This is a genomic window from Streptomyces sp. AA4 (genome assembly GCF_000158875.1).
GTDB lineage: Bacteria > Actinomycetota > Actinomycetes > Mycobacteriales > Pseudonocardiaceae > Amycolatopsis.
The window spans coordinates 1,985,477-2,100,046 of sequence record NZ_GG657746.1 but is presented as its reverse complement, the minus strand read 5'-3'; the positions used below and the strand labels follow the sequence as shown (position 1 = coordinate 2,100,046).

Below are 114,570 nucleotides of genomic sequence, written 5' to 3'. Positions count from 1 at the left end.
AGCTCGCCGGGGCCGAACCCGGCCTCGGCCAGTTCCGCCAGCACCGCGTCCTGCTGCTCGCGCCGCGTGCGCAGCCATTTCGCCGCCGAACCGCGCCAGAATCCGGGCGCGGGCATGAGCCGGTTGGCGATCAGGCCGTCGACCGCGATGCCGCGCAGCGCCAGCGACGTGAGCGTGCGCCGGGCCTCGGCGACCACCACTCGTTCCGGGGTCAGCACCAGCCGCACGGTCGTCACGCGCGGGTCAGTGAGCAGCTCGCGCAGCGCGTCGAGATGCGCGCCGAGCTTCCGCACCGAAGCCGCGACCCGGCGGTTGCCGAACACCCGGCCCAAATAACCCGACACGGCTTCCGGCAGCGAAAGCAGCCGCAGCGTTTCCGCGGTCGGACCGCAGTCGACCACCACGGTGTCCCACGGCCCCTGCGAAGCAAGCCGCCGCACCTCGCTCAGCGCGAGCAGCTCGTCGACGCCCGGCAGCACGGTCAGCTCTTCCGCGTCCAGGATGTCCAGACCGGCTCCGGCCAGCACTTTCCGCAGTTCGCCGCGCAGCTCGTGCCAGGTGCGGTCGGCCAGCGCCCGCGAGTCCACCTGCGCCGCCCACAGCCCGGCCGGCGTGCCGTCGCGGCGGAGGTCCACTTCGGAGGGTTCGCCGCCGAGCGGGGTGCCGAACGCGTCGCCGAGCGAATGCGCCGGGTCGGTGGACACCACGAGCGTCTTCCTGCCGCGGCCGGCGAGCGCGGCAGCGGTAGCCGCGGCGAGCGTCGTCTTCCCGACACCCCCCTTGCCGGTGAACAGCAGGATGCGCATCTAGCCCTCGGCCCTGCGCTTGAGCTCCTTGAGCGCGGTGTCCATGACCATCTTCTCCGCCTTGCGCCGCAGCAGCCCGATCATCGGCAGCGCCAGCTCGACCGACAGCGTGTAGGTGACGCGGGTGCGCCCGCCGCCGAGCGGCTCGAGCGCGTACCGGCCGTTCTGCGCCTTCTGCATCTGGCCCTTGACCAGGTGCCAGCTGACGCCGAGACCGTTGTCGTCCCAGTCGTACTCGAGCGTGTACACGTCCTTGATCGGCCCGGCGTCGAGGGTGAGCTTCACCTGTTTCGCCCGGCCCGAGTCGTCGGTCGCGAGCACCTCGGTCTCGCGGACCGCCTTGGCCCACTCCGGGTACGCGGGGAAATCGGAGATCACCGACATGACCCGCGCGGGCTCGGCGTCGACCTCGATGGACTGCGTGGACTGCTCGGCCATGGGACGAAGCGTAGCCGGACAGCACAGTCACCAGCGCAGCACGTAGGGCTGCCCGGTCTCCTTGAAGTGACCTACGTTACGGCACTCGGTGTGCCCGACCCGGCGCCGCGCGGCCAGCGGCTGGTGCACGTGCCCGAACACCGACCAGCGCGGACGCTGCCGCAGGATCAGGTCGACCAGCGCCTTCGACCCGAGTTCGGCGCGGCGCGCGACCACGTCGTAGGTCAGCTCGGGCACCGCGGGCGGGATGTGCGTGCAGAGGACGTCGACCTCGTCCAGCAGCGACACCGCCGCGTCGAACTCCTCGCGCGCCCGCAGGTACGGCCGCCACGCCGCGCCCTTGCGCGGACGCGGGAGCACGCCGTCCGGCAGCACCGCGCCGCCGGCGAAGCCGAACCGCAGGCCGCCGATGGTCACCACCTCGCCGTCGACCAGGTGCACGCCCTCGCCGGCGAACTCCGGCCACGCCGACGGCGCGTCGACATTGCCGGGGATCGCGTACGTCGGCGCGGTCATCGAAGCGAACAACGTGGAGTACTGCTCCCGGACCGCTTCGTCGACCGCGGCCGCCGGATCGTCCAGAGTGGCCCACAGCGTGCGCGAGTAGGCGACCGTCTCGTCCCTGGTGCCTTCACGGCGCAGGCGGGCGAACTCGCCGACCTTCTCCGCGCCGAACAGCACGCCCATGATGCCTTTGTCGTGGTCGTGGTAGTCGACGAAGTCGAGCAGGTCGCCGAGCACGACCAGCGCGTCCGCCCCGTCCCCCGCCCGCTTCAGCGCGTCGGCGTTGCCGTGCACGTCCGAAACGACGTGAACCCGCACAAGAGCCTCCTACTCGACGGTCCGGGGCGGAACCCCCGGCTCGCGCCCGTCCTCGAGGATCTCCTTCAGCCCCAGCGCCACGTCCTTCGCCGCGCGCGCCCGCCAGTCGAATTCGCGGCGCAGTTCGCGCGGGCTCAGCTCGCGCGGGACGCCGCCGGGACCGGCAGGCGTGGCCCGGAGGAAGTAGTGCAGCACGGTGCCGTCGAGAACGGGTTCCAGCCAGACCTCCATGGTACCGATCAAGGCGCCCGTGACGGTCCAGCGCAGGCCCTTGTCCCCCCGGTCGGTGTAGACCCGCAATTCGAGGTCCGGCCAGTACCGGCGCCACGAGCGGGGGTCGGCGAAGGCCGCCGCGACGGTGGACGGCGGCACGACGAGGAAGGTCTCGTCGACAAGATCGAGAGCTGGCTGTTCGTGCACCCGGACACGATGTCACGACCTCGCCGCGCGCCCCGTGCCAGCCTGGTCTTAAGGTCTACGGCACGCTAAGTTGACTGGCGGGTAACCGCACGCGTCGAACACGGAGGTCCACGTGCGCGAATACAGCGCCCCCGCCGGGAAACCGGTGACCGACGACGAGAACCTGGCCGATGTCGTCTGGGCGAACGCGGAGCGGTTCTCCGACGTGGTCAGCTTCCGGCGGCAGGTCGAGGGCACCTGGCTCGACGTCACCGCGAAGGACTTCGCCGACCAGGTCGCGGCCGTGGCCAAGGGCCTGATCGCGGCGGGCGTGGGGCACGGCGACCGGGTCGCGCTGATGTCGAAGACCCGGTACGAGTGGACGCTGGTCGACTTCGCGATCTGGGCCGCCGGCGCGGTGACCGTGCCGATCTACGAAACGTCCTCGCCCGAACAGGTGTACTGGATCCTCTCCGACTCGGCGGCCAAGGCCGTCGTCGTGGAGACCGGCGCGCACCGGAAAGCGGTCGAGGAGATCAGCGGGCGGCTCAGCACGCTGGAGCACACCTGGCAGATCGAGGGCGACTCCCCCGCGATCGACCGGCTGACCGCGCTCGGCGCCGAGGTGTCCGACGAGGACCTGCACACCCGCCGCCGGAGCGTCACCGCGAACGAGACGGCCACCATCGTCTACACCTCGGGCACCACCGGGCGGCCCAAGGGCGTCGAGCTGACCCACCGGAACCTGCTCGCCGAGATCCGCGCGGACATCGAGGCCTTCCCCGAGCTGATGGAGCAGGGCAACTCGCTGCTGTGCTTCCTGCCGCTGGCGCACATCCTCGCCCGCGCGATCGCGATCACCGCGCTCACCGCCCGCGTCACCCTCGGCCACACGCCGGACGTGAAGAACCTGGTCCCCGACCTCGGCACCTTCCGGCCGACGTTCGTGGTCGCCGTGCCGCGCGTGTTCGAGAAGGTCTACAACACCGCCAAGCAGAAGGCGCACGCCGACGGCAAGGGCAAGATCTTCGACGCCGCCGAGGCCACCGCGGTCGCGTACAGCGAGGCGCAGGAAAAGGGCGGCGCCGGGCTCGGCCTGCGCGCGAAGCACCTGGTGTTCGACAAGCTGGTGTACGGCAAGCTCCGCGCCGCGCTGGGCGGCCGGTGCATCGCCGCGGTGTCCGGCGGGGCCCCGCTGGGCGCGCGGCTGGCGCACTTCTTCCGCGGCATCGGCGTGCCGGTGTTCGAGGGCTACGGCCTCACCGAGACTTCCGCGGCGGCGAACGTGAACACCAGCGCGGCGTTCCGCGTCGGCACCGTCGGGCGTCCGGTCGCGGGCACCTCGGTGCGCATCGCCGAGGACGGCGAGGTCCTGCTGAAGGGCGACGTCGTGTTCGGCCGGTACTACAACAACCCCGAAGCGACCGCGGAAGCCCTCACCGACGGCTGGTTCCACACCGGCGACCTCGGCGAACTGGACTCCGAAGGCTTCCTCAAGATCACCGGCCGCAAGAAGGAGATCATCGTGACCGCGGGCGGCAAGAACGTCGCCCCGTCCGGGCTCGAGGACACCATCAAGGCCTCGCCGCTGGTGAGCCAGGTGATGGTGGTCGGCGACCAGCGCCCGTTCATCGCCGCGCTGGTGACGATCGACGAGGAGTACTTCCCGGCCTGGAAGTCCCAGCACGGCAAGCCGGACTCGGCGACGGTGTCGGAACTGGCCGAGGACGCCGACCTGCGCGCGGAGATCCAGGCGGCGGTCGACGAGGCGAACAAGCAGGTGTCGCACGCGGAGGCGATCAAGAAGTTCACCGTGCTGGCCAACGACTTCACCGAGGCGGGCGGCGAGATCACGCCGAGCCTGAAGCTGAAGCGGAACGTGGTGAACAAGAACTACGCGTCCGACATCGAGGCGCTGTACCGGAAGTGACGCGGGACGGGGAGGCGGCCGCCTTCCCGGTTTCCCGGCACCGCAACGGAAACGACCAGTTGCCCGTGCGTCCGCCGAACGGCTGGACGCACGGGCAACTCTGTCGAGGGCTCAGGCCTGCGGCGGCTGTGCCTGGTACTGCTGCTGCGGCGCCTGCGCGTACTGCTGCGGCGGGGCGGCCTGCTGCTGTTGCGGGGCCTGCTGTTGCTGCTGCTGAGCGCCGTCCGGGACCACGTACACCGCGGTGCCGTACGCGGCGATTTCACTGGCCGTGCCAGCGATTTCGTTGCAGTCGAAACGCAGCGCGAGCACCGCGTTGGCCCCGTGCTGCATGGCCTCCTGGCACAGCCGGAAAAGGGCTTCGTGGCGCGAGTCGGACAGCAGCTTCGTGAGGCCCTTCAGCTCGCCGCCTCCCATCGCCTTGAACCCGGAACCGATGTTGGAGAACATGTTGCGGCTGCGGACAGTGAGCCCGAAGACCTCGCCGAACACGCGGACTACGCGGTACCCGGGCAGATCGTTCATCGTCGACAGCAGGATCGGGAACTGCTGCGGTGGCGCGGCTTGAGTCATGCGCGGATCGTATCGTCGGCGAGCCGCTCACGCTGTGATTCGCGCGGTCCAGTCCAGATGATGCCGGTATGCCCACCCTCGCTCTTCCCCGACGTCCTGCCCCGCGCTGGCCGCCACGAGCTTCTCGACCCGGGCGCGGCGCAACCGGTCGTAGGCCGCGAACGCGGCGGGCGCGTCCGGCAGATCGCGCAGGCACTGGCCGAGCACCACCGCGTCTTCCAGCGCCATCGACGCGCCTTGCCCGGCCGCGGGGGACGCCGCGTGCGCGGCGTCTCCGGCCAGCACCATCGACGACGTCGACCACCGGCGAGTGGTCGGCAGGTCGTAGGAGTGGCCGCCGTGCACGTCGTCGCCGGTCGCGGCCACGATCGCGGCGCACGGCAGCGGGTCGTCCGCGAAGGCGGCGCGGGCGAACTCGCGCCAGCCTTCCGGGGTGACGGCGGCGATCTCGGTCCGCGTGCGCTCCGCGTCCGGCACGCGGGCGAACCAGTACGTCGCGCCGTCGGGATCGGTGGTGTAGCCGAACGCGGCGCGGCTGCCGCGGAACATCCGGTAGAGGCCGGGCGCGGGAGGAAGTCCTTCGGCACGCGTGTAGCCGTAAACCACGGTCAGGCCGGTGAAGCGCGGCGGTTCGGCCTGCGGGTCGATGAGCGTGCGGACGACGGAATGCAGGCCGTCCGCGCCGACGAGCACATCGCCGGACGCGGTGGTGCCGTCCTGGAAAGTCGCGGTGCCGCCCTTAGTGGCGGAAACCAACCGTTTGCCGTGGACGATCTGGATGCCGCGGCGTTCCGCTTCCTGTTGCAGCGCACGGTAAAGCGCGGCGCGAGTGAGGGTGCGCGGGCCGTCGAGGTCGCGGTCGAATTCGTGTGCGCCGAGCGTGGCTCCGTCCGGGCCGACGACTTCCATCCCGGTCGAGGCGAAGGACGCTTCGATCACCGGGCGGTCGGCGTCGATCGCGCGCAACGCGTTCATGCCGTTGTGCATCACGACGAGGAACGCGCCCGCGTCCGCTCCCCCGCTGGGATGCGCCTCGTACACCACCGGCTCGTGCCCGGCGAGGTGCAGCGCCATCGCCGTGACCGTGCCCGCGACTCCGCCGCCGGCGATCAATACCCGCATCGCGCCCCCCTGGAAACGACTGTGCCGCCGCCACCGTAGCGGGTGGCGGCGGCACAGACCGGGCGATCAGGCGCGCTGGGCGACCGCGAGCCGCACGCAGACAGCGAGGGCGCGGACGGCCTCCTCCACCTCGGCCAGCTCGGGGAAGGTCGGCGCGATGCGGATGACCGCGTCGGCCGGGTCGTTGCCGTGCGGGTGGGTGGCCCCGGCCGGGGTCAGCGCGACGCCCGCCTCCTTGGCCAGCCGCACGACCTCCTTCGCGGTGCCCTCGGGGACGGTCAGCGAGATGAAGTACCCGCCGGTCGGCTTGGTCCAGGTCGCCAGGTCGCTCAGCTCCTCGGAGAGGATGCGCTCGACGGCGGCGAACTTGGGCGCGATCAGCTCGGCGTGCTTGCGCATCAGCGCGCGGACGCCGTCGGCGTCCTTGAGGAACAGCGCGTGGCGCAGCTGGTTGACCTTGTCCGGGCCGATGGTGCGCTTGCTCAGCACGCTCTGCCACCAGGCGAGGTTCGCCTCGGACGCGCCGAAGAACCCGACGCCGGCCCCGGCGAAGGTGATCTTCGAGGTGGAGCCGAACACGAACGCGCGGTCCGGGTTCCCGGCCTCGGCGCAGAGGGCGAGGATGTCGGCCAGCTCCGGCTCGTCGTCGGTCAGGTGGTGCACCGCGTAGGCGTTGTCCCAGATGATCCGGAAGTCCGGCGCGGCGGCGGGCATCGCGGCGAGCCGCCCGGCGACCTCGGCGCTGAAGGTGACGCCGGTCGGGTTGGAGTACTTCGGCACGCACCAGATGCCCTTGACCGCGGCGTCCTCGGCGACGAGCCGCTCGACGACGTCCATGTCCGGGCCGGTCTCGGTCATCGGCACCGGGATCAGCTCGATGCCGAACCGCTCGGCGAGCGCGAAGTGCCGGTCGTAGCCGGGCACCGGGCACAGCATCGCGATCCGGGGCTCGTCGGCCCAGCGGCGCGGCGCGCCGGGCAGGGTGCTGAGCATCGCCTGCGCGATGGTGTCGTGCATCAGCTCCAGGCTGGAGTTGCCCGCCGCGAACAGCTGCTCGACCGGCACCTGCAGCGCGTCCGCGAAGATGCGGCGCAGCTCCGGCAGCCCCTTGAGCCCGCCGTAGTTGCGGGTGTCGGTGCCGTCCTCGGCCTTGTACTGGCCGTTCGGCAGCGTCAGGAGATCCGCGGACAGGTCGAGCTGCCGGGGCGACGGCTTGCCGCGGGTGATGTCCAGGGACAGTCCGCGCTCGACCAGCGCGGCGTAGTCGCGACGGGCAGTGTCGACATCGACAGGAGCTGTGGTCATACCACCACGCTAAACCGCGCGCACAAGCCAGTTTGGGCGCCCCCCGGCTCTCGTGGGCTAGCGTGGGGCCCGTGCGGTACCTGGTGCATGCCGACCAACGGCAGTTCTCCTTGCGGGACAAGGACGCCTGGCGTCCCGGCGATGGCGGGTGGACCGACGAGGCGGTGTCGGCGCACCGCGTCGCGGTGGAGCCCTCGTCGCTCTCCGTGGCGACCGCGCGCTCCGATTGGGTCGAGGTCGACGTGTCGGTCGCCGCCTCCGCGCCGCCGGTGCGGCCGGACGCGTCCCACGTCGTGGAAGCCGATCTCGACGTCCCCGGCGGCGCGGCGACGCTGGCCGGTCCCGCCGATTACGCGGGCCGGGAGCACCGGATCGCGGTCCCGCCCGGGCGGTACCGGGTCCGAGTGTCCTATGTGGAGAGCGGACCGCCGGACGCGGAATGGCACGACCACGAGTTCGGCGAGCATTTCCGGTACGTGCTGGACCTGTGGCCGTCCGCCGGGGCCGCGCCGGTCGCGGTGCTGCGCCAGGGCCCCGGGGTCTGGGACGGCTGATATCCCGTTGGCGGCGCGCGGCCGCGGACGGCAGACTCGGCGGCATGCAGTGGATCACCACCGAGATCGGCGAGGAGTTCGTGCGCGGCGCGCTCGAGCTGGAACGCACGCCGCAGGGCTTGCTGCCGCACCGGCTGCCCGCGCGGGCGCGGGCGCAGAACACCGACAGCAGGCTCGCGATGGCGGAGACCCAGCCGTCCGGCGTGCGCCTGGCGTTCCGCACCGAGTCGACGGCCGTCGAACTGGACACCCACCGCACGAAGGTCGGCTACGTGGGCGTGCCGCCGCTGCCCGACGGCGGGTACGAGCTGGTGCTGGACGGACGCCCGGCCGGCTCCGCGACCGTCTCCGGCGGCGACGAACTGATCCTCGACATGATGACCGGCGAGGGCGAAACCCGCCCCGGCCCGTCCGGCACGGTCCGGTTCTCCGACCTGCCCTCGGGCGTGAAGGACGTCGAGATCTGGTTGCCGCACAACGAAACCACCCGGCTGGTCGCCTTGCGCACCACCGCCCCGATCTCCCCGCTGCCGCCCGCGCGGCGCGTCTGGCTGCACCACGGCAGTTCGATCAGCCACGGCACCGGCGCGGCGGGCCCGGCGCAGACGTGGCCCGCGCTGGCCGCCGCTGCCGCCGGGGTCGGCCTGGTCAACCTGGGCTTCAGCGGAAGCGCGCTGCTGGACCCGTTCACCGCGCGGGCTCTTCGCGACACTCCCGCCGACTTGATCAGCGTGAAGCTGGGGATCAATATCGTGAACGCCGACCTGATGCGGCTGCGCGCTTTCGGCCCGGCGGTGCACGGATTCCTGGACACGATCCGGGAGGGGCATCCGGACGTTCCGCTGGTCGTCGTTTCGCCGCTGCTGTGCCCGATCCACGAGGACACGCCGGGTCCGGGAGCGCCGGACTTCAGCACCGGAACGCTCCGCTTCAAGGCAACGGGCGATCCGGCCGAGACTGCGGAGGGAAAGCTGACGCTGAAGGTGATCCGGAAGGAACTGGCGCGGGTCGTCCGGGACCGGCAGGATCCGGCGCTGCACTACGTCGACGGGCTTTCGCTGTACGGCGAAGAGGATTTCGCCGCGCATCCGCTGCCGGACGCGCTCCATCCGGACGCGGCCACGCACCGGCTGGTCGGGGAACGGTTCGCGAAACAGGTCTTCGGGGACGGCGGTCCGTTCGCGGAATGAGACTCGTGGCCTCAAGCCTTGCCTGAGGCCACGCTCGTTCAGCGCGCGAACCGGCGCGCGAACTCCGCCATCCCGGTCGGGCGGATGTCCGGGTAACGGTCATTGTCGAGCGGCCACAACTTCGCCTTCCCGGTGACCATCGCCCAGACGTATTGCAGCGCGACATAATCCGTCGGACCGGACGCGGCGGACTTGCGCCGCTTGATCTCCGCTGCGAGGTCCTCCGTGCTGCCGAGGCGCTTGAGCGCGAGATTCCGGCCGGAACCGCGCTCCAACGCCGCGTGGAAGTCCTTCATGGACAGCACGTCGCCGGCTACCCGGACAGGCCCGGAAACGTCCTCCTCCAGCGCCACCGCGGCGGTGTAGGCCGCAGTGTCCGCCACGGTGGTGAAATCGCACGGCTCGTCGCCGTCGCCCCAGTAGCTGAACGTTCCGCGGTCCCAATCGACGATTTCGAGGAACGGCGCGGTCATCACCTCGTGGAACGCGCCATTGAGGACAGACGTCACCTGAACCTCGGTACCGGCGAACGCCTCGTGCGCCTTCCGCCGGTCGTCGAGGAAGACGTTGTCCCCGTCGTCGAGCCGGAACAGATCGACCGCGAAGTCCGACGGGATCAGCCGGGACACGCCCGCCTTCTCCGCGGCGCGCAACAGGGCGAGCTGCCCGTCCACGACGACGGCCGGGCCGCCCTGCACCGCGGAGACAACCACGTCCACGCCCTCCAGTGCGCGGCCGGGGCGATCGAGCGTCCCCTGGACGATTTCCGCGCCGTGTTCTTTCAGTGTCCGCGCCGCCTCGGCCCCCGCGCTCTCCGGCCGGACCAGCGCCCGCACCCGCGCGCCGCGGCGCAGCAGGCTCGCCGCGATCTCGCTGCCCAGCATTCCCGTGGCCCCCGCGACCAGCACCTTCGTCATGTGTCATTCCTCCTGGATCACTGCCGCTTGACTTCGGCGATCGCGACGCTAATCCTTGAAACCGATTACAAGGTCAAGTCATCGGAGCCAGGTCACATGCGCATCGGGGAACTGTCCAAGCGGACCGGCGTCGACGAGCAACTGCTGCGGTACTACGAAAAACAGGGTCTCCTGCACCCTGCTCGCACCCCGAACGGCTACCGCGACTACGCGGAAGCCGACGTCAGCGCGGTGCGGCGCATCCGGGAGCTGCTCGCTGCGGGCCTGCCGACCGCGACGATCGCCGAGATCGGCTCGTGCGTCCGGGACGAACCGCTGACGCCCGCGTGCGACGGAGTGCTCGAACGGCTGCGCGGCGAACGCGACCGGATCGACGCGGCGCTGGCGCGGCTCCAGTCGTCCCGCGCGGCGCTCGACACAGTGATCCAGCGCCGGACCGACGCCTGACGGACCCGGCTGCTAACTTCCGCCTCATGGCGGACCACACTCTCCAGCAGCTGCTCACCGGCGCCGACAGCGGTGTTCTCCTGTTCGGCATCACCCCGCCGCGCCTGAGCAACTCCCCGGAGCGGATCCAGGAGATCACCGCCGCCACGCTGGCGCGGCTCAGCGAACTGGACGTCGACGGGCTCGCCCTCTACGACATCGACGACGAGAGCGACCGCAACCCCGAGGAGCGGCCGTTTCCCTACCTGCCGACCCTCGACCCGGCCGTCTACCACGCGGACTATCTCAGCGAGTGGGACCGTCCGGCGGTCGTCTACCGGTGCGTCGGCAAGTACCCCGGGGACGAGCTGCGGGACTGGCTGCGCACCGCCGACACCGACCGCGTGCTGTCCGTCTTCGTCGGGGCGTCTTCGAAGGGCAAGGAGGTGCACACCCGGCTGTCCGAGGCACAGGCGTTGCGCCGGGAGGTGCGCCCGGACCTGCTGCTCGGCGGCGTCGCCATCACCGAACGGCCCGACGAGCACCTGCGCCTGATCGCCAAGCAGCGGGCCGGCTGCGCGTACTTCATCTCGCAGGTGATCTACAGCGCCGACGCGGCCAAGAGCATGGTCTCCGACTACTTCTACACCTGCCGCGAGCAGGGCATCGAACCCAAGCCGGTGCTGTTCACCCTCTCGGTCTGCGGTTCGGCGAAAACGCTGGCGTTCCTGAAGTGGCTCGGCGTCCACGTCCCGCGCTGGCTGGAGAACTCGCTGCGGCACGCGGACGACACGCTGGCCGAGTCGTACGAGCAGTGCCTGGCGAACGCGCGCGAGCTGGCCGCCTTCTGCCGCAAGCTCGGGACGCCCTTCGGGTTTCTCGTGGAAAGCGTGTCGATCCGGAAGGTCGAGATCGAAGCCTCGGTGTCTCTCGCCCGCGAGGTCGGCGAACTGCTCGGCCGAACCGGTTAAAGCGGATCCAACGCAGTGATCTTCCACTGCCCGTCGGTCCGATGCGCAGTCACCGACAGCTGACCCACCGACGACTGCGGCGCGCCCCCGCCCGGCAGAATCGTTTGCTGGTCCAGGAAAAGCAGCAAACTCGCGTCATCGCCGCGCAGCGAACGGACCCCGACCGCGCGCACCGTCGTCGTCCGGACGAGCTTTTCGTTCGTCGCGCGCTGCCGGGCCGCGGCGAACTGGCTTTGGTACTGCCCCACCGCCGAACCGGTCAGCACCTCCGCCGCGGCGCGAGCGGTGCGGTCCAGATTCGCGTAGTCGTAGGAAAAAACCGCCTTCACCGCGGCGCTGACCTGGTCGGTGACCTGCGCGGTCGCCGCGGGGTCGACCATCGCCTCGTCGTCCTCGGGCTGCAACAGAGACGCCTGCACCCCGAACCACACCGCGCACGCCAGCGCGACCGCGGCCACGGCGGCGGTGATCGTCCGCCGGTTCACGAGCCCACCGCCTGCACGCCGCCGATCTTCCACGTGTCGCCGTCTCGCGCGAAGTCCACGGCCAAGCGCGCTTGTTTCGCTGAAGGCGCGCCGTCGCCGGTGCTCACGCGGACGTTCAGGACCGCGATCAGCCGTGCAGTTCCTGCCGAAGGGTTCAGGTCGGTGACCGCGGCCTGCACGAGCGACGCTGTCGACACGGTTTTGGTGCGTTTGGCCCGGTCGATCTGCAGCTGCCGGTCGCCGGAGAGGTCCTTGCCGTACTGCCCGGTCGTCGCGGCGATCCAGCGGTCGACGTCGACCGCGCTCGTGCGGTAGTCGATCGTGTTCAGCGTGACCAGTTCCGTGCTCGCAGCGGCCAGCACGGCGTCCCGGGCGCGGCCTCGGGCCAGGCTGTCGTCCTGCGCCGCGCTCCACCACGACCAGCCGAACCACGCGGCGGCCAGCACCGCGACCGCGGCCAGCGCGGTCAGCACCCGCGTGTTCCAGAAGGATCCCATCACGAACCGCCCAGCAACGCTCCGAGCCCGCCCTTCAACGGCGCGGTCAGCTGCCCCAGCAGACCCGGCAACTGCTGTTGCGACGCCTGGTCCGAAGGCGCGGAAGCCTGGGGCGCGGCCGGAATCGCGGGCGGCTTCCCGGCATACGGCGCGTTCTGCGCGCCCCGCACCTCGGTCGGGCTGCCCGGCGGCTCCGCGCAGTAAGCGTTCATGTTGACCGGCGCGTCGCTCGTGTCGTTGGCCGGACGCTGTTTCGTGCCCTCGTACCCCTTCGTGCACGAATGCGGATCGAAGAAGTTGAACACCACGCCCAGATGTCCGGTGCCGTCCGGCGAGGTCGTCGGCGAGAACGCGGAGATCACCGGGTACGCCACCAAAAGCTCCTCGATCGCGTCCTTCCGCATCGAGGTGACCTGCGCGGTGGTGAGCGAGTTCGCGAACAGCACCCCGAGGTCGGTCCCGGACGTCGCGAGCACGTCGCTGATCTGGCGGCTCAGCTGCGGAGCCTCGTCGATCACCTTGCGGAGAGCCGGATCCGACGACTTCAGCTGGCCGGCGATCGTCTTCAGCCCGGACGCGAACGCCGTGATGTTCTGCGCCTGCCGTTCCTGCGTCGCGAAAACCGTGCGGGAATTCGCCAGCAGCCCCTGCGTGTCCGGCACGTACTGGGCGGCGGTCGCGGTGAGCGAACTGGTGCTGTCCAACAACTTCTGCAGCTGCGGCCCGGAACCGGCGAACGCGTCGTACGTCTCGTCCACCACGGTCTTCAGCGATTCCGGATGGACGCTCGCGACCAGCCCGTCGAGATGCGTGAGCACCGAATCCGGCGTCGCGGGCAGCGAGGTGCGATCCTGCGCGATCACCGCGCCGTCCTCCAGGTACGGCCCGGATTCGCGGTCCGGCAGCAGGTCCACGAACTGCTCCCCCACCGCCGACCGGTTCGCCACCTGCGCGTGCAGCGCGGACGGGATGTCCGGGCCGCCGGAGTCGATGTCGAGCCGGACGTCGATGCCCTGCGGGGTGAGCGTCATCGCCCCGACCCGGCCGACCGTCACGCCGCGGTAAGCGACCTCGGAGTTCACGAAAACCCCGCCGGAGTCGGGAAGTTTGAGCGTCACGTGGTAGCCGCGATTGCCGAAGATCCGGTCGAGACCGGCATACCGGCCGCCCGCGTACGTCACCGACACGACGGCGATCACGAAGAACACCAGCAGCTGGATCCGGGTTTTGCGCGTGTTCATCAGCCGCCTCCCACCAGACCGCCGAGCAATCCGCCCAAGACCCCGCCGTACCCCGGTTTCGCTCCGCCGCTCGACGGCGTGTTGGGAAGCGGCAACGGCAATTGCGGCGTCCCCTGCCCGGCAGCAGGCGGAGCACCCCCGGGCACCGAAGGGGTCGAGGGCGTCGGCAGCTGGAACGGCGGCTGCGACGAGTTCGTGAAGTTCTGCACCAGCTTGTCGAGATCGAGGTTGATCCGCGCGTCGACGTTCGCGTAGTCGCCCTTGATCACGTTGCCCGCGTAGTCCGGGAACGGGTAGGTGAGCAGGATCCGCAGCGCGTTCGGCAGGTCCTGGCCCGCCGCGCTGAGCTGGCGCAGCGTCGGTTCCAGCGCCTTGAGGTTCGCGACGAGCTGGTCCCGGCTGCGGTTCACCGTGTCGACCGCGACGCCGGACAGCTTGTTCAGCGCGTTCAGCATCCCCACCAGCTGGTCGCGCTGGTCGGCGACGATCTTCAGCCCCGGCGCGAGTTTGTCCAGCGCGGTGGCGAGGTTCTGCTTCTGCCCGACCAGCGTGGCGGACAGCTTGTCGAGTCCGTCGATCGCGCGCAGGATCTCGCCCTTGTGGCCGTCCAGCTGGGTGGCCAGTTCGTCCACTCGGGACAGCAGCGCGCGCATCTGCGGTTCGTTGCCGGACAGCGCGTCGTTGAGTTCGTGGCTGATGTTCTGCAGCTGGTCGACGCCGCCGCCGTTGAGCAGCAACGACAACGCGCCCAGCACCTCTTCGATCTCCGGATTGCGGTTCGTGCGCCCGAGCGGGATCTGCGCCCCGTCGGCGAGCCTGCCCGCCGGTTTCTCCGCGGTCGGCGCGCTCAGCTGCACGAACTTCTCGCCGAGCAGGCTGGACTGGCGCAGTTCGGCGCGCGCGTTGGCGGGCAGCTGGACATCGCCGTTCACCGTCATCGACACGAGCGCGGACCGGGTGTCCGGCGTGAGCGCGATCCGGTCGATCCGGCCGACCGCGACGTCGTTCACCTTCACGTTCGCCTGCGGCACCAGGTCCAGCACGTCGGTGAACAACGCGGTGACGTGGTACGGATGGTCGCCGACGTCCGGGCCGCCGGGCAACGGCGTCGAGTACAGCCCGTTGAACCCGCCGTCGCTGCACCCGGCGAGCACCAGCACCCCGGCGAGCGCGCCCGCCAGCCGTTTGCGGAGGCGTTTCACTTGGCGCCTCCGGGTTTCTGCGTCAGCACGTCCGTCAGCGGCAGCGGCAACGGCGGCAACTGGCCGTTCTGCAGCGAGTTCAGCGCCTGCGGGATGGACGGCAGCTTGAGCGTGCCGTCGAGCACCGGCGCGAGCTTCTTGCAGATGTTGCCCAGCGTGTCCGGCAGCGGCTTCGGCGTGCCCGCGCTGATCAGCCTGCAGACGGTGAGGATCGGCGGATTGGTGATCTCGTTCAGGTTGTCGCGCACCGCGATCGTGCCGGACGCCGCGTCGTAGGTGTTGATGAAGTTCGTCGCCCCGGTCGGCGCGATGTCGAGCACCTCGGCGAGCGCGGCCCGCTGGTCCACCAGCACCTTGGTCAGCGACGCCAGTTTGGCCACATTGGACGAAAGGCCGTTCTTGTTGTCCGCCACGAACTGTTTCACGTCCTGCAACGACGTGGACAGCGAATCGAGCGCCGCGCCGACATCGTGCGAATCGTCGGCGAGGAACCCGCTGACGTCCGCGAGCCGCCGGTAGAACTCGTTCAGCTGACTGTCGCTTTGGGACAGTGCGGAGGTGAAGGAGTTCAGGTTCTTCACCGTGGAGAACAGGTCGTCCTTCGAATCGTCGAGCGTGCCGGCCAGTTCGGCGAGCCTGCTGACGGTCGAGTTCAGGTCCTTGCCGTTGCCCTTGAGGTTGGCCGCGGCGGTGTCCAGCAGGTCGGAGAACGCGCCGTTTTTGTTGGCCCCGTTGGGTCCGAGCGCGGTGGACAGCTTGTCGAGGCTCGCGTAGAGGTCGTCCAGTTCGACCGGCGTCGCCGTCTTGTCGCGCGCCAGCACGGTCCCGCTGGCGAGCGTCGGGCCGCTGTCGTAGGCCGGGGTCAGCTGGACGTACCGGTCGCTCACCAGGCTCGGCGAAACGACGACCGCGCCGACGTCCTTCGGGATCGGGACGTCGTCGTTCACCTTCATGTCGACCCGTACCGCTTGGCCTTCCGGCGTCACCGCGGTGACCTGGCCGACCGCGACGCCCAGCACGCGCACCGACGAACCGGCGTACAGGCCGACGGTCTTGCCGAAGTACGCCGAGATCTTCGTCCCGCCGGTGTCGCGCAATACGAGGTAGATGCCCGCGGTCAGCAAAAGCGCGGCCACACAAGCGAATCCCAGCCAGGTTACGAGGCTGCGCCCCGCGCGCGTTTCGACGGTCATGACGCCTCCGCGGGAAAAAGTACGTCGGCGGCAGTCATCGTCCACCCACCCCCTGATCAGGCGCGGAGATCGGCGGCGTGCAGCCCTCCGGGTTGATCGACAGCCCGCCCACGGTGATCGTCGGCGGCAGCAGCCCGCACAGATACCCCTCGAACCAGCGCCCGTTGCCGGTCGCGTTCGCGCCGACCCGGGCGAACGGGGCCATCAGCTGCAGGCTCCGGTCGAGGTTGCCCTGGTTGCGCTGCAGCACGTCGGTCACCTTCCCGAGCGCGGCGAGCGTCGGCCCGATCTGCGTGCGGTTGTCCGCGACCAGCCCGGACAGCTGCTTCGAGATCTCCTGCGTGCCCTTGAGCAGCGCGCTGATCTGCTCGCGGCGCTGCTGCAGTTCGGTCAGCAGCAGATTGCCGTCGCTGATCACCTGCTGCAGCTGCGCGTTCCGGTCGGACAGTGTCTTCGAGATCTTGCTCGTGTTGGCCAGCAGCGTGTGCAGATCGGCGTCACGCGAGGACACCGTCTTCGACAGCGCCGACAGCCCGGAAAGCGTGTCCTTCAAGTACTGCGGACTGTCCTTGAGGGAATCCGACAGCGCGGTGAAGCTCTGCGCGAGCTGCTGCGTGTCGATGTCGCCGACCGTGGTGGACAGCTGGTTGAACGCGTCCTGCAACTGGAACGGCGTCCGCGTGCGCTGCACCGGGATCGTGTCGCCGGGCGCCTGCGTGCCGCCGCCCTTCGTGTCCAGCGCGAGGTACTTCTCCCCCAGCAGCGTCTTGATCTCGATCGACGCCGTGGACGCGTCGCCGACCCGCACGCCCTTCACGCGGAACTTCACGAGCACCTGCTTGTGCCCCAGTTCCACCGACGTCACCTGCCCGACCTTGACGCCGGCCACCTGCACCTCGTTGTCCGGCGCGAGCCCGGCGGACTCGGCGAACGCCGCGGTGTAGGTGGTGCCGTTGCCGAACATCGGGATGCTGTCGGAAAAGTACGTCACCGCGGTCACCAGCACGATGAGCACGAGCGTCACCGCGCCGACGCCCGCCTGGTTCCGGTCCTTCAGTCGTTTCACGGGCCACACCTCGGCGCGCGTTGAGTGCCGGGGACCGGGACGATCGGCAGCGTCACGTCCAGCGAGGAAATGCCGATGGTGCCTTCGATCCCGCACAGGTAGTAGTTGAACCAGCTGCCGTAGCTCAGGGTCCGGGTGAACTTCTCCAGGTTGCCCGGCAGCACCTGCAGCAGATGCTCGACGAGCGGCTGCGCGTCGTTGAGGTTGTTCGCGAGTTTCCCGAGCTGGGTCACGTCCTGCTGCACCGCGGGCCGCGCGTCGGCGAGCAGGCCCGCGGTCGCGTCGGTCAGGTCGCCGAGCGCGCCCACCGCGTCGCCGATCGGCTTGCGCTGCTCGGCCAGCCCGCTCACCAGCCGCTGCGTCTGGTCGACGAGGTCGCCCAGCTGCGGGCCGCGCGCGTTGACCGTGCCGAGCACCTGGTTGAGGTTGTCGATGACCTGCCCGATCACCTTGTCCTTGCCCGCGATCGACGTCGTGATCGACGCGGTGTGCGACAGCAGGCTGGTGATCGTGCCGCCCTCGCCCTGGAACACCTGCACGATCTCGGCGGAGAGCTGGTTGACCTCCTTCGGGTCCAGCGCCTTGAACAGCGGTTTGAACCCGTTGAACAGCACGGTCAGGTTCAGCGCCGGTTTCGTCCGCTCCGGCGGGATGGTGTCGCCGGGAGACAGCGTGTCGCCGCCGCTGACGTCGGTGCCGAGCGAGAGGTAGCGCTGGCCGACGAGGTTGCGGTACTTGATGGTCGCGGTGGCGAGCGAGGGCAGCTTGTACGCGGATTCGACGAGGAACCGCACCTCGGCGTAGTTCTGCTCGCCCTGGTCGACCCCGATCGACTCGACCTGGCCGACCTTCACGCCGGAGATCCGCACGTCGTCGCCCGCTTGCAGGCCGGACGCGTCGGTGAACTTCGCGACGTACGACGCGGTGTTGCCGAAGTTCGTGTTCGCGATCGTGGTGGCCAGGACCCCGGTGAGCAGCACGGTGACCACGGCGAAGATGCCGATCTTGATCAGTGCGGGAACGAACGACCTCATTTCAGCTCCACCTCCGCCCCGCGGTACAGCGGCCCGACCAGCAGCGCCGACCAGCCCGGCACGTTGTCCGGCGTGGTGTTGAGCGTCGGCGAGGCGAGCAGGTCCAGCAGTTTCTGCTCGTCGGCGGACCCGACGATGCTCGGCGCGCCGCCGGTCGAACCGGACCCGCCGGGCAGCGGGCCGTTCGTGAAGTCGCTGGGCAGGGTGCCGTCCGGATCGTGCGGCGGGGCGGGCTTGGTCGCCCCGTCCTTCACCGCGCCGTCCGGCGGATACTGCGGCCAGCGCCCGGGTTTCGGCACCTGCGGATAGCAGCGCGGGCCGCGTTTGTCGTCGTACTTCGGCTCGTCGACGCCGGGCAGGTACTTGCCGCGGCTCGCCGAGAACTCGATGGTCACGCGGCTGACCTCCGGATGCGCGGTGCCCTTGCCGAACGCCAGCTCCGCGTTCGGCACCGTCCCGGCCAGCTGCTTGAACAGGCACGGGTATTCCGGCGCGTACTTGGCGAGCACGTCGAGCGTGGGCTGCACGGCGGTGGTGAGGCGGATGATGTTGTCCTTGTTGACTTCCAGGAAGCGCGTCAGGTCGGTGGCGGTGCCGGTCACCGAGGAGTACAGATCGGTCAGGCCGCGCTGTTTCTCCATGATGGTCTGTGTCGTCGTGGTGAGGTCCGAGAGCGCTTGCAGCGCGTCCGGCGCGGCCTTGTCGTAGATGCCGGAAACGTTGGCCAGCCCGGTGATGTCGGCCTTGAGGTCGGGCAGCGACGGGTTGAGCTTGCCGAGGTAGTCCGACAGCTGGGTCAGCGTCTCGCCGAGCTTCTTGCCGCGTCCGTCGAGCGCGGCGGACACGGCGTTGAGCGTGCTGGACAGCTTTTCCGGCTGCACCGCCTGCAGCAGCGGCATGACGTGGTTGAGCACCTGCTCCAGCTCGATCGCCGTGCTGCTGCGGTCCTGCGGGATGACGTCGCCCGCCTTGATCGGCCGCTGCGCCCGCTCGGGCAGCTGGAGCGCGACATACCGTTCGCCGAACAGGGTTTTCGGCAGCAGCCGCGCCGAAACGTTCGACGGGATCACCTCGGTCTTGTCCGGCTGCAGCGCCAGTTCCAGCTCCGCGTGGTCGCCGACCGGACGCACGTCGCGGATCTCGCCGACGAGCATGCCGCGCACCTTCACGTCGCCGCCGACGCGCAGCTGGCTGCCGACGTGGTCGGTCTCCAGCTTCACGAGCGTGACCGGCGTGAACACCTTGCGGTACGCGGCGATCGTCGTGGTGAAGAACAGCGCCGCCACGACCAGGAAAATCAGCCCTAGCAGCTGGTACTGGAGCCGTTTGCGCAACTCTCGACGGGTACTCATCCGGATATCCGCACTGTCGTGTTCGCGCCCCAGATCGCGAGGCTCAGGAAGAAGTCCAGCACCGAGATCAGCACGATCGACGTGCGCACCGCGCGGCCGACCGCGATACCCACCCCGGCCGGCCCGCCGGACGCGGTATAGCCGTAATAGCAATGGGAAAGGATCACCAGCACGCTGAAGACGATCACCTTGGCGAACGACCACAGCACGTCCTCCGGCGGGAGGAACAGCGTGAAGTAATGGTCGTAGGTGCCCGCGGACTGGCCGTAGAGCCAGATGGTGATCTGCCGCGACGCGAGATACGAGGACAGCAGGCCCACCGCGTACAGCGGGATGACCGCGGTGACCCCGGCGAGCACGCGCGTGGTGACCAGGTACGGCATGCTCGGCACGGCCATCACTTCGAGCGCGTCGATCTCCTCGGAGATCCGCATCGCGCCGAGCTGCGCGGTGAACCCGCAGCCGACGGTGGCCGACAGCGCGAGCCCGGCCGACAGCGGTGCGACCTCGCGGGTGTTGAAGTAGGCCGAAATGAACCCGGTGAGCGCGGCGGTGCCGAGCTGGTTCAGCGCCGAATACCCCTGCAGGCCCACGATGAGACCGGTGAACAGCGTCATGCCGATCATCACGCCGAGCGTCCCGCCGATCACCGCGAGCCCGCCGGTGCCGAAGCAGACCTCGGTGAGCAGCCGCGTGGTTTCCCGGCCGTAGCGGCGGATCGTGCGCGGCGACCAGGCGAGCGCCCGCCCGTAGAACGACAGCTGCTTCCCGAGTCCTTCGAGACTCGCGCCGGGGCGCGCGATGATCTCGAGCGTCCGGTCGGACGCGCGCGTCTGCTCGATCGGTTCGGCCGTCATGTCACAACGCCTTCGGGGGCACGACTTTGAGGTACACGGCGGTCAGCACGACGTTGATCAGGAACAGCAGCAGGAAGGTGATCACCACCGCCTGGTTCACCGCGTCGCCGACGCCCTTCGGCCCGCCCGCCGGGTTCAGTCCGCGGAAGGCGGCGACCACGCCCGCGACGAAGCCGTAGAGGAACGCCTTGATCTCGCTGATCCAGAGGTCCGGCACCTGGGCGAGCGCGTTGAAGCTGGCCAGGTACGCGCCGGGCGTGCCGCCCTGCAGGACCACGTTGAAGAAGTAGCCGCCGAGCACGCCGACCACGCTGACCAGGCCGTTGAGCAGCACCGACACGACGATCGCGGCGAGCACCCTCGGCACCACGATGCGCTGGATCGGGTTGACCCCGAGCACTTCCATCGCGTCGATTTCCTCGCGGATCTTGCGCGCGCCGATGTCCGCGCAGACCGCGCTTCCGCCCGCCCCGGCCACCAGCAGCGCGGTGATCAGCGGGCTCGCCTGCTGCACGATGGCGAGCGCGCTGGCCGCGCCGGTGAAGGACTGCGCGCCGATCTGCGTGGTCAGCGATCCGAGCTGCAGCGCGATGACCGCGCCGAACGGGATCGCGACCAACGCCGTCGGAAGAATGGTCACGCTCGCGAAGAACCAGCACTGCTGGATCCATTCGCGGAACTGGAACGGGCGTTTGAAGATCGCCCGCAGGACCTCCCAGGACAGCGTGGCGAGCCGGCCGACCTGGGTCAGCGCCGCGGTGCCCGGGAGGGTGACCGAGCCGCTTCCGCTCACCGCACCTCCCAGTAAGTCACCCCCGAGTCTTGCCCATCCCCGCCCGCCGATTTCGGTTAGCGGTGTTCACTCCCGTCCCTTCAGCCCCCATCGGTCACCCTGGGCGCACGAGCACCGTTCACATCCATCCATGCCCCCGCCGCCGCCCTCAGCGGAGGAGCTTCGCTCCGCAATCACAACTTCAGCGCATGGGTGGCGGTGGCCCCGCCGTCGGCGACGAACTCGCCGCCGGTGCAATACGAACTCTCGTCGCTGCCGAGGAACACCAGCAGCGGCGCGATCTCGTCGGCGCGGCCCACCCGGCCGAGCGCGACCTTCTTGCCGACCCAGGACACGTCCACGTCCGCGCCCGCCGCGTCGGACACCATTTTCGTGTCGATCATGCCCGGATGCACCGAGTTGACCCGGATCCCGCGCGCGCCCAGCTCCAGCGCGGCGACCTTGGTCATCCCGCGGATCGCGAACTTGGTCGCGGTGTAGGCGACGAGGAACGGCATCCCGGCCAGACCCTCCACAGAGGACACGTTGACGATGGAGCCGCCGCCGGCCCCGGCCATGGGTTCAACGACCGAGCGCATGCCGAGAAACGCCCCGATCTGGTTGATCCGCACGACGCGTTCGTACTCGGCGAGCGGCGTCTTCGCGAGTTCCGAAAAGTACAGCACTCCGGCGTTGTTGACCAGCACCGTCGGCGGCCCGAACTCGGCGACCGTGGTCTCGACCGCAGCGGTCCAGCCGTGCTCGTCGCTCACGTCGAGGTGACAGAACACCGCCGCTTCGCCGAGTTCGGCGGCGAGCGCCTTGCCTTCGTCGTCGAGGACGTCGGCGATCACCACCTTCGCGCCTTGCGCGACGAACGCTCGCGCGGCGGCCGCGCCCTGTCCGCGGGCCGCGCCGGTGATGAGGGCGACCTTGCCGGACAGCCGGTGCTCAGTCATGCGTCCTCCGGTTCAGGGCAGCGAAAGCAGATCGGTCGCGGCGAACATCCGCTCCGGGTCGCGGCCGGCGAAGTGCGCGCCGACCTTTTCGGCGAGTTCGCCGGTGGTCCAGGCTCCGTTCGCGGTGTCGAACCGTTCCTCGACCGACGGCGGCTTCAGCAACGCGACCATGCCGCCGTGCACGACGAAAACCTGGCCGTTGATCGCCTCCGCCTCCGGGGAGGCGAGGAATGCGACAACCGGAGCAACGTGCTCGACGGACAACGGATCGAGCCCGTGCTCGGGTGCTTCTCCGAAGACATCCGCGGTCATCGCGGTGCGGGCGCGCGGGCAGATCGTGTTGGCGCGCACGCCGTATTTCGCCAGCCCGCGCGCCGCGGACACGGTGAGCGCCGCGATCCCGGCCTTGGCCGCCGAGTAGTTGGGCTGGCCGGGCGAACCGACCAGGAACGCCTCGGACGCGGTGTTCACCAGCCTGCCGTACACCGGCCGGCCCTCCACTTTGGAGCGATCGCGCCAGTACGCGGCGGCGTTGCGGGACAGCAGGAAATGCCCGCGCAGATGCACCGCGATGACCTTGTCCCAGTCCTCGTCGGACATCGAGAACAGCATCCGGTCGCGGAGCACGCCCGCGTTGTTCACGACGATGTCGAGGCTGCCGAAGTGGTCCACCGCGGCCGACAGCAGTTCCTTCGCGGTCTCGGCCGCCGACACGTCGCCCGCCACCGCGAGCGCTTTGCCGCCGTGTTTTTCGATCTCGGCGACGACCTCTTTCGCCTCGCCGATATCGTTGACCACGACGGACGCGCCTTCGCGGGCCAGCGCGAGCGCCTCGGCCCGGCCGAGCCCCGCTCCGGCCCCGGTGACGACGGCAACCTTGCCCTCGAGCGTCATCGAACCGCTCCAGCCCGGTCGCCGTGCGTGTTCCCTGCGGTCGGTTCCACCCGCGAGCCTCCTCGTCGAAGCCTGCCTGACGCAGCACAGACTAGAATCTGTTCTCGTATTGAGCAAGCCCTGATCAATCGGTCGTGAACAGGGCGTTCTTTGGGCAGTTCGTCACCGCTTGCGAAACACGTTCTACTTCTTCCTCCGAAACCGGTCCGATCACCAGGTTCTCGTCGTCGTCGAGATCGAACACCTCCGGCGCGAACCCCACGCAGACCGCGTTCGCCTCGCACAGCGACCGGTCGACACTGACCTCCATGCTTCCTCCCGTCCGCCACTCCTGGTACAACTAGAACAGGTTCTAGCTTACCGCCGGGGCCCGGTACGACACCACAACGAGACCGGCGGGGTGGAGGTGACGGGTGCGGATCGACTACACGCCGCAGCAGCGGGCATTGGCCGCCGAGCTGCGGGAGTACTTCGCCGAACTGATGACTCCGGCGCGGCGGGAAAGCCTCGCCGCGCCCGGCGGCGAGTACGGCGACGGCTTGGCGTACAAGGAAATCGTGCGGCAGCTCGGCAAGGACGGCTGGCTCGCGCTCGGCTGGCCGCGCGAGTACGGCGGCCAGGACCGGAGCATGCTCGACCAGCTGATCTTCACCGACGAGGCGGCGGTCGCCGGGGTCCCGGTGCCGTTCCTGACGGTGAACACCATCGGCCCGACGATCATGCGGTTCGGCACCCCGGATCAGAAGGCGTTCTACCTGCCGAAGATCGCCGCGGGCGAACTGCATTTCGCGATCGGCTACTCCGAACCGGGCGCGGGCACGGACCTCGCGTCGCTGCGCACGCGGGCGGTCCGCGACGGCGACGAGTACGTGGTCAACGGGCAGAAGATGTGGACCAGCCTGATCGAGTACGCCGACTACGTGTGGCTCGCCGCGCGCACCGATCCGGAGGCGCGCAAGCACAAGGGCCTGTCGATCCTGATCGTGCCGACCTCCGCGCCGGGCTTCTCCTGGACGAAGGTGCACACCGTCGCCGGGCCCGGGACCAGCGCGACCTACTACGACGACATCCGCGTGCCGGTCACGTCGCGGGTCGCGGAGGAGAACGCGGGCTGGCCGCTGATCACCAACCAGCTCAACCACGAACGCGTCGCGCTGACCTCCGCCGCGCCGGTGCGGAAAGCGCTGGCCGACGTCGTGGAATGGGCCCGCGCGGAGTCGCTGACCGACCGCGAATGGGTCCGCACGCACCTCGCGCGCGTGCACGCTTATGCCGAGTACCTGAAGCTGCGGAACTGGAAGATCGCCTGGGCGGCCGCGGCCAGCGAACTCGGCCCAGCCGAAGCTTCGGCGACCAAGGTGTACGGCACCGAGATGGCGATCGAGGCGTACCGGCTGCTCATGGAGGTGGTCGGCGCGGCCGCCGTGGTGCGCGAGGGGTCCCCCGGCGCGGTGCTCGCGGGGCGGCTGGAACGGCTGCACCGTTCGGCGTTGATCCTCACTTTCGGCGGCGGCACCAACGAGGTGCAGCGCGACATCGTCGCCGCCACCGCCCTCGGCCAGCCTGTGACGCGTTAGGAGTTCTCCCGGTGGATTTCTCCCTCACCGAAGCACAAAACGACCTCGCCGCCCTGACCCGGCGCATCCTGACCGACCAGGTCACCGCGGAATCGCTGGGCCCGCACGGATCCGGCGGTTTCGACGCTCCACTGTGGACTACGTTGGCCCGCTCCGGCGTCCTCGACGCCGCGTTGCCCGCGACGGTCGGCGGAGGCGGTTTCGGCTTGCTGGAACAGTGTTCTGTCCTGATCGAGATCGGCCGCGCGGTCGCTCCGGTCCCCTATCTGTCGTCCGTCGTCCAGGCTGGCTCGGTGCTCACCGACCCGTTGCTGGCTGAGCGATGGCTGTTGCCGGTCTCTCGCGGCAAGGCCGTTTTGGCTATCGCTTTGGGCGGCTCTTTCGCCGCTTCGGCCGGACGCCTCACCGGTACGCAAACTGCGGTCCCCTTCGCCGCCTTCGCGGACGCCTTACTCGTTGAAGCCAACGACGGCGTGTACATCGTCGAGAAGGACGCTGCCGGAGTCTCTATCGAAGCGCAGTCCACCACCGACCACGCCGACGCTGCTTTGGTGACGCTGTCCGACACCCCCGGAGTCGCTCTCGGCGATGTCGGCGAACAGTTGCGCCTTCGCGGCACGCTCGGCGCTTGCGCGCAGCAGTTGGGCGTGTTGGAACGCGCGCTCGAACTGACGGCTGCGTACACGCGTGAGCGCAAGCAGTTCGACAAGGTGCTGGGCAGCTTCCAAGCCGTCCGACACCGTCTCGCGGACGCGTACATCGACGTCGAAGCCGTACGCCTGACGCTGTGGCAGGCAGCCTGGAAGCTCGCCGAAGGCCTGCCCGCCGCCGAGGACATCGCCACTGCGAAGTTCTGGGCCGCCGAAGCCGGACACCGCGTCGCACACACCGCAGTGCACCTGCACGGCGGCGTCGGCATCGACGTCGAGCACCCCGTGCACCGCTACTTCGCCGCCGCGAAGCGCCTGGAGTTCACCAGCGGCGGCGCGACGGAGCAACTGCTCGGCCTCGGCGAACTGGTGGTCAGTCCAACGGCGTGATGTGCCGCAGCCGACGCGGTCCGGTATCCGGCCGCGTCGGCGGTGCGCCCACCACCATCCGCGCGTTGGCGACGAACGCCCCGTCCGGCGACGCGAGGATCGGATCCAGCGCCAGCGACCGCACCTCGGGGTTGTCCTCCGCGAGCGCCGCGACGCGCAACACCATGTCCTGCAAGGCCGCGAGGTCCGCGGGCTCGTCCCCGCGATACCCGGTCAACAGCGGCGACGTACGCGGCTCACGGATCAGCGTCGCCGCGTCAACGTCCGTCAACGGCACTGCCCGGTACGCGCGGTCTCCGAGAAGCGTGCTGACCAACCCGGACAGCCCGAACGACACCAGCGTGCCGAACGACGGGTCGTCCTGCAGCCCAATGGCGCACGACAGTCCCTTCGGTGCCATCTGTTGCACGTACACGTCTTCGTCGCCGGACACCGCGCACAGATCCCGGTACGCGACCCGTACGGACTCTTCGGACGCCAGGTCCAGCCGTACGCCCGCGAAGTCCGGCCGCCCGCGCAACCGCTCGTCGACCGCCTTCAACGTGACGGGGAAACCAAGCTCCACCGCCGCAGCCACGGCCTGGTCTTCGTTCGACGCCACCCGGAACGGCACCACGTCCACGCCGTAGCAACTGAGCAGCCGCACCACGTCGTCGTCGGACAGCAGCGTCGAACTGCCGTCCTCCGGCAACAGCTCGCGCACGATCTCCTGCGCCTGCTCGACGTGCAGACCACTAGGCCGCACCAACGTCCCCTGCGGCCGCTGCCGCCACGCCGCGTACCGCACCACGCGCGCCAAGGCGTTCACCGCACGCTCCGGGCTCGAGTACGAGGGAATCGACCCGCGCGTCGGCACGCCATCGTCGGACAGCACCGCCAACTCGTCCGGCACGCCTTCCGCAGCGAGGAACGTCGAGACGATCGGCTTCGACTGCTTCATCTCCGACACCGCTTCGCGCAACGCTCGCGCGTACGCAGCCCCAGGGATCGCCACCGGCGGCGCGAACACAGCTATCAACGCGTCGGTATCCGGCGAATCCAACGCCTCCCGCACCGCCGTCGCGAACTCGTCCGGCCCCGCCTGCGGCCCGATGTCGACCGGATCGAACGCCAGCCGCAACCCCTCCGCACGCGCGGTGTCCGCGGCCAGCAACCCGATCGCGCTGGAGTTGCCGACAATCCCGATCCGCGGTCCCGCCGGCAACGGCTGATGCGCGAACACGAGCGCCGTGTCGAAGAGCTGCGCCAACGACTCGACGCGCACGACGCCAGCCTGCTCGAACAACGCCTGCACACTGGCCTCGTCGACCTCCGCCGACGTCGCCGCGAGCTGCGGCCGCACCGCGTGCCGCCCCGACTTCACCGCGACGATCGGCTTCGACCGCGCCAACCTGCGCGCCAGCCGCGCGAACTTGCGCGGGTTGCCGAAGGACTCCAGATACAGCAACACCAGATCGGTGTCCGGGTCGGTTTCCCAATACTGCAGCAGGTCGTTGCCGGACACGTCCGCCCGGTTGCCCGCCGAAACGAACGTCGACAACCCGAGCCCGCGCGATCCCGCGTCGGCGAGAATCGCCGTCCCCAGCGCACCGGACTGGCAGAAGAACCCGGTCCGCCCCCGTTTCGGCAACCGCGGCGCGAGCGTCGCGTTGAGCCGAACGTCCTTCGCGGTGTTCAGCACGCCCAGCGCATTCGGCCCGACCACGCGCATCCCGTGCGCCCGCGCCTCGCCGACCAGCCGCAACTCCGCGTGCAACCCGAGCGGCCCCGATTCGGCGAACCCGCCCGACACGATCACCAGCGTCTTGACGCCCTTGGCCAAACAAGCGTCCAACACCGACTCGACGGCCTCCGCGGGCACCGCCACCAACGCCAGATCAACCGGATCCGGAATGTCCAGCACGGACGGATACGCCCGCACCCCGCGGACCGACCGATGCTCCGGATTGACCGGATAGACGGCACCCGCGAAGTCGGCCGCGAGCAGATTGGCGAACGCGACGTGCCCCACCTTGGTGGGATCCGCGGACGCCCCGATCACCGCCACCGTCTCGGGATGGAGCAAATTGTGCACACTCCGCGCCTCGGCGGCCTGCTCCCTCGACCGCGCGACCGCGAGCGATTCCTCCGTCGGGTCGATGTCGAACTCGAGATGCAGCACGCCTTCCTCGATCGCGCGACTGACCTGGTAGCCCGCGTCGCGGAACACCCGCACCATGGCGGCGTTCTCGCTCAACACCTCGGCGACGAACCGCCGCAACCCGCACTCCGACGCCGCCGCGGCGAGATGCTCCAGCAAAATCGACCCGAGGCCGCGCCCTTGGTGCTTGTCGTCGACCACGAACGCGACCTCCGCCGAAGGCCCCTGATCGAGCCTCTCGTACCGTCCCACCGCGACCACGTCGTCCCCCAACAGGGCCACAAACGCAACCCGATCGTGGTGATCGACAGTGGAAAACCGCTCCAAATCGCGCGGCGGGATGCGCGGGTAGGCACCGAAGTACCGGAAGTACCGGGTGCGGTCCGACAGCCTGCTGTGCAAGGCGACGAGCCCGTCGGCGTCACTGGGGACGACGGGTCGCAAGTGGACAGTGCCGCCGTCGGAGAGGACTACGTCGGCTTCCCAATCGCGGGGATAGTCGTAAGGGTCGCGCTTCCCGTCCGCGGCGGGATGTTCCGAGGTGGTGCCTTCCGCAGCGGGGTTCGCGGCTTCGCCACTCTCCGCAGGGTTCGCCGCAGCCCGCCTCGACTCCCCCGCTGCGGGGTTCGCGGCCGCGGCACTGCGTCCCTCCGCAGCAGGGTTGCCGGTTCCGAACTCGCTCGACATCGCATCGCCTCCCGTCGCAGCAGAATCTCTCGCCGACGCATCCCGTTCCGAAGCCGCGCGTCCACCCGCTGCCGGGTTCGCCGCAGATGCTCCGCCGAACGCACCCGGCTCGCCTGGCAAGCCACTCCCGCCCTGCCCCTGCCCAGGCCCGGCAGGCGAATCACTGCCTCCCTTCCCTCCCCCAGCAGTTGAAGCGTCGCGTCCAGCCGCCGCCGGATTCACCGCAGAGGCCTCGCCGAACGCTCCGAACTCGCCGCCCCGGCCGGACCCGCCGGGCAAGCCGCTCCCGCCCTGCCCGGACCTGCCCGGCAAGCCACTCTGCCCGCCGCCCTCAACGGCCGGACCTGGCGATCCGGGGCCGTCCGGGGCGGAAGTGCCGCCCGGTCCCGGAGTTCCCGCCGCGGTGGGCTCGCGGTGCGGGTGGCGGGAGGCGTCGGTTCCGCCGGGGCCGGTCGCCGAGTGAGCGTCGGGGGCGGGGTCGCCGTCCGGGTGGCGGGAGGTGTTGTCGGTTCCGCCGGGCCCGGTCGCCGAGTGAGCGTCGGGGGCGCGGTCGCCGCCCGGGTGGCGGGAGGTGTTGTCGGTTCCGCCGGGCCCGGTCGCCGGGTCAGCGTCGGGGGCGGGGTCGCCCGGTCCGGGGTCGCCGGAGCCGGGCTGGCGAGGCTGGTCGGGCATGGTCAGTCCCTCGGATCGTCCGGGTCGAGGCCGTGCAGCGGGAAGATCGCGCGGCGGGTGTCGCGGATCGCGATGTCCACCGGGTCGTCCGCGTCGTCGCCCCACGGTTTGAAGGCGGTGTCCTTGCCGTCGGTCATCGCGGCGGGGAGGTCGGCCGCGGGGGCGGCGCGGGTGACCGTCGAGACCCAGCCGGGCGGAAGCGGCGTGTCCGGCGGGACGTCGCGGTCCAGCACGGTCGCCATGAGGTGCGTCCACGAGCGCGGCACCACGCGGATCAGCTGGTATCCCCCGCCGCCGACGGCGAGCCAGCGGCCGTTCGCATAGCGTTCGGCCAGGTCGCGCAGCGTGGAGTAGATGGTGCGGTGTCCGTCGACCGACAGCGACATGTCGGCCATCGGGTCCTCCTCGTGCGAGTCCACCCCGCACTGGGTGACCAGCAGCTGCGGCTGGAACTCTTGCAGCACAGCCGGAACCACCGCGTCGAACGCGCGCAGCCACCCGGGGTCCTGCGTGTGCGGAGGCAGCGGGACGTTCACCGCCGTGCCGGCCGCCTTGCCCTTGCCGATCTCGGCGGAGTAGCCGGTGCCGGGCCAGAGCGTGAACGGGTGCTGGTGCATAGAGACGGTTAGCACGCGAGGGTCGTCGTAAAACGCGGCTTGGACGCCGTCGCCGTGGTGCACGTCGGTGTCGACGTACGCGATGCGGTCGAAGCCGTGGTCAAGCAGCCACGAGATGGCGATCGCGCAGTCGTTGTAAATGCAGAACCCAGACGCGTGATCGCGCATCGCGTGGTGCAACCCGCCCGCGATGTTGACTGCCCGCCGCACCTCGCCGTCGGCGATCTTGCGCGCGGCGAGCAGCGTCGAACCGACGACGAGCGCGGTCGCGTCGTGCATCCCGGGGAACACGGGATTGTCGTCGGTGCCGAGCCCGTGCCCGACGTCCCACCCGACGTTCGGAGCTTCCCGCACGGCGGCCAGGTACTCGGGCGCGTGGACGCGCAGCAGTTCCTCGTCGCCCGCCGCGGTGGGCACGAGCAGCTCGACGCCGTCGAGCACGCCCAGCTCAGTAGCGAGCCGCACGGTGAGGTCGAGCCGGACGGGGTTGAACGGATGCTGCCCGCCCAGGTCGTACTTCAGCAGCGACGGATCCCAGACAACTGCAGGCGACGACATGCACCGCACTGTACTTCCCCGCCGCGCCCGGAGCCGGGTTTCGCAGTGCGGAAGCGACTTGGTGCCGCGCGCCTTCCCCACCGCGCCCCGAACCGGACTCCGCGGCGGGGAAGCCAGTCGACCGCCTGCCACTTCCCCACCGCGCCCCGAACCAGATTCCGTAGCGCGGAAGCCACTCAACCGCCTGCCGCCGCCGCGCCCCGAGCCGGACTCCGCAGCGGGGAAGCCACTCAGCCCCGCGCCCCTTCCCGAAGCAGATTCCGCAGCACGGGAGCCACTCAGCCGTCCGCCCCCGCAAGGTGCCGCAACCCGAGCCGGACTTCGCGACAGGGAAGCCACTCACCGAGCGCCGCCTGCGCCGCCGCGCCCCGAGCCGGATTCCGCGAGGAAGTCACTCGGCCTCCGCATCCCGAACGAGATTCCGCAGCACGGAAGCCGCTCCCCGCGCACCACCTCAACCGCCGCGTATCGAGCGGGATTCTGCGGCGCAGAAGTCGCTCACTTGCCCGCCACTTGCCCGCCGCATCCCGCGGCGGGGAAGCGACTCAGCCGCGCGTCCAGACGACGCCGCGTGCTTCGTACTCGAGCATCTCCTCCAGCCCGGCCGCCGCGTCGGAGCCGAGTTCTCGTTTGACCAGCCACAAGGCCAGGTCGAGCCCGCTGGTGATGCCGCCCGAGGTGACTACGTCGCCGTCGTCGACTACGCGGGCTTTCTTGAGCACCCCGCCCTGCTGGACGAGGGTGTCGGCGGCACCGTGGTGTGTCGTGCACGGACGTCCGCGCACCAGTCCGGCGGCGCCGAGCAGCAGCGTGCCCGTGCACAGCGAGGCCAGGGTCAGACCCTTGCGCGGCGCGGCGGCAAGCGCGTCCGGCAGCACCTTGCGGTCGATCTCCGCCCAGATGCCCGGGCCTTTCCGCTTCGCGTAGCCGCCGCCGGGCACGACGATGATGTCGGCGTCCTGCGGAGACCAGCCCCGTTCGACCTCCACCTTCGTCCCGTACGCCGCGCGCACGACGCCCGGTCCGTCCACTCGCACGTACGAAACGTCCGTCCCGCGCTTCGTGTGCATGCCCGCTGCGGAGAACACCTCGTACGGACCGGCGAAGTCCTGTTCCTCGACGCCGTCGAACAACACGACCTGCACTCGCAACGGCCGCCGCGCCGACGTTGCCCCGGTCGTCGCCTCAGCCTCCGCAGGCAACGCGGCCGCCATCGCCGCTCCGGCCGCCGCCGACCCGCGCAGGAATGTTCTTCGCTCCATGAAAGCCGCCTCTCGCCTGGAAAACCCATCCGGACGAGAAGTCGGTGCACAGCGCCGAAAGTTCTGGCGAATTCAGCCGTATTCGGGACCGGTGGCAGGCGGCTCCGGGCCACACGACCAGAAGTCCCGGCAACTTCAGCCGCGCTCGGGACCAGTGGCCGGAGGCCGCTCCGGGCCACACGGCCAGAAGTCCCAGCAACTTCAGCCGCGCTCGGGACCGGTGGCTGCGGGCCGCTCCGGGTTACGCGACCAGTGCGACCACGATCCCGCGTACAGCGCGGCGGGTTCCGGATGCCCGGCGACCTCCAGCGCGAGCACCACCGACGACGCCGTGACGCCCGAACCGCAGTAAGCGCCGACCGGAACTCCGCTGGTCAAGCCGAGCGAAGCGAACCGCTCGGCGAGCTCGGACGGCGACTTCCAGCGGCCGTCCGCACCGGCGTGCTCGGACGACGGCGCGCTGACCGCACCGGGGATGTGCCCGGCCCGCGGGTCGACCGGCTCGGTCTCGCCGGTGTAGCGGACGTGCGCCCGCGCGTCGAACAGCACTCCTTCGCGCGCGAGCGCCGCCGCGTCGTCCGCCGACAGGACAAAGAATCGCGCCCGGCCGGACCTCGATGTCGCCCGGCTCCGGCGAAGGCGCCTCGGCCGTCACTTCCCGCCCCTCGTCCAGCCACGCTGCGTAGCCGCCGTCGAGCACCGCGTCCTCCATATGGCCGGCCCCAGCGCAGCAGCCACCAGGCGCGCGCCGCGACCCGAGCCGTCGGCGTCGTCGTAGACGACCACCGGCCGCCCCGCACGGACCCCGGCTTTTGCGCAGCTCGCGCTGCAACACGGCCGGGTCGGGCAGCGGGTGGCGGGCCGCCCTCGCCGGGCGGCGCGGCCAGCGCCGTGTCGAGGTCGACGAACACCGCCCCGGGCACGTGACCCTCCTGGTAGGACTCCGCTCCCGGAGGTCCGCCCAGCCGCCAGCGGACGTCCAGCACGACGGGACGTTCGCGGTCGGGGAACGCGGCGAGCTCAGCGGGCGAGATCAACGGTCGCATGGCCCCATCCTGCAGGTCCGGACGCGGTTCGCGCAGCACGGCAGGACTTTTCGCCGGGGCCGGGCCGTTACGCCGAGGCGAGCCGTCGCTGTCGGGGCCAACGACTACGATGAGCTACGCGGACGAAGGGGACAGCGTGAACGATCTCATCGACACCACCGAGATGTACCTGCGTACTATCTACGAGCTCGAAGAGGAAGGGGTCGTCCCGCTGCGGGCCCGGATCGCCGAGCGCCTGCAGCAGAGCGGGCCCACCGTGAGCCAGACCGTGGCCAGGATGGAGCGCGACGGGCTGGTCGTCGTCGCGGACGACCGGCATCTGCAGCTCACCGACCACGGCCACGACCTCGCCGTCGCGGTCATGCGCAAGCACCGGCTCGCCGAGCGCCTCCTCGTCGACGTCATCGGCCTCGAGTGGGAGCACGTGCACAACGAGGCGTGCCGCTGGGAGCACGTGATGAGCGAGGCCGTCGAGCGCAAGCTGGTGAAGCTGCTCGACCACCCGACCACGTCGCCGTACGGCAACCCGATCCCCGGCCTCGACAAGCTCGGCGACGGCGATCCCGCGCCGCGCGCCGAGGACGGCCTGGTGCGGCTCGACGAGTTCGCCCGCACCGGCGGCGGCGAGGTGGAGATCCGCCGCATCGCCGAGCACGTGCAGCTCGACGAGTCGCTGCTCACCGAACTGCGGACGGTCGGGATCGTGCCCGGCGGGCTCGTCACGGTCGGCAAGGCGTCCGGCGGCAGCGCGACCGTCGAGGTCAAGGGCACCGAGACCACGGCGCAGGTGTCCACCGCGGCGCTGCACGCCGTGCTGGCGCTCGCCAAGTGACCCCGGCGACCGACGCGGCGCGCGCGTTCCAGGACGTCCACGGGCGGGCCCCGGCAGGCGTGTGGTCCGCGCCGGGCCGGGTGAACCTGATCGGCGAGTTTTTTTTTTTACAACGACGGTTTCGTGCTGCCCTTCGCGCTCCCGCACCGGCTGGCCGCGGCCGCGTCCCCGCGCGAGGACGGCAAGCTCCAGGTCGCCACCCTCGGCGACGACGGGCAGCTGCAGCACTCCGGACCGCACGACATCGCCGCGCTCGAACCGGGTTCGGTCGACGGATGGGCCGCGTATCCCGCCGGCGTGGCGTGGGTGCTGCGCGACCAGGGCTACGCGGGCGGCGCCGACGTGGTCATCGCCGGCGACGTGCCGTCCGGGGCGGGGCTTTCCTCCTCTCACGCGCTGGAATGCGCGGTTTCGCTGGCTTTGCTGGGCGTCGCCGGGGTGGAACTCGAGGACGGCGGGGCGGGCACTCCCGCGCGCCCGGAGATCGCGCGCTGGGTGCAGCGGTCGGAAAACGACTTCGTCGGCGCGCCCACCGGGCTGCTCGACCAGACGGCGTCGCTGTGCTGCGAGGACTCGCGGGTGCTGTTCCTCGACGTCCGCTCGGGCGAGATGGAGCAGGTCCCGTTCCCGCTCGCCGAGGCCGGGCTCCGGGTGCTGATCATGGACACCCGCACCAAGCACTCCCACACCGACGGCGGCTACGGCGCGCGGCGGCGCGGCACCGAGCGCGCGGCGGAACTGCTCGGCGTGAAGGCGCTGCGCGACGTCACGCTCGACGGGCTGGAGGCGGCCCTCGCGCAACTGCCCGAGGAGCTGGTTCCGCTGGTGCGCCACGTGGTCACCGAGAACCAGCGGGTGCTCGACGTGGTCGCGTTGCTGCGCGAGAAGAAGCTCGCCGAGATCGGGCCGTACCTCGACGCCTCGCACGTGAGCATGCGCGACGACTACCGCATCTCGACGCCGGAACTGGACCTCGCGGTCGATTCGGCCCGTTCGGCCGGGGCGCTGGGCGCGCGGATGACCGGCGGCGGGTTCGGCGGCTCGGCGATCGCGCTGGTCCGCGACGAGGATCTGGACGAAGTTCGCACCGCGGTCGAAACCGCCTGCGAGCAGGCCGGATTCCGTCGTCCGCGGATGTTCACGGCGGTGCCGTCGCGCGGCGCGGGCCGCGACGAGTCCTGATTTCCGGAGCAACCCCCGGAGGGTCCGTCGCGTCGTGGTGAGGGGAGACTGAGCCGCAGAGTCGCCGCTCCTCAGCAGAAAGGCCTTGACGTGACGGACCAGCAAAGCCCCCTGAAGCTCATCGTGACGGGCGGCGCGGGGTACGTGGGCAGCGTGTGCGCCGCCCGCCTCATCGAAGCCGGTCACCAGGTCACCGTGGTGGACGACCTGTCGACCGGGCACGCGGACGCGGTGCACCCGCAGGCGCGCTTCGTCGAGGGCGACGCCGCCGAGGCAGCCGCGGACCTGCTCGGCGAAGGCTTCGACGGCGTGTTGCACTTCGCGGCGAAGTCGCTGGTGGGCGAATCGATGGCCGACCCGGCGAAGTACTGGGAAGGCAACGTGGTGACCTCGCTGCGGCTGCTGGAGGCGATGAAGAAGCACGGCACGCCGCGCCTGGTGTTCTCCTCCACCGCCGCGACCTACGGCGAGCCGGACGTGTCGCCGATCCCGGAAACGGCCCCGACGCAGCCGACCAACACCTACGGCGCCACGAAGCTCGCCATCGACCACGCGATCACCAGCTTCGCCCGCGCCCACGGCATCGCCGCGGTCAGCCTGCGCTACTTCAACGTGGCCGGCGCGTACGGCGCATACGGCGAACGGCATGCCACCGAAACCCATCTCATTCCTCTCGTCCTCCAGGTCGCCACCGGCGACCGCGAACACATCTCCATCTACGGCGACGACTACCCGACGCCCGACAAAACGGCCGTCCGCGACTACATCCACGTGGTCGACCTCGCCGACGCCCACCTCCTCGCCCTGCGCCACGCCGTCGAGGGCGAGCACCGCATCTACAACCTCGGCAGCGGCACCGGGTTCTCGGTGCTGGAAGTCGTCGAGGCGTGCCGCCGGGTCACCGGGCACGCGATCCCCGCCGTCGTGGCCCCGCGCCGCGCCGGGGACCCGTCGGTGCTGGTCGCCTCCAGCGACAAGGCCAACGGCGAACTCGGGTGGACGCCCAAGCTGACCGACCTCGACGGGATCGTGTCGGACGCTTGGCAGTTCACCCAGTCGCGTCGTTCCTGACGGCTTTTTCGGGCCGTGCTTCGGTCCGGGGCGGGATTCGGGTGGATCCCCGCTCCGGAGCCGTTGCGGGGAGTAACCGGCATCGGCCTGGCTCGCCGTCGCGGACGCTGACAGTCCACTCAGGACTGATCAGCGCGGTGCTGCGGGAGGGATTTCAGTTCGAGCACGTCCGCGAAGGCCGCACTGTCTCGGCACGATGCATGCCACTCAGCGCCGCCGGGATTTCCAGAATCCTCGCCCCGCCACCGCGGTGACGAAGCCTTCGACTCGGGCCCATTCCCCGGCGGCGGTGCCGACGGTTCGGGCGAGGGCGACGGCTGCACCGGCCCGATGCCGCCGGAGGGGTGCGCTGCTCTGCTCGCCACCTCTGGCAGAACCGGTGCCGAACAGAGCAGCGCCGGGACTTCCCTGAACGCACGCCTCACGCTGCGGCGACGGACCGATACATCACGGGTTCACGCCCGCTCTGCTCACCTCCTCCGGCACACCAAGCGCCAAACAGAGCAGCGCCAGGACTTCTCGTCCCCTCACCACAGCGACAAACCGATACCTCACGCTCTCCACCCCGCCTCAGCCACAGCAGGCACCAAGCAAAGCAGCGCCAGAACCACGCCGAACACACGCCGACGCCGCGGTGAGAAACCGATACATCACGGGCTCATGCCAGCTCTCCACACCGCCCCGGCACACCAGGCGCCAAGCAAAGCTGCGCCAGAACCTCCCCGAACACACGCCGACGCCGCGGCGACGGACCGTTACATCACGGGCTCGTGCCCACTCACCGCTCCGGGCACGCCTGGTGCCAAACAAGACCAGCGCCGGGACTTCTCCGAACACTCAACGCCGTGATGAACCGGTTCGGCTCGGGTTCATGGCCGCTCTCCGCACCGTTCGGGCAGAACGGAAGCCAAACAAGGGTCGCAGCTCCAGCTCATGTCCGCACTCCACCCTTACGACGGCCGTAAAGACCGGCCCGTCGCCCACGACCGGGATGGCCGTCGAGCATGGTCATTCCATCTCCGTCGGCGGCTCGGATCTTCGGCCTGGACCCGGCTCGTCGGCATCCGGCTCCGGTGGCGGGGACAATCCGAGATCCGCCGCGGTGCTGAAGTCGGCTAGGCCGGTCAGTTTCGCCGGGTCCGTGCCGATGTTCCAGGCCGCCTGCAACAGCTGCGCCACCAAATGCTCCGGGTCGGCTTCCACCGCGTTCGCCAGGGCCATCCCGGCGAGCGCGCCTTCCCCGCGCATCAAGGCGGTGTAGCCGAGATGCATCGCGGCTTCGGCTCGGTGCGGCGGGGGCAGTTCGCGGACCAGCGTCAGCCATACCTCCTCCGCCTCGCGGGTCAGGGACGTGTGCGGCGGGACGGCGAGGGCTAGGCAGGCGTCGCGGACCGGGGTGAACATCAGTGCGTGGGCGAGGCGGACAGCTTGGTCGTCGTCGGGAGGGCCCGCACCTCGGCGTTGGCGGAGGAACGCGTCACGGAGTTCGGTGACTGCGGCGTTCAGGACATCGCTCGACGACATTCCGGGGCGGTACAACGGTTCCGGGCAGGACGCCAACAGCTCAGCGCGGCGGGCGATCGCTTCCGGGCAGCGCGGTTCGAGCACCGCAGCCAGTTCTTCGCGGCTGCGGAAGACTACGAACCCAGCCTCGGTGGTCGCGGCGGCGATGACGGTTTCCTGCGGATCGGGCAGAACACCGCTGCAGTCGGGATCCCGGTAGCACGACCAAGGTGCACCGGGTTCGATCTCGGGGGTCCACAGGGCGTGGAACAGGCGGAGGTGGTGCCGTTTCAGGCCGCGCTCTAGCTCGGCTACGAAGGTTCTGTGGGGTGGACCGTTGTCATCTCCTGAACCGCCGACGATGACGACGGTGACACCGTTGTGCTCGTGGTCGTCGAAGCGTGGGATGAGCGCATCCGCTTGCTGTGCTTGAAGTTCTCGCGGCGGAAGGTCCGCACGCAGCATCAGGCCGATCGTCGTGCCGGGGACGCGGTGGCCCAGCAGGACGAGGGATTCGGCGGGGCGGAAGCCGAGCAGGTACGGGAGCGAGGCGATGAGGTCGGCCGGGTTGCTGAGGGTGGCCCGGGAGATGCCGGGCGGCGTCGAGGTGGTCACGCCTCCACTGTGCGCCGCGAGCCGGCGAATCGGGGCCGGCTAAGCAAATCTGTGGACGGCAGCAGGCGGTTGTGGACAACCGGGTCGAGGGTGGGGACAACTCGCGGAAATTGTCGGTGGGGTGTGCATCGGCGAGCAAAGTCCACAGTAGACACAGCGCTGCCGGGGCCGGACCGGGCCCCGGCAGCGCTGGCGAAAACCGATCAGCCGCAGTGTTCGAACGGGCTCTCGTACGACGAAGAGCCGACCGAACCGCCCCACTTGACGCAGGTGGAACCGGCGATCTTCTTCACCGGGCCGGCGTAGTAGGTGAAGCTCCCCGAGTCGGTCGCCCTGGTCGAGCCCTGCACTTCAAGGAACGCCGAGACCGGGCTGGCCGTCCCGAGGGAAACCGCCTTCAGGGTCGTCACGCAGTTCTCTTTGGAGGTCGAGTTGTACAGCAGGTACGCGGTGCCCGCCGTCCCCAGCGCCTGCTGGTCGATCACCGAAAAGCCCGACCCGCACACCTGGGTCGCCGAGTACGGGTTGCCGCCGCAGCCGTTCTTGCTCGTGAAGTCCTTCTTGCCGTAGTACGGCACCGCGACGCCGTTCAGCACGGCCTTCTGCGTCACGCCGTTCAAGTTCTCTTCGAAATGCAGGTGCGGGCCGGTGACCCCGCCGGTGGCGCCTGCCTTGCCGATCTCCTTGCCCTGCCCGACGCTCTGGCCCACCGAGACTTCCTGCTCGGACAGGTGCGCGTACCGGGTCCGCCAGCCGCCGCCGTGGTCCAGTTCGATCCAGCGGCCGTAGCTGGTGCTGCCCTCGTTCGCGACGCGGGTGACCGACCCGGGCGCGGCCGCGAGGACCGGCATGCCGGTGATGCCGGACTTCTGGAAGTCGACCGCGTTGGCCGGGTTGTGGCCGCTGAAGGTCGCCGCGGTGACCGTGACGCCGCACTTGAACGGCACCTGGAAGTTGGGGGCCGCGGACGCCGTCGACTGGGCGGCGAGCGTCAGGCCGCACGCGGGCAAGGCCACCGCGGCCGCGACCGCCGCGAACCGTCTCAATCTGGACATGGGGCGTACCTCCTGGTGGGGGAAATGTCCGACGCCCTCCAGCCAAGCCCGAGCCAGTACATTTTCCGTACAAGACGACACGGGAGGGCCCATGGGCACACCGGCGGCCTCGCTCGCCAGGGCGCGGCGGCGGTTCGAGGGCGCCGACTGGGTGCGCTGGGGCGTGCTCGCCGTGCCGCCCCTGTTCGCGATCCCGAAAGCGCACGCCTGGACGTGGCCGCTGATCGGGCTGATCCTCGTGCTATCCGTCCCGGCGCTCTGGCTCACCCGCGAGTCGAAGCCGCGCTGGCTGATGCCCGCGACCATGATCGCCGTGGTGACGGCCGCCGGTGCGCTCTGGATCCTGCAGCCGAGCAGCTGGACCTCGACGACGATGTTCGGCGCGGCGTTCTACACCCTGCGCGTGTCCGGCCGGCTCGCCGCAGGAATCGCGCTCGCCCTGGCCTCCGCGGCCATCCTCGTCTGGTCGATCCGCTACGACCTCGACTGGCTGAACGCGGTCGCCCTCTTCGCGATCCTCGTCGTGATGGTCCTGCTCGCCGCCAACCGCCGGAGCCGCGCGGAGCGGCTGGAACAGACCGAACTCGCGCTCGCCCGCGCCCAGACCGCCAGCGAGGAGCACGCCCGCGCGGCCGCTCTCGCCGAACGCGCCCGCATCGCCCGCGAGCTGCACGACGTCCTCGCGCACTCCCTCGCCGGTCTCGCGCTCAACCTCCAGGGCGCGCGCCTGATGCTGGTCCGCGACGGTGCGAGCGAAGAGTCTCTCGCGCAGATTGAACGCGCGCAGAAGCTTGCGACGGACGGTCTCGCCGAAGCACGCAAGGCCGTCGCCGCGCTGCGCGAAGACGCCGTACCCGTCGAGCGCGCGGTCTCGGACCTTCTCGCCGCGTACCGGCTCGACACCGGCTCTCGCGCCGACCTGACGATCGAAGGCGAACCGCGCGAGCTAGACGCAGCCGTCGGCACAACGCTCGTACGCGCCGTACAGGAAGCCCTCGCCAACTCGCGCAAACACGCGCAAGGCCCCGCCGTCGACGTCACGGTGGCCTTCGACAACGACAAAGTCGACTTAACGATCATCGACCACCAAGGCCGCCGTCCGCCGGAGCCGCCGTCGCCGGGATACGGTTTGCGCGGCATGGGCGAACGGGTCGCACTGTTGAACGGGAAGCTCGAATGCGGCCCTGGGGAGGACGGATGGCGGATTCAGCTGACGGTGCCGGCGTGACGCTGCGCGCGGTGCTAGCCGACGACCAGGCTGTAGTGCGCGAAGGGCTCGTCACGCTCCTCGGGTTGCTGCCTGGCATCGAGGTGGTCGGCGCGGCCGCAGACGGCGTACAGGCTCTCGAACTTGTCGCGGAGCACCAGCCGGACGTACTGCTCGTCGACCTGCGCATGCCCAACCGCGACGGCGTCGAGACGACCGAACTGGTTCGCGCGCAGCATCCGAAGACCGAGGTAGTCGTCCTCACCACGTACGCCGACGACGACTCCCTGCTCGCCGCGCTCAAAGCCGGTGCCCGCGGCTTCCTCACCAAGGACACCGATGCCGAAGCGATCGCCCGCGCGCTCCGCTCAGCGGCGGCTGGCCAGTCCACTGTGGACGGCGAGCTTCAGCGACGGCTGGTGGCCGCCGCGACCAGCCGCGCGCCGGTGCGCACGAAGGAGCTGGAAGGCCTCACCGCGCGCGAAGTCGAGGTGTTGCGGCTGATCGCCGCCGGTCTGTCGAACACGGAGATCGCGCGCACCCTCGTGGTCAGCGAGGCGACGGTGAAAACGCACGTCAATCACCTGTTCTCCAAGGCCGGTCTGCGCGACCGCGCCCAGGCCGTCGCCTTCGCCTACCGCGCCGGGATCGCCGAGTAGAACGCCTTCTTCCCGCCGACGATCGGCAACGTCACCGTCGTCCCGGTCAGATCGAGCGACAGCCCGGCGCCCGGCTGCGGCCGCAGCGTGAAGTCGTGGTCGCTGGAGGCCAGCACGAACTCCAGGCGATGCCCGGCGGCCACGACGTAGTCCTTCGGCATCAGCGAAACCTCGATGCGGTACCGCTGTCCGGGGGTGATCGGCGACGTGACCGACGGGCTGATCCGGTTCTGCGGATCCGTCCAGCCGCGGCTGATCACGTGCGAGGTGCCGTCCGGCGCCCGGTCCAGCAGCACCGCGGTGACGTTCGCGGCCGGGCGGTCGAACGACAGCCGCAGTTCGGCTTTCGCCGTGCCCGACAGCCGGACCGGCGCCGTGGCCGCGGAAGTGCGGTAGCGCAAGCGGTTCCCGGACGACGCCGCGTCGGCGAGCTGTTCGATCTTCTTGCTCGCGTCGTCGGCCAGCGATTCGACGGTCGGACGGCCGGGCACCGGGTGCCGGTCGAGCGCCCCGGTCGAACGTCCGCCCGGCCACGGGTGCAGTTCGACGTCCGAGGTGCCCGGGGCGGGCCATTCGGCCTCGTCGACCCACGTTTTGTCCTCGCGCTGGATGGTCGCCTTCGGCTCGCGCTCGATCCCGTTGTCGACCCCGTAGAGATAGTGCGACATCCACTTGTTCAACGTCGTGAGCCAGACGTCGCGGCGCAGCGAAATCGGGTCCGCGTGGCCGGATTGGTGCAGCCAGATCTTGTGCTCGACGCCGTGCTTCTTCAGCGCTTCGTACCACGTCGCGACCTGCTCGGTCTTCACGTTCCAGTCGTTCAGACCATGCACCGCGAGCACCGACGCGTGCACCTTGCCGACGTCGTTGCGGTAGTTCCGCACGTCCCAGAACTGGCTGTAGTCCCCCGTCACGCGGTCTTGCGCGGCAGTGAGACCGTCGATGACCGGACGGCAGATCTGCTGGTCAGCGCGCGAGTAGACGTAGCCGGCGAGCACGTCCGTGTCCTCGCCCTGGTATCCGCCGGGAGCCACGACCGCGCCGGCATTGCGGTAGTAGCCGTACCAGCTCGAAATGGCAGCGATCGGCACGATCGTTTCGAGCCCTTCGACGCCGGTGCTGGCGACCGCGTTGGGCAGCGTGCCGTTGTACGACACGCCCATCATGCCGGTCTTCCCGGTGCTCCAGCTCGCCGTGACGGGCGCTCCGGCCTGGTCGTGCGCGGAAGCGCGGCCGTTCAGCCAGTCGACCACCGAGCGCGCGCCGATCGTCTCGTTCACGTCGCCGGTCGTCGGACAGCCGGTGGACAAGCCGGTGCCGAGCGATTCGCCGTACACGACAGCGAATCCGCGCGCGGTGAAGTAATTCTGGTAGCTCCAGCCGATCGGCGACGCGACGTGCGGGCCAGGCACGTACAGCTCGGTGTCGACGTTGTGGTTCGGTACGTCGTTGCCGCCCGCGAAATACGGGCTCGCTTCGTACACGACGGGCACCTTCATGCCCTGCTCCGTGGCGCGCGGACGCACCACCTGCGCGTGTACGAGGTCAGGCTTGCCGTCGTGGTCGCTGTCGACGGGCGCGGTGACCCAGACGTCCTCGCGGATGACGTCAGCCGGATCGAAGACCGGCTGTGCTTGGCCGTCGGTGAAAACCGGCGCGGGCGGCGAAGCCGCTTCAGCGACCGCGGGCACGGACAACGTGGCCACTGCGACGAAAACGGCAGCGACCCGAGCGGCAACTCCCACCAGAACCCCCAAGCTGGACGAAGCAGGCGAGCAAGTTGAGACTTCCGTCAACCGCAAGTCGCGTCAACCGACTAACGTCGGAGCCATGGACGCACCGATAGTCACGGTCACGGTCTATCCGCAGCACGCGCGCGTCACCCGCCGCTGTCAGGTCACTCCGGCCGACGGGTCCCGCGTAGAGATCACCGGTCTCCCCCTGTCGCTCGACGCTGCTTCGGTGCGTGTGAGCGGCGCGGGCGACGCGTTGGTCACGGGCGTCGACGTCGCGTACGCACAACACGCCGCGCCCGCGGACCCGACGCTGCGCGCGCTCGTGGAGCAGCGTCGCGAGGCACAAGCGACTGTCGACGAAGTCGCGGACGACGAGAGCGCAGCAGCAGCGCGCGTCGATCTGTTGACCGGCGTGTCGCGACGCAGCGGAGCAAGCTTCGCGAAAGCGTTGGCTGGCGGCGACGCGGAACCGGCGCGCGTCCAGGAAGTGAGCGAAGCGCTCAGCACGCAGTTAGCCGTGGCGCTCAAGGAACGTCGCGCGCTCGCCACGAGGCTGGAGCGGTTGCGCGAAGACCTCGCCGCGCTCGACCGGCAGATCGAAACGCGCAGCACACAGTCCGAACAGGACAGTTCAACCATCGTGGTGGAGCTGGAATCCCCAGCCACCGCCGAAATCGAACTGTCCTATGTGGTCCCCGGCGCGCGCTGGGAACCGGGCTACGACGTCCGCGTACGCGGCACCGACGTCACCGTCACCTCCTACGGGCTGGTCAGCCAGCACACCGGCGAGGACTGGCCGGAATGCGAGCTGACGCTGTCCACCGCGCGCCCGGCGAACACCGTCGTGATCCCGGAACTCCAGCCCTGGTACCTGGATCGACAGCAACCGGAGCGCCGCTCGATGATGCCGCCCGCGCCCGCCGCGATGGCGGCGTACGGCGGTGCCGCGCCCGCAGGTCGGGACGGCTTCGCCGCGCACGTCGCCGAAGTCGAGCAAGGCGCCACCGCGGTCACCTTCCGCCCCGCCCGCCCGGTCGCGATCCCGTCCGGCGCGCAAGGCCACCGGACCACGCTCGCCCAGCTGGACTTCACCGCTGAGCTGGATTACGTCACCGCGCCGACGCAGGCCGAAGAGGCATATCTGCGCGCGAAGGTGGTCAACACCGGCGAGCACACGCTCCGCGCCGGTCGCGCCGCGGTGTTCCACGAAGCCGAATTCGTCGGCAGCACGCACCTGGAACTGTGGGCACCGGGCGAGGAACGCGAACTCGCGCTCGGCGTCGACGACCGGATCCGCGTCGAGCGAGAACTGGTCAAGCGCAGTGCCAGCAAGGCGACCTTCTCCGCGCAACGCCGCCGCGAAGCCGACTACCTGACCACGGTGACCAACCACAGCCCGCGCGAAGCCGTCGTGGCCGTGCTCGACCAAGCCCCGGTCTCGCGGGACGACGCGATCACCGTAAGAGACCTGCGGCTCAGCCCGGAGCCGGTCGAGCGCACCGAACTGGGCCAGTTCACCTGGCGGCTCACGATCGCGCCCGGGGCGTCCGCGACGGTTTCGCTCGGCTACCGGGTGGACGTCGCGAAGGGCGTCGAACTCAGCGGCTGGCGCGAGTGAGGCGTCAGCCCTGGGAGATGTAGGCCTCCAGCTGTTCCTGGCTCTGTTCCAGCTGCTCCATCCGGATCTTCACCACGTCGCCGATGCTCACGATGCCGGCGAGGCGCCCGCCGTCGAGCACCGGCACGTGCCGGATCCGCCGTTCGGTCATCACGACGCTGAGCCGGTCCACCGGATCGTCCGGGGTGCAGCTGGCGACCATGGTGGTCATGATGTCCGCGACCGGCCCTTCGAGGACCGCGGGACCGTGGTCGTTGAGCTTGCGCACGACGTCGCGTTCGGACACGATCCCGGCGATCCCGCCTTCGGCGTCCACGACGACCATCGCGCCGACGTTGTGCCGGGCGAGTCCCGCCAGCAGCTCGGCGACCGTCGTCCCCGGCGACACAGTGGCGACCGTCGCGCCCTTGCGCTGAAGCACATCCGCGATCCGCATGGCGATGCCCTCTCCTCGGTGAGTCGGGTCACCCCAGGTTAGGGCCCCGCCGCCGACTGCGAAAGTCCAGCGGGACGCGTCCGTTCGTGGTAACGCGTTCCTCCGTCGAACACCCGGCGCAACCGGGCGAGGCCGGGCCCGATCTCCTCCGCCGCGATCGCGCCGTAGCCGAACAGCAGCCCGTGCCGCCGTGCCGACACGGAGAAATCGCCGAGCGAGAACAGCCGGACGCCCGCCTCGGACGCCTTCCGCGCGAAGCCGCGCAGATCCCGGTCCGCCGACGCGCTCAGGTGCAGCCCCGCCGACGCGGGAACCGGTTCCAGCACGTCGCCGAATTCGGCCCGGAGGCGGACGACGAGGAGGTCGTGCCGGGCGCGGTAGATACCGCGCATCCGGCGGACGTGCCGGGCGAACCCGCCTTCGGCGAGGAACGCCGCGACCACCGCTTGCTCGATGCCCGGGGAATGCCAGTCGGCGAGGTATTTCGCCTTCACGATCGCCTCGGCGAGAGCGGGCGGCGCGGCGAGGAAACCCAGTCGCAGCGCGGGCGACAGGACCTTCGAGAACGAGCCGACGTAGACCACCCGGCCGTGGGAATCCAAGCTGTGCAACGGTTCCAGCGGTCGCCCGGAGTAGCGGAACTCGGTGTCGTAGTCGTCCTCGACCACGACCGCTCCGTTGTCCTCGGCCCAGTCCAGCAGCGCTCGCCGGCGAGACGGCGACATCGCGACCCCGAGCGGGTACTGGTGCGACGGCGTCACGTGCACCAGCCGCGTGCCGGGCGGAATCGCGTCGACCACGAGGCCCTCGTCGTCCACCGGGACCGGCGCGACGCGCACCCCGAGCGTGCCCAGGAGCAACCGCGGCGGCGGGTAGCCGGGATCCTCGACCGCGGCCAGGTCGCCGGGCCGCAACAGGACTCGCGCGACGAGGTCGATCGTCTGCTGCGCGCCCGAAGTGATCACGAGGTGGTCCGGGTGCACGCGAACGTTCCGGGACACCGCGAGGTGCCGCGCGAGTTCGGTCCGCAGCCGGGGATCGCCTTGCGGTTCGCCGTACGTCATCAGCTCCGCGCGGGAACTGCGCAACGCCTGGGTCGTCAGCCGTCGCCAGGTGTCGAACGGAAACAGCCGCACATCCGGCACCCCGGCACGGAAATCGAACTCCGGCGCGGTGGTGAACGCTTTCGGCGGCGCGGGCACGTCTGTCCACTCTGGACGCGGCTGGACGCCCTCCGCGGGCCCCGCCGGTTCGGCGGGCCGGGGCGCGGCGCCGGCCCGCACGTAGGTACCCGCTCCGACCCGTCCGGTGAGGAATCCTTCCGCGGTGAGGCGTTCGTACGCCGCGGTGACGGTGGTGCGCGAAACGGCCAGCCGGTGCGCCAGTTCCCGGGTCGGCGGCAGCACGTCGCCGTCGCGCAGCCGCCCGTCGAGCACCGCTTCGCGGATCTGGCGGTAGATCTCGTCACGATGGCCGCGGGTGCCGGACAGGTCGAGGTGCAGGTCCACGCGTCCAGCCTAGATTGGTCCACCGCAGTTGGCTCCGCTTTGGCTCTCTTCCTGGACCGATCCGCCGGTTAGCGTGAGCCCATGACCACGTTCGACCTCGACCGGCAGTCCCTGCTCGTCCTCGACCCGATCGTCTCGAAGCTCACCCCGGCGGATCTCGACCGGCCCACGCCGTGCGCTGGCTGGACGCTCGCCGACCTGCTCCGCCACCAAGTCAGCGAAAACCACGCCTTCGCCGAAGCCGCGCGCAACGGCTCCGCGAAGGACTGGGACAGCGGTCAGCTCGGCGAAGACCCGTACGCCGCGTACGCAGCTTCGGTGACCGACTACCTCGCCGCGTACGGCGAAGCCGACGTCGCGGAACGCCAGATCGCCATCAACACCTTCGGCACCTTCCCGGGCACAGTCGCGATCGCGATGCACCTCGTCGACACCGTCGCGCACGGCTGGGATATCGCCAAGACCCTCGACGTCGCCTACGACCCGGTGCCCGAAGCAGTGCACGCCGCGCTGCAGTTCGCCCTCATGATCCCGACCGATCCGGAGGAACGCGTCGAGCGCGGGACCTTCGCGCCGGTGGTGCCCGTCAGCACCGACGAAAGCGAACTGGACCAGTTCCTCGGCCTGCTGGGCCGCGACCCGCAGTGGCGCGTCAGCTGACCTTGTCCGCCGGGGCCGACCAGGTGTCGCAGGCGGCCGGGCCGGCTCCGGTGTACCCGGCCTTCGCCCAGGCCAGCTGGTTCGCGCGGGTGCCGTGGTCGCCGCTGTCGTCGGCGCGGCCGTAGTCGGCGACGGCGGCGTTCGCGGTGGCCCGGCTGATCGAACCGCGGTCCGCCGCGGCGTTGAGGAACAGCGCGCCGAAGCAGTTCGCCTGCAGTTCGATCCGGCGTACGACCGCCTTGTCCGCGTCGCTGCTCGGCTCCGGCGAACCCATCTCCGTGCTCGCCGCGTCGAGGATGCCGCTCTCGCGCTGGACGTGATGGCCGTACTCGTGCGCAAGCGTCGCCAGGTGCCGCGCCCGGCTCAGCCCGGCGTCCGACAGCATCCACTCGGTAGGCGCGTAGATGGTGGCGTCGCCGCCGCAGTAGTACGCGACCGCTTCGTTCTTGGACGGCGCGTTGCCGCACGCGCTGGTCTTCGGCAGCGTGACCGACACCTTGACCGGCAGGTTCGGCTCGTCCGCCTTGTCCAGCGCGGGCTGCCACGCCTGCTTCAAACAGCCCACGAGCGCCGTGTAGAAGGTCTTGAGCTGCTCCGCGTCGCGGCTCAGGTCCGGCAGGTCGCACGCCACGCGACCGAGCGCGACCCCGTCGGCCAGCAGCGGATTGCCGCTCAGCTTGCGCACTGGTTTCGCGTCCTGGCGATCCGGCATCGCGTCGGCGTCCGGGGCCGCGATCGCGTGCCCGGACAGCTCGTGCGGCACCGCGGCCATCAGCGCGAGCGTGACCGCGACAATGGCCGCCGCGGCGACCGCGCCCAGCGCTTTGCCCGGTTTCCGGCGCGGCGGCGGTGGCTGCGGCGCGGGCGGAGGCCACGGGCCTCCGGCGTGATACGTCATTCCTCCCCCTCCCGGCCAGCATACGGAGGCCGCGCGCCGGCCTGGATCACGAAACGGGAACGCCGGGCTCCTGGCCTGATCCGCGACGGACAGCGAGACTGGACGGCATGACTGTCGAAGATCCGTACCTGTGGCTGGAAGACGTGACGGGCGACGAGGCGCTCGAATGGGTCCGTTCGCGCAACGCGGAGACGCTGGACGCGCTCACCGCGAGCGAGAGGTTCGGGCAGCTGCGGGACTCGATCCGCGAGGTGCTCGACGCGGGCGGGCGGATCCCGTACGTCGTGCGCCGGGGAACGCACTACTACAACTTCTGGCAGGACGCCGACCACCCGCGCGGGCTGTGGCGGCGCACCACGCTGGAGCAGTACCGCACCGCCGAACCGGACTGGGAAATCCTGCTCGACGTCGACGCGCTGGCCGCGGCCGAGGACGAGAACTGGGTTTGGAAGGGCGCCGCGGTGCTGCGTCCCGGGCACCGGCTCGGCCTGGTCCAGCTGTCGCGCGGCGGCGCGGACGCGACCGTCGTGCGCGAGTTCGACCTCGACGCGCACGAGTTCGTGGAGGGCGGTTACACCCTGCCGGAGGCGAAGCACCGGATCGGGTGGATCGACGCCGACCGGGTGTACATCGGAACGGACTTCGGCCCGGGCTCGCTCACCACGTCCGGCTATCCGCGGCTGGTGAAGGAATGGCGGCGCGGCACCCCGATCGAGGAAGCGACGCTGGTCGCCGAGGGCAAACCGGACGACGTCGCGATGATGGCGTACCACGACCCGACCGAGGGCTTCGAACGCGATTTCGTGCGCCGGGCGATCGACTTCTACCGCACCGAGCACTTCGAGCGGACGCCGTCCGGACTGACCAAACTGGACCTGCCCGAGGACGTCGAGGTGTCCACGCACCGCGAATGGCTGCTCGTGCACCCGCGCAGCGCGTGGTCCGTCGGCGGCGTCGAGCACCCCGCGGGCACGCTGCTCGCGATCGACTACGACGCGTTCAAGGCGGGCGAGCGCGACTTCACCGCGCTGTTCACCCCGGACGCGCACACCTCGCTGGACTACTACACGTGGACCCGCAACCACCTCCTGCTCGCGACGCTGCACGACGTCAAGTCCGAGCTGCGCGTGCTGACGCCGGGTCCGGACGGCTGGGCCGAGGCGGAACTGGGCGGTGCGCCGGAATTCGGCAGCGCGCAGATCGTCGACACCGAACCGGACGTCGACGACGAGTACCTCGTGGACTCCTCCAGCTACGTCCAGCCGTCCACGCTCACCCGCGGCGTCGTCGGCGGCGACGTCGAGGTGCTGAAGCAGGCTCCGGAGTTCTTCGACGCGACCGGGATCGAAGTCAGCCAGTACTTCGCGACGTCGGACGACGGCACGAAGATCCCGTACTTCGTGGTCCGCCCGCCCGGCGCGGAAAACGGGCCCACGCTGCTGTACGGCTACGGCGGTTTCGAGGTTTCGCTGACCCCTTCGTACGGCGGGGTCATCGGCCGGGCCTGGCTGTCGCGCGGCGGCACGTACGTGGTCGCGAACATCCGCGGCGGCGGCGAGTACGGCCCGGAATGGCATATGCAGGCGGTGAAAGAGAACCGGTACAAGGCGTACCAGGACTTCGCCGCGGTCGCGCGCGATCTCGTCGCGCGGGGCATCACGACGAAGGAACGGCTCGGCATCCAGGGCGGCAGCAACGGCGGGCTGCTGATGGGCGTCATGCTCACCAGCTACCCGGAGCTGTTCGGCGCGATCGTGTGCCAGGTGCCGTTGCTCGACATGAAGCGCTACCACCTGTTGCCGGCCGGGGCGTCGTGGATGGCCGAATGGGGTGACCCGGACGTTCCGGAAGAGTGGGAGTACATCTCGAAGTACTCGCCGTACGAGAAGGTTTCGGCGGACGGCGACTATCCGCCGATCCTGGTCGTCACCTCCACCCGCGACGACCGCGTGCATCCCGGGCACGCGCGCAAGATGGTCGCGCGGATGCGGGAACAGGGCCACGACGTGGAGTACTTCGAGAACATCGAAGGCGGCCACGGAGCGGCGGCGGACAACGAACAGCTCGCGTTCCGTTCGGCCGTCGCGTACGAATTCCTCTGGTCGAAGCTTTCCTAGACCAGGTCCCGGGGCCGCGCCCGCACGCGCGGCCCCGGGCGGATCGCCGGTCCTTTGCGGACCTCCGCGAGCGCGCGCTCGAACCGGGCCCAGGCGTCGGTGACGAACGCGAGCCACGGCGTGCCTAGCCGCCGCAATGCGCGTCCGTGGCCGACCAATACGCCGCCGGTTTCGAGGATCGCCCTGGCTCGCCACCTCAGGCTCGCGACGATTCGCTGCCGCCGCAACCGGTCCACGTGAAAGCCGAGCCGCCGTTCCAACCCCGCGAACACGCGCGCGGCCACGTCCGTGGTGACCGGGTCGCGCGTGCCGTCCCGCAACGCGCGGTAATAGCCGAGCGCGAGCACGTCGGAGATCAGCTGGCTCATCACGTCGCTTTTCCCCGGCGGACCGGCGGTTTCCAGCAACCGGGCGACGAGCCGCTGGTCCTCCGCGGTCGCCTCGTCCGGCGGATTCCGGAACCGCCGGACGCTGCGCGCCACCACCGGATCCAGCCGCAGCCCGCTCCCCCACGCCGGCTGCGGCCGGACCTTCCGCCGCCGCGCCTCCGCCTCGAACACCGCACTCCAGTCCACGGCGGTCATGCTGCCGCGCGGATGTGCCCGCGGCGCGGGGAGGATGTGGAGATTCGGTGGAGCTAAGGGAGAAACAGTCCGGCGGCGGCCCAGTGGAACACTTTCGGGTCGCCAAGGCCGGATTCGGTGAGCCATCGCGCGGCCTGATGGGCAGCGTCCTCGTCCTCGATCAGCCCGTGCCGGCCGGGCACGATGCCGGTGGCCGCGCGGACGTCGTCGACCAGACCGCCGAGGCAGCGCCAGGTGTGCCAAAGTCCGCCGTCGTAGCCGACCAGTTCGAACCCCAGCAACTCGCCGGAGGCGCTCGCGCCTCGCTCGATGCGGTTCACCACCACGCTGGTCTCCCGGTCCCAGCCTTCCGCGAGGATTTCGCGGACGATCGGCTCGGCCTCCTCCGGCGAGAGGCCCACCTCGAGAACTTCCAGCCCGGTGTGGCGGGCGAGCACGACGTCGCGGAACCAATCGTCGTGCACTTCCGCGACGCATTCGCTGATCGACACGAATTCGCTGGTTCGCTGCACGGCACGGTAGCCCGCCGACACGAGAGTCACGGCGGCTAGTTTCCTCCCCGGTTCGACCGGATCGTCGCCCGGATCCAGTCGGCGTACGCGGGCACGCTGCTGTACAGCCCCGGCCCGCCCGCACACGCCGCCCGTGCGGCGCCGGGTCCCGACGTGACCCCGATCAGCTCCCACTGCCAGCCGGGTCCACGCCGGATCTGCGGTCCGCCGGAATCGCCGATGCACGCCATCGCTTCGCGCCGAGGGCTCACCGTGCACAACCGCGTCCGGCCCGCATATCCCGGGCCGCATTCGGATTCCGCACCGCGCCGCACGTCCAGCTCCTGCAATCGTTCCGGGAACCGCGCCTTCGTGAAGTCGTACGTGTCGACCGTCGTGCCGAACCCCAGCAAGCGCGTCGGCGTGCCCGGCTCGCCCGGGCGGGAAGCCAGCCGGATCGGCTTCTCGGCGACCGGACGGTCCAGTTTGAGCAACGCGACGTCGTTGCGGTTGAAGGGAACGCTCTCGCTCTGCAGCGCGTAGCCCGGATGCGTGACCACCTGCGCGATCCGCCGCACGGTTCCGCCGGAATTCCGGTGCTCGCTGCCGATCCGGACGGTCCCGTCCGGCGTCACGAGAGCCGAGTCCACGCAGTGCCCCGCCGTCACCACCCACTGCGGGTCGATCAGCGAGCCGCCGCACACCCCGCGGTCGCCGGTCTGGTTGACCCGCTCCGGAATGGAGGTCATGAACGGGTAGCGCTGCGTCGAATCGCCGCCCTTCACGATCGCTTCGGCAGTGCCGGTCGAGAACAGGGCGGCGCACGCCAACGTCACGGCGACCACCCGGCGGCCAGCAGACTTGATCACGGAGAAATCCTTTCGTTCGGCTCCCGGAAAGCCTGCCGGGTCAAGATCATCCGGACCATCCGGTCAGCCGGTCTCCCCGAGGTAGGGCCTGCCCCCGGTCTTGTCTCTGTACCTACTAGTATGTACGGTGAGGTCATGTCCACGAGAGACCAGCTCGTCGCGAGCACTCAGGACCTGCTGTGGGAGCGGGGGTACGTCGGCACCAGCCCAAAGGCGATCCAGCAGCGCGCCGGGGCCGGGCAGGGCAGCATGTACCACCACTTCGCCGGGAAGGCCGACCTGGCGCTCGCCGCGATCCGGCAGAACGCCGCCGATCTGCGCGCCTCCGCCGAAGCCGCATTCGTCCAGGGCACAACGGCAGTCGAGCGTGTTTCCGCCTACCTGCTGCGCGAGCGGGACGTCCTGCGCGGCTGCCCGGTCGGACGGTTGGCGTTGGATCCCGAGATCGTCGCGAACCCGGAATTGCGCGCGCCACTGGAGGAAACGTTCGACTGGCTGCGCGGCCGTCTCGCCGAAGTGCTCGCCGAGGGCATCGCGAACGGCGAACTCCCGGCCGACCTCGAACCCGCGACGACCGCGACCACGCTCGTCGCGGTGCTGCAGGGTGGATACGTCCTCGCCCGGTCGTCCGGGACGGCCGAGCCGTTCGACCAGGCGATCCGCGGCGCACTCGCGCTTCTCGAACGGCGGTGACGGCGGTGTACGCCATGCAGTACGAGATCGACCTGCCCGCCGGATACGACATCGAACACCGGGTCGCGACCCGGGGCCACCGCACCGACGAGTTCCCCGGACTGGGGCTCAAGGCATATCTGGTGCGCGACAACCAGTACGCCCCGTTCTATCTCTGGGCCGACACCGCCGGAATGAGCCGATTCCTTTGGGGCGGCGGCGGATTCGAAGGAATAGTCCAGGATTTCGGCCGACCGCCCGTGCGGCATTGGACCGGTGCGCGCTGCCTGGCCGGTCCCGCACGAGCGAGCACGCCGAAGTTCGCGACCAAACGCGTAGGGCAGTTTCCGGAAGACTTCGACCGCGAACTCGAGCAACTGGCCCGAAACCCGGCTGTGCACACCACCGCGCTGGTCATCGACCCGCGGAGCTGGGAATCCGTGCGCTTCACCCTCTGGACCGCCGCCCCGACCGAGGACGCCGACGTCCAGTACCGCGTGCTTCACCTGTCCCGTCCGAACATCGACCAGTTGAGCTGAGGTCCCCATGCCGCTCGTCCGCATCGACGTGCTGTCCGAACCCAACGCCGACCGCCTGCCCGCCATCGGCGAAGCCGTGCACCAGGCCATGACCGAAACCATCGACGTCCCGGTCGACGACCGGTTCCAGATCATGAACAGCCACGCGCCCGGCCGCTTGCGGTACGACCCGAGCTATTTCGGCGTCCAGCGCGACGACGACATCGTGTACATCGCCATCACGATGCGCGCCGGCCGCACCGACGAGCAGAAAACGGCGCTGTACCGGCGAGCGACCGAACTCATCGCCGAGTCGACCGGGATCGAACCGCGGAACGTCTTCTTCAGCTTGACCGAAAACCACGAGGTGGACTGGTCGTTCGGCGACGGCGTCGCGCAGATGCTGCGCTGACGCCTCCCTGTTGCGTCACAAGAGAATGACGGTGCGCTCGCCGGGTGCGTCCTGGTTCGCCCACGCCGCCTCGACCTGGTCGAGCGGGAACGGACGCGGACGCACGGCCATGCCGCCCGCGGCGATCGCGGCGACCAGCTCGGTGAACTCCCGCTGCATGACCTCCGGTTCCACTGCGCCGAAACCACTGCCGAGGACCCGGAACGCGTTGGAGCGCATCTCGTGCCCGGACAACGTGATCGAGTCGCCGCCCATGCCGCCGATCTGCACCCAGTCGAGCAAGCGAGTGTGCTGAGTACGCGCTCCGAGGACGGCGCGCATGGCGAGTTCGGTCGGCGGCCCCCACACGTAGTCCAGGACCACGTCGACCTCCGCGGCGGCCTCGGCGAACGCGGCCGCGGTGGCGTCCTCGTTGGGAACGAGCTGGACAACCGCGTCCGCGCCGTCTGCCGCCAACTCGTCGAGGCGGGCGCGGTCGCGTCCGGCGGCGATCACCCGTCCCGCGCCGAGGTGTTTGGCGACCTTGACGGCCGTCGAACCCGCGTTGCCGGTCGCGCCGTGCACCAGAACCGACTGCCCGGCCTCGAACGGCACGCGGGTGCGCAGCGCGGTCCACGACGACAAGGCGGGGTTCATGGTGGCTGCCAGGACCGCGGGATCGGCACCTTCCGGGACCGGGATGAGCGCGGCCGGATCGACCACGATGCGCTCGGCCAGGCTGCCGGCGCCCATGGTCATGACGTAGCCGAGGCTGCCGTCCGCCCGGCGGACGACCGCGTCCGCACCCGCCAGCGCGGGCAGGGTCTTGGGGCTCGTGTAGTGCTTGCCGGCGGCGATGCCGCGAGTGGCCGGGTGCACGCCGACGGCGAGGACGTCCACCACCTCCTGGCCGGAGGCAGCCTCGGGAGCGGGGACGGAGCGGTAGTGCGGAGGTTCGTCGAAGGACTCCACGAGCGCGGCGTTGATCATGGACATGCTGGTTCCCTTTACGCGGTCGAGCACCGTTTAGAAACGGCTCCGTATCTTACGGTTCCGAGCGTACGACCGCGGGTTAAGATACGCAAGCGGGTCTAACCGTCTGGCTGAACGCGAACGTCCGGAGGGCAGTGGTGAGCGAGCAACGGCGCACGGAGGGCACTCCGACCCGACGCAGGGGTGTCGCCTTGGAAAACGCGCTCATCGACGCTGCCTGGGAGGTGCTGGTCGAGCAGGGCTATCACGGTTTCACCTACGAGGCCGTCGCGGCGCGCGCCGGGACCAGCAAGCCGGTGCTCTACCGGCGCTGGCCGCGGCGCGAGGACCTCCTCGTCGCCACACTCGCCCGGCACTGGCGTCCGCTCGACCTCCCCGACACCGGCACCCTGCGCGAGGACGCCCTCGCCCTCCTGCGCGCGGTCAACGCCGAGCGGGCCCGCACGGTGGTCCTCCTGCACCTTCAGCTGGCGGACTACTTCCGCGAGACCGGCACCAGTTTCAGCGACCTGCGCGGCCGTCTTCGCCTCGCGGACCAGCCTCCGCCCTTCGTGACGCTCGTCGCCCGTGCCGTCGAGCGCGGCGAACTGACGGCGGAGCCCCGGCCCGAACGCGTGGTGAACCTGCCCTTCGACCTGGTGCGCCACGACATGCTGATGGCCATGGGCGGGGTGCCGGACGCGTCGATCGTCGAGATCGTGGACAAGGTGTGGCTGCCGCTGCTCGGCCTGCGTCGCGGCGACACGTAAGGCACCGGGTCGCGCTGGAGGACGTCTCCCGTCGTGGCGGACCTCCCGGACCTGCGCCTCCCGTTTGCCGAGCCCTCAACGGAAAGAGGGGGCGCGGCATGCGCCACGCCCCCTCATTTCACCGTCCGGTCAGCTGCAGCCGGAAGTAGCCCCGCAGCCCTCGCAGGCGTAGCACGATCCCGCGGGCCGCATCTTCGTTCCGCAGGTCATGCAGAGCGGGGCGTCCGCGGCCTTGCCGAGGTGGAGTTCCATCAGTTCGGCCGTGCTGTGCGCGTCGCGCGCCGGAGTGTCCGTTGTGGACTCTTCGGCGCGGGCGGGCGAAGCGTCCACGCTGCCGCGCAACGCGTCGAGGTCGAGGTTCTGGCCGCCGTAGTTCGCCTCGACCTCGGCCGAGCGCTCGTCCGCGGTGAAAATGCCCAGCTGGGCCCGCTTCTCGTACGGCAGGTAATCAAGCGCCAAGCGGCGGAACAGGTAGTCCATGACGCTCGTCGCGATCCGGATGTCCGGGTCGTCGGTCATGCCCGCCGGCTCGAAGCGCAGGTTCGAGAACTTCGAAACGTAGAACTCGAGCGGGATGCCGTGCTGCAGACCAACCGAGATGGACATCGAGAACGCGTCCATCACGCCGGACAGCGTGGAGCCCTGCTTGCCGAGCTTCACGAAGATCTCGCCGAGGCCGTCGTCCGGGTACGAGCCCGCGTGCAGGTAGCCCTCGGCGCCGCCGACGGTGAACGACACCGTCTGGCTCGGGCGCTTCTTCGGCAGGCGGCGGCGCACCGGACGGTATTCGACGACCTTCTCCGGCTCGGCCTCCGCGACGGCTTCCTTCTTCTTCGCCGTGGACAGCGGCTGGCCGACCTTGCAGTTGTCGCGGTAGATCGCGAGCGCCTTGAGGCCGAGTTTCCAGCCTTGGAAGTAAATCTCCTCGACGTCCTCGACGGTCGCCGACTCCGGCATGTTGACCGTCTTCGAGATCGCGCCCGAAATGAACGGCTGGACCGCGGCCATCATCCGCACGTGGCCCATCGGCGCGATGGACCGGTCGCCGACCGCGCAGTCGAACACCTCGTAGTGCTCGGGGCGCAGGCCCGGCGCGTCGACCACGTGGCCGTGCTGCGCGACGTACTCGACGATCGCCTCGACCTGCTCGGCCTGGTAGCCCAGCACCTTCAGCGCGCGCGGCACGGTCTGGTTCACGATCTGCATCGACCCGCCGCCGACGAGCTTCTTGAACTTCACCAGCGAGAAGTCCGGCTCGATGCCCGTGGTGTCGCAGTCCATCATGAAGCCGATGGTGCCGGTGGGCGCGAGCACCGAGGCCTGCGCGTTGCGCCAGCCGTTGCGCGTGCCCAGTTCGATGCCCTTCTGCCACTCCTCCGACGCGAGCGCGCGGACCGCGGCGTCGTTGCTGTGGTAGGTGCGGACGAGTTCGTTGGCCGCGGCGTGCTTGCGCATGACGCGCTGGTGCGCCTCGGCGTTGCGGGCGTAGCCCTCGTACGGTCCGACGACGCCGGCCAGCTCGGCCGAACGCCGGTAGGACACGCCGGTCATCAGGGACGTGATCGCGGCGGCGAGCGCGCGGCCGCCCTCGGAGTCGTACGCGTGGCCCAGCGCCATCAGCAGCGCGCCGAGGTTGGCGTAGCCGATGCCGAGCTGGCGGAACTTGCGCGTGGTGTCGGCGATCGGCTCGGTCGGGAAGTCGGCGAAGCAGATCGAGATGTCCATCGCGGTGATGACGAACTCGACGGCCTTCGCGAACAGCGGCGCGTCGAACGTGCCGTCGTCCGAGACGAACTTCAGCAGGTTGAGCGACGCGAGGTTGCAGCTTGAGTTGTCGAGGTGCATGTACTCGCTGCACGGGTTCGACGCGGTGATCCGGCCCGATTCGGGGCAGGTGTGCCAGTCGTTGATCGTGCTGTCGTACTGGACGCCCGGGTCGGCGCATTCCCACGCCGCCTGCGCCATGCTGCGGAACAGCTTCTTCGCGTCGGTGCGGTCGATGACCTCGCCGGTGAGCCGGGCGCGCAGGCCGAAGTCCGTGCCGTTCTCGACGGCGTGCATGAACTCGTCGGACACGCGGACCGAGTTGTTCGCGTTCTGGTACTGCACCGAGGAAATGTCGGAGCCGGAGAGGTCCATGTCGAACCCGGCGTCGCGGAGGACCTTGATCTTCTCCTCTTCGCGCGCCTTGGTCTGGATGAACTCCTCGATGTCCGGGTGGTCGACGTCGAGCACGACCATCTTCGCCGCGCGCCGGGTGGCGCCGCCGGACTTGATGGTGCCCGCGGACGCGTCGGCGCCGCGCATGAACGAGACCGGGCCGGACGCGGTGCCGCCGGAGGTGAGCAGTTCCTTCGAGGACCGGATGCGCGACAGGTTGAGGCCCGCGCCGGAACCGCCCTTGAAGATCAGGCCTTCCTCGCGGTACCAGTTGAGGATCGACTCCATCGTGTCGTCGACGGCGAGGATGAAGCAGGCGGACACCTGCTGCTTCGACGACGTGCCGACGTTGAACCACACCGGCGAGTTGAAGCTGAAGACCTGGTGCAGCAGCATCCAGGTGAGCTCGTGCTCGAAGATCTCGAGGTCGGACGGACCGGCGAAGTAGTCGTGCTCGGCGGCGGCCTTGACGTAGGTGCGCACCACGCGGTCGATCAGCTGCTTGAGGCTGCTCTCGCGCTGCGGGCTGCCGACCGCGCCGCGGAAGTACTTGCTGGTGACGATGTTGGTCGCGTTGACCGACCAGAACTCGGGGAATTCGACCCCGCGCTGCTCGAAGTTGACGCTGCCGTCGCGCCAGTTCGTCATGACGACGTCGCGGGTCTCCCACGCGACCTCGTCGTAGGGGTGGGTCCCCTCGGTGGTGAAGACCCGCCGGACGGTGAGGCCCTTGTTCGGCTTCTTGTTCTGTCCGGCCGCGGCGCCGGTTCCCACGGTTTCGGTCATGCGGTCCTGTCCCTCGCTCCCCGCGACCCGGTGACGGCTCAGTCGTCCCCGGCGCGCTCGCTTTCCTGGTCCTCCGCAGTTCCCGCCATGGCTTTCCGCAGGTCCGAGATCTCCTTCTCGAAGTCCTCGACCGAGGAGAAGGAGCGGTAGACGCTGGCGAACCGGAGATACGCGACGCCGTCCAGTTCGCGCAGCGGGCCGAGGATGGCGAGGCCGACCTCGTGGCTGGGGATCTCGGCCAGCCCGGCGGACCGGATCGACTCCTCCACGCGCTGCGCGAGCTTCTGCAGCGCGTCGTCGTCGACCGGACGGCCCTGGCAGGCCCTCCGCACGCCGTTGACCACCTTGTCCCGGCTGAACTGCTCGGTGGCACCGGACCGTTTGACCACGGCCAGCACCATCGTCTCCGACGTGGTGAAACGCCGTCCGCACTCGGCGCACGAACGCCGCCGCCGGATCGCCTGTCCCTCGTCCACCTCTCGGGAGTCGACGACCCGAGAGTCCGCATGCCGGCAGAACGGGCACCTCATCCGCCGATCACCTTCCCCTCCGCGCCGGTCGATTCCTGTCCCAACCGGCCCCTGCCGCCACGCTACGGCCTGGACCGCGGTCACCGCGCGCGACCCCGCGCCTGGTGATCGACTTGTGGACATCCGGTGGGCAACTGCCGGCCGGCTGTGGACAACTGCCGCCAGTCTACCCCTACCTGTGGACCAACTACAGCGGTGTAACTACTAGATATAGGGGTAGACCTTAGATCGCCTCCGGGGCGGGCGCAAGAAACCCGAGAGGGTGAAAGACCGGTTGCGCAAGAGGCGACCGGGTGATCTCCGACAGTCATGACCCGGCGGCGCCCGTTTCCCCGCCCGACCCTTCGCCTGAACCCGAGCCGGACCAGGCGACCGGCACGGTGAGCGGCATGCCGGGCAGCAGGGCGGTGTCGTCGAGGTTGTTGAGCTCCTTGATGCGTTCGACGACCGCGCTCTGGTCGGCGTTCGGCGCGAACCGGGCGGCGAGAGCCCCGAGCGAATCGCCGGGCTGCACGGAAACGGACGCGGTCCGCGACGGCACCGGACCGCTGGACACTCCGGAACCGAACACGCCGAGCCCGGTGACGATGAGGCAGGCGACGAAAGCGATCGCGAACAACCACGGCCACCGCACCGACGGCCGGGCCGCGGACTTGCACGCGACGCCGCCGCGCTGCCCGGCGAGGACCCGCTCCCGAGACGGCGGCCGCAACGGCTCGCCGCGGCGCTCCCGCGCGGTGCGGCCGGGATTGGCCGGGAACGCGGCGGGAATGTGCCGGACGGCGGTGCGGCTGCGAGGTTTTCGGGACTCGCGGACCGGGGCTTCGGTCTCGACCGCCGAGGGGGCCGAGGTCTGGAATCCGGCTCGCTCGACCGACGTCTGGAACCCAGCCCGCTCGACGGACCGAACGGCGGCGGCGGACCGCAGCGCGGAAAGCTCGCCTGTCATTCCCCGTGCGCCTCGCTCACCAGAGAGCGCGAAAGCCGCGGATTCCCTCTCCGACCGCGTGCCGACCCGCGCCGCAATCTCGCCCGTCGACCGCGCGCCCCGCCCGACCGGCAACGATTCGACGGAAGCCGTGAACTCCCCCGCCGCCCGCGCGCCGACGTGCCCGTCAACGCGTCCGAACGCACCGTCCGGCAGCGACGGTTCGGAAGCGGGCAGCTCGCCACCGGCGAGCCCCGCCTCTGCCGCCGCTCGCCAGGCGCGCCGCCGCCCGGGCTCGCCACGCGAACCTCCCCGCGACTCGCCCGCGCCCCGGGCCCGCCGCGAATCGTCGTGACCGGCTTCGCCGCGCGAACCTCGCCGGGATTCGCCGCCACTGCAACCCTGCGAGTCGCTTCGGCCCTGCTCGCCGCGCGAACCGTTGCCGGACCGCGCCGTGCCGACGCCGCGTCGGGCACCGGTCCGGCCGCGAAGCTCCACCACCTCGGCGGAACCGCCCGCCGAGCCCGGATCAGCGCCGGATCCGGCCTCGGCGCCCTCCCGAACACCATCCTTTCGGGTGGCTTCCAGGCGCTCCGAACCGCGCCGCGACCGGCGTGCCGGACCGCCCGGCCCGGGTTCCCTCCGGGACGGGGCCGCTCCGTCCGGCGCGGCGCCGTCCTCGGCGGGGCGGACGGCGGGGACGGGCCGAAGCGGGCGGACGAGCCCTCGATCTGCCAGGATCGACATCGCGGAACCTCCTCATGACCTGCGGATCCGTCCGGTCCGGGCCGTACACCTGCGCCGCAGCGGTCCAGATCGAACAGGCGTTCTATCGAACGTCCGTGCGAAGGTCTACCACCCCGCACCGACAAAATCGAGAGGACACGGCGTGTCGATCGAACAGATGTTTGAAATCGTCGCGCGCGGTGACTAACGTCGGTGACCAGGACATCTGCCGGACCGGCTCCGGCGGGTGCCGCCGGACGGGCGTTCGCGGAAAACGCGGATCCCGGACCGGCGCACGCGGACACGCGCGGGACGCCGACACGGCGACCGCGGGACGGCTGGAGGCGACGCAGCGTTGGAGAAGGACACGGTGAAGGGCACCGCGGCGAAGGGGGCCAAGGCGGCCTCGCGGGGCAAGGCGTCCGCACAATCCGCGCGCGAGTCCGGCCACGAGAGCACGGGGAAGGTGAGCGCCATGCCGGAGGTGTACGACGTGGACGAGACGCTGACCGTCCGCCAGCAGCAGGTGCTCGACGTCATCCGCACCTGGGTGAGCCGCTTCGGCTACCCGCCGAGCGTGCGCGAGATCGGCGAGGCGGTGGGGCTCACGTCCACGTCGTCGGTGTCGCATCAGCTGCGCGCGCTGCAGCGCAAGGGCTATCTGCGCCGCGACGCCAACCGCCCGCGCGCGGTGGGCGTGCTCGCGTCCACGGACGACAACCCGATGGGCATCGAGATGGACCAGCAGCCGTCCGTCCCGAAGGCGGCGTACGTGCCGCTGGTCGGCCGGATCGCAGCGGGCGGTCCGGTGCTCGCCGAACAGGCCGTCGAGGATGTTTTCCCGCTGCCGCGCGAAATCGTCGGCGAGGGCGAACTGTTCCTGCTGAGCGTCACCGGCGACTCGATGGTCGACGCCGCCATCACCGACGGCGACTGGGTCGTCGTCCGCCAGCAGCCCGCCGCGGAGAACGGGGACATCGTCGCCGCGATGATCGACGGCGAGGCCACGGTGAAAACGTTCAAGCGCAAGGACGGACACGTGTGGCTGATGCCGCACAACGAGGCGTACGAGCCCATCCCCGGTGACGACGCTTCGATCCTGGGCAAGGTGGTAGCGGTGCTGCGCCGACTCTGAGACATGGTTCGCTCCCCTCACCCCTGCCCCAGGGCCCAGGCGAGGGGAGCGAGCAACCCCGCCCGGGCTCGGGTTTCGCCGACAGCCGGGGATGGTTGCGCGAGGTCAGGTACAGAGGCAGGCCTGAAGCCACGGCACATCGGCGGCTGAACCTCCTCGAGAGCGGTGGCACGCAGCAGCGACGGCACTCCAGGAGCGATGCCGTGCCAGGTGCGGCTGCGCACCATCAGCACCGTCGCGCCCGACCCGGCGTCCCACCGCGAGCAGTCCCGCGCCCGATGCAGCAGCACACCACGAGCACCGCCAGGCCTGATCCGGCAGCGCAGCAGGGCGATTCCGTCGAGGGCGCGGTGCGGCGTCAGCGGTGGCACGCCAGGAGCGATACCGCTTCGGAAGCGGCGCAGTGTCAGCGCGTCCGGAGTCAGCACCTCTGCGGGAACGGCACGGCACAGACGCCGGGCCAGGAGCGAACACCACCGCCGACACGCGCAGCACAGACGCCAGGCCAAGAGCGAACACCGGCCACCTCCCCCGGGGCGCGCACCGGGCCAAGAGCGAACGCCCTTACCGGACCAGAGCGGCATAGGCACCGGGTCGAGAGCGAACATCCCTCCTGGAACGGCGCGGCATAGGCATCAAGCCCGGAGCAAGCACCGCCGTCAGAGCAGCGCGGCACAAGCACCGCGCCAGGAGCAAGCACCCCTGCCAGAACAGTGCGGCACCGGCAGCAGGTCCGGAGCAAGCGCTACTGCCGAAACGGCGCGGCACAGGCGGCAGGTCAGGAGCGGCGGCGTTTCCTGGCCATCAGGACCCACGCGGCAAGAACGACCACTGCGGCAACGGCAGCCACGGCAACGGGACCGAGCGGGAACCCGCCGGAGTCCTCGTCGGCTGGCTGAGGCGCAGCGGCACCACCGGGCTTCGGCGCGGGCGCTTGTGGCGTGACCAAACCCGTCGCGTTCTTGATCGCCCGCACCGGCTCTCCGACGCCTTCGCTCGCGGACAGCAAAGTCCCGTCGGGCTCGAAAGCAATGGCTTCGCCCTGCTTCTCGTTCGGCAACGGAATCCGCACGGGTTCGCGTTGCAACGCTGCCGCCACGTCGCCGTCTGGGGCTGCGTACAGATATGCGTCCGTGTACGTCCGCAGGGCGATGACCTTTCCGTCCGCGCTCGTCGCGCCTCCGGTGATCAGCGCCGAACCGAAGGAGCCCACCGGGCCGCCGGGCGTGTCGGTGCTGTGGACGCGCAGAGTGCCGACCTGCTCCAGTTTCGTCGGACCGGGGGTCGCCAAAGGGCCTGACGGCCGGTAGACCTTCGAGGTGCCCAGTAGATCCTTGGTCACCAGGAACGGCGTGCCGGACTGGTCGAGAAGCAGAGTTTCGGTGTCGTGCGGACCGTCCGGGTAAGTCAGGCGGTGCACGACGGCCGCTCCGCCAGTCGGTTTCAGTTCCAGCAGAGCGACGGTTTCGCGTTTAGCGCGATTGTCGCCGGTGTCCGAGAGCCACAGGGTGCCGTCCTTGCCGCGGGCGAGGTCCTCGACGTCGTACGGATCCGTCGGATCGGTCAGGACGTCCTTGACCTGGCATTTCCGGTCCAGCACGAAGACCTGCACCTTCGTGCCGCCGTCGTTGATCGCGTACCAGTGCTCGCCGTCGGAGACCAGGCCGGACAGTTCGTCGAGGCGCTTGTCCTTCACCTGGCAGAGGGTTTCCGGGGCAGGAGCAGAAGCCGCCACAGCCGGGACCGCTCCCGCGAGCATCAGGACAGCCGTCAGTGCCAGGACGACCCGCACCAGTTCACCTCCGTAGTGCACGGCCCGCTCGGACCGTGCACTACGAAGGACGTTCAGAGCGCCGAGACGTTGGTCTCGAACGCCCGCAGAGCCGCGGCCAGGTCGGCCCGCACCCGTACCTTCAGGCGCGTGCCGTCGGCGACGTGCTCCTCTTCCAGCACCTCGCCCTCCGCGTGCGCCCGGGACACGAGCTCGCCGCGCGAATACGGGACCAGCACGTCGATCACCAGTTCCGCCCGCGGCAGCCGCTCGGCCAGCACCTCGGCCAGGTCGGCCACGCCCGAACCGGTGCGCGCGGAGATTTGCACCGAACCGGGCAGCGCGTGCCGCAGCCGGGCCAGGGTGACGTCGTCGGCCGCGTCGGCCTTGTTGATCACCAGCAGCTCCGGCGGGAGCGGCTCCTTGCGGCTGCGGGTGATCTCGGCGAGCACCTCGCGGACCGCGTTGACCTGGTCCTCCGGGGCCGCGTCGGAACCGTCGACCACGTGCAGGAGCAGGTCGGCGTCGGCCGCCTCCTCCAGCGTCGAGCGGAACGCGTCCACCAGCTGGTGCGGCAGGTGCCGCACGAACCCGACGGTGTCGGTGAGGGTGAACGTGCGCCCGTCGGCCGTCTGCGCCCGGCGCGTGGTCGGGTCGAGGGTGGCGAACAGCGCGTCCTCCACCAGCACCCCGGCCCCGGTCAGGGCGTTGAGCAGGCTCGACTTGCCGGCGTTGGTGTAGCCGACGATCGCCACGCTCGGCACCTCGTTGGCCACGCGCTTGCCGCGCTTGGTCTCGCGGATGGTGTCCATCGCGGCGATCTCCCGGCGCAGCTTCGCCACGCGCTTGCTGATCCGCCGCCGGTCCGTCTCCAGCTTCGTTTCACCAGGCCCGCGCAGGCCCACGCCGCCGTTCGCGCCGCCCGCGCGGCCGCCGGCCTGCCGGGACAGCGCCGAACCCCACCCGCGCAGCCGCGGGACGAGGTACTGCAGCTGGGCCAGCTCGACCTGCGCCTTGCCCTCCTTGGACCGGGCGTGCTGGGCGAAGATGTCGAGGATCAGGGCGGTCCGGTCGATCACCTTGACCTTGACCTTCTCCTCCAGCTGGCGCAGCTGGCCGGGCGAAAGCTCGCCGTCGCAGATCACCGTGTCGGCTCCGGTCGCCACGACCACGTCGCGCAGCTCGCGGACCTTGCCGGACCCGACGTACGTCGCCGGGTCGGGCTTCTGCCGCCGCTGGACGAGGCCTTCGAGCACCTCCGAGCCCGCCGTCTCGGCCAGTCGCGCCAGTTCGGCCAGCGACGCCTCGGACTGCTGGGCGGTGCCTTCAGTCCACACGCCGACCAGCACGACGCGCTCCAGGCGAAGCTGCCGGTACTCGACCTCGGTGATGTCCTCGAGCTCGGTGGAGAGGCCCGCGACCCGGCGCAGCGACGCGCGGTCCTCGAGCTCCATCTCCCCGACCGAGGGGTCGTAGGGGTCGTTGTCGTCGTAAAAGTCTTCGTGTGTCTGTTCTGTCATCGTGCCTCCATGGTCCCACGTTTCGGCGCGGGAACCGAACGGATTACCTGCTGGGATAAACCGAGACGTACACGGCCGTGCGCTCCGAGGCCGGATCACGCGGTCTGGCCTTGAATTCCTCGAGCAATCCGGCGAGCCGCCGCTTGAACTCCGCGACCTCGTCGGCACCCACCTGGACCACGAGCCGGGTCGTGTCCGCCTCCGCCAGGTCCGCCTCGGCCATTTCGGCCAGGTAAGCCTCGAGCATCGCCTGGTTGACCGCCACCGCGTCCGCGTCCGCGTTGTCCAGCTGCCAGGAAAGCCCGGTGGACAGGTACGGGATCTCCTTCGCCCCGCGCGCGCCGCGGCGCGGTTCCTGCGGGACGAGAAATCCGGTGTCCACCAGCCGCCGCACGTGGTGCAGCGTCGTCGCCGGGTCGCGGCCGAGCCGCTCCGCCAGCTCCTTGTTCGTCATAGCTTCGAAGGAGGTCAACCGGATGATGCGCAGCCGTATTCCGGACGCGAGCGCGGCCGCCTCGGCTTCGGTGGAGGGACGTCGGTGCAACGACATGCCGAGCAGCCTAAACAAAGTGATTGACTCTTTCCAATCACTCCGCGACACTCGATCGGGTGCGTCGCGACTCACTCTTCTTCCACGCCGATTTCCGCAGGCTGTGGGCCGGGGACACGGCGAGCCAGCTGGGGATGTTCGTCGGGGTCACCGCCATTCCGCTGCTCGCCGCCGTCACGCTGGCCGCCACCCCGTTCGAGATGGGCCTGCTGACCATGGCCGAAACGCTCGGCTTCCTGGTCCTCGGCCTGCCCGCCGGCGTGTGGGTGGACCGGATGCGCAAGCGGCCGCTCATGCTCGCCGCCGACCTGGTCCGCGGGGTGCTGCTGCTCAGCGTCCCGCTCGCCTGGTGGGCCGGCGTGCTCACGATGGCGCAGGTGCTGGTGGTCGTGCTGTTCGTCGGCTTCGCCACGGTCTTCTTCGACGTCTCCTACCAGGCGTATCTCCCCGCGCTGGTCGGCCGCGAAAAGCTGCTGGAGGGCAACGCGAAGCTGCAGGGCGTGCAGTCGTCGGCGCAGATCGCCGGGCCGAGCCTCGCCGGCCTGCTCGTGCAGTTCGTCGGCGCGGCCAGCACGGTCCTGGTCACCGGGCTCGGCTATCTCACGTCCGCGCTGTGCCTGTGGCGCATCCGCACCGTCGAAACGCTCCCGGAACGCACCGAGCACGACCGCCTGGTGCCGCAGATGCTGGAAGGCCTGCGGTTCGTCGTCGCCGACCGGCCGCTGCGCGCGATCGTCGCCTGCACCGCCACGTCGAACTTCTTCGGCGGAGTGGTCCAGGCCGTCCAGGTGCTGTTCCTGACGCGCACGGCCGGGCTGAAACCGGCCGAGATCGGCGGCCTGCTCGCGGTGAGCGGCGTCGGCGGCATCGCGGCCGCGCTGTGCGCCGGGCCGATCATCCGCAAGATCGGGCAGGCCCGGTCGATCTGGCTGATTCCGGTGCTGTTCTGGCCGGGCGAACTCCTGGTCCTCGCCGCCCGGCCGGACTGGCGGATCGCGCTCGCCGGGCTCGGGATGGCCGCGTTCGGGTTCGGCGTGATCCTCTACAACATCGCGCAGGTCTCCTACCGCCAGGCGATCACGCCGGACCGGCTGCTGGGCCGGATGAACGCGAGCGTCCGGTTCGTCGTCTGGGGAGCGCTGCCCCTCGGCGGGCTGCTGGGCGGCGCGCTCGGCGAAGGGCTCGGGCTCGCCGGCACGCTGTGGATCGGGTCCGCCGGGCCGATCGCGGGCGCGCTGTGGGTGATCTGTTCGCCGCTGCGGCGCATGCGGGACCTGCCGACGGGCGGGGAAATCGCTGTACCCGCGCCGTAAAGTGCGGGCATGAACGAGAAGATCCCGCACAAAGTCGGCGTCGACGGCCTGACCGCCAAATGGGTACCGGTGTGGGAACGCGAAGGCGTATACCGGTTCGACCGGTCGCGCCCGGACGTCTACTCGATCGACACGCCGCCGCTGACCGCGAGCGGTTCGCTGCACATCGGGCACGTCTTCTCCTACACGCACACCGACGTTCTCGCGCGCTACCAGCGGATGCGCGGCCGTTCGGTCTTCTACCCGGTCGGCTGGGACGACAACGGCCTGCCCACCGAACGCCGCGTGCAGAACCACTTCGGCGTGCGCTGCGAGCCGTCGCTGCCCTACGACCTGTCCTTCGCTCCGCCGGAAAAGCCCGGCAAGAACGCGATTCCGGTGTCCCGGCGCAATTTCGTGGAACTGTGCCGCCAGCTGACCGAAACCGACGAGAAGGTGTTCGAGGAGGTCTGGCGGAGCATCGGGCTTTCGGTGGACTGGACGCTGGCGTACCAGACGATCGATCCGGCGACCACGGAGATCTCGCAGCGCGCGTTCCTGCGCAACCTCGCGCGCGGCGAGGCGTACCAATCCGAAGCCCCGACGCTGTGGGATGTCACCTTCCGCACCGCCGTCGCGCAGGCGGAACTGGAGGACCGCGAACGTCCGGGCGCGTATCACGACCTCGTGTTCACCGCCGGCGACGGCGCGGAGGTGCTCATCTCCACCACGCGGCCCGAATTGCTGCCCGCGTGCGTCGCACTGGTCGCGCATCCGGATGACGAGCGCTACCAAGGCCTTTTCGGGAAAACCGTGCGCACGCCGGTGTTCGGCGTCGAGGTTCCGGTGCACGCGCACCATCTCGCGGATCCGGAGAAGGGCACCGGCATCGCGATGGTCTGCACCTTCGGCGACACCACCGACGTCACCTGGTGGCGCGCGCTGCAGCTCGAAACGCGTCCGGTACTCGGCCGCGACGGCCGGTTCCGCTCGGAGCCGCCGCACGGCGTTCCGGCGGAGAAGTACGAACCCCTGGCGGGCAAGACTGTCCACACTGGACGCCAGATTGTGGTGGACCTCCTGCGGGAGGTGGGCGCCCTGCGCGGCGAGCCGAGGCCGATCACGCATCCGGTGAAGTTCTACGAAAAGGGCGACAAGCCGCTGGAAATCGTCACGAGCCGCCAGTGGTACCTGCGCAACGGCGGCCGCGACGACGCCCTGCGCGCGAAACTGCTGGAGCGCGGCGAGGAGCTGAACTGGGTCCCGCCGCACATGCGGGTCCGCTACCGCAGCTGGGTCGAGGGCCTGACCAGCGACTGGCTGGTCAGCCGCCAGCGGTTCTTCGGCGTGCCGATCCCGGTCTGGTACCCGCTGGACGCCGACGGCGAGCCGGACCACGACTCGGTGCTGACTCCCGAGGACGCGAGCCTGCCGGTGGACCCGAGCACCGACGTTCCGCCGGGCTACACCGAGGAACAGCGCGGCGTGCCGGGCGGGTTCGTCGCGGAGGCGGACGTGATGGACACCTGGGCGACGTCGTCTCTGACGCCGCAGATCGCCGGCCGCTGGAGCCTCGACGACGACCTGTTCCGCCGCGTGTTCCCGTTCTCGCTGCGGCCGCAGGCGCACGAGATCATCCGCACCTGGCTGTTCTCCACCGCGGTCCGCGCCGAACTGGAGGAAGGCGTGCTGCCGTGGCGCGACGCGGTGATCTCCGGCTGGGTGCTCGACCCGGACCGCAAGAAGATGTCGAAATCGGTCGGCAACGTCGTCACGCCGGCGGATCTCCTGGAGCGGCACGGTTCCGACGCGGTGCGCTACTGGGCGGCGAGCGCGCGGCCCGGCGTCGACACGGCGGTGGACGAAGGCCAGATGAAGGTCGGGCGACGGCTGGCGACGAAGCTGTTGAACGTGAGCAAATTCGTGCTCGGCCTCGGCGTCCCCAAGCCGGAATCGAGCGCGACCGAGCCGTTGGACCGGTCTGTGCTCGCTGCGCTGGCGAAGGTGATCGAGGAGGCCACCGCCGCGTTCGAAGCACTCGACCAGGCGCGTGCGTTGCAGGTGACCGAGACGTTCTTCTGGACGTTCTGCGACGACTACGTAGAGCTGGTCAAGGGCCGCGCGTACGGGGATCTCGGCGCGGAGGCGGCGGAATCGGCGCAGGTGGCGCTGCGGACGGTGCTGTCGGCATTGGTGCGGATGTTCGCGCCGGTGCTGCCGTTCGCCGCCGAGGAGATCTGGTCGTGGTGGCAGGAAGGTTCCGTGCACCAGGCGTCCTGGCCGACCGCGCCCGACGCGGACGGCGACGTCGCCTTGCTGCCGTTGGCCAGTTCCGTCATCGCCGCGGTGCGCCGGGCCAAGTCCGACGCGAAGGTGTCCATGCGGACCGCCATCGAGACGCTGTCGGTCACCGCTCCGGCGGACGTGCTCGAAGGCTTCGCCGGAATCGCCGAGGACGTCCGGACCGCCGGGGTGGTGAATTCCGTGGCCACCCAGGAGGGCGAGCTTTCGGTGGCGGTGACGATCAGCTGATCAAGCGCCCGCGGCGAGCCACCAGGCTTCGTCCAGCTCGCCGCGGGCCACGATCTCGGCCGGTCCGGTCAGCGTGGACTCGCCGCGCCCGACCGTGACCGACACCCGGCCGCCCGGGATGTCCACTGTGGACTCGCCGGTGTCCTTGCCCGCGAGGTGCAGAGAGGCGGCCACCGCGGCGACCGTGCCGGTGCCGCAGGCGCGCGTCTCCCCCACGCCGCGTTCGTGGACGCGCATCCGCAGCGCGCCCTCGCCGAGCACGTTGACGAACTCCAGGTTGACCCCGGCCGGGAAGAAGTCGTGGTCGAAATCGGGCTGGTCGCGCAGGTCGAGCCCGGCGATGTCGGTGTCGGTGACCGACACCAGGTGCGGGTTGCCGACGTTCACCGCGACCCCGGAAAACGGCTGCCCGGCCACCACGGTGACCGACGTGCCGGTGATCGCCGCCGGGCCCATCTGCACGGTGACCGAACGGTCCGGGTGCACGACGACCGGCCGGTCGCCCGCGCGGGTGCCGATGACGAACTCGCCCGCCTCGGCCAGTCCGGCGTCGACCAGGTAGCGCGCGAAAACGCGGGTGCCGTTGCCGCACATCTCGGCGATCGACCCGTCCGCGTTGCGGTAGTCCATGAACCACTCGCCGACGGATTCTTCGCCGATCGCCTTCGCCCGGACGACGCGCAGCACGCCGTCCGCGCCGATGCCCCGCTGCCGGTCGCACAGCGCCGCGACGCGCTCCGCCGTCAGGTCGAGGCGGCCGGCCGCGTCGGGCAGCAGCACGAAGTCGTTCTGCGTGCCGTGGCCCTTGAGGAATTCGATGCCGCCCATGCGTCCAGGCTACTGGTCGAGCGCGGCGAGGACCCGCGCGGCCAGGTCCGCCGATCCGCCGTCGAACCACTGGATCCGCTTGTCCCGGCGGAACCACGAACGCTGCCGCCGCACGAACCGGCGAGTGGCCTGCGCGGTCGCCGCCGCGGCCGCCGCGAAGTCGCCCTCGCCGTCCAGCTCGGCCAGCACCTGCTGGTAGCCCAGCGCCCGCGAAGCGGTTTTCCCGTCCCGCAGACCGCGTCCCAGCAACGCGCGCACCTCGTCCACGAGACCGGCCTCGAACATCCGCTCCACCCGCAGGTCGACGCGCTCGTCCAGCTCGGCGATCTCGCGGTCGATCCCGATCAGCACGGTGTCCCAGCGCGCCGGACCCGGTTTCGGCAGGTTCGCGGAGAACGGCTCGCCGGTGATCTCGATGACTTCCAGCGCGCGCACGATGCGGCGGGTGTTCGTGGGCAGGATCGCCGCCGCCGCGGCCGGGTCGCGCTCCCCCAGCCGGGTGTAGAGCGCGGCGGTGCCGAGTTCGGCCGCTTCTTCGTCGAGCCGTGCGCGCACCGCGGGATCGGTGCCGGGGAAACGGAGGTCGTCCAGGACCGCTTGCACGTACAGCCCCGAACCGCCGGTCAGCACCGGGACCCGGCCCGCGGCGAGAATCCGCTCGATCGTGCCGCGGGCGTCACGCTGATAGGCGGCGACCGACGCGGTCTCGGTCACGTCGAGTACGTCCAGCAGGTGGTGCGGGACCCCTCGCCGTTCCTCCGCCGTCGCTTTGGCGGTCCCGATGTCCATGCCCCGGTAGAGCTGGAGCGCGTCGGCGTTGACCACCTCGCCGTCCAGCGCCAGCGCGAGTTCGACGGCCAGCGCGGTCTTCCCGGTGGCGGTGGGGCCGACGACGGCCACCGGACGAGGCCGTTGAGCAGGGCTGATCACGCCGCAGAACGGTACCCGGCCGGGGCGGGACGCGGGCACGGAGCGTCAAGGAGAAGTAGGATCAACGCTTTCAGGCGGCTCACCCAGTACCACGGCGCGCGCTGAGCTGCTTGAATGCCGCTGGGGCCCCATGCCCCCGGCAGAGCACGACACCAGCGTAACCCGGCCCCGCTCCCGCGGCGGGGCGCCCGCAGCCGCGGGCGTACAGGCGATAAGGAGCCTGCGATGGCCCAGGAGAACACGTCCCCCGGCACCCCGGCGCCGCACCCGGTGCCGCACGCGCAGGGCGGCGGCCACGCCGCGCCTCCGGTGCCGCCCGCCGAGCCCAGCCCCGCCACCTGGGGCCGGATCGACGGGGAAGGCACCGTTTACGTCTTCACCGCCGACGGCGAACGCGAGGTCGGGGTCTGGCAGGCCGGCACGCCCGAGGAGGGCCTGCTGCACTACGCGCGCCGCTTCGACGACGTGCGCACCGAGGTCGAACTGCTCGAAACGCGGCTGAACTCCGGGGCGGGCGACCCGAAGCACGCTCTCTCCAGCGCCACCCAGATCCGCGACGGGCTCGGCGAGGCGGCCGTGGTCGGCGACCTCAAGGCTCTCGGCGCGCGGCTCGAGTACGTGATCGGGCTGGCGGAGAAGGCCCTGGTCCACGTCAAGCACGAGCGCGAGGAAGCCCGCGCGGCGGCCGTGGCGCGCAAGCAGGCGCTGGCCGACGAGGCGGAGAAGATCGCCGCCGAGTCCACCCAGTGGAAGGCCGCGGGCGACCGGCTGCGCGCGATCCTCGACGAGTGGAAGACGGTCAAGGGCGTCGACCGCAAGACCGACGACGAGCTGTGGAAGCGCTTCTCGAAGGCGCGCGAGGCGTTCAACCGCCGCCGCGGCTCGCACTTCGCCGAACTGGACAAGCAGCGGGCGAGCGCGAAGCAGCGCAAGGAAGAGCTGATCGCCGAGGCCGAGGCGCTGTCCGACTCGGACGACTGGGGAGCCACCGCGGGCCGGTACAAGGACCTGATGGCTGAGTGGAAGGCCGCCGGACGCGCGCCGAAGGACAGCGACGAGGCGCTGTGGCAGCGGTTCCGCGCGGCCCAGGACGCGTTCTTCGCCCGCCGCTCGGCGGTGTTCTCCGAGCGCGACGCGGAGTTCGCCGGCAACGCCCAGCGCAAGGAAGAACTGCTGGTCGAGGCCGAGAAGATCGACGTGGCGGCCAACCTCGAGGCGGCCAAGTCGGCGCTGCGCCGGATCCAGGAGCAGTGGGACGAGATCGGCAAGGTCCCGCGCGAGCGCATCCGCGAACTGGACGGACGGCTCAAAGCGGTGCAGGACGCGGTGAAGTCGGCCGAGGACAGCCGCTGGCGCCGCACCGACCCGGAGGCGCAGGCGCGCGCCGCGCAGTTCCGGGAGCGCGTCGAGCAGTTCGAATCGCAGGCCGCCAAGGCCCGCGCGGCCGGGGACGAGCGGCGGGCGAAGAAGGCCGAGGAGCAGGCCGCCCAGTGGCGGGAATGGATGGAGGCCGCGGAAGCCGCGGTCGCCGATCGCTGAGCTGAGCACTAAAAGGGCCGGTACCCGCGGGTACCGGCCCTTTTCAGGTCCGTGAAGGGAACCCTGAGGGACTCAGAGTCCGTGAGGGTTCCCCTCACGGACGTTTGCCGGAAGCGCTCAGTTGCGCGAGAAAGCCGTCCGCATCCACAGCGTCGCCAAGACGATCGTCGCGATCCACGCCACGATCATCCCGATGCCCGGACCGCCTCCGGCCGCTCCGCTGGCGTGCGCGGACTGCTGCGACCAGATCGCCAGCAGGCCGTCGACCGAGGCGAACCAGCCGCCCGCGGCGCAGCACCACGCGACCCACCAGCGGCGGGACACGAGCGCGACCGCGCCGATGAACAGGCCGACGCCGGTGGACGTCACGGCGAACAGCTGCGGGACCCCGCCCGCCTCGCCGGCCAGCGTTTCCCAGCCCGCGCGGCCCTGCGCCCACGGCAGGATCTGGGCCACCAGCAGCACGAACATCAGCACCGAGATGGTGAACCCGCGCCTGCCCAGCTCCACCGTGCGCGCGGCGCGGCGGCCCGCGTCGTCGATCTCGTCGCTCAGCCTGGGGTCGACCTCGGCCGGCGTTCCCGGTTCGCTCATCCTGCGCACCCGCTCACCGGGGCCGGCTGCGCCGCCGGGGCTCCGAAGCCCGGCAGTCCCAGGGTGACCCCGCTCGTCTTGGGCCGAAGACCGGCTTCGGCGTTGTCGCCCGCTCGCGTGCGGCGATGGGTCAGGAGGTCGCCGTCGGCGACGAGGTGATGCGGCGCGCCGTAGCTGATCACCGTCTCCACGACGTCGCCCGGGCGGACCGAGCGGTCGACGGCCGAGCCGGTCGGCGTGAAGTGCACCAGCCTGCCGTCACGGGCGCGCCCGCTCATCCGGTGCGTCTCCGCGTCCTTGCGTCCCTCGCCCGCGGCGACCAGCAGTTCGACCCGGCGGCCGACCAGCTTCCGATTCTCTTCCCAGGAGATCTCGTTCTGCAGCTCGACCAGCCGGTCGTAGCGTTCCTGCACGACCTCCTTCGGCAGCTGCTCCGCCATCTCCGCGGCGGGCGTGCCGGGACGCTTCGAGTACTGGAACGTGAACGCGCTGGAGAACCGCGCGGCGCGGACGACGTCGAGCGTCGCCTGGAAATCTTCCTCGGTCTCGCCGGGGAAGCCGACGATGATGTCGGTGGTGATCGCGGCGTCCGGCATCGCGGCGCGCACCTCGTCGAGGATGTTCAGGAACCGCGCGGACCGGTACGACCGGCGCATCTCGCGCAGCACCCGGTCCGAACCGGACTGCAGCGGCATGTGCAGCTGGTGGCAGACATTCGGGGTCTCGGCCATCGCGTCGATCACGTCCGAGGTGAACGCGGCCGGATGCGGCGAGGTGAACCGCACGCGCTCCAGCCCGTCGATCCCGCCGGTCGCGCGCAGCAGCTTGCCGAACGCGAGCCGGTCGCCGAACTCGACGCCGTAGGAGTTCACGTTCTGGCCCAGCAGGGTCACTTCGAGCACGCCCTCGGCGACCAGCGCCTCGACCTCCGCGAGGATCTCTCCGGGACGACGGTCGCGCTCCTTGCCGCGCAGCGACGGCACGATGCAGAACGTGCAGGTGTTGTTGCAGCCGACCGAAACCGACACCCAGCTCGCGTAGGACGATTCGCGGCGCGCGGGCAGCGTGGACGGGAACGTCTCGAGCGATTCGAGGATCTCGACCTCGGCCTCGGCGTTGTGCCGCGCGCGCTCCAGCAGCGTCGGCAGCGAGCCGATGTTGTGCGTCCCGAAGACGACGTCGACCCACGGCGCGCGCTTGACGATGTCGCCGCGGTCCTTCTGCGCGAGACAGCCGCCGACCGCGATCTGCATGTCCGGATTGGCGACCTTGTCCGGGCGGAGGTGCCCGAGGGTGCCGTAGAGCTTGTTGTCCGCGTTCTCCCGCACGGCGCAGGTGTTGAACACGACCAGATCCGGCTTCGCCTGCCCGGCGGCGGGGACGTAACCCGCTTCCTCGAGCTGTCCGGCGAGCCGTTCGGAGTCGTGCACGTTCATCTGGCACCCGAACGTGCGGATCTGGTACGTTTTCGCGTTCATCGCCGTCCAGCCTAAACCCCGCCGCCCGCGCCGGACCCGGCACCCGCCCGGCGGACGCAATGCGGCGGTATCCGCGACGCGCCTCGCTCCGCATTCCGCTAATCGGGAAATGTGCCGTTGACCGGGAACGGAAATGCACCGGAACGGCCAACCGGTACAATTTTCTCTATTGTATTCCACGCCCTCCCGAAGATAAGATCGTCGCCATTGTTTCCGAATCGGACCGCCGCCGCTCTGGAGGAAATGTGCGCAAGGTTTTCGCCTGCTCCGCGGCCGCTGTCGCGAGCGCGCTCGTCGCCGCCGCCGCGCTGGCGGCCGCCCCGGTCTCCGCGCAACCGGTCCCGCAGTCCGTCACCTGGTCGGCCGACCCCGCGGACGGCGTCGGGGCGTTCAACTCGATCCAGTGCGCCGACGGCCACTTCAAGACCGCGACCGACTCCGCGAAGGGCAAGGTGTGGGTCGCCGAGCAGCTCGCCCAGGAGGAACGCTGCGAGGCGGTCGGCCCCGACCTCGCCGCGGGCAAGACCTTCTATCTCGGCTGGTCGTCGAAGTACCGCATCACCGACTCCACCAGCCGTTACGTGTTCCAGCTGAAATGCAGCCCGAGCGACGGCACTGCGAACCATCCGATCGTCCTCAAGATCTCCGGCGGCAGGCTCCAGCTGGAGGACTGGACGACCGACCACACCAGCGTCAAGCTCTGGGACGCGCCGGTCTCGAACGACCAGTGGCACGACATCGCCTTCCGGATCTCGACCGACCGCACCAAGGGCACGATCCAGTTCTGGTTCGACGGCAAGCGGCAGACGTTCTCCGACGGGTCGGCCACCTACACCGGCACCACGATCGACGGCACGCGCAACTACCTGAAGTGGGGCGTCTACCACCAGGCCGACCAGACGGCGACGCAGTGGCTCACCAAGATCCGGATGGGCGGCAGCCTGGCCGACGTCACCGGCTGACCTCTGGCACCATCGCTGCATGCGATGGAGGCTGACGGCGGCGCTGGCAGTGCTCATGGTGCTGCTGAGCGGGTGCGGGCCGAGCTTCGCGAACCTGCACCTGCGCGTCGCGGCCGGGTCGGTGGGCGGCGTCTACCACGACCTCGCCGGGCCGCTGGCGGCGGCGTGGGCGGGCGAACTCGGCATCGAAACGCCCGAGGTGCTCGCCACCCAGGGGTCGCGCGACAACCTCAACCGAGTGCTTTCCGGGGGCGCGGACGTCGCGTTCGTCGCCGCGGACCTGGCCGCGGACGCGGCGGCCGCGCACCCCGGCAAGCTCGCCGCGCTGGCCCGCATCCACGACGACTACCTGCACATCGTCGTCCGCAAGGATTCGCCGTACACCTCGGTGTCGATGCTGCGCGGCCGCCACATCGCGGTCGGCTCGCCGGAATCGGGCGTCGAGTACATCGCCGACCGGGTGCTGCAGGTCGCCGGGCTGAAAAGCTCGGTCTCGGTGAACCAGCTGAGCCTGGAGGAGTCGCTCACCGCGCTGGCGGACCGCAGGATCGACGCGATGTTCTGGTCCGGCGGGCTGCCGACGCCGCTCATCACCGAGTACAACCGCAAGGTCGGCCTGCGGCTGCTCGACATGTCCAGCCTGATGCCGGGCATGCAGCGGTTCAGCCCGGTGTACGGCACCGCGACCATCCCCGGCAGCACCTACGACCAGCCCGGTCCGGTCACCACGCTGGTGGTGCCGAACTTCCTGGTCGTGCCCACCTCGATGTCGGCCGACGTCGCCGAAGCGCTCACGAAGGGCCTGTACGACGCCCGCCCGCGGCTCGCGGCGGTCAACCGGGCGGCGCTGTCGATAGACGTGCACCCGGGCATCGAGACCGCTCCGCTGCCGCTGCATCCCGGCGCGCGGGCGTATTACCGCGCGGAGAAGGTCTAGCGCGCGACCGGGAAGTCCATCGCGACGCACAATCCGCCGCCATCGGGCAGCGACAGCTGGATCTCCCCGCCGGAATGCCGGACGATCTCGGTCACGATCGCCAGCCCCAGCCCCGACCCGGGCACGTTCTGGTGCGCCGTGCTCCGCCAGAACCGGTCCGCGGCCCGCTCCAGTTCGTCCTCCCGCAGCCCGGGGCCGTGGTCGCGGACCGAGACCGTCACGCGGTCCCCGGCCACGCTCGCGGCCACCTCGACGGAAGTACCGGAAGGGCTGAACTTGAGCGCGTTGTCCAGCAACGCGTCGAGCACGACCTCCAGCCCGCGCGGAGGCACGAGCACCCGCGCGCCGTCGACGTCCACCGCGCTCTCCAGCGAGACCTCGCGAGCCGCCCCGACCACCGACCAGTCGGCGACGCGATCGGCGATCACCTCGGCGAGATCCTCGGACACCAGCTCGCCGCCCGCGGCTTCCGCACGGGCCATCGACAACAGCTCGTCGAGGATCTGGTTCAGCCGTTTGGCGTCCACCTGCGCGGCTTCGAGATCGGCCGCGGCGGTTTCGTCGGTCACCTGGCCGTCGAGATTGCCCAGCCGGATCTTCAACGCGGTCAACGGATTGCGCAGCTGGTGCGAGGCGTCGGCGACGAACGCGCGCTGCGCGGCCAGCGCTTCCGACACGCTCGCCGCCATCCGGTCGAACGACCGCCCCAGCTGCCGCAGCTCCGGCGGGCCGCCGCTCTCCCCCACCGGCTCCGCCTCCCGGCCGCTGACCACGGACGCGACCAGCGCGCCCGTCGCCTCGTCCAGCCGCCGGACCGGACGCAGCGTCCAGCGCACCACCGGCAGCGCGACGAGCAGCGCGAGCCCGAACGCGACCAGCGCGCACGCGGCCAGCAGCAGCCACTGCCACAGCAGCTGGGTGCGGACGTGGTCGGTCGCGGACTCCGTCACGACCGCGCCGCGCACCTCGCCGTCGATCAGGATCGGCTCGGCCAGCACCAGCGGTTTGGTCGCCCACGGCATCAGCAGCGGCCCGGCCTCGGGCGGACGGGCGGCGAGCGCCTCGTTCACCGGCACCCGGATCGCGTCCCGGTCGACGGAGCCGCTCGCCGAGCTCAGCACCGGGTCGCCGTCCTGGTTCACCACGACCACTTTCACGCCGTACACCTCGGTGTACCGGCGCAGTTCCGGTTCCAGCAGGCCGAGCTGGTTGTCCAGCAGCGGACGCTGGGCCAGCGAGGCGAACCGCGAGGTGTCGGTGAGCCGGTCGAGGAAGAGCTTCTGCTGGAGGCTGCTCGCGAGGCTCAGCGCGAGCGGGATGCCGAGCCCGAACACCAGCAGCGCGACGAGCGTGACGACGATGCCCTGCAGCCGGACGCGCACCGGTCAGTCCCGTCCGCTGCCCAGCCGGTAGCCGACCCCGCGGACCGTCTCGATCAGCGCCGGACGGCCGAGCTTGGTGCGCAGGGTCGCGACGTGCACGTCCAGCGAACGGCTCTCCGCCGCGCCGCGGTGCCCCCACACCTCGTTCAGCACCTGCTCGCGCGAGCAGACCGCGCCGCCCGCCGCAGCGACCAGCGCGAGCACCTGGAACTCCTTGCGGGACAAGGCGATCGGCTCGCCGGCCACCAGCACCTCGTGCCGGGAGAGGTCGATCCGGACGTCGCCGACCTCCACCACCGGCACGGACGGCGCGGGCCGTTCGACGCGCCGCCGCCGCACCGCCTCGACCCGCGCGAGCAGTTCCTCCACGTCGTAGGGCTTGACCAGGTAGTCGTCGGCGCCGGCGCGCAGGCCGTGCACCCGGTCGTTCACCTCGCCGCGCGCGGACACGACGATCACCGCGACGTCGCTGACCGCCCGGATCTGCCGGCAGAGCACCACGCCGTCGACGTCGGGAAGGCCCAGGTCGAGCAGGATCACGTCGACGTCGTGGACCCGGTCGAGCACCCCGGCCCCGGACGGCAGCCGCTGCATGGCGAGCCCGCGGCGGACCAGGGCGGGCACGAGCGCCCCGGCGACCCGGTCGTCGTCTTCCACCAGCAGCACGCGCACGCTTGCTCCTCCCGGTGATCCAGACCACGGTAGCCGGACTCTAAGGCGCCACGCCCGCGGACACGGTGCGTGGCGGCGGCCACAGTCCCGACTAGGCTGAACGCAGCCACGACGGCCGCATCCGATACATAGTTGAAACCCTAAGTATTGCTCAAGCCGTCTTTACAAGAGATGTCCCGGTAGTAGGTTTCCGCAAGCGTTGCGGAACCCCGGTTCCGCGGACGCCGCTGACCAACGGAGCTCTGGAGGCCACGATGACCACCGAGGTGGCGACGCCGATGATCAAGGCGGCCGCCGTGAACAAGTACTTCGGCGATCTGCACGTGCTGCGCGAGATCACGCTCGAGGTGCCGCGCGGCCAGGTCGTCGTCGTGCTCGGGCCGTCCGGGTCGGGCAAGTCGACGCTGTGCCGCGCGATCAACCGGCTCGAGCCGATCAACTCCGGCGAGATCGCCGTGGACGGCGTGCCGCTGCCCGCCGAGGGCAAGGCGCTCGCCGCGCTGCGCGCCGACGTCGGCATGGTCTTCCAGCAGTTCAACCTCTTCGCGCACAAGACGATCCTCGAGAACGTCATGCTCGCGCCGGTGAAGGTGCGCCGGACCGCGCAGGCGGAGGCCCGCAAGACCGCGATGGAGCTGCTCGAGCGCGTCGGCATCGCGAACCAGGCCGACAAGTACCCGGCCCAGCTGTCCGGCGGCCAGCAGCAGCGCGTGGCGATCGCCCGCGCGCTCGCGATGAAGCCCAAGGTGATGCTCTTCGACGAGCCGACCTCGGCGCTGGACCCGGAAATGGTCCAGGAGGTGCTGGACGTGATGACCGGCCTGGCGAAGGACGGCATGACGATGCTCGTGGTCACGCACGAGATGGGCTTCGCCCGCCGCGCCGCCGACCGCGTGATCTTCATGGCCGATGGCGAGATCGTCGAGGACACGACGCCGGAGGAGTTCTTCACCAAGCCGAAGTCCGACCGCGCCAAGGACTTCCTCGGCAAGATCCTGACCCACTGACCCGTTCGGGGGAATCCCCCGGCGCCCCGAGCCCGAGGTGGCTGTAATCGGCCGTGTCCGACGGCCGGACCCCGACCGGCACCGACGTTCCCGGACAGATGTTTCCCGGACAGATATTGGAGAGACTGACATGAGGATCCGCACCCTCGCGGCCGCCCTGCTCGCCGGCGGGCTGCTGCTCACGGCCTGCGGCAAGGAAGGCGCCCCGACCGGCTCCGGCGGCGACGCCAACACGAACACCGCCGCCCTGCCGACCTACGAGGTCGCCAAGGACGTCAAGCTCGACGGCTCGCCGATCTTCGCGAAGATCAAGTCCGCGGGCACCATCACCATCGGCGTCAAGGACGACCAGCCCGAGCTGGGCCAGAAGGACCCGAAGACCGGCAAGTTCCAGGGCTTCGACATCGAGATCGCCCGGATGGTCGCGGCGGGCCTCGGCATCAGCGAGGACAAGATCAAGTACACGACGGTCGACTCGGGCGCCCGCGAGCAGGCCATCTCCAACGGCCAGGTCGACCTCTACGTCGGCACCTACACGATCAACGACAAGCGCAAGAAGCTCGTGTCGTTCGCCGGCCCGTACTTCCAGGCCGGGCAGGACCTGCTGGTGCGCAAGGACGACACCTCGATCACCGGCCCGGAGACCCTGAAGGGCAAGAAGGTCTGCTCGGTCACCGGGTCGACCCCGATCCAGCGCGTGCGCGAGCAGAAGCTGACCGACCAGATCGTCGAGTTCCAGAAGTACTCGCAGTGCGTGGAGAAGCTGACCACGAAGGACGTCGACGCGGTCACCACCGACGACGCGATCCTCAAGGGCTACGCGGCGCAGGACCCGGACAGCTTCAAGGTCGTCGGCAAGCCGTTCTCGAAGGAGCCCTACGGCATCGGCCTGAACAAGGACGACAAGGTGCTGCGCGACAAGATCGACGACCTGCTGCAGGCCGCCGAGACCAACGGCACCTGGAAGAAGATCTACGACGCGACCCTCGGCAAGTCCGGCGCGCCCGCGACGCCGCCGGCCATCGAGCGGTACTGACCTGATCCGGCGGCCGGTGGGCGAAGCTTTCGCCCACCGGCCGCCGTACACCCACTATCGGCACACGGACGCGGGGAAGGCTCCATGGACGTCCTGCTCGACAATCTGGACCTCTTCGGTCCGTTCTTTCTCACCACGATCGAACTGTTCCTGATCGCGGGGGCGTGCAGCCTGGTGCTGGGCACGATCCTCGCCATGCTGCGGGTGAGCCCGGTCCCGGTGCTGCGCGCGATCGGCACGACGTACGTGACCGTCCTGCGCAACACGCCGCTGACGCTGGTGTTCGCGTTCCTCGTGTTCGCCTACCCGCTGCTCGACATCGTCAAGATCGACTACTTCCCGACCGCCGCGGTGGCGCTGACGATCTACACGTCCGCGTTCATCTGCGAGGTCGTGCGCTCCGGCATCAACACGGTGCCGCTCGGCCAGGCCGAGGCGGGCCGCGCGCTGGGCCTGTCCTCCGGGCAGATCCTCGGCGGCATCGTCCTCCCGCAGGCGCTGCGGTCGGTCGTGCCGCCGCTCGTCAGCATGCTCATCGCGCTGCTGAAGAACACCACGATCGCCAGCGGGTTCTCGGTCGCCGAGGCCGGCGCGATCCGGCAGTACGTGTCCGAGCGCGGCGACAACCAGATGATCGCGCTGCTGTGGGTGGCACTCGGCTTCATCATCCTCGTGTCGGTGCTGTCGCTGGTGCAGCGCAGCCTGGAGAAGCGCTGGAGCGTGGCCCGATGAGCACGGTTCTTTTCGACACTCCCGGCCCGAAAGCGCGGATGCGGCACCGGCTCTACGCGGTGCTGGGCATCGTCGTGGTAGCCGCGCTGATCGCGTTCATCGTCTACCGTTTCATCGACAGCGGCCAGTTCGCCGGCCGCAAATGGGAGTGGCTGCAGTACGCCCAGGTCCAGAGCGACCTCGCGAACGCCGTCCTGGCGACCGTGAAGGCCTTCGCGCTGGGCGCAGTGCTGGCCATCGTGTTCGGCGCGGTGTTCGCCGCCGGACGGCTGTCCGACCACGCGTGGGTGCGCGGGGTCTGCACGTTCGTGGTGGAGTTCTTCCGCGCGATCCCGCTGCTGATCCTGATGTTCCTGTTCTACTACGGCCTCCCGACCCTCGGCGTGGACACGTCGCCGCTGTTCGCGGTCGTGCTCGGCCTGACGCTGTACAACGGCTCGGTGCTGGCGGAGGTGTTCCGCGCGGGCATCCTGGCCCTGCCGAAGGGCCAGAGCGAAGCCGCGTACGCGCTCGGCATGCGCAAGACCCAGGTGATGTTCACGGTCCTGCTGCCGCAGGCGCTGCGCGCGATGCTGCCGACGATCATCAGCCAGCTGGTGGTGCTGCTCAAGGACACCGCGCTCGGCTTCCTCGTGACGTACCCGGAGCTGCTGTACTACGCCCGCTACATCGGCAGCCAGGGCGCCTTCGGCCGTCCGATCGTCCCGTCGACCCTCGTGGCCGCCGCGATCTACATCGCGATGTGCCTCCTGCTGACCGCGCTCGCGACTTACCTGGAGCGGCGCAACCGGCGCAGCAAGAAGCACCTCGACACCGGTGCCAAGGACGCGGCGGAACTCACTACCGCGGCTACGGGCGGGGTGCGCGGAGGGCCGTTCTGACGGTCTCTTGTTTCGCTTGAAGCCCCTGGCGCTGCTTTCTTTGCGGCGCTGGGGGTTTCTTGTTTTATGCGCTTGTTCCGTGTGCGGTCGGATGACGCGGCTGGTACAGGGGCAGAGCGGTGCCGCTGGGGAGGCGGATCGACACTCGCTTGCCCCATGCCGCTGTGATGGCCTCTCCGTCCACCTCGGCTCCCTTCTCGGTCAGGTGGCGGACTGTTTCGTCCAGGTCGTCGCACATCAGGTAGAACTCTTGCTGTGGCGTCCCTTCGGTCGGGTGCACCGCGAGTTCCGTTGGGGGCAAACGGAAAATGAGCCAGCCGTCGCCCGCGTCGACGTGGCCTAGCTCTAGTACGTCCCTGAGGAACTCGCGGTCCGCTGCTGCGTTGTTGCTGTAGAGGATCACGTGGGCGCCGGTGATCATGGTTGCCTGTCCTTCCGGAAGTCCTTTGTGTACAAGGAAATCGCTTCTTCGTGCGATCGAGCCGATCGAGTGATGCCGTCCGGTCGCTGGTCCTGCTAATGTTGATCTCATTGAAGTAAGTCCATCGCAGGTGATGTGAGCCCACGAGCGTTCTCGTAGCGGCCGTCGCGATTTTCCTTCTCTCTCAGTGCGTTTGGCCAGCGCACTGGTCGGCGTGGTCGCGCCTGCGCGCGGTGAGATCGCGCTGCCAGAACACGGAAATCGCGGCGTCCCGCGCGGACGATCGCCGCCGAGGTCAAGCCGCCCGGATCTCCCCGGCGACCCGCCGTCACGACCAGGTTCATCAGACAAGGAGGACCGCCTATTGCCCACCCACAACTGAATACGCCCGCCGCGCATGCGTGCGCAGGCCCGTGCCCGGCGAGGGAACTGGTCCGCTGCCCGCGAACGAGCTGGCCCGCCGCTCGCCAGGGCAAGGCCATCGCCATCGGCAAGCAGGCCCACGTCTCGCGAACATGCGAGCCACCTCGCATGACGAAGCAGGCCCACCGCCCGCAAGCAACCAGGCCTGCCTTCCGCGGACGAGCCAGCCCGCCGTCGGCCAAGCCCAGGCTCGCCGTCTCCGCAGGAGCGGACTCGCCATGGACGTGAGCCAGGCCCAACGTCGGCGAACGAGCAGGCCCGCACCGGCAAACTCCACGCCCACTCCGCGGGGAGGCGGAGGCTCGCCATCGGCGAAAGCCCAGGCCAGCCGTCGATGACCGAGCAGCCCGCCGTCGGCGAAAGCCCGGGCCCACCGCTCGCGACCGAGCCAGCCCGTCGCTCGCAAGGGCAAGGCCATCGGTCACAAGGCAAGCCATCGCCACGGGCAATCGGGCCCACGTCTCGCGAACATGCGGGCCACCTCGCATGGTGAAGCAGGCCCACCGCCCGCAAGCAACCTGGCCCGCCTCCCGCGAACGAGCCAGCGCGCCGTCGGCGAAAGCCCACGCCAGCCGTCGACGACCGAGCAGCCCGCCGTCGGCGAACACCCGGGCCCACCGCTCGCGACCGAGCCAGCCCATCGCTCGCAAGGGCAAAGCCGGTGCCACGGCCAAGCAGGCCCGCGTCCCGCAACCATGCGAAACCACCCCGCACGACGAAGCAGGCCCGCCACCCGCAAGCACCCAGGCCCGCCACCCGCGAACGGGCAAGCCCGCGGCCCTCACACCACCAGGTCCGCGACCCCGGCCGCCCCAGCGGACGTCACCGGTTCCGGCGGAACAGCTTGTCCCCCAGCCAGACGATCGGGTCGTACTTGCGGTCGGCGACGCGTTCCTTCATCGGGATCAGCGCGTTGTCGGTGATGTGGATGCCTTCCGGGCACACCTCGGTGCAGCATTTGGTGATGTTGCAGAACCCGAGCCCGTGCTCGTCCTGCGCGGCGTCTCGGCGGTCGGCGACGTCCAGCGGATGCATCTCCAGCTCGGCGATCCGCATGAGGTAGCGAGGGCCGGCGAAAGCCTCCTTGTTCTCCTCGTGGTCGCGCACGACGTGGCAGGTGTTCTGGCACAGGTAGCACTCGATGCACTTGCGGAACTCCTGCGAGCGCTCGACGTCCACCTGCTGCATCCGGTACTCGCCGGGCTTCAAGCCCTCCGGCGGGGTGAAGGACGGGATCTCGCGCGCCTTCGTGTAGTTGAACGACACGTCGGTGACGAGGTCGCGGATCACCGGGAAGGTGCGCATCGGCGTGACCGTCACGACCTCGGCCTCGGTGAACGTCGACATGCGCGTCATGCACAGCAGCCGCGGCCTGCCGTTGATCTCCGCCGAGCAGGAGCCGCATTTGCCTGCCTTGCAGTTCCAGCGCACCGCGAGATCCGCGGCCTGGGTGGCCTGCAGCCGGTGGATGATGTCGAGCACGACCTCGCCCTCGTTCACCTCGACGGTGAAGTCCTGCAGGTCGCCGCCGGTCGCGTCGCCTCGCCACACGCGGAACTTCGCCTGGTAGCTCACGCGGTCCTCCCGGGGTGGGTCTCCAGCTCGGCGTCGGTGAAGTACTTGCCCAGCTCGTCGAGTTCGAACAGCTCGAGCAGGTCCGGGCGCATCGGCGCCTGTTCCTTCACCGCCACGTCGACGTCCGGCACCAGCGGGTTGTCGCCCGGCCGCGCGGAGCAGACGAGCAGCCGGTGCCGCCATTCCGCGTCCATCGACGGATAGTCGTCGCGGGTGTGGCCGCCGCGGCTTTCCGTGCGGGTCAGCGCCGCACGGGCGACGCATTCGCTCACCAGGAGCATGTTCCGCAGGTCGAGCGCGAGGTGCCAGCCGGGGTTGAACTGCCGGTGGCCCTCCACCGTCACCTGCCGCACCCGGCCGCGGATTTCCGCGAGTTTTTCCAGCGCCTGCCGGATCTCCCCGGCCTTGCGGATGATGCCGACGAGATCGTTCATCGACTGCTGCAACTCGGTGTGCAGCGTGTACGGATTCTCCGGCGTGCCGTCAGCGGGCGGGTTGAACGGTTCGAGCGCCATCGCGGCCGCGGTGTCCACATCGGACTGCGAAACCGCGGGCCGGTCCTTGAGTCCGTCCACATAGGACGCCGCACCCAGCCCGGCCCGCCTGCCGAACACGAGCAGGTCCGACAGCGAGTTGCCGCCGAGCCGGTTCGACCCGTGCATGCCGCCGGAACACTCGCCCGCGGCGAACAGGCCGGGCACGCTCGCCGCGCCGGTGTCCGGGTCGACCTCCACGCCGCCCATCACGTAGTGACAGGTCGGGCCGACCTCCATGGCCTCCTTGGTGATGTCGACGTCGGCGAGTTCCTTGAACTGGTGGTACATCGACGGCAGCCGCCGCTGGATCTCCTCGGCGGGCAGCCGGCTCGCGATGTCGAGGAAAACGCCTCCGTGCGGGGACCCGCGCCCCTCCTTGACCTCGGAGTTGATCGCCCGCGCCACCTCGTCGCGCGGCAGCAGGTCCGGCGTGCGGCGGTTGTTCTCCTGGTCGGTGTACCAGCGGTCGGCTTCGTCCTCGCTGTCCGCGTACTGGCCCTTGAACACCTCGGGCACGTACTCGAACATGAACCGCTTGTCCTCGGAGTTCTTGAGCACCCCGCCGTCGCCGCGCACGCCCTCAGTGACGAGAATGCCCTTGACGCTCGGCGGCCACACCATCCCAGTCGGATGGAACTGCACGAACTCCATGTTGATCAGCTTCGCGCCGGCACGAAGGGCCAGCGCGTGCCCGTCGCCGGTGTACTCCCACGAATTCGACGTCACCTTGAACGATTTGCCGATGCCGCCCGTCGCGAGCACCACCGCAGGCGCCTCGAACAACACGAACCGACCGCTCTCGCGCCAATAACCGAACGCGCCCGCGATCGCGCCGTTGTCCAGCAGCAGCTCGGTGACTGTGCACTCGGCGAAAACCTTGATCCGCGCCTCGTAGTCGCCGTACTTCTTGAAGTCTTCCTGTTGCAGCGAAACGATCTTCTGCTGCATAGTGCGGATCAGCTCGAGCCCGGTCCGGTCGCCGACGTGCGCGAGCCGCGGATACGTGTGCCCGCCGAAGTTGCGCTGGCTGATCCGCCCGTCCGCGGTGCGGTCGAAGAGCGCGCCGTACGTCTCCAGCTCCCAGACGCGGTCCGGCGCTTCCCGGGCGTGCAGCTCGGCCATGCGCCAGTTGTTGAGGAATTTCCCGCCGCGCATGGTGTCGCGGAAGTGCACCTGCCAGTTGTCGTTCGAGTTCGCGTTGCCCATCGACGCCGCGCAGCCGCCCTCGGCCATCACCGTGTGCGCTTTGCCAAACAGGGATTTGCACACCACCGCGACGCTGAAACCGCGTTCGCGCGCTTCGATCACCGCGCGCAGACCGGCGCCGCCGGCACCGATCACCACCACGTCGTAGCTGTGCCGTTCGACCTCGGTCATGGAATAAGCCACCTCACGAGCTGGGGAGAACTGCCTTGCGCTGCTGGATTTCCGGGGTCAGCCCACGAATCGCAGGTCGGAGATCGCGCCGCTCGACACGAGCATCACGTAGAAGTCGGTCAGCACGAGCGTGCCGAGCGTCGTCCACGCGAGGGTCATGTGCCGGGTGTTGAGCTTCGTGACCTGCGTCCAGATCCAGTACCGGACGGGATGTTTCGAGAAATGCTTGAGCCGCCCGCCGGTGACGTGCCGGCACGAGTGGCAGGAGAGCGTGTACGCCCACAGCAGCACGACGTTCAGCACGAGAATCACGTTGCCGAGCCCGAAGCCGAACCCGGTGGGACTCTGGAAGGCGACGATGGCGTCGTAGGTGTTGACGAGCGAGACGACGCACGCGACGTAGAAGAAGTACCGGTGCACGTTCTGCACGATCAGCGGCAGCCGCGTCTCGCCGGTGTAGCGCGCGTGCGGTTCGGCGACCGCGCAGGCCGGCGGGGAAAACCACACCGAGCGGTAGTAGGCCTTGCGGTAGTAGTAGCAGGTCAACCGGAACCCGAGCAGGAACGGCAGCACGAGCACGCCGAGCGGCAGCCAGGACGGCATCTCGCCGAACCAGTGCCCGAAGTGGCTCGAGCCCGGAACGCAGGACGTGGAGACGCAGGGCGAGTAGAACGGCGTCAGGTAGTGGTATTCGGGCACCCAGTAGGCGGTGCGCACGAATGCCCGGACAGTCGCGTAAACGACGAAGGTGGCCAGCCCCAGCACAGTGAGCAGGGGCGACAGCCACCACCGGTCGGTGCGCAGTGTCCGGGCGGCGAGCCGCGCCCGCCCCGGCGCCCGGACGCCGGTACGGGCGCTGCTGACGTCGTTGTCAGCGGGCGCGCTCACCGCTGGTCGCGCTTGTAGCCACCGACACCTTCGTCGTCGGCGCCGCTCCACAGCGCCGGATCGTAGGGAGTGTCGGGGACAGGCACACGTTCGACGGCCTTCGCCTGCGCGGGCACAGCGGGCGGGTGCCCGTCCAGATCAGCGGTGTCGATGTCGAGCCGCTCGACGTCGTTGGCCAGCCGGCGCACCGCGGACGCGTCGCCGTAGCGCGATCGCAATGCGCCCACGCACTGCCGCAACTGGCCGATGGTGCGCCGAAGTTCGGCGATCTCTGTGGTGGACATCGGAAGCCTCCCTGGTGGTGGGGCCGGCAGTTCGGGTGACGATCAACGCCGCCACGTACGACTCTGCCTCGCGCGGTGCACTGTGACAAGTAGCACATTTACCAGAAGGAAGCATCCTGTACCGGTTGACCTGGGGATTTATGACTAGATAGGGGCCGAAAGTGGGGTCCAGGACGTCACCAGGACGTCAGCCGAACAACTCAAGCTGCCGACGCGAGATCGCTCGACGGCCGGAACACGCTGTCGATCGCCGCGCGCGCCCGCTCGTAACTCGTCTCCATGAGGTGGGTATAGACACGGAGAGTGAACGCTTCGCTGGAGTGCCCGAGGTATGCGGAGAGTTCTTTGATACTCACCCCGCGTGACAGCATCAGCGAGGCGAACAGGTGCCGGAGCGCGTGCATGCCGTCCCGGTCATTGACATAGGCCAGCCCGGCGGCGACGAACGCGGGCAGCCACACGCCCATGTGAAACGACTGGTTCTTGTACGGCACACCGCTCGGCTTGGTCATGAGCAGATTGACCGTCTCGTAAGCCTGCCCGTCCCGCTCGCCCCACGGCAACGTGACCGCGACGGGCGGATACCTCTCGATATAGGCGTCGATCTTCTCCAGCAGCCCGTATCCGAGCGGGATCTCCCGTACCTTCCGCCCCTTCGGAAGCTTGAACTTCTGCACGCCCTTGACCATCACGAGCTGCCGCGTGCACCGGTAGATCATCTTCTTCCGGTCGATGTTGTCCGGGCTGAACGCCAGCACCTCACCCGGCCGCAGGCCGAGGCCCGCACCGAGGAAGACCGCTGGCTTGAACCGGTCCTCGACGGCTTCCTCCAGGGCGTGCACCCGCTTCTCCGGCCAGACCTGCACCTCCTTGGTCGTCGCCTTCGGCCGAGGGATGGTCGCCTTCTTGAGCGGGTTGGACCGCATTTTCTCGTCGACCACCGCAGCGTCCCAAATGGACAGCACGAGGTCGAACACCTGACGCTGGTAGGTGCCCGACAGCTTCCGCTCCTCGTCGTTGAGCCACGCCAACCACTTCCGGGCAAGATCAGAACTCTCGCACATGTCGAGACTCCGCTCCCCGAAGAACGGAAACACGTACTTCTCCAGCTGCGTAGTCATGGTGTTCAACGACGACTCGCCAAGCGGACGGCTTTTCAGAACTTGCGTGGCATAGGTCCGGAACTTCTCCCTGCCCGCGCTCGAATCCCGGTACACCCCCGCGTAAAGCTCGTTCTCGATCTTGGTCTTGAACTCCTTCGCCGCACCGAGCTTCTTGTCCGGGAACGACCGGGATGCCTCCGACTTGTCCGGCTTGACCCAGCGCACCTTGTACCGCATGCCTTTCCCATAATCCGCGGTGCGCTCTTGAACCGGCTTCTTCTTGTCGTTGAGCACGACTTCCCCGGTTTCGGGATCGACCTTGTCCCGAAACCAGCGATCTTCGATGTGTGCCATCAGATTCGCTCCCCCACGTCCCTCATGCGGCAGGCATGGTCTCGGGACCGTCGAGCCATTCCCGAACCGCGTCAGGGTGGTAGCGGACGTGCTTGCCCATCCGCCGCCACGGCGGGCCGTAGTTCTTGTAACGCCAGTCCTTGAGCGTGTCCTCGGGAATGTCGAGGTAGGCGGAGAGATCTTCCGGGGTCCACAGCCCCTCCACACTGACCAGCCGCACACGCGGGTTGTTGTTCATGTCTCCCCCTTCCCAGGTCAGGCAGCCAACGCCGGAATTGCCGAAGTTTCGGGCGGCTCAGGCGGCGGCGATCCGGAGGCAGCTAGCCGAGCCGCTTCGTACTCGGCCTTCCAGGCGCGGCGTTCGGCGATGGCGCGCATCACGAGCTGATCCCGGGGCGGGCAATGCGGGTCGCCAGGATCGACCTTGCGCCATACCAGCTTTTCCGGCGCAGGACGCGGTTTCTCGATCCCCACCGCCGCGAGAGCGGACAGCACGAATCCGACTCGGTCAGCCTTGTGGTCCGCCACGGTCTTGCCCGACCACTTGCGCGAGACCAGCACCCGCCGACCCGGCAGACCGAGCGTGGTCCGCCGATGCGCACGCCCCCGGCAGTGCCCCGGAGTGGTCTTCGCGTTGGCTCCCTTGGGATTGATCCCGTACAGCAGCCACACCGCGCAGCGCGGCGAACACGGGGTGACCGCCAGCTCAGCGTGAAGCCGGTCGTGGTGATCACGCTGCGCCGACGTGTCCGCGTCCACGATTTCACCGGTGGACTTCGTGAGGTACTTGGTCAGATAGCCGATGTGCCGCCCGGCTTCCTCTGTACCGCCGAGGATTCCCTTCGAGTGCACCTGTTCGCCGAACCGCACGACGTGCGCCGGTTCCTCCACTTCGGACACCGCGTCGTCCCACGCCGTCAACGGCTCCTGGGTTTCTGGGTCCACAAAGGAACGAATATCCGGGTCCCACAACGGTTTTCGGTCCCCGCCGTAGATCATGACGTCGTGGTTGGGCCACCACACCTGGTGATAGGTCGCTTCGGTCACGAGCCGGATCACGTCGTGCGAGATCGCTCCCCGCAGCGCGGCATGGAGGTGGGGTGCTGCCCGGCGCTGGGGTTCCACAGTCGCGAAGTACTGCACGTCGAACCCGACCACCCGACGCAGGTTCTGCCACCACCGATCCACCAGCGCGGCGAAGTGCACCGCGTCTCGCGCGGCCCGCCGGTAGTCGTAGCTGGCGGGATCGACCGGGGAGCCGTCCGGACGCACGCGGCCGTAGGTGTCGCAGGTGAGCGTGACGAACATCGACGGCCGGAACCGACCCGCGAACTCCCGCCCCACGGTGGTTTTCGCGACCTTCTTGCGAGGCAGGTTCGGCGCGTCCTGACGGCGCCTGGTCGAGCGCTTCACCGGACGCTTCCCCGGCACGTCGAGGGCCGGAAGCCGACCCGTCATGCCCGACTCGCGCAACTCGGCGTCCACGGTGGACACTTCGGCCCGCAGTTCCTCCGCCTCCGGCTCGTTCCCGGCCGCGACCGCCTCTCGATAGTGCGCGGCCAGATCCGCCCGGTAGGTCAGCAGCTCCCGTTGAGGCTCGGTGGGCTCCGCGCGGGTGATCACGGGTTCTTCGGTCAGGTGCCAACCTTCCCGGCACTGGGCCTGCCGCAGCGCTTTGGCCTTGCGGGCACACGGCAAGCACACCGATTCCACTGTCGAGCCGCACGGCACCGGGACGTAGCGCAGCTCCCCCGTGTCGGTGTCGGCAACCTCCATCGTGAACGGCCGCACGCACACCCCGTGCTGCTCCGCAGTCGCCTTGACCACGTCAGCAGCAAGGGCACCGCGGATTCGCTCCCGACGCGCCCCGGCCGGCATTCCCTGACCAGCGGTTTCCTGTGCAGAGGTCGTCATGCCGCCTCCTCCCCCGCGCGCGCCCACTCCCGCAGCAGCCACACCGGCATGTCCTGATCCGTCTGCGGAGGCAGATCGGGAAAGGTGCTCGGGTCGAACGGAACTCCGCCGTAAACCCGGACCGGGATGCCGCACGGCGTCCGTCCAGTCAGCTCCAGTTGCACCCGCGCACCATCCGGCGTGCGCCACAGGCTCACCCGCGCCCCATCGAGCGTCGCCGCCCAGGTAGCCAATCCCGCCACGACGCCAGGCAAGGTGTCGGTGTCGAGAGCCACGGTGACCGGCGCGGCCCAGGTGGTGACCTCCACCGAGCAAGCCGGAGGCAACGCATGCGAATCGAGGTGATCCCGGATCGCATCGAGGAAGACCATCAGCCGGTTCATGCCGTCCCCCTTTCGCTGCTGCCACAACGGTTGTGGGCGAGGTCGATCACCTGTGCCCCGCCGTTGGTGACGTAGTCCTCCAGCGCCTTCACCGTCGCGTCCGACACCCAGCCCGCGCGGACCCGCAGGGGTTCGCGGATGCCCTCGCCCCACACGTAGCCCACGCCCGGAGTGGACTCGGGGATGCGGTTGGCCCAAGCCCCGCGCTCGTACGCGCCGTCGCCCAGCACCATCGACACCTGAGACTTCGAGGTCACGCGCAGGCACACTCGGCGAGTGAACAGCTCCCGCACCGGAACGGTTTCCTTCGTCGGGTCCTGCACATAGCCGCGCACCGAAATCAGCGCAGCCCGCCCTTGGGTGTTGAGCACCGAGACGTGTTCGGTGATCGCGTCGCGGGTCTTGCGGTCGGTGTAGCGCGTCAGCGCCGCCAACTCGTCGAACTCCAACAGCTCCAACGGAAACTCTTGCGAGAGCGGCACTTCCCGGGTCTGCCCGGCGAACGCACGCTTGCGCCGCTCCAGCTCGTCCCGCAGCGCCTCCAGCACCTCCAGCGCTTCCGCGCCCGACACCGCGTAGCGGGAGAAGATCCCGCGCCCATACGCGAGTTCCATGCCCTTCGGGTCCACACCGGACACCCGCACCAACCCCGAGCGAATCGCCGGAGCAGCCGACACCAGCGGCGACCACATCACCGAGTTCTTCCCCGCACCCGACGCACCCGCCACGAGGATGTGCGCACCGCCGCCGAGCAAGGGCAGCCGCCAAGCCGTCCCGTATTCCGTGGAACCGGCGAACACCCGCCGCAGATCCACCGCCGACGCCTCGGCCACCTCCTGCAGCGGTAGGCAGGACACGGCCGAGGCCAGCAGGTCCCGGCGCATGAAGTCCACCGACACCACATCCGGCGAGATCTCCCGCACCTGCACCCGCGTGACCCGCCGAGCCGTCGCCAGCGCACGGGTGGCCTCGCCGAAGTCCTCCGGGGTCTGGCCCGGCACGAGCCGTACGCGCACCTCATCCCACGAGGGGCCGGAGCGGACCCCCAGCACGCGCGGGAAGGCCACACCCGCGTCACGCCGAGACTGGGCCGCCACTTCGCGCTTGCGCCGCCGCGAGACGAGGTTCACGGTCACGTCCACCGGGATCGCTTCGTCGCGCACCGTCAGGCCGCAGGCATGCAGCCAGCCCGGGAGCTTGCGCCCGTAGACAGCCCAGCGCAGCCACCAGGCACGCACCCAGCGACCGCACCACTGCTCGAATCCCACCGGCCAGCCCAGCCGCCACACGAGCGCTACCAGGCCGACCGAGCCTGCCGTGATCGCCAGCGAAGGCCAGCCGAGCCAGTGCCACCACACGCCGAGAGCGAGCACGGCGAGGCAGGTGCGCCAGTGCGTGGCCAGTTGCCGAACAATCCAGCCGCCCACACGCACGAGGCCCCACAGGGCCAGGCCGAGGAACGCCAATGCGGCCAGGGTTTCCGCGATCGCCGCGAAGGCCCGGCCGAGTTTGGCCAGCACCCACACCAGCACCGCCAGGCCCGCACCGCCGACAATCACCGCTACCGCGTTCATCGACGCTCACCGCCCTCAGCCGCGGCGAGGTCAAGCGGCAGCATTCCTTGACATGCCGCGCACTTCGTCTCGCCCCGCACGAGACGGGCGAACTTCTTGCATGCGGCGCAACGCATCCGGGTGACCCCAGTTGACGCACGCCGTCCAGAACCGGTTATGTTCGTCATTGTTCACTTCCCAGTGGACAGCGCAGAACCGGTGAAGGTTGGTCGCCAGAGGCCGGTTCTGCGTTTATACGGAACAATTCCGCCCATTCAAGGGCGCGTTGAACACAGCACACGTCGCCGTGCGCTTTTTTCAGTACTCCCGCTCGGTTTTCGGCTAGTCGGTGGTCGATTCGTCGGCGGTTGGTTCCTCGCCAGTCAGGAGCCGGTTCAGCCCGGCGTCAGTCGCCCGCCGCTGCGCCTTCACCTCTTTCAGGAGCTGATCGACCACCACCGACAAGCGCGCCAGCGATTCCGCCGGAGACAACGCCGCCGCCCTCAACCGTCCGATCGTCACTTCATACGAGGCCGCTTCCTTCCCGACCAGGAACACGCCCATCGCGCGATGCGGGCAGTACACGACGTCCGAGGTGTCCTTGAGCGCGTACCGGCTGAACGCCTCCTCCGTCACCGCCTGACTCGGAGCCAGCCGGATCGTCATCGTCCGCGACAGCCCGACCAAATCCTTGAGGAACCGCGTCTGCCGCAACATCACCTCGGCATCCCCGAAATGATTCCGCAATGCCTCCGAGCCGATGAACATCTCCGCCTTCACCGCGCCCGCACCGAACAGAATCCGGTTGCGATCCATCCGGCTCTCGACCACCTGGTCCAGCTTCTGCTTGTCCCGCAGGTCCGGGCCAAAGACAAGCCGCGCGTAATCCGGGACCTGCAACAGATCCGGAATCAACAGCGGAGCCCATACCGTCACGGCCGTCGCGACCCGCTCGTGCGCGATCAACGTCGTGTAGTGCGCCGGGTCAGCCTGCGACCCCACCGACGACCAGCTCGGCCCTGTCACGCCCCGGGCCAGCAGCATGATCCAGGCTTTCCGCTCCCCCGTCACGCCAAGCGCACCGAGCACGTTCGACACCTCTTCCGGGGTCGGGACCCGCTGACCGAGTTCCCAGTTCGACAACAACGCCGGGTTCACCCCGATCCGCCGTCCCAGCTCCCGCAACCCGAACCGCGCCTCGATCCGGGCATCCCGCAACGCCGCACCCAGGCCGCGCGCTCGCGGGCTCGCCATATCCGTCCCACGCATCTACGCCGCCTTGCTGTCACCAGTTGCAGACGCAGACCGCGACGGCTTCGCCGCAGCAGCCTTGAAGCCGGTCGCCCGGAACACATACGTCTGGTACTTGAACTCGCCCTGACCGCCGACACGCGGCTCAGCCGTGAGCCCCTCCAGCTCGATCGGCCGCATCCCCGGCAACGCCTCCGACGTCGTCGGCACGGGCTGCACGTCCGCCAAGAACGTCACCTCGAACGACGCCCGCTTCGCCCGCGTCTCGCCCGGGTCCGTCACCGCAGCCCTCCACTGCCGCTTGCCAGTCACCTCGTCAATGCGCTGGCGTACGGGCCGACCCGCCGCGCGATCCTCCCGAGACTGATACTCGTTGTCCGGAATCACTTCGCCCACCATCACAAGCCCCTGCGGGAACGCGTCGTCGAAGTCGATCGCAAACCGGTGTCCCTTTTCGATAGCCATGCTGAATTTCCCTTTGCTGCTCTGGTTTTTGTGCGCTCAGTCGCGCTCTTCCGGCCACTGGTCGCCGAGAGGGGAGGAGTAGGTGCGAGTACGGTTCTGCGTCTCGCACCACTCGCCGAACTCGCCAGCGGCCACCGAGAGACTCCGCGCAAACCGCGCGGTGTCCATCAGGCCGCCGATCCGAGCCGGTACCTGGATCACGATCGCGGTCTCATCGCCCCCGGCCACCAGCTGGCGAACCCCAGGGGAAGGCGACACGACGGCAGCGCCGTATCCGACGAGGGGCTGGATCACCACGTGAATGCCCATGTGCTCTCCCGATGTCTCGGCTTCCGCACGCCCGATTTGGCGCGCTGGGATCAGGAGACACCCGGGTAAGGCAGATCACCCGGACAAACTGTCCGGGTAGGTTCGCGCAGGTCAAAACTGCGTGCTCGGCACCGCCGGAGCAATCAGAATGACCCCGTGACCGAAGACCGCGCGACCCTCTACGCCAGCTGGAACCGCACTCGCCGACACCTGGCCGCGGCACGGGCCGACATCAGCGACCAGCCGGACGTCGACCTCTCGATCGCAGACGACTTCATCCAGCACAACGAACTCGGCTTGGCGTTCGACTGCTTGGTCGAGATCGGCGACGAGGTGAACGCGCGCGTGGCGTTCTGGCGAGCACTGGACGAGGCAGCGCGTGAAATGGGGCTGTACAAGGAGCCGCAATCAGGTTCGGCCAGGCTCTGTCTAGAACGGTTGGCCGCAGCGGAGTAACCTGCCTCAGCTCTCGACCGGCACAGCCTTCTCGATCGCTGCGAGCATCACCGACCAGGGCAGATCCCGGCCGGGAGCGCTGCGCGGCTCGTGCAGCGGCCAGACGTCGTCACCGTAAAGCAGCTCGACGCCGACCCGCCGCAGGTTCTCGATGTGCATCTCCCAGAACGGCTGACGCGCATGCGCCGCGTTCACGCGCGGGAAGACTACGACCGGCAGGTTGTGCGTGCCAATGGCCTCGTTGACCTGCGTCAACGCCTGATTGTCCGCAATGCCAAGCGACATCTTCGCAACCACGTTCGCCGAGGCCGGCGCGACCAGATAGCAGTCCGGCGCAGGATGCGGACTGCGCTCCGACGGCGACCGCGGCTCGACCCGCACCGGGTAACCCGTCGCTTCCTCGATCTCCGCCAGCGCACCCGACTCAGCCAGCCAGCGCCCAGCCGTCGGGGTCAGCGTCACCGCGACCGTCCACCCCGCAGCCTGAGCAGGTCGGATCAGCTTCGGAAGCAGATCTTCGACCCCGCCCGCGCCGGAGCCGACCAGGCCGAGAACACGCGACGACATCCGCCTACCTCACCGCGCCGCAGCGCTCAGCCAGCGCCAGCAGCGCCGAGGACTTCTTGCCTGCCGAAGCTGGAGCACGCCGATACATCGACCGCACGACCTCACGCACCATCGTGTTGTGCCGGACAACAGTCGGCGCTTTCGTCTCCGCCTCCAGCAACGCGTCAAGCGCTTCGTCGTCCTTCGCGACCAGGCTCAACGCTCGCGCGAAGTCGATCAAGTGTGTGACCTGCCGCTCCACCGGCAGATGCTCGACGTTGACGCGCGGCGCAGACTCGATCACCTGCCCGACGTCGCCGAGATCCAGCGCCGCCGACAGCCGGTGCAGCTCGACGTTGGCCGGTCCGAACCCGGTCTGCCAGTAGTTCGCGTCCACCCCGAGCTGGTCCGCCGCCCGGTCCGCGTGCCCGAGAAGGTCATTCGCCGTCGACCGGTCCTGATGCCGAGCCGCGGCCACCGCAGTCCGGAGGTAAAGCATCCCGTAGAGGCTCAGCGCCGCCGGATCACCTTCGGCCATGCGCGGCAGCAACCACTTGGCCGCGACGTCGCCCAGCTCCAGCGCGTCATCGAAACGACCCACCGCCAGCAGCGCATGCGTCCCCGACCGCGCGGCCGAGGCCAGCACCAGCGGATCATCCGCATCATCAGCGGCCTGCATCGCACGTTCGGCCGCGATCCACGCGAGGTCAGCTTCACCGATCTTGCTCAGCGTGGTCGCGGCCAGGTGGTGAACCCGGGCCGACACCGCCGCGCACGCCCGCTTGTACGTCGCGTCATCCGAGGAAGCGGCCTCCATCGCCTGACTGGTTTTGATCAGCCCAGGCAGCGCCGCGACGACCCGACCGAGTTCGCCGTTCTGATAGCTGGACCAGGTGCCTTCCACCAGCTGCGCAACCGGCGCGGGGTCGATGTACTCGGGCGACATCGCCGAGGAAAACAAGGTCCGGGAGAGCCGACGCGGAGCCATCAGCGCGTCGCGGATAGCCGGGACATCGTCGTTCTTCTCCTGGTCCTCCAGCAAGACCGGTTCGCCGAGCAGGTCGCCGAGCGTCACCCGCAGGGCCTGCGCAACCTCCGCCAGCACGTCCAACCGGCGGATATCCCGCTCGCCGCGCTCGATCTTGCTCAACCAGTCCTCGGTGCGACCCACCAGGTCAGCAAGCACCGCCTGCGACAGACCACGCCGCCGCCGGTAGAAGGCAATACGCTCCCCGATGCTGAGCTGATCACCCGCACCTCGCATACCTCCCAGGTTAACAGCGCACCTGTCGGTCAATCGTGACCGATGCACACCTGGAGGGTCGCACAAGGCACCGTCAGTCGAACACTCCATCTAGAAATGGGGTGTGCATAGGTATCAGGTCCGGACCAGCGTCTCGACTAATCTTAACCGCTTTATCGAATGCGCTTCGGTTTCTACGGCGAAGGTTTCTTGCCGCTCGAACAAAGTCTTCAAGATCATGGATTGATCTTTGAGTGAAGCAAAAGTATGGCGGCACATCCGGATCATCGTCATCCAGCAGAAGTGTTATAAGCGTCGAAACGTAGCCTTCGATGTATGCAGCGTCGTCATAACGGCCGCGATCAATGGCGTTACCCAATAGCTTTTCATAGTTTCGACAGAGTTCAGCAACATGGTGCCTGTCAGAGTACTCACCTGTCGCACGTCTAGCACGAATACGCCCCGTCGCGTCGAGCACTCCATCCAAATAGAAGTGACCGTACAAAACTCCCGGAAGATCAGTGTGATTTATGTCTCGAATTGCACGCCGAGCCGACAGTGATTTCTCGAAGAAGTCTTCAGCCCTGTGGTACACCGAATCCGGCAGATGACAACCATGCTCTACAATCTTTTCCTTCATCTTATGCAGAAAGAAAGTGCCGTCAGTGACAATCTCCTTCATTCCGAACCTTTTAGCCTCCTCAGAAGGAAACGGGCTCACAAAGTAGTTCTTTGGGTTCATCTTGCCCAAATCCTTAGTGAGCGCGGTGTAGATATCCTGGAAATCAGGATCGAGCATCGAATACCCGATGAAGACAACAGGCCGAGTGGCTATGAAGTGGCGAAGAGTGCCACCCAGTGCACTTCCTTTCAGGGATTCCAAGCATTCATTGTAATCTTCACGCGTAGCAACCAAGGAAGATATCACATTAATTGAACCATGAATCTTGTATACCTTGCGGCCCTTGAAATTAATCAAAGCATAGTCATCGCCGGTAACCATTGGTATTGCGCCGCACTCTTCCTCGAAGAACGCGTCCCAGTTCGTCGTTATTATGTCCACAATATAAGGCATCGTGGCCAACTCGCGATGAAACCTGGTGGCCGCACCGAGCAATTGCGGGAAAGACTTAGTGTAGTCGAACCTCTCCCATATCTTCTCGACCAGTCTAACTCGACCGAATTCTCGCTCATAAGCGCTCATCACGTCCGGAAATGAGTCACTCTCAGGAGGAGATTTAAGAGAACTCTTAATATCGGCGTACATAGTCTGCGGAAACACTGCTGGAACTTCAGTACTGACGCCCGCACCCGCAAATATTACGAGGGAGCCGCTATGTGCAGCATCAACTAAATCTTGCGGAAGTTCGAATGGCTTATTTAGTCCGCAAAGCGCGCAGTGGGCGACCGCTTCCGCAGTTTCGGTGTTGATGCTCTCTTCGGTGGAGTCCAATTTTCGCCCCGTGGTCCGCGCCAGTTTTGCTCATCATAACCCCGACAGCGCAGAGATCTGCCGAATTTGGCTCTATGGGATCAAGGCGCGCCGCCTGCGGCGGCGCGCAACCGGTCACCTCGCGTAGGGCGAGACTCGCCGGTGGCTGGGCGGGCCTCCGCTAGCGCTCCGGCCGGCCCGCCCGGCGAGCCCGCCGCAGACTCGCCCGGGGTGCGCACACCGCCACAGGCGGCGCGGAAGGCTTCCCAAAGGCACGACCGGGCAGCCACAGCCTCAGCTCAGCCGCCCACCTCCGGCGTCGGGCCGTCATCCTCGCGCCCGATGATCGAACGCCGCGCCACCGGCCTCAAGGGCGCCTCCGGCGTCGCTGCGCGATGAGCTTCGCTCACCCTTGACCCCGGCACCGCAGCACTCAAGCTGGCAAGGGCGAGAACGACGGATCAGACCACCCGACGCCTCCCGCGGACCCGGTTCGCCACTCCGAGTAGTCAGCCGCCAAACACGGCTAGAGGCCGGTCCGCCGGGCCGCAAACGGGCTCAGACAGACCGGCCTCAGGACGTCTACAGGACGTCAGAGATCCAAACCGGACCAGACCCAACCGGTCCCGACCGACCCGAAAACGCAGGTCAGAGCGTTATCCGAGGGAAAGCCCGCAGGTCTGGAAACCCCCTCGGCAGAAGTAGCACATTTACCAGAGCGGGGCATGTTGTACCTGTTGACCTGGGGTTTTCTCGCCAGATAGGGGCCGAAAGTGGGGTCTGGGCCGTCTCTGGGACGTCAGCCGCGCAAACTCAAGGTGCCTAAGCGCGTTCTGCCGATGAGCGGAACACGCCTGCCGCAGACAGAGAGTCATCCAGCCGTCACCCCACGCGACAGCCCGCTACCCTGCCGGGTCTTCGCCCGCCAAGAGCTTCGTCAAACCCGTCTCGTTCGCCTGCCTCTGGGCGTTCACCTCCTCCTCAAACTCGGCAGCCGCGGCCGACAGGCGTTGCAGTGAATCTTCCGGGGACAGCGCGGACTCCGCCAGCTGCTCGATGGTTCCCACGTAAGGAGCGGCTTCCCGACCGGCCAGGAAGACGCCTGCGCGCTCGTGCGGGAAGTACACGACGTCTGTCGTATCCCGCTGCCGGTACCAGCTGAGGGCTCCCGCCGGCACGGCCTGGCTCGGGGCCAAGCGGATCTTCACCTTCGCCGCGATCTCGATGAGGTACCGCACCTGCCGCAGCATCAGCTCGGCATCTCCGAGGTGATTGCGCAGTGCCTCGGTGCCGATGAACAGCTGCGTCTCGACCGCTTCCTCGCCGAACAGAATCCTCTTGCGGCTCAATCGGTTCTCGACGACCTGCTCCAGGATTTCGTTGTCCCACAGGCTCGGGCCGAACCTCAGCCGCGCGTAGTCGGGGATTTGCAGCAATTCCGGGATCTCCAGCGGAGCCCACACGGTCACCGACGTCGCGTTGCGCTCGTGCCCAGCTACCAGCGCGTAATGGGCCGTGTTCGCCTGCGATCCGGGCATGATCCAGCTCGCCCCGGCGAGTTCGCGCGCCAGCTCCATGATCCGCGTCTTCTGCTCGCCGACCACCCCGAGCGCGCCCAGCACCCCGGCCACGTCTTCCAGCGTCGGGATCTCCCGGCCCAGCTCCCAGCTCGACAGCAGCGCCGGATCCACCCCGACCCAGCGTCCCAGCTCGCGCAGACCGAAGCTCGCCTCGATCCGGGCATTCCGCAATGCCCTGCCCAAAACGCGCTCCCGCGGAGTGGGCGTGTCCGAATCTCGCATCCACCGTCACCTCCAGCCGCGGATAGTGCCTGTTCCACATTGCTAACACCTATGCCTGTCGCCGATCCGTGTCAGCGGCCGCAGACGAGACGGCTTGAACCCATCGTGGGAGCCCTGCAACCTGGCTCGACATCCGGAAACACCTCGGCTTCGGCGACACCAACCGCACGCCCCAGAGCGCCACCGCGCGACCATCCAGCTCGGCGCGTCACCCCATAGGGGGTTTCTGAATCGATTTTGTTTCCGGCAGGTTTTCGGGTTACCGTGTGCACCGTCACGTTCCCGCGACGCCAGCGCCGTCGTCTCGCGAACCCGTCACGAGCCGGGAGCTTGAGATGAGCAGCAGCCCGAACCCGACCGCCGCGGTGCACCGCGTGCTTGCCGACGTCACTGACCGGATCGCCGAGCGCAGTGCGGACACGCGGGCGGCGTACCTCGCCCGCAACGCGGCCGCTTTCGAGGAGGGGCCGGTCCGCCGCGGCCTCGCTTGCAGCAACCTCGCGCACGGATTCGCCGCCATAGACGGCGTCGACAAGCAGGCGCTGCGCCAGTTGCGCGCGCCCGGCGTGGCCATCGTGTCCTCCTACAACGACCTGCTCTCCGCCCACCAGCCGATGCAGGAATACCCGGCGTGGCTGAAGAAATCGGTCCGCGAAGCCGGTGGCGTCGCGCAGTTCGCCGGCGGAGTGCCCGCGATGTGCGACGGCATCACGCAGGGCCGTCCGGGCATGGAATTGTCGCTGTTCAGCCGCGAAGTGATCGCGATGGCGACGGCGATCGCGCTGTCCCACGACATGTTCGACGCGGCGTTGCTGCTGGGCGTGTGCGACAAGATCGTGCCGGGCCTGTTGATCGGCGCGCTGTCGTTCGGGCATCTGCCTGCGGTGCTCGTGCCTGCCGGGCCGATGAATTCTGGCTTGCCCAACAAGGAAAAGGCCCGCGTGCGGCAGCTGTACGCGGAGGGACTCGCGACGCGCGAGGACCTGCTCGACGCGGAGGCGGCGTCGTATCACTCCGCAGGTACGTGCACGTTCTACGGCACCGCCAACTCGAACCAGATGGTGGTCGAGGTGATGGGCCTGCACTTGCCGGGCGCGAGCTTCGTGCCGCCGAACACGCCGTTGCGCCGCGCGCTCACCGAAGAGGCCGGCCGACGCGTCGTCGAGCTGTCGCGAGGCGAGGCGTACACGCCGATTTCGCAGGTGCTGGACGAAAAAGCCTTCGTGAACGGCATCGTCGCACTGCTGGCCACCGGCGGGTCGACGAACCACACGATGCACCTGGTGGCGATCGCCGCGGCGGCGGGGATTCAGCTGAGCTGGGACGATTTCTCGGATCTGTCCGCGGTCGTGCCGCTGCTGGCGCGCGTGTACCCCAACGGCAGCGCGGACATCAACCACTTCCACGCGGCCGGCGGCATTCAGTTCCTCGTCGGCACGCTGCTCGACGCGGGGCTGCTGCACGAGGACGTGCAGACCATCGCGGGTCCCGGTCTGCGCCGGTACACGCAGGAGCCCATCTTGTCGGACGGCGAGCTGGTGTGGCGGGACGTGCCGACACGCAGCCTCGACGAAGAGGTGCTGCGTCCGGTGTGGCGGCCGTTCGCGCCGGACGGCGGGCTGCGGATAGTGGAAGGCAATTTGGGCCGGGCGGTCACGAAGGTGTCGGCAGTCGCTCCGGAGCACCGTGTGGTGGAGGCGCCGGCGCGAGTGTTCACGTCGCAGGAGGCGTTCCGGGTCGCGTTCGAGGCCGGCGAGCTGGACCGCGACGTGGTCGTGGTGCTGCGCCAGCAGGGTCCGCAGGCGAACGGCATGCCGGAGCTGCACGGTCTGACCCCGGCGCTGGGCGTGTTGATGGACCGGGGTTTCCGGGTCGCGCTGCTCACCGACGGCCGGATGTCGGGTGCGTCGGGCAAGGTCCCGGCCGCGATTCAGGTGACGCCGGAGGCCGCGGTGGGCGGGCCGATCGCCCGGATCGCCGACGGCGACGTGATCCGGTTCGACGCCCGGTCCGGATCGCTGGACGTGCTGGTCGCGGACGACGAACTGGCCGGCCGGAACCTCGTGGACGCCCCGCCGTCGGAGGCCGCGTGGAGCGGGACCGGGCGGGAGCTGTTCGGGGCGTTGCGGCGCGCGGTCGGCCCGGCTGACCAGGGCGCGAGCGTGTTCGGAGCGCTCACCCCGGAGCTGGACCTCGCCCGGGGCGTTCCGCCATTCGGAAGCGGGACAATGGGCGAGTCCCCGTATGCTCTCCAGACCCAGGAGGTCGGTCAGTGACCACCGGCACGGACCTGCTCGCCCTGTCCCCCGTGATGCCCGTCGTGGTGATCGACGACGTCGACGACGCGGTGCCGACGGCCCGCGCCCTGCTCGCCGGCGGGATCGGGGTGATCGAGCTGACGCTGCGCACGCCGGTCGCGCTGTCCGCGATCGAGCGGGTGGCCGCGGAGGTGCCGGACATCGTCGTGGGCGTCGGCACGGTGACGTCGCCGGAGCAGGCGAAGCAGGCCGCTGACGCGGGCGCGAAGTTCCTGGTGACGCCGGGCTGCACGGACGCGGTGCTGGACGCCGCGTTCGCCACCGGGCTGCCGTTCCTGCCGGGCGCGAGCACGGTGTCGGAGGCGATGCGGCTGGCCGAACGCGGGCTCACCGCGCTGAAGTTCTTCCCGGCGGAGGCCAGCGGGGGCGCGGCGTTCCTGAAGTCGATCGCCGGACCCCTGCCGCAGCTGCAGTTCTGCCCGACCGGCGGGATCACGCTGTCGTCGGCCCCGTCGTATCTGGCGCTGCCGAACGTCGGCTGCGTCGGCGGTTCGTGGCTGACGCCCGCGAAGCTGCTGGCGGCCAAGGACTTCGCCGCGGTCGAGAAGCTGGCTGCCGAAGCCGCCGCGCTGCGCTGAGCCGCTCCGGAAACCCGTCGCCTCCGGGCTGGAGGTGGCGGGTTTCTTGGTGTCGTAGAGCGGTCAGTCGATCGTCACGTCGTCCAGCATGCTGGATTCCGCCCCGAACTCGCGAAGCTCCTCGCGGATCACCGTGTACGCCATGCCTTGCGGATAGCCCTTCCGCGCGAGGAACCCGAGCAGCCGCCGGATCGCGGTCTGCTCGTCGACGTTCCCGAGCGACCCGAGCCGCTTCCGCACCAATTCGCGAGCCCGCTGCTCCTCGGACTCCCGGTCGACTTCCTCCGCCGCTTGCGCCGCGATCTCCCCGTCGACCCCCTTGCGCCGCAACTCCGCGACCAGCGCCGTACGCGACAGCCCTTGGTTCGCGTGCCGGTTGCGGACCCAGGTTTCGGCGAACTCGGCGTCGTTGACGAGACCGGCGCGGTCGAGCTTGCCGAGCAGGGTTTCGACGGTCTCGCTGTCGAAACCCTTGCGCTGCAACGCCTGCCGCAGCTCGTCGACCGTCCGCGGCCGGGCGGCGAGGAGGTCGAAGCAGATCTCCTTGGCCTTCTTGGCCCGCTCCTCCGGAGGCAACTCCGCCGGCTCGACCTTCGGCACCCTGGCCACGAACGCACTCCTCTTCCCGGCACCGTCCTCGGACGACGGCACCGTCACCTCGTCACCCGTTTCCGCCGCCCGGCACCACAGCCCGACACCGGCGCGAATCCCGGCGGACGACAGTCGCCGAACTCGCACTGGCTCGGACCGGCAACCATCGCCAACCTCTGCCAGCCGCCGCGGACGCGGCCTCGGACCGACCCCGCGCACCGCGCGGCCGACCCGTCCGCGATTCGCTCGCTGCTGAACCACGCCCGCCCACCTGCCGGGAAGCCCTCCGCGCAGGACGAGAAAGGCTCCGACACAAACCGGAACACCGCCACCCCGGCGAGGCCGTCGCGGAAGACCGCCCCGGGTTCAGCGGTGGACCGGTGTCCGACCCGAGCACCGGGGAGGGAACCTGCCGATCCCCTCCCCTCCCCGGATCAGAAGTCGACCGGCGCGGGCACTGCCTCGGCTTCGGCGTCGACCTGCGGGCCGATGCCGAGCTTCTCCTTGATGCGCTTCTCGATCTCGTTGGCGATGTCCGGGTTGTCGCGCAGGAAGCGGCGGGCGTTTTCCTTGCCCTGGCCGAGCTGGTCGCCCTCGTACGTGTACCAGGCGCCCGACTTGCGCAGGATGCCCTGGTCGACGCCCATGTCGATGAGCGAGCCCTCGCGCGAGACGCCCATGCCGTAGAGGATGTCGAACTCGGCCTGCTTGAAGGGCGGGGCCACCTTGTTCTTGACGACCTTCACGCGGGTGCGGTTGCCGACCGGCTCGCCGCCGTCCTTGAGCGTCTCGATGCGGCGCACGTCGAGCCGGACCGACGCGTAGAACTTCAGCGCCTTGCCACCGGTGGTGGTCTCCGGCGAGCCGAACATGACACCGACCTTCTCGCGCAGCTGGTTGATGAAGATCGCGGTGGTGCCGGAGTTCGACAGCGCACCGGTGATCTTCCGCAGCGCCTGGCTCATCAGGCGGGCCTGGAGGCCGACGTGCGAATCGCCCATCTCGCCCTCGATTTCCGCGCGCGGCACGAGGGCCGCGACGGAGTCGATGACCAGGATGTCGAGCGCGCCCGAGCGGATCAGCATGTCCGCGATCTCGAGCGCCTGCTCGCCGGTGTCCGGCTGGGACACGAGCAGCGCGTCGGTGTCGACGCCGAGCCGCTTCGCGTACTCCGGGTCGAGCGCGTGCTCCGCGTCGATGAAGGCCGCGATGCCGCCGTTGCGCTGGGCGTTGGCCACCGCGTGCAGGGCGACCGTGGTCTTACCGGAGGATTCCGGTCCGTAGATCTCGACGACCCGGCCGCGCGGCAGGCCGCCGATGCCGAGCGCGACGTCGAGGGCGATCGCGCCGGTGGGGATCACGGCGATGGGAGGCCGGGACTCCTCGCCGAGGCGCATCACCGAGCCCTTGCCGTACTGCTTGTCGATCTGCGCAAGGGCGAGCTCGAGCGCCTTGTCCTTGTCGGGTGCTGCTGGCATGGAAGTCCACCTCGCTGGTTGGGGCCTGTGTGTGTTCGGTTGTCCAGTCGGGCTTGTCCGGCGGTCAAACCCTGTCCGGTCCGACGCTACGGGGAGGGACCGACAATTCCAGGCGCGGCGACCGATCTGTGGATCGCTGGCCCCGTTGTGCACAACACCATAGACGAACAGGTGTTCGAGGCTCGCGGCGACACGCCCATCCGCCGCGGTTTTCGCCCTTCGCGGCGACCGGAACCGGCAAACCCCAGGTCAGCGCCGTTCCGGCGGCACCTCGAACTCGACGCAGACCGCTCGCCAGATCTCCTTGGCCGGCGTTCCCGCGCTCAGCGCCTCTTCGACCGTGCGCCCGCCGAGCCCGCTGAACACGTGGTCCTTGGCGAGCATCTCGGCGCGTCCGGACCCGAACTCCTCGGCCATCAGCCGTCGGAACACCGTGATACGCATCGGGCGAATGCTAGCTTTCCCGGCTCCGGCCGGGATCACTCCCCCGGCTGGACGTTCTGTTCGAAGTAGTCGGCCAGCGCGCCCGGCGTGGCCGCCTGCCCGCCGGAATTCACCTGATAGAGGAATCCGACGAGGGGCCGGTCCTTCACGGTGAACACGAGAACCGCCGACGACTGCCCGGCCGCGGCCGCGTAGTGCCCTTCGAGAGCGTTGCCCTTCCAGTCCGCTTCGGTGCGGTCGCCGCCCGCGGAGGACAGCAGTCCGTCGGTGTACTGCTTCAGCTCCGCTGTCGACTGTCCCTGCACGTACGTCACCTGAGTGCCCGCGCGTCCCGGCGCGGCGCACGTCGACGCGGCCCCTAGGCTCTTCGCTGGAGCGGCGGGACCGTTGCCCATGCCGGGCGCACAGCCGCCGTTCTCCGCGACCTTGCCGGCCAGCTGACGCATGCAGCCGGTCATGCCGGAGGAGTCGGCTTGCCCTGGCGTACGGCACTCCTCGGCGGTGTACGTCGTCACCGACGAGCCCTTTGTTGTGAAGAACACCGTCAAGCCAGCCGCGAGCACGACGACGACAGCCGCTGCGATGCCGATCCACAGTTTGGTGCGGTTCTTCTTCTCCGGCTTAGCGGGCGTGTACGTCGGGAAGTTCGACGGTGCCGGCGAAGACTGGAACGGCGGCATCGGCTGTGGCTGCGTCGGCGAGTACGCCGAGTAGTTGCCCTGTGGCGCAGCAGGAGGCGCGTACGGCGCACCTGACGCCACCTGGCCCTCGACGTTCTGCGTACGCATCGACAGTCCGTCTTTCGCGACGTGCTGTGCACCTAGCGCGACGGCCGTCTCCGGCTGGTCGAGACTCGTGGGGACGACGCCGAGCTTCTCCGCGATCATCGACCCGACCAGCGGCAACCGGCTCGAACCGCCGACGAGGTAGATGCCGGCGAGACGATCCGAGCTCAGCCCGGCGGAACGCAGCGTCCGCGAAAGCAGCTCGACGCTGCGCAGCATTGCCGGACGCACCAAGCCTTCGAGCTCTCCGCGCGTGACGAGCACGTCCTTGAACGGCTCCGGCATCGGCACCTCTGTCTGCGGATGCCGAGACAGTGCCTCCTTCGCAGCCTTCACGTCTTCTTGCAGCGCGCGTCGCGTACGCCGATCCGCAGTGGACTCGGGCCGAAGCAACCGCTGCCAGCGCTGCGGGTCCGAGTGCGACACCTCACGTCCTACGTGGACCATCAGCGCCTGGTCGACGTCGAGGCCGCCGAGGTCGGGCAGACCGTCTTCGGCGAGCACTGTGTAGCCGTTCTGGTTCGCGCCGACGACTGCGACGTCGAAGGTGCCCGCGCCGAGGTCGTACACCGCGAGAGCCTGCCCTGGAGCCAACGCACGCTCCGGGAACGACGCGAAGTGCGCCGCGGCAGCGACCGGCTCCGGCACGAGGACTACGTTTCCGCGGATGCCGGCGAGTCGCGCCGCGCTCAGCAGTACGTTGCGGCGCACCGGACCCCACTGCGCGGGGTGCGTGAGCCGGACCTCGTCCGGCTGTTCGCCGCCGAGCTGGCGCGTGGTCTCGTCGAGCACGCGGCGCAGGATCGCGGCGAGCGCTTCGTTGACCGGCACGACATCTGTGCCGAGCAGCAGTGTCTGCTCGTCGATGCGCCGTTTAGGGTTGGGCTCGAACCGGGTCGGGTCGAGCCGCGCACGACGTTCGGCGTCCCGGCCGACCATGAGCGTGCCGTCTTCCCCGGCGAACACCGCGGAGGGCATGTTGGCCGACCCGTCGACCTCTACGACGCGGGGCGGCCTGCCGTGCGCGGAAAGGACGGCAACGGTGTTCGACGTCCCCAGGTCCACCGACAGGATCCGCACAGTAAATTCCCCTCGACTCAAGCAGCGCTGGCGGAGATGCTGCCACGTGCCCGGTCACCGTGCGTGCGGACCCGCGAAACTCGCGACGCACGCAACCCCGGGAAGCGACGGAACGTCTCGTCTTCCGAGGACGGGGAGGCAATGACAGAGCTAGCGGACAAGACCCGCCGAGACCAGTTCGGACAGACCGACGCGGACGGTCCGGCGCACTCCTTGCGGGTCGCGGCGGGCAAGTGGAGCCGTTCCGGCTACGTGCACGCGGCGGTGCTGTACCTCGTGGTGCGACTGGTCGGCCTCGGCGCGCTCGCCGCCATGGCCGCTCCCCGGGACCTGCCGCTGGGAGACCGGCTGCAGTCCTGGGACGGCTGGTGGTACCTGCAGATCGCGGAGCACAACTACACCGGCGTGAGCAATCCGCTCGACGCTGCCGGGCTGCCGTATCCCGACGCGTCGTACGGCTACTTCCCGCTCTATCCGGCCTTGACCGGGCTGCTCGAGAAGCTGCCCGGAGTGACGTACTTCGGGGCAGGCATCCTGCTGTCGACGCTCGCCGGAATCGCGGCGGCGACGGCGATGTACCGGATCGGCCGACACGTCCACAGTCATCGGGCGGGGTTGCTGCTCGCGGTGTTGTGGGGCGCTGCGCCGATGGCGATCGCCGAAAGCATGGTGATGACCGAGGCGCTCTTCACCGCGCTCGCCGCGTGGGCGCTGGTCGGCGTGCTCGAACGCCGCTGGTACCTCGCTGCGACCGCGACGCTGTTCGCCGGGCTCACCCGGTCCACTGCGTGTGTGCTGGTGGCTGTCGTGGTGGTCGCCGCGGCCGTCGACGGGTGGCGGAACCGACAGCGGGGGAACGCGCTCGTGTGCGTCTTCGTCGCGCCGCTCGGCCTGCTCGGGTACTGGGGATTCGTCGCGGTGCAGACCGGCAGCTTGACCGGTTGGCAGGACGTCGAACTTCGCGGCTGGAACACGCGTTTCGACGCCGGCGGCGAAGCCTGGAAGTGGATCACGCAGACGCTTTTCACCTCGGGAAACGCGTGGGAGACGCTTGTCGTTCTCGTGATGCTCGCAGCGATCGCGCTCGCGGTCATCTCCGTCACTGGCCGCCGGATGCCGTGGCCGTTGGCCGCCTACGCGGTGGGTGTCGTGGTGCTGGTCCTGTGCAGTGCCGGGCTGCCCGCGCTGAAGTCGCGGTTCGTCCTTCCCGACTTCGCGCTCCTGCTTCCCGTCGCGATGGGGCTGGCCGGGCGCAAGAAGTCGACGATGATCGCCGCGGCGACCGTGTTCGTGCTGGTCGGGGCCTGGTATTCGGCCTATTCGCTGACCGTGTGGAAGTACGCGATCTAAGCCGACCGGTCACCCACACGAGGGGATCCGGACCGGACCGCTCTGCCGAGGCCCCGGAAATTGTCGGGGGCGCCGCGCATGATGGATCCCGTGGCAAACAACGTCCTCGACCTCTTCTCCCCGGCGACCAGCACCTGGTTCGCCGGAGCCTTCGCCGCCCCGACGGCCGCGCAGGAAGGGGCCTGGCGGGCCGCACACGCCGGGCAGCACGCCCTGGTCGTGGCGCCCACCGGGTCCGGCAAGACGCTGTCCGCGTTCCTGTGGGCACTGGACCGGCTGGCGGCGGAACCGCCGCCGGCGAACCCGCGCGAGCGGTGCCGGATCCTGTACGTCTCGCCGCTGAAGGCGCTGGCGGTCGACGTGCAGCGCAACCTGCGCGCGCCGCTGGCGGGCATCTCCCAGGCCGCGCACCGGCTGGGCCTGCCCGCGCCGGAGATCGAGGTCGGCATGCGCACCGGCGACACCACGGCGGCGGAGCGCCGGTCGTTCGGGAAAACCCCGCCGGACGTGCTGGTCACCACGCCGGAGTCGCTGTTTCTCCTTCTCACGTCCTCGGCGCGGGAATCGTTGAAGGGCGTGGAGACGGTGATCGTCGACGAGGTGCACGCCGTCGCGGGCGGCAAACGCGGCGCGCACCTGGCGTTGTCGCTGGAACGGCTCGACGCGCTGTTGCCCAAACCGGCCCAGCGCATCGGATTGTCGGCCACCGTGCGCCCGATCGACGAGGTGAGCGCGTTCCTCGCCGGCGGGCGTCCGGTCACCGTCGTGCAGCCGAAGCTGGCGAAGACGATCCAGGTGCGGGTGGAGGTGCCCGTCGAGGACATGGCGAACCTCGACGGTCCGGCGCCGTCGCCGATGGAGCGGCTCGACGACCTCACGTCGCTGTCGCAATTGCCGTCGGAGGGCGGGATCGGCACCCAGGAAGAAGTGGCCGGGGCGGCGGTGCAGCGGCCGTCGATCTGGCCGGCGGTCGAGGAACGGGTGCTGGAGCTGATCCGCGCGCACCGCTCCACCATCGTGTTCGGCAACTCGCGGCGGCTCACCGAACGGCTCACCGCGCGGCTGAACGAACTCGCGTCCGAGCAGACCGGTCTGTCCGGGAGCGACACGTTCCCGGCCGAGGCGGTCGGGCAGTCCGGCGTCACGACGGGTGCGGAGCCGGTCATCGCCCGGGCGCACCACGGGTCGATGTCCCGCGAGCAGCGCACCCATGTCGAGGAGGAACTGAAGTCCGGGCGGCTGCCGTGCGTGGTGGCCACGTCGTCGCTCGAACTCGGCATCGACATGGGCGCGGTGGACCTGGTCGTGCAGATCGAGGCTCCGCCCACGGTGGCGTCCGGGCTGCAGCGCGTCGGCCGGGCCGGGCACCAGGTCGGTGCGGTCTCCTCCGGCGTGATGTTCCCGAAGTTCCGCGGCGACCTGGTGTCGTGCGCGGTCGTCGCGGAACGGATGGCGAGCGGGGCGATCGAGGCGGTGCGGTACCCGCGCAACCCGCTCGACGTGCTGGCCCAGCACATCGTGGCGATGGTGGCGCTCGAGCCGTGGACGGTGCCGGAGGTGGCGGCGCTCGTGCGGCGGGCGGCTCCGTTCAGCTCGCTGCCGGACGACGCGCTGCACGCGGTGCTCGACATGCTCGCCGGCCGCTACCCGAGCGAGGAGTTCGGCGAGCTGCGGGCGCGCATCACGTGGGACCGGGTGGGCGGCGAACTGCGCGGACGGCCCGGTTCGCAGCGGCTGGCGGTCACGTCCGGCGGCACCATCCCCGACCGCGGGCTGTTCACCGTGATGACGCCCGGCGACGAGGGCAAACCCGGCTCGCGCGTGGGCGAGTTCGACGAGGAGATGGTGTACGAATCGCGGGTCGGCGACACGATCCTGCTCGGCACCTCGTCGTGGCGGATCACCGACATCACCCATGACCGGGTGATCGTCGTGCCCGCTCCCGGCCAGCCCGCCCGGATGCCGTTCTGGAAGGGCGACGCGGCGGGACGTCCGCTGGAACTGGGGCGGGCGCTCGGCGCGTTCGTCCGCGAACTGTCCACTTCGGACACCGCGGCGGCACGGGACCGGGCCGCCGCGGCCGGCCTCGACCAGCGTGCCTGCGACAACCTGCTGGCCTATCTGGAAGAGCAGAAGTCGGCGACCCGGCACGTGCCCAACGACCGCGTCATCCTGCTCGAGCGCTACCGCGACGAACTGGGCGACTGGCGGATCGTGCTGCACTCGCCGTTCGGCGCGCAGGTGAACGCGCCGTGGGCGCTCGCGATCGCCGCGCGGCTGCGGGAAAACCGCGGCGTCGACGCCCAGGTGGCGCACTCCGACGACGGCATCGTGCTGCGGCTGCCCGACGCGCTCGATGCCGACGGCGGCGAGGTCACCATCACCGCCGACGACGTCCTGCTGGATCCGGAGGAGGTCGAGCAGCTGATCGTGGCGGAGGTCGGCGGCTCGGCGGTCTTCGCGGCGCGGTTCCGCGAGTGTGCGGCACGCTCGCTGCTGCTGCCGCGCCGGGATCCACGGCGGCGCACACCGTTGTGGCAGCAACGGCAACGGGCGTCGCAACTGTTGTCGGTCGCGGCGAAGTACGAGCGATTCCCGGTCGTGCTGGAGGCGATGCGCGAGGTGCTGCAGGACGTCTACGACGTCGGCGGTCTGCGGGAGTTGATGTCCGACGTCCGGGCGCGCAAGGTGCGGTTGGTCGAGGTGGAGACGCCGGCTGCGTCGCCGTTCGCACGCAGCCTGTTGTTCGGTTACGTCGGGATGTTCCTGTACGAGACGGACGCTCCGCTGGCCGAGCGGCGGGCGGCGGCTCTGTCACTGGATTCCGCGCTGCTGGCCGAATTGCTGGGCACCGAGGCGATTCGCGAGCTGCTCGATCCCGAGGCGGTCGCCGAGGTCGAACGGTCGCTCCAACGGCTCGATCCGGACCGGCACGCCCGGTCGGCGGAGGACGCGGCCGACCTGCTGCGGTTCCTCGGCGATCTGTCCGTCGCGGAAGCCGCGGAACGAGGGATTCAGCCGGAATGGCTGGAAGAACTCGCCTCGGCGCGGCGGGCGATCCAGGTGCGGATCGGCGGCGAGGAGCGCTACCTGGCCATCGAGGACGCCGGACGGGTGCGGGACGCGCTGGGCGTCGCGCTTCCGGTCGGCGTGCCCGAGGCGTTCACCGAGCCGGTGGCGGATCCGCTGGGCGACCTGCTCGGCCGCTACGCGCGGACCCGCGGTCCGTTCTCCGCGACGGCTGCGGCAGACCGGTTCGGACTGGGGTCGGCCGTCGTCACCGGCATGCTCGACCGGCTTACTGGCGAAGGCAGGCTGGTCCGCGGCGAGCTGAGTCCGGTCGGACATCCGGAAACTCATGGCGTCGGCGTCGAATACTGCGACGCGGCCGTACTGCGGCGGTTGCGGCGGGCGTCGCTCGCTCGGCTGCGGGCAGAGGTCGAGCCCGTGGAACCGGCGGCGCTGGGCCGGTTCTTGCCCGCGTGGCACGGAATCGGTGCGCGACTGCGGTCCGCACCGACGGCCGACGACGTGCTGTCGGTCGTCGAACAGCTTGCGGGTGCGCCATTGCCGGCGAGCGCGGTCGAGTCGCTGATCCTGCCGAGCCGGTTGCCGGGCTACTCCCCCGCGCTGCTCGACGAACTCACCACCGCGGGCGAGGTCACCTGGGCGGGCTGCGGTTCGCTCTCCGGCGGCGACGGATGGGTGGCGCTCGCTCCGTCCGACGTCGCGGATCTGCTGCTGCCCGAGGTCGAGGAGAATCCGCCGTCCAGTCCGCTGCACGACGCGATCGTGACGGCGCTGGAAGGCGGGGCGTTGTTCTTCCGGCAGCTCGTCGACCGGGTCACGCCCGGTCTGGAGCAGCCGCCAGACGACGGCGCTGTCGTGGCCGCGCTGTGGGATCTGGTGTGGGCCGGGCTGGTCACCGGCGACACGCTCGCTCCATTGCGCGCACAGGTCGCTGGCCACGGCGCGCACAAACCGCGACGGCAAGCGCCACGCGGCCGATATGCCCGCATGCGCGCCGGGCGTCCGGCAATGCCGTCGCGTACCGGGCCGCCGACCATAGCTGGCCGGTGGGCGCTGACGCCGCCGCGGGAGGCCGACCCGACGCGGCGTGCGCATGCCCGCACCGAGGCGTTCCTGGAACGGCACGGTGTCCTCACCCGGGGCGCGCTCGACACCGAGCGGGTCACCGGCGGGTTTTCCGGGATCTACAAGGTGTTGCGCGGCATGGAAGACACCGGACAGGTCATCCGCGGCTATGTCGTCGAAGGTCTCGGTGCCGCACAGTTCGCGGCGAAAGGCGCGGTCGACCGGCTGCGTGCCCTCTCCAGCACCGCACCCGCCTCAGCGGCCCGAAACGACAACGCTCGTGCTGTAGTGCTCGCCGCCGCGGACCCAGCACAGCCGTACGGTGCGGCGCTGTCTTGGCCCGCCGCGACCGGCGACACGAAACACCGTCCGGCGCGCAAAGCCGGGGCGCTGGCGGTGCTGGTCGACGGAGTACCGGCCCTGTACGTGGAACGCGGCGGCCGCTCGTTGCTGAGCTTCACCGAGGAACGCGGCTCGCTGCAAGCCGCCGCGGCTGCGTTGTCGACCGCGGTCCGAGAAGGCTGGCTGGGGCAGTTGGCCGTCCAGCGCGCGGACGGCGAGCACGCGCTGACCTCGGAGCTGGCCGAGATCCTGCAAGAAGCCGGTTTCCGCGCGACTCCGAAGGGACTCCGTTTGAGAGCTTGACGTTTCCGGGGCGGCGGCTGGCCAGGTCGCGGACGCGGGCAGGTCCGGCAGGCTCTGCCGGGGTGGCGAGCACGCGGGCAATGCCAGGCGGCGGGCGAGCGGGCACTGCCAAGCGGCGGGCGAGCGGGCACTGCCAAGCGGCGCGAACGGGCTCGATCGGGCGGCGAACGAGCGGGCACTGCCAAGCGGCGTGGGCGGACTCGGTCGGGCGGCGAACGGCCGGGCTCTGCCAGGCGGCGTGAACGGGCTCGGTCGGGCGGCACGTGGGCGTGCTCGGTGGACCCGCGTCAGGGAAGCAGGTGGCGTCACTAGACTTCTCCCGGCCCCTCGGTGGACAAAAGGACGTTCGATCATGGCGATGCGCGAGCTGCGCTACTTCGGTGACCCGGTGCTCAAGTCCGTGTGCGACCCGGTGACCACGTTCGACAGCAAGATCGAGGCGCTGGTGAAGGACCTCCTCGACAGCGTGCAGCCGGAGGGCCGGGCCGGGCTCGCCGCGCCGCAGATCGGGGTCGGGCTGCGGGTGTTCAGCTACGACGTCGGCGGCCTGACCGGGTACGTGATCAACCCGGAGATCGTCCACCTGTCCGAGGAAACGCACGAAATCGGCGAGGGCTGCCTGTCCGTGCCGGAACTGTGGTTCCCGACCGTTCGCGCGAAGCACGCCGTCGTGCGGGGCGTCGACCTGCGGAACGAGCCGATCGAGGTCGAGGGCGTCGACGTGCTGGCGCAGTGTCTCCAGCACGAAACCGACCACCTCGACGGAAAGCTCTACCTCGACCGGCTCACTCCCGACCGGAAGAAGCAGGCGCTGCGCGAGGCGCGGGGCAAAGACTGGTTCTGGAACCGCTGACCGTCCGCGACGTCCCGGGGACGACGAGCCGAAGCACCGTGCTGTCGTCCGGGCTGGTTTCGACCTGCAGTCCGGCGCGGACTGCGGTCCGGACCATGGCGTCGTTGCTCGGAAGCCGGACCGCGGTCAGTTCCGTGGTCCCGCCGGCTTCGGCGAGGGCGA

At 69.6% G+C, this 114,570-nt stretch carries 101 protein-coding genes and 3 pseudogenes (1 of these 104 running past the window's edge); 36 read left to right on the top strand and 68 right to left on the bottom strand.

The features are described from left to right. The 4 genes in view from SSMG_RS09870 to SSMG_RS09855 are tightly spaced (at most 27 nt apart) and all read right to left on the bottom strand, a layout consistent with a single transcriptional unit that may run on beyond the window. Positions 1–806, bottom strand: partial view of an ArsA family ATPase gene (locus tag SSMG_RS09870; protein ID WP_009075239.1) — the 5' portion only. 352 nt of this gene lie to the left of the window's left edge; only the first 806 of its 1,158 coding nucleotides appear in the window; it begins with the start codon at positions 804–806; its stop codon lies beyond the left edge, outside the window. Continuing rightward, entirely contained in the window at positions 807–1,244 is a 438-nt protein-coding gene (locus tag SSMG_RS09865) for an SRPBCC family protein (protein WP_009075237.1), read from the bottom strand. 27 nt (positions 1,245–1,271) lie between these two features. Beyond that, positions 1,272–2,066 (bottom strand): metallophosphoesterase, encoded by a 795-nt coding sequence (locus SSMG_RS09860; RefSeq protein WP_009075235.1) that lies wholly within the window; start codon positions 2,064–2,066, stop codon positions 1,272–1,274. A gap of 9 nt (positions 2,067–2,075) precedes the next feature. Continuing rightward, a complete protein-coding gene (locus SSMG_RS09855; protein ID WP_009075233.1) occupies positions 2,076–2,486 on the bottom strand; it encodes a hypothetical protein in 411 nt (136 codons plus the stop codon). A 112-nt stretch (positions 2,487–2,598) separates the two neighbouring features. Between SSMG_RS09855 and SSMG_RS09850 the strand changes: the two genes are divergently transcribed. Beyond that, on the top strand, positions 2,599–4,395 hold the full coding sequence (locus SSMG_RS09850) for a long-chain fatty acid--CoA ligase (protein WP_009075231.1): 1,797 nt from the start codon (positions 2,599–2,601) through the stop codon (positions 4,393–4,395). A gap of 111 nt (positions 4,396–4,506) precedes the next feature. On the opposite strand, the gene SSMG_RS09845 is transcribed toward SSMG_RS09850, so the two are convergent. The 3 genes from SSMG_RS09845 to SSMG_RS09835 all read right to left on the bottom strand — a co-directional run bounded on the left by SSMG_RS09845 (position 4,507) and on the right by SSMG_RS09835 (position 7,395). Continuing rightward, positions 4,507–4,968 (bottom strand): YbjQ family protein, encoded by a 462-nt coding sequence (locus SSMG_RS09845; RefSeq protein ID WP_009075230.1) that lies wholly within the window; start codon positions 4,966–4,968, stop codon positions 4,507–4,509. Between the two features lie 27 nt (positions 4,969–4,995). Beyond that, positions 4,996–6,090 carry an FAD-dependent monooxygenase gene (locus SSMG_RS09840; protein ID WP_037713144.1) on the bottom strand — a complete coding sequence of 365 codons (1,095 nt, stop codon included), beginning with the start codon at positions 6,088–6,090 and terminating at the stop codon, positions 4,996–4,998. Between the two features lie 66 nt (positions 6,091–6,156). Beyond that, entirely contained in the window at positions 6,157–7,395 is a 1,239-nt protein-coding gene (locus SSMG_RS09835) for an aminotransferase class I/II-fold pyridoxal phosphate-dependent enzyme (RefSeq protein ID WP_009075227.1), read from the bottom strand. 71 nt (positions 7,396–7,466) lie between these two features. Here SSMG_RS09835 and SSMG_RS09830 point away from each other — a divergent pair, with 71 nt between their 5' ends. After that, the gene (locus SSMG_RS09830) at positions 7,467–7,949 is read left to right on the top strand and encodes a hypothetical protein (protein ID WP_037713141.1); all 483 of its coding nucleotides are present in this window, start codon (positions 7,467–7,469) and stop codon (positions 7,947–7,949) included. Positions 7,950–7,993: 44 nt separating this feature from the next. Then, positions 7,994–9,139: a GDSL-type esterase/lipase family protein gene (locus SSMG_RS09825; protein WP_037713140.1), complete on the top strand. Its 1,146-nt coding sequence runs from the start codon at positions 7,994–7,996 to the stop codon at positions 9,137–9,139. Positions 9,140–9,177: 38 nt separating this feature from the next. Here the strand turns inward: SSMG_RS09825 and SSMG_RS09820 are convergent, their stop codons facing one another. Then, a complete protein-coding gene (locus tag SSMG_RS09820; protein ID WP_009075222.1) occupies positions 9,178–10,056 on the bottom strand; it encodes an NmrA family NAD(P)-binding protein in 879 nt (292 codons plus the stop codon). 96 nt (positions 10,057–10,152) lie between these two features. Between SSMG_RS09820 and SSMG_RS09815 the strand changes: the two genes are divergently transcribed. Together SSMG_RS09815 and SSMG_RS09810 are read left to right on the top strand one after the other, a co-directional pair. Continuing rightward, positions 10,153–10,503, top strand: a complete 351-nt coding sequence (locus SSMG_RS09815) for a MerR family transcriptional regulator (protein ID WP_037713136.1) — start codon at positions 10,153–10,155, stop codon at positions 10,501–10,503. 26 nt (positions 10,504–10,529) lie between these two features. Next, a complete protein-coding gene (locus tag SSMG_RS09810; protein WP_009075218.1) occupies positions 10,530–11,453 on the top strand; it encodes a methylenetetrahydrofolate reductase in 924 nt (307 codons plus the stop codon). Here SSMG_RS09810 and SSMG_RS09805 read toward each other — a convergent pair. The 13 genes from SSMG_RS09805 to SSMG_RS09745 form a co-directional block, all read right to left on the bottom strand. Beyond that, positions 11,450–11,938: a hypothetical protein gene (locus SSMG_RS09805; protein ID WP_050788140.1), complete on the bottom strand. Its 489-nt coding sequence runs from the start codon at positions 11,936–11,938 to the stop codon at positions 11,450–11,452. The genes SSMG_RS09810 and SSMG_RS09805 overlap by 4 nt on opposite strands. Further along, positions 11,935–12,435, bottom strand: coding sequence for a hypothetical protein (locus SSMG_RS09800; protein WP_037713133.1), 501 nt, complete (start codon positions 12,433–12,435; stop codon positions 11,935–11,937). Before SSMG_RS09800 ends, SSMG_RS09805 begins: the two co-directional genes overlap by 4 nt. Beyond that, positions 12,435–13,676: an MCE family protein gene (locus SSMG_RS09795; RefSeq protein WP_009075214.1), complete on the bottom strand. Its 1,242-nt coding sequence runs from the start codon at positions 13,674–13,676 to the stop codon at positions 12,435–12,437. The genes SSMG_RS09800 and SSMG_RS09795 overlap by 1 nt, the downstream gene beginning before the upstream one ends. Continuing rightward, positions 13,676–14,878 carry an MCE family protein gene (locus SSMG_RS09790; protein ID WP_037713131.1) on the bottom strand — a complete coding sequence of 401 codons (1,203 nt, stop codon included), beginning with the start codon at positions 14,876–14,878 and terminating at the stop codon, positions 13,676–13,678. Before SSMG_RS09790 ends, SSMG_RS09795 begins: the two co-directional genes overlap by 1 nt. Further along, the gene (locus SSMG_RS09785) at positions 14,875–16,071 is read right to left on the bottom strand and encodes an MCE family protein (protein ID WP_009075211.1); all 1,197 of its coding nucleotides are present in this window, start codon (positions 16,069–16,071) and stop codon (positions 14,875–14,877) included. Before SSMG_RS09785 ends, SSMG_RS09790 begins: the two co-directional genes overlap by 4 nt. 34 nt (positions 16,072–16,105) lie before the next feature. Then, entirely contained in the window at positions 16,106–17,137 is a 1,032-nt protein-coding gene (locus SSMG_RS09780) for an MlaD family protein (RefSeq protein ID WP_037713130.1), read from the bottom strand. Then, positions 17,134–18,171, bottom strand: a complete 1,038-nt coding sequence (locus tag SSMG_RS09775; protein ID WP_009075207.1) for an MCE family protein — start codon at positions 18,169–18,171, stop codon at positions 17,134–17,136. The genes SSMG_RS09780 and SSMG_RS09775 overlap by 4 nt, the downstream gene beginning before the upstream one ends. Then, positions 18,168–19,523, bottom strand: a complete 1,356-nt coding sequence (locus tag SSMG_RS09770; RefSeq protein WP_037713128.1) for an MCE family protein — start codon at positions 19,521–19,523, stop codon at positions 18,168–18,170. The genes SSMG_RS09775 and SSMG_RS09770 overlap by 4 nt, the downstream gene beginning before the upstream one ends. Then, the gene (locus SSMG_RS09765) at positions 19,520–20,380 is read right to left on the bottom strand and encodes an ABC transporter permease (protein ID WP_009075203.1); all 861 of its coding nucleotides are present in this window, start codon (positions 20,378–20,380) and stop codon (positions 19,520–19,522) included. Before SSMG_RS09765 ends, SSMG_RS09770 begins: the two co-directional genes overlap by 4 nt. 1 nt (position 20,381) lies before the next feature. Continuing rightward, positions 20,382–21,173, bottom strand: coding sequence for an ABC transporter permease (locus SSMG_RS09760; protein ID WP_037713126.1), 792 nt, complete (start codon positions 21,171–21,173; stop codon positions 20,382–20,384). 173 nt (positions 21,174–21,346) lie between these two features. After that, on the bottom strand, positions 21,347–22,111 hold the full coding sequence (locus tag SSMG_RS09755; protein WP_009075199.1) for a glucose 1-dehydrogenase: 765 nt from the start codon (positions 22,109–22,111) through the stop codon (positions 21,347–21,349). 12 nt (positions 22,112–22,123) lie between these two features. Then, positions 22,124–23,005: a 3-oxoacyl-ACP reductase gene (locus SSMG_RS09750; protein ID WP_009075197.1), complete on the bottom strand. Its 882-nt coding sequence runs from the start codon at positions 23,003–23,005 to the stop codon at positions 22,124–22,126. Positions 23,006–23,129: 124 nt separating this feature from the next. Beyond that, entirely contained in the window at positions 23,130–23,315 is a 186-nt protein-coding gene (locus SSMG_RS09745; RefSeq protein ID WP_009075195.1) for a ferredoxin, read from the bottom strand. A gap of 103 nt (positions 23,316–23,418) precedes the next feature. Here SSMG_RS09745 and SSMG_RS09740 point away from each other — a divergent pair, with 103 nt between their 5' ends. Beyond that, entirely contained in the window at positions 23,419–24,582 is a 1,164-nt protein-coding gene (locus tag SSMG_RS09740) for an acyl-CoA dehydrogenase family protein (RefSeq protein ID WP_009075193.1), read from the top strand. Positions 24,583–24,593: 11 nt separating this feature from the next. After that, positions 24,594–25,622, top strand: coding sequence for an acyl-CoA dehydrogenase family protein (locus SSMG_RS09735; protein ID WP_009075192.1), 1,029 nt, complete (start codon positions 24,594–24,596; stop codon positions 25,620–25,622). Here SSMG_RS09735 and SSMG_RS09730 read toward each other — a convergent pair. The 4 genes from SSMG_RS09730 to SSMG_RS47590 all read right to left on the bottom strand — a co-directional run bounded on the left by SSMG_RS09730 (position 25,606) and on the right by SSMG_RS47590 (position 32,107). Next, positions 25,606–28,449, bottom strand: a complete 2,844-nt coding sequence (locus SSMG_RS09730) for a bifunctional GNAT family N-acetyltransferase/acetate--CoA ligase family protein (protein ID WP_009075190.1) — start codon at positions 28,447–28,449, stop codon at positions 25,606–25,608. The two genes, SSMG_RS09735 and SSMG_RS09730, sit on opposite strands and share 17 nt — an antisense overlap. A gap of 674 nt (positions 28,450–29,123) precedes the next feature. Then, complete coding sequence (locus tag SSMG_RS09725; protein WP_037713124.1) at positions 29,124–30,296, bottom strand: acetoin utilization protein AcuC; 1,173 nt, start codon at positions 30,294–30,296, stop codon at positions 29,124–29,126. 545 nt (positions 30,297–30,841) lie between these two features. Next, positions 30,842–31,558: a DJ-1/PfpI family protein gene (locus tag SSMG_RS09720; protein WP_009075185.1), complete on the bottom strand. Its 717-nt coding sequence runs from the start codon at positions 31,556–31,558 to the stop codon at positions 30,842–30,844. Positions 31,559–31,759: 201 nt separating this feature from the next. Beyond that, complete coding sequence (locus SSMG_RS47590; protein WP_353611750.1) at positions 31,760–32,107, bottom strand: rhodanese-like domain-containing protein; 348 nt, start codon at positions 32,105–32,107, stop codon at positions 31,760–31,762. A 633-nt stretch (positions 32,108–32,740) separates the two neighbouring features. On the opposite strand from SSMG_RS47590, the pseudogene SSMG_RS09710 reads away from it, so the two are divergent. From SSMG_RS09710 to galE, 4 genes and pseudogenes are all read left to right on the top strand, one after another. Further along, positions 32,741–33,349, top strand: a pseudogene (locus SSMG_RS09710) (metal-dependent transcriptional regulator); the annotation flags it as partial. Between the two features lie 83 nt (positions 33,350–33,432). Further along, a pseudogene (locus tag SSMG_RS47585) lies at positions 33,433–33,501 on the top strand (hypothetical protein); the annotation flags it as partial. Between the two features lie 58 nt (positions 33,502–33,559). After that, positions 33,560–34,618: a galactokinase gene (locus SSMG_RS09705; protein ID WP_009075179.1), complete on the top strand. Its 1,059-nt coding sequence runs from the start codon at positions 33,560–33,562 to the stop codon at positions 34,616–34,618. A gap of 90 nt (positions 34,619–34,708) precedes the next feature. Beyond that, complete coding sequence (gene galE, locus SSMG_RS09700) at positions 34,709–35,689, top strand: UDP-glucose 4-epimerase GalE (RefSeq protein ID WP_009075177.1); 981 nt, start codon at positions 34,709–34,711, stop codon at positions 35,687–35,689. A gap of 1,008 nt (positions 35,690–36,697) precedes the next feature. Here galE and SSMG_RS09695 read toward each other — a convergent pair. Beyond that, positions 36,698–37,807, bottom strand: a complete 1,110-nt coding sequence (locus tag SSMG_RS09695) for a DUF4192 domain-containing protein (RefSeq protein WP_009075175.1) — start codon at positions 37,805–37,807, stop codon at positions 36,698–36,700. Between the two features lie 203 nt (positions 37,808–38,010). Beyond that, positions 38,011–38,862 carry a M23 family metallopeptidase gene (locus tag SSMG_RS09690; RefSeq protein ID WP_009075173.1) on the bottom strand — a complete coding sequence of 284 codons (852 nt, stop codon included), beginning with the start codon at positions 38,860–38,862 and terminating at the stop codon, positions 38,011–38,013. Between the two features lie 91 nt (positions 38,863–38,953). Between SSMG_RS09690 and SSMG_RS09685 the strand changes: the two genes are divergently transcribed. Further along, positions 38,954–40,090 carry a sensor histidine kinase gene (locus SSMG_RS09685; RefSeq protein ID WP_009075171.1) on the top strand — a complete coding sequence of 379 codons (1,137 nt, stop codon included), beginning with the start codon at positions 38,954–38,956 and terminating at the stop codon, positions 40,088–40,090. Continuing rightward, positions 40,060–40,728: a response regulator transcription factor gene (locus SSMG_RS09680; protein WP_009075169.1), complete on the top strand. Its 669-nt coding sequence runs from the start codon at positions 40,060–40,062 to the stop codon at positions 40,726–40,728. The genes SSMG_RS09685 and SSMG_RS09680 overlap by 31 nt, the downstream gene beginning before the upstream one ends. On the opposite strand, the gene SSMG_RS09675 is transcribed toward SSMG_RS09680, so the two are convergent. After that, positions 40,704–42,434: a Xaa-Pro dipeptidyl-peptidase gene (locus SSMG_RS09675; protein ID WP_199785854.1), complete on the bottom strand. Its 1,731-nt coding sequence runs from the start codon at positions 42,432–42,434 to the stop codon at positions 40,704–40,706. The genes SSMG_RS09680 and SSMG_RS09675 overlap by 25 nt on opposite strands. A 124-nt stretch (positions 42,435–42,558) precedes the next feature. Between SSMG_RS09675 and SSMG_RS09670 the strand changes: the two genes are divergently transcribed. Beyond that, positions 42,559–44,082: a DUF4139 domain-containing protein gene (locus tag SSMG_RS09670; protein ID WP_037713121.1), complete on the top strand. Its 1,524-nt coding sequence runs from the start codon at positions 42,559–42,561 to the stop codon at positions 44,080–44,082. Between the two features lie 4 nt (positions 44,083–44,086). On the opposite strand, the gene SSMG_RS09665 is transcribed toward SSMG_RS09670, so the two are convergent. Beyond that, positions 44,087–44,518: a CBS domain-containing protein gene (locus SSMG_RS09665; protein WP_009075162.1), complete on the bottom strand. Its 432-nt coding sequence runs from the start codon at positions 44,516–44,518 to the stop codon at positions 44,087–44,089. A 38-nt stretch (positions 44,519–44,556) separates the two neighbouring features. Then, on the bottom strand, positions 44,557–46,026 hold the full coding sequence (locus SSMG_RS09660; protein ID WP_009075161.1) for a PLP-dependent aminotransferase family protein: 1,470 nt from the start codon (positions 46,024–46,026) through the stop codon (positions 44,557–44,559). 81 nt (positions 46,027–46,107) lie between these two features. Here SSMG_RS09660 and SSMG_RS09655 point away from each other — a divergent pair, with 81 nt between their 5' ends. Continuing rightward, positions 46,108–46,686 (top strand): TIGR03086 family metal-binding protein, encoded by a 579-nt coding sequence (locus SSMG_RS09655; protein ID WP_009075160.1) that lies wholly within the window; start codon positions 46,108–46,110, stop codon positions 46,684–46,686. Here SSMG_RS09655 and SSMG_RS09650 read toward each other — a convergent pair. Further along, positions 46,679–47,584 carry a neutral zinc metallopeptidase gene (locus SSMG_RS09650; protein ID WP_009075158.1) on the bottom strand — a complete coding sequence of 302 codons (906 nt, stop codon included), beginning with the start codon at positions 47,582–47,584 and terminating at the stop codon, positions 46,679–46,681. The genes SSMG_RS09655 and SSMG_RS09650 overlap by 8 nt on opposite strands. Before the next feature lie 107 nt (positions 47,585–47,691). On the opposite strand from SSMG_RS09650, the gene SSMG_RS09645 reads away from it, so the two are divergent. After that, a complete protein-coding gene (locus tag SSMG_RS09645) occupies positions 47,692–49,701 on the top strand; it encodes a prolyl oligopeptidase family protein (protein ID WP_037713119.1) in 2,010 nt (669 codons plus the stop codon). Here the strand turns inward: SSMG_RS09645 and SSMG_RS09640 are convergent. From SSMG_RS09640 to SSMG_RS09630, 3 genes are all read right to left on the bottom strand, one after another. Then, positions 49,698–50,276 carry a hypothetical protein gene (locus tag SSMG_RS09640; RefSeq protein WP_199785853.1) on the bottom strand — a complete coding sequence of 193 codons (579 nt, stop codon included), beginning with the start codon at positions 50,274–50,276 and terminating at the stop codon, positions 49,698–49,700. The two genes, SSMG_RS09645 and SSMG_RS09640, sit on opposite strands and share 4 nt — an antisense overlap. Before the next feature lie 62 nt (positions 50,277–50,338). After that, a complete protein-coding gene (locus SSMG_RS09635; protein ID WP_009075153.1) occupies positions 50,339–50,827 on the bottom strand; it encodes a hypothetical protein in 489 nt (162 codons plus the stop codon). Between the two features lie 5 nt (positions 50,828–50,832). Beyond that, positions 50,833–51,642: a trypsin-like serine protease gene (locus SSMG_RS09630; RefSeq protein ID WP_286157037.1), complete on the bottom strand. Its 810-nt coding sequence runs from the start codon at positions 51,640–51,642 to the stop codon at positions 50,833–50,835. Between the two features lie 138 nt (positions 51,643–51,780). On the opposite strand from SSMG_RS09630, the gene SSMG_RS09625 reads away from it, so the two are divergent. The 3 genes from SSMG_RS09625 to SSMG_RS09615 are packed head-to-tail and all read left to right on the top strand — an operon-like array spanning position 51,781 to position 53,247. Further along, positions 51,781–52,338 (top strand): TetR/AcrR family transcriptional regulator, encoded by a 558-nt coding sequence (locus SSMG_RS09625; RefSeq protein ID WP_037713114.1) that lies wholly within the window; start codon positions 51,781–51,783, stop codon positions 52,336–52,338. A gap of 5 nt (positions 52,339–52,343) precedes the next feature. Next, positions 52,344–52,856, top strand: a complete 513-nt coding sequence (locus SSMG_RS09620; RefSeq protein ID WP_037716856.1) for a DUF4865 family protein — start codon at positions 52,344–52,346, stop codon at positions 52,854–52,856. A 7-nt stretch (positions 52,857–52,863) separates the two neighbouring features. Continuing rightward, positions 52,864–53,247 (top strand): tautomerase family protein, encoded by a 384-nt coding sequence (locus tag SSMG_RS09615; RefSeq protein WP_009075145.1) that lies wholly within the window; start codon positions 52,864–52,866, stop codon positions 53,245–53,247. A gap of 15 nt (positions 53,248–53,262) precedes the next feature. On the opposite strand, the gene SSMG_RS09610 is transcribed toward SSMG_RS09615, so the two are convergent. Continuing rightward, positions 53,263–54,222: a zinc-binding alcohol dehydrogenase family protein gene (locus SSMG_RS09610; protein WP_037713111.1), complete on the bottom strand. Its 960-nt coding sequence runs from the start codon at positions 54,220–54,222 to the stop codon at positions 53,263–53,265. A 188-nt stretch (positions 54,223–54,410) separates the two neighbouring features. Here SSMG_RS09610 and SSMG_RS09605 point away from each other — a divergent pair, with 188 nt between their 5' ends. Then, a complete protein-coding gene (locus SSMG_RS09605; RefSeq protein WP_234392812.1) occupies positions 54,411–54,968 on the top strand; it encodes a TetR/AcrR family transcriptional regulator in 558 nt (185 codons plus the stop codon). A gap of 129 nt (positions 54,969–55,097) precedes the next feature. Here SSMG_RS09605 and SSMG_RS09600 read toward each other — a convergent pair whose 3' ends face one another. From SSMG_RS09600 to SSMG_RS43310, 3 genes are all read right to left on the bottom strand, one after another. Then, entirely contained in the window at positions 55,098–57,914 is a 2,817-nt protein-coding gene (locus SSMG_RS09600) for a vitamin B12-dependent ribonucleotide reductase (protein ID WP_009075138.1), read from the bottom strand. 38 nt (positions 57,915–57,952) lie between these two features. After that, positions 57,953–58,444 (bottom strand): transcriptional regulator NrdR, encoded by a 492-nt coding sequence (gene nrdR / locus SSMG_RS09595; protein ID WP_009075136.1) that lies wholly within the window; start codon positions 58,442–58,444, stop codon positions 57,953–57,955. 307 nt (positions 58,445–58,751) lie between these two features. Then, positions 58,752–59,393, bottom strand: coding sequence for a LysM peptidoglycan-binding domain-containing protein (locus SSMG_RS43310; RefSeq protein ID WP_078561090.1), 642 nt, complete (start codon positions 59,391–59,393; stop codon positions 58,752–58,754). 1,180 nt (positions 59,394–60,573) lie between these two features. On the opposite strand from SSMG_RS43310, the gene lexA reads away from it, so the two are divergent. Beyond that, a complete protein-coding gene (lexA, locus tag SSMG_RS09580; RefSeq protein WP_037716852.1) occupies positions 60,574–61,233 on the top strand; it encodes a transcriptional repressor LexA in 660 nt (219 codons plus the stop codon). Between the two features lie 778 nt (positions 61,234–62,011). Here lexA and SSMG_RS09575 read toward each other — a convergent pair. From SSMG_RS09575 to SSMG_RS09565, 3 genes are all read right to left on the bottom strand, one after another. Further along, the gene (locus SSMG_RS09575) at positions 62,012–63,025 is read right to left on the bottom strand and encodes a hypothetical protein (RefSeq protein WP_037713107.1); all 1,014 of its coding nucleotides are present in this window, start codon (positions 63,023–63,025) and stop codon (positions 62,012–62,014) included. A 53-nt stretch (positions 63,026–63,078) separates the two neighbouring features. Then, positions 63,079–64,458 (bottom strand): GTPase HflX, encoded by a 1,380-nt coding sequence (gene hflX, locus SSMG_RS09570; RefSeq protein WP_286157036.1) that lies wholly within the window; start codon positions 64,456–64,458, stop codon positions 63,079–63,081. Between the two features lie 109 nt (positions 64,459–64,567). Next, positions 64,568–65,074 (bottom strand): transcriptional regulator, encoded by a 507-nt coding sequence (locus SSMG_RS09565; RefSeq protein ID WP_037713106.1) that lies wholly within the window; start codon positions 65,072–65,074, stop codon positions 64,568–64,570. Positions 65,075–65,133: 59 nt separating this feature from the next. Between SSMG_RS09565 and SSMG_RS09560 the strand changes: the two genes are divergently transcribed. Then, positions 65,134–66,387 carry an MFS transporter gene (locus SSMG_RS09560; protein ID WP_037713104.1) on the top strand — a complete coding sequence of 418 codons (1,254 nt, stop codon included), beginning with the start codon at positions 65,134–65,136 and terminating at the stop codon, positions 66,385–66,387. Between the two features lie 9 nt (positions 66,388–66,396). Beyond that, on the top strand, positions 66,397–68,898 hold the full coding sequence (valS, locus tag SSMG_RS09555; RefSeq protein ID WP_009075118.1) for a valine--tRNA ligase: 2,502 nt from the start codon (positions 66,397–66,399) through the stop codon (positions 68,896–68,898). Here the strand turns inward: valS and dapF are convergent, their stop codons facing one another. Next, on the bottom strand, positions 68,899–69,726 hold the full coding sequence (gene dapF / locus SSMG_RS09550; protein WP_009075115.1) for a diaminopimelate epimerase: 828 nt from the start codon (positions 69,724–69,726) through the stop codon (positions 68,899–68,901). A gap of 9 nt (positions 69,727–69,735) precedes the next feature. Then, positions 69,736–70,656: a tRNA (adenosine(37)-N6)-dimethylallyltransferase MiaA gene (miaA, locus tag SSMG_RS09545; protein ID WP_009075114.1), complete on the bottom strand. Its 921-nt coding sequence runs from the start codon at positions 70,654–70,656 to the stop codon at positions 69,736–69,738. 225 nt (positions 70,657–70,881) lie between these two features. On the opposite strand from miaA, the gene SSMG_RS09540 reads away from it, so the two are divergent. Further along, positions 70,882–72,195, top strand: coding sequence for a DUF349 domain-containing protein (locus SSMG_RS09540; RefSeq protein WP_009075112.1), 1,314 nt, complete (start codon positions 70,882–70,884; stop codon positions 72,193–72,195). A 117-nt stretch (positions 72,196–72,312) separates the two neighbouring features. On the opposite strand, the gene SSMG_RS09535 is transcribed toward SSMG_RS09540, so the two are convergent. After that, on the bottom strand, positions 72,313–72,789 hold the full coding sequence (locus SSMG_RS09535) for a membrane protein (RefSeq protein ID WP_009075111.1): 477 nt from the start codon (positions 72,787–72,789) through the stop codon (positions 72,313–72,315). Next, entirely contained in the window at positions 72,786–74,267 is a 1,482-nt protein-coding gene (gene miaB, locus SSMG_RS09530; RefSeq protein ID WP_009075109.1) for a tRNA (N6-isopentenyl adenosine(37)-C2)-methylthiotransferase MiaB, read from the bottom strand. Before miaB ends, SSMG_RS09535 begins: the two co-directional genes overlap by 4 nt. A gap of 245 nt (positions 74,268–74,512) precedes the next feature. Here miaB and SSMG_RS09525 point away from each other — a divergent pair, with 245 nt between their 5' ends. Further along, complete coding sequence (locus SSMG_RS09525) at positions 74,513–75,229, top strand: heparin lyase I family protein (RefSeq protein ID WP_037713102.1); 717 nt, start codon at positions 74,513–74,515, stop codon at positions 75,227–75,229. Positions 75,230–75,248: 19 nt separating this feature from the next. Next, positions 75,249–76,166, top strand: coding sequence for a TAXI family TRAP transporter solute-binding subunit (locus SSMG_RS09520; protein WP_009075107.1), 918 nt, complete (start codon positions 75,249–75,251; stop codon positions 76,164–76,166). On the opposite strand, the gene SSMG_RS09515 is transcribed toward SSMG_RS09520, so the two are convergent. Together SSMG_RS09515 and SSMG_RS09510 are read right to left on the bottom strand one after the other, a co-directional pair. After that, positions 76,163–77,548: a HAMP domain-containing sensor histidine kinase gene (locus SSMG_RS09515; protein ID WP_009075105.1), complete on the bottom strand. Its 1,386-nt coding sequence runs from the start codon at positions 77,546–77,548 to the stop codon at positions 76,163–76,165. The genes SSMG_RS09520 and SSMG_RS09515 overlap by 4 nt on opposite strands. A 3-nt stretch (positions 77,549–77,551) precedes the next feature. Further along, positions 77,552–78,220, bottom strand: coding sequence for a response regulator transcription factor (locus SSMG_RS09510; RefSeq protein WP_009075103.1), 669 nt, complete (start codon positions 78,218–78,220; stop codon positions 77,552–77,554). A gap of 278 nt (positions 78,221–78,498) precedes the next feature. Here SSMG_RS09510 and SSMG_RS09505 point away from each other — a divergent pair, with 278 nt between their 5' ends. From SSMG_RS09505 to SSMG_RS09490, 4 genes are all read left to right on the top strand, one after another. Further along, positions 78,499–79,227 carry an amino acid ABC transporter ATP-binding protein gene (locus SSMG_RS09505; protein WP_199786198.1) on the top strand — a complete coding sequence of 243 codons (729 nt, stop codon included), beginning with the start codon at positions 78,499–78,501 and terminating at the stop codon, positions 79,225–79,227. A gap of 130 nt (positions 79,228–79,357) precedes the next feature. Beyond that, positions 79,358–80,263, top strand: a complete 906-nt coding sequence (locus SSMG_RS09500; protein ID WP_009075099.1) for a glutamate ABC transporter substrate-binding protein — start codon at positions 79,358–79,360, stop codon at positions 80,261–80,263. Positions 80,264–80,347: 84 nt separating this feature from the next. Then, entirely contained in the window at positions 80,348–80,995 is a 648-nt protein-coding gene (locus tag SSMG_RS09495) for an amino acid ABC transporter permease (protein WP_009075097.1), read from the top strand. Further along, a complete protein-coding gene (locus SSMG_RS09490) occupies positions 80,992–81,876 on the top strand; it encodes an amino acid ABC transporter permease (protein ID WP_009075095.1) in 885 nt (294 codons plus the stop codon). Before SSMG_RS09495 ends, SSMG_RS09490 begins: the two co-directional genes overlap by 4 nt. Positions 81,877–81,940: 64 nt before the next feature. Here SSMG_RS09490 and SSMG_RS09485 read toward each other — a convergent pair whose 3' ends face one another. The 13 genes from SSMG_RS09485 to SSMG_RS09425 form a co-directional block, all read right to left on the bottom strand. Then, positions 81,941–82,297: a VOC family protein gene (locus SSMG_RS09485; protein ID WP_009075093.1), complete on the bottom strand. Its 357-nt coding sequence runs from the start codon at positions 82,295–82,297 to the stop codon at positions 81,941–81,943. Between the two features lie 1,245 nt (positions 82,298–83,542). Then, a complete protein-coding gene (locus tag SSMG_RS09480; protein ID WP_009075091.1) occupies positions 83,543–84,295 on the bottom strand; it encodes a succinate dehydrogenase/fumarate reductase iron-sulfur subunit in 753 nt (250 codons plus the stop codon). After that, on the bottom strand, positions 84,292–86,208 hold the full coding sequence (locus SSMG_RS09475) for a fumarate reductase/succinate dehydrogenase flavoprotein subunit (RefSeq protein WP_009075089.1): 1,917 nt from the start codon (positions 86,206–86,208) through the stop codon (positions 84,292–84,294). Before SSMG_RS09475 ends, SSMG_RS09480 begins: the two co-directional genes overlap by 4 nt. Positions 86,209–86,265: 57 nt before the next feature. Beyond that, positions 86,266–87,096: a hypothetical protein gene (locus SSMG_RS09470; protein WP_009075087.1), complete on the bottom strand. Its 831-nt coding sequence runs from the start codon at positions 87,094–87,096 to the stop codon at positions 86,266–86,268. Continuing rightward, positions 87,093–87,380, bottom strand: a complete 288-nt coding sequence (locus SSMG_RS09465; RefSeq protein WP_009075085.1) for a hypothetical protein — start codon at positions 87,378–87,380, stop codon at positions 87,093–87,095. The genes SSMG_RS09470 and SSMG_RS09465 overlap by 4 nt, the downstream gene beginning before the upstream one ends. Positions 87,381–87,580: 200 nt before the next feature. After that, positions 87,581–88,837 carry a site-specific integrase gene (locus SSMG_RS09460; RefSeq protein ID WP_037713099.1) on the bottom strand — a complete coding sequence of 419 codons (1,257 nt, stop codon included), beginning with the start codon at positions 88,835–88,837 and terminating at the stop codon, positions 87,581–87,583. Positions 88,838–88,859: 22 nt separating this feature from the next. Then, positions 88,860–89,075 carry a helix-turn-helix domain-containing protein gene (locus SSMG_RS09455; protein ID WP_037713098.1) on the bottom strand — a complete coding sequence of 72 codons (216 nt, stop codon included), beginning with the start codon at positions 89,073–89,075 and terminating at the stop codon, positions 88,860–88,862. A gap of 17 nt (positions 89,076–89,092) precedes the next feature. Then, positions 89,093–90,751 carry a replication initiator gene (locus tag SSMG_RS09450; RefSeq protein ID WP_009075082.1) on the bottom strand — a complete coding sequence of 553 codons (1,659 nt, stop codon included), beginning with the start codon at positions 90,749–90,751 and terminating at the stop codon, positions 89,093–89,095. Then, positions 90,748–91,134: a hypothetical protein gene (locus tag SSMG_RS09445; protein WP_037713094.1), complete on the bottom strand. Its 387-nt coding sequence runs from the start codon at positions 91,132–91,134 to the stop codon at positions 90,748–90,750. Before SSMG_RS09445 ends, SSMG_RS09450 begins: the two co-directional genes overlap by 4 nt. Further along, the gene (locus SSMG_RS09440) at positions 91,131–92,708 is read right to left on the bottom strand and encodes an FtsK/SpoIIIE domain-containing protein (protein WP_009075080.1); all 1,578 of its coding nucleotides are present in this window, start codon (positions 92,706–92,708) and stop codon (positions 91,131–91,133) included. Before SSMG_RS09440 ends, SSMG_RS09445 begins: the two co-directional genes overlap by 4 nt. A gap of 321 nt (positions 92,709–93,029) precedes the next feature. Continuing rightward, complete coding sequence (locus SSMG_RS42290; RefSeq protein ID WP_009075078.1) at positions 93,030–93,956, bottom strand: Scr1 family TA system antitoxin-like transcriptional regulator; 927 nt, start codon at positions 93,954–93,956, stop codon at positions 93,030–93,032. Beyond that, positions 93,957–94,403 (bottom strand): hypothetical protein, encoded by a 447-nt coding sequence (locus SSMG_RS09430; protein WP_009075076.1) that lies wholly within the window; start codon positions 94,401–94,403, stop codon positions 93,957–93,959. 36 nt (positions 94,404–94,439) lie between these two features. Then, on the bottom strand, positions 94,440–94,712 hold the full coding sequence (locus tag SSMG_RS09425) for a hypothetical protein (RefSeq protein ID WP_037713092.1): 273 nt from the start codon (positions 94,710–94,712) through the stop codon (positions 94,440–94,442). 156 nt (positions 94,713–94,868) lie between these two features. On the opposite strand from SSMG_RS09425, the gene SSMG_RS09420 reads away from it, so the two are divergent. Continuing rightward, on the top strand, positions 94,869–95,168 hold the full coding sequence (locus tag SSMG_RS09420) for a MafI family immunity protein (protein ID WP_037713091.1): 300 nt from the start codon (positions 94,869–94,871) through the stop codon (positions 95,166–95,168). 6 nt (positions 95,169–95,174) lie between these two features. Here SSMG_RS09420 and SSMG_RS09415 read toward each other — a convergent pair whose 3' ends face one another. The 4 genes from SSMG_RS09415 to SSMG_RS09405 all read right to left on the bottom strand — a co-directional run bounded on the left by SSMG_RS09415 (position 95,175) and on the right by SSMG_RS09405 (position 100,191). Further along, positions 95,175–95,735: a flavoprotein gene (locus SSMG_RS09415; protein ID WP_009075074.1), complete on the bottom strand. Its 561-nt coding sequence runs from the start codon at positions 95,733–95,735 to the stop codon at positions 95,175–95,177. A 4-nt stretch (positions 95,736–95,739) separates the two neighbouring features. Further along, complete coding sequence (locus SSMG_RS09410; RefSeq protein ID WP_037713089.1) at positions 95,740–96,978, bottom strand: helix-turn-helix domain-containing protein; 1,239 nt, start codon at positions 96,976–96,978, stop codon at positions 95,740–95,742. 73 nt (positions 96,979–97,051) lie between these two features. Then, the gene (locus tag SSMG_RS43305) at positions 97,052–98,410 is read right to left on the bottom strand and encodes an SIR2 family protein (RefSeq protein ID WP_009075070.1); all 1,359 of its coding nucleotides are present in this window, start codon (positions 98,408–98,410) and stop codon (positions 97,052–97,054) included. Between the two features lie 881 nt (positions 98,411–99,291). Further along, positions 99,292–100,191: a Scr1 family TA system antitoxin-like transcriptional regulator gene (locus SSMG_RS09405; RefSeq protein ID WP_009075068.1), complete on the bottom strand. Its 900-nt coding sequence runs from the start codon at positions 100,189–100,191 to the stop codon at positions 99,292–99,294. 365 nt (positions 100,192–100,556) lie between these two features. Between SSMG_RS09405 and edd the strand changes: the two are divergent. Together edd and eda are read left to right on the top strand one after the other, a co-directional pair. Next, positions 100,557–102,359 (top strand): annotated as a pseudogene (gene edd / locus SSMG_RS09400) (phosphogluconate dehydratase); the annotation flags it as partial. Between the two features lie 104 nt (positions 102,360–102,463). Then, positions 102,464–103,087 carry a bifunctional 4-hydroxy-2-oxoglutarate aldolase/2-dehydro-3-deoxy-phosphogluconate aldolase gene (gene eda / locus SSMG_RS09395; RefSeq protein ID WP_009075066.1) on the top strand — a complete coding sequence of 208 codons (624 nt, stop codon included), beginning with the start codon at positions 102,464–102,466 and terminating at the stop codon, positions 103,085–103,087. A 63-nt stretch (positions 103,088–103,150) separates the two neighbouring features. Here the strand turns inward: eda and SSMG_RS09390 are convergent, their stop codons facing one another. The 4 genes from SSMG_RS09390 to SSMG_RS09375 form a co-directional block, all read right to left on the bottom strand. Continuing rightward, the gene (locus SSMG_RS09390; RefSeq protein ID WP_037716844.1) at positions 103,151–103,696 is read right to left on the bottom strand and encodes a regulatory protein RecX; all 546 of its coding nucleotides are present in this window, start codon (positions 103,694–103,696) and stop codon (positions 103,151–103,153) included. A gap of 416 nt (positions 103,697–104,112) precedes the next feature. Next, complete coding sequence (recA, locus tag SSMG_RS09385; RefSeq protein WP_009075062.1) at positions 104,113–105,156, bottom strand: recombinase RecA; 1,044 nt, start codon at positions 105,154–105,156, stop codon at positions 104,113–104,115. 249 nt (positions 105,157–105,405) lie between these two features. Next, positions 105,406–105,600, bottom strand: coding sequence for a DUF3046 domain-containing protein (locus tag SSMG_RS09380; protein WP_037713086.1), 195 nt, complete (start codon positions 105,598–105,600; stop codon positions 105,406–105,408). Positions 105,601–105,635: 35 nt separating this feature from the next. Continuing rightward, the gene (locus SSMG_RS09375; protein ID WP_037713084.1) at positions 105,636–107,465 is read right to left on the bottom strand and encodes an Hsp70 family protein; all 1,830 of its coding nucleotides are present in this window, start codon (positions 107,463–107,465) and stop codon (positions 105,636–105,638) included. Between the two features lie 141 nt (positions 107,466–107,606). On the opposite strand from SSMG_RS09375, the gene SSMG_RS09370 reads away from it, so the two are divergent. From SSMG_RS09370 to def, 3 genes are all read left to right on the top strand, one after another. Then, on the top strand, positions 107,607–108,815 hold the full coding sequence (locus tag SSMG_RS09370) for a hypothetical protein (protein ID WP_009075056.1): 1,209 nt from the start codon (positions 107,607–107,609) through the stop codon (positions 108,813–108,815). A 90-nt stretch (positions 108,816–108,905) separates the two neighbouring features. Beyond that, positions 108,906–113,555 (top strand): ATP-dependent helicase, encoded by a 4,650-nt coding sequence (locus SSMG_RS09365; RefSeq protein WP_009075054.1) that lies wholly within the window; start codon positions 108,906–108,908, stop codon positions 113,553–113,555. Between the two features lie 352 nt (positions 113,556–113,907). Continuing rightward, positions 113,908–114,408, top strand: a complete 501-nt coding sequence (gene def, locus SSMG_RS09360) for a peptide deformylase (RefSeq protein ID WP_009075052.1) — start codon at positions 113,908–113,910, stop codon at positions 114,406–114,408. The last annotated feature ends 162 nt before the right edge of the window (positions 114,409–114,570 follow it).

What these genes read in the sequence shown, in the direction of transcription:
- SSMG_RS09865 (WP_009075237.1), bottom strand. Translation starts at nt 1,244, where the DNA reads ATGGCCGAGCAGTCCACGCAGTCCATCGAGGTCGACGCCGAGCCCGCG.
- SSMG_RS09845 (WP_009075230.1), bottom strand. Translation starts at nt 4,968, where the DNA reads ATGACTCAAGCCGCGCCACCGCAGCAGTTCCCGATCCTGCTGTCGACG.
- SSMG_RS09840 (WP_037713144.1), bottom strand. Translation starts at nt 6,090, where the DNA reads ATGCGGGTATTGATCGCCGGCGGCGGAGTCGCGGGCACGGTCACGGCG.
- SSMG_RS09835 (WP_009075227.1), bottom strand. Translation starts at nt 7,395, where the DNA reads ATGACCACAGCTCCTGTCGATGTCGACACTGCCCGTCGCGACTACGCC.
- SSMG_RS09825 (WP_037713140.1), top strand. Translation starts at nt 7,994, where the DNA reads ATGCAGTGGATCACCACCGAGATCGGCGAGGAGTTCGTGCGCGGCGCG.
- SSMG_RS09820 (WP_009075222.1), bottom strand. Translation starts at nt 10,056, where the DNA reads ATGACGAAGGTGCTGGTCGCGGGGGCCACGGGAATGCTGGGCAGCGAG.
- SSMG_RS09815 (WP_037713136.1), top strand. Translation starts at nt 10,153, where the DNA reads ATGCGCATCGGGGAACTGTCCAAGCGGACCGGCGTCGACGAGCAACTG.
- SSMG_RS09810 (WP_009075218.1), top strand. Translation starts at nt 10,530, where the DNA reads ATGGCGGACCACACTCTCCAGCAGCTGCTCACCGGCGCCGACAGCGGT.
- SSMG_RS09800 (WP_037713133.1), bottom strand. Translation starts at nt 12,435, where the DNA reads ATGGGATCCTTCTGGAACACGCGGGTGCTGACCGCGCTGGCCGCGGTC.
- SSMG_RS09795 (WP_009075214.1), bottom strand. Translation starts at nt 13,676, where the DNA reads ATGAACACGCGCAAAACCCGGATCCAGCTGCTGGTGTTCTTCGTGATC.
- SSMG_RS09785 (WP_009075211.1), bottom strand. Translation starts at nt 16,071, where the DNA reads ATGACCGTCGAAACGCGCGCGGGGCGCAGCCTCGTAACCTGGCTGGGA.
- SSMG_RS09775 (WP_009075207.1), bottom strand. Translation starts at nt 18,171, where the DNA reads ATGAGGTCGTTCGTTCCCGCACTGATCAAGATCGGCATCTTCGCCGTG.
- SSMG_RS09770 (WP_037713128.1), bottom strand. Translation starts at nt 19,523, where the DNA reads ATGAGTACCCGTCGAGAGTTGCGCAAACGGCTCCAGTACCAGCTGCTA.
- SSMG_RS09765 (WP_009075203.1), bottom strand. Translation starts at nt 20,380, where the DNA reads ATGACGGCCGAACCGATCGAGCAGACGCGCGCGTCCGACCGGACGCTC.
- SSMG_RS09755 (WP_009075199.1), bottom strand. Translation starts at nt 22,111, where the DNA reads ATGACTGAGCACCGGCTGTCCGGCAAGGTCGCCCTCATCACCGGCGCG.
- SSMG_RS09750 (WP_009075197.1), bottom strand. Translation starts at nt 23,005, where the DNA reads ATGACGCTCGAGGGCAAGGTTGCCGTCGTCACCGGGGCCGGAGCGGGG.
- SSMG_RS09745 (WP_009075195.1), bottom strand. Translation starts at nt 23,315, where the DNA reads ATGGAGGTCAGTGTCGACCGGTCGCTGTGCGAGGCGAACGCGGTCTGC.
- SSMG_RS09730 (WP_009075190.1), bottom strand. Translation starts at nt 28,449, where the DNA reads ATGTCGAGCGAGTTCGGAACCGGCAACCCTGCTGCGGAGGGACGCAGT.
- SSMG_RS09725 (WP_037713124.1), bottom strand. Translation starts at nt 30,296, where the DNA reads ATGTCGTCGCCTGCAGTTGTCTGGGATCCGTCGCTGCTGAAGTACGAC.
- SSMG_RS09720 (WP_009075185.1), bottom strand. Translation starts at nt 31,558, where the DNA reads ATGGAGCGAAGAACATTCCTGCGCGGGTCGGCGGCGGCCGGAGCGGCG.
- SSMG_RS09690 (WP_009075173.1), bottom strand. Translation starts at nt 38,862, where the DNA reads ATGTCCAGATTGAGACGGTTCGCGGCGGTCGCGGCCGCGGTGGCCTTG.
- SSMG_RS09685 (WP_009075171.1), top strand. Translation starts at nt 38,954, where the DNA reads ATGGGCACACCGGCGGCCTCGCTCGCCAGGGCGCGGCGGCGGTTCGAG.
- SSMG_RS09680 (WP_009075169.1), top strand. Translation starts at nt 40,060, where the DNA reads ATGGCGGATTCAGCTGACGGTGCCGGCGTGACGCTGCGCGCGGTGCTA.
- SSMG_RS09670 (WP_037713121.1), top strand. Translation starts at nt 42,559, where the DNA reads ATGGACGCACCGATAGTCACGGTCACGGTCTATCCGCAGCACGCGCGC.
- SSMG_RS09665 (WP_009075162.1), bottom strand. Translation starts at nt 44,518, where the DNA reads ATGCGGATCGCGGATGTGCTTCAGCGCAAGGGCGCGACGGTCGCCACT.
- SSMG_RS09655 (WP_009075160.1), top strand. Translation starts at nt 46,108, where the DNA reads ATGACCACGTTCGACCTCGACCGGCAGTCCCTGCTCGTCCTCGACCCG.
- SSMG_RS09650 (WP_009075158.1), bottom strand. Translation starts at nt 47,584, where the DNA reads ATGACGTATCACGCCGGAGGCCCGTGGCCTCCGCCCGCGCCGCAGCCA.
- SSMG_RS09645 (WP_037713119.1), top strand. Translation starts at nt 47,692, where the DNA reads ATGACTGTCGAAGATCCGTACCTGTGGCTGGAAGACGTGACGGGCGAC.
- SSMG_RS09625 (WP_037713114.1), top strand. Translation starts at nt 51,781, where the DNA reads ATGTCCACGAGAGACCAGCTCGTCGCGAGCACTCAGGACCTGCTGTGG.
- SSMG_RS09615 (WP_009075145.1), top strand. Translation starts at nt 52,864, where the DNA reads ATGCCGCTCGTCCGCATCGACGTGCTGTCCGAACCCAACGCCGACCGC.
- SSMG_RS09610 (WP_037713111.1), bottom strand. Translation starts at nt 54,222, where the DNA reads ATGTCCATGATCAACGCCGCGCTCGTGGAGTCCTTCGACGAACCTCCG.
- SSMG_RS09600 (WP_009075138.1), bottom strand. Translation starts at nt 57,914, where the DNA reads ATGACCGAAACCGTGGGAACCGGCGCCGCGGCCGGACAGAACAAGAAG.
- nrdR (WP_009075136.1), bottom strand. Translation starts at nt 58,444, where the DNA reads ATGAGGTGCCCGTTCTGCCGGCATGCGGACTCTCGGGTCGTCGACTCC.
- SSMG_RS43310 (WP_078561090.1), bottom strand. Translation starts at nt 59,393, where the DNA reads ATGACAGGCGAGCTTTCCGCGCTGCGGTCCGCCGCCGCCGTTCGGTCC.
- lexA (WP_037716852.1), top strand. Translation starts at nt 60,574, where the DNA reads ATGCCGGAGGTGTACGACGTGGACGAGACGCTGACCGTCCGCCAGCAG.
- hflX (WP_286157036.1), bottom strand. Translation starts at nt 64,458, where the DNA reads ATGGAGCTCGAGGACCGCGCGTCGCTGCGCCGGGTCGCGGGCCTCTCC.
- SSMG_RS09565 (WP_037713106.1), bottom strand. Translation starts at nt 65,074, where the DNA reads ATGTCGTTGCACCGACGTCCCTCCACCGAAGCCGAGGCGGCCGCGCTC.
- valS (WP_009075118.1), top strand. Translation starts at nt 66,397, where the DNA reads ATGAACGAGAAGATCCCGCACAAAGTCGGCGTCGACGGCCTGACCGCC.
- dapF (WP_009075115.1), bottom strand. Translation starts at nt 69,726, where the DNA reads ATGGGCGGCATCGAATTCCTCAAGGGCCACGGCACGCAGAACGACTTC.
- SSMG_RS09540 (WP_009075112.1), top strand. Translation starts at nt 70,882, where the DNA reads ATGGCCCAGGAGAACACGTCCCCCGGCACCCCGGCGCCGCACCCGGTG.
- SSMG_RS09535 (WP_009075111.1), bottom strand. Translation starts at nt 72,789, where the DNA reads ATGAGCGAACCGGGAACGCCGGCCGAGGTCGACCCCAGGCTGAGCGAC.
- miaB (WP_009075109.1), bottom strand. Translation starts at nt 74,267, where the DNA reads ATGAACGCGAAAACGTACCAGATCCGCACGTTCGGGTGCCAGATGAAC.
- SSMG_RS09520 (WP_009075107.1), top strand. Translation starts at nt 75,249, where the DNA reads ATGCGATGGAGGCTGACGGCGGCGCTGGCAGTGCTCATGGTGCTGCTG.
- SSMG_RS09505 (WP_199786198.1), top strand. Translation starts at nt 78,499, where the DNA reads ATGATCAAGGCGGCCGCCGTGAACAAGTACTTCGGCGATCTGCACGTG.
- SSMG_RS09500 (WP_009075099.1), top strand. Translation starts at nt 79,358, where the DNA reads ATGAGGATCCGCACCCTCGCGGCCGCCCTGCTCGCCGGCGGGCTGCTG.
- SSMG_RS09495 (WP_009075097.1), top strand. Translation starts at nt 80,348, where the DNA reads ATGGACGTCCTGCTCGACAATCTGGACCTCTTCGGTCCGTTCTTTCTC.
- SSMG_RS09490 (WP_009075095.1), top strand. Translation starts at nt 80,992, where the DNA reads ATGAGCACGGTTCTTTTCGACACTCCCGGCCCGAAAGCGCGGATGCGG.
- SSMG_RS09485 (WP_009075093.1), bottom strand. Translation starts at nt 82,297, where the DNA reads ATGATCACCGGCGCCCACGTGATCCTCTACAGCAACAACGCAGCAGCG.
- SSMG_RS09475 (WP_009075089.1), bottom strand. Translation starts at nt 86,208, where the DNA reads ATGACCGAGGTCGAACGGCACAGCTACGACGTGGTGGTGATCGGTGCC.
- SSMG_RS09465 (WP_009075085.1), bottom strand. Translation starts at nt 87,380, where the DNA reads ATGTCCACCACAGAGATCGCCGAACTTCGGCGCACCATCGGCCAGTTG.
- SSMG_RS09460 (WP_037713099.1), bottom strand. Translation starts at nt 88,837, where the DNA reads ATGGCACACATCGAAGATCGCTGGTTTCGGGACAAGGTCGATCCCGAA.
- SSMG_RS09455 (WP_037713098.1), bottom strand. Translation starts at nt 89,075, where the DNA reads ATGAACAACAACCCGCGTGTGCGGCTGGTCAGTGTGGAGGGGCTGTGG.
- SSMG_RS09450 (WP_009075082.1), bottom strand. Translation starts at nt 90,751, where the DNA reads ATGACGACCTCTGCACAGGAAACCGCTGGTCAGGGAATGCCGGCCGGG.
- SSMG_RS09445 (WP_037713094.1), bottom strand. Translation starts at nt 91,134, where the DNA reads ATGAACCGGCTGATGGTCTTCCTCGATGCGATCCGGGATCACCTCGAT.
- SSMG_RS09440 (WP_009075080.1), bottom strand. Translation starts at nt 92,708, where the DNA reads ATGAACGCGGTAGCGGTGATTGTCGGCGGTGCGGGCCTGGCGGTGCTG.
- SSMG_RS42290 (WP_009075078.1), bottom strand. Translation starts at nt 93,956, where the DNA reads ATGCGTGGGACGGATATGGCGAGCCCGCGAGCGCGCGGCCTGGGTGCG.
- SSMG_RS09430 (WP_009075076.1), bottom strand. Translation starts at nt 94,403, where the DNA reads ATGGCTATCGAAAAGGGACACCGGTTTGCGATCGACTTCGACGACGCG.
- SSMG_RS09425 (WP_037713092.1), bottom strand. Translation starts at nt 94,712, where the DNA reads ATGGGCATTCACGTGGTGATCCAGCCCCTCGTCGGATACGGCGCTGCC.
- SSMG_RS09415 (WP_009075074.1), bottom strand. Translation starts at nt 95,735, where the DNA reads ATGTCGTCGCGTGTTCTCGGCCTGGTCGGCTCCGGCGCGGGCGGGGTC.
- SSMG_RS09410 (WP_037713089.1), bottom strand. Translation starts at nt 96,978, where the DNA reads ATGCGAGGTGCGGGTGATCAGCTCAGCATCGGGGAGCGTATTGCCTTC.
- SSMG_RS09405 (WP_009075068.1), bottom strand. Translation starts at nt 100,191, where the DNA reads ATGCGAGATTCGGACACGCCCACTCCGCGGGAGCGCGTTTTGGGCAGG.
- recA (WP_009075062.1), bottom strand. Translation starts at nt 105,156, where the DNA reads ATGCCAGCAGCACCCGACAAGGACAAGGCGCTCGAGCTCGCCCTTGCG.
- SSMG_RS09380 (WP_037713086.1), bottom strand. Translation starts at nt 105,600, where the DNA reads ATGCGTATCACGGTGTTCCGACGGCTGATGGCCGAGGAGTTCGGGTCC.
- SSMG_RS09370 (WP_009075056.1), top strand. Translation starts at nt 107,607, where the DNA reads ATGACAGAGCTAGCGGACAAGACCCGCCGAGACCAGTTCGGACAGACC.
- def (WP_009075052.1), top strand. Translation starts at nt 113,908, where the DNA reads ATGGCGATGCGCGAGCTGCGCTACTTCGGTGACCCGGTGCTCAAGTCC.